This window comes from Paenarthrobacter sp. 10L412, assembly GCF_056395565.1.
Genome location: NZ_JBFTJT010000007.1, coordinates 284,387 through 399,004 on the forward strand (window position 1 = coordinate 284,387; position 114,618 = coordinate 399,004).

104 protein-coding genes and 3 tRNA genes (2 of these 107 only partly in view) are annotated in these 114,618 nt (G+C 61.7%); 72 read left to right on the forward strand and 35 right to left on the reverse strand.

What is annotated here, in order from left to right; all coding sequences use genetic code 11:
• The 22 genes from thrC to AC1DD7_RS11680 form a co-directional block, all read left to right on the forward strand.
• Positions 1-23, forward strand: the final stretch of a protein-coding gene (thrC, locus tag AC1DD7_RS11575; RefSeq protein ID WP_431115644.1) for a threonine synthase. It extends 1,081 nt beyond the left edge of the window; only the last 23 of its 1,104 coding nucleotides appear in the window; its start codon lies off the left edge, out of view; its stop codon occupies positions 21-23.
• 2 nt (positions 24-25) lie between these two features.
• A complete protein-coding gene (gene thrB, locus AC1DD7_RS11580) occupies positions 26-1,000 on the forward strand; it encodes a homoserine kinase (protein WP_477515072.1) in 975 nt (324 codons plus the stop codon).
• A gap of 307 nt (positions 1,001-1,307) precedes the next feature.
• Positions 1,308-3,536 carry a transcription termination factor Rho gene (gene rho, locus AC1DD7_RS11585; protein ID WP_477515073.1) on the forward strand — a complete coding sequence of 743 codons (2,229 nt, stop codon included), beginning with the start codon at positions 1,308-1,310 and terminating at the stop codon, positions 3,534-3,536.
• A gap of 247 nt (positions 3,537-3,783) precedes the next feature.
• Positions 3,784-4,857 (forward strand): peptide chain release factor 1, encoded by a 1,074-nt coding sequence (prfA, locus tag AC1DD7_RS11590; RefSeq protein ID WP_223933485.1) that lies wholly within the window; start codon positions 3,784-3,786, stop codon positions 4,855-4,857.
• 46 nt (positions 4,858-4,903) lie between these two features.
• Positions 4,904-5,776: a peptide chain release factor N(5)-glutamine methyltransferase gene (prmC, locus tag AC1DD7_RS11595; protein WP_477515074.1), complete on the forward strand. Its 873-nt coding sequence runs from the start codon at positions 4,904-4,906 to the stop codon at positions 5,774-5,776.
• Between the two features lie 12 nt (positions 5,777-5,788).
• Positions 5,789-6,631: an L-threonylcarbamoyladenylate synthase gene (locus AC1DD7_RS11600; protein ID WP_477515075.1), complete on the forward strand. Its 843-nt coding sequence runs from the start codon at positions 5,789-5,791 to the stop codon at positions 6,629-6,631.
• Positions 6,628-7,413: a WecB/TagA/CpsF family glycosyltransferase gene (locus AC1DD7_RS11605; RefSeq protein WP_477515076.1), complete on the forward strand. Its 786-nt coding sequence runs from the start codon at positions 6,628-6,630 to the stop codon at positions 7,411-7,413. The genes AC1DD7_RS11600 and AC1DD7_RS11605 overlap by 4 nt, the downstream gene beginning before the upstream one ends.
• Complete coding sequence (locus tag AC1DD7_RS11610) at positions 7,414-8,370, forward strand: glycosyltransferase (RefSeq protein ID WP_477515077.1); 957 nt, start codon at positions 7,414-7,416, stop codon at positions 8,368-8,370. It begins immediately after the preceding gene.
• A gap of 282 nt (positions 8,371-8,652) precedes the next feature.
• On the forward strand, positions 8,653-9,771 hold the full coding sequence (locus AC1DD7_RS11615; protein ID WP_477515078.1) for an MraY family glycosyltransferase: 1,119 nt from the start codon (positions 8,653-8,655) through the stop codon (positions 9,769-9,771).
• A 113-nt stretch (positions 9,772-9,884) separates the two neighbouring features.
• Complete coding sequence (locus AC1DD7_RS11620) at positions 9,885-10,376, forward strand: hypothetical protein (RefSeq protein ID WP_477515079.1); 492 nt, start codon at positions 9,885-9,887, stop codon at positions 10,374-10,376.
• Positions 10,363-10,698 carry a hypothetical protein gene (locus AC1DD7_RS11625; protein WP_477515080.1) on the forward strand — a complete coding sequence of 112 codons (336 nt, stop codon included), beginning with the start codon at positions 10,363-10,365 and terminating at the stop codon, positions 10,696-10,698. The genes AC1DD7_RS11620 and AC1DD7_RS11625 overlap by 14 nt, the downstream gene beginning before the upstream one ends.
• 81 nt (positions 10,699-10,779) lie before the next feature.
• Entirely contained in the window at positions 10,780-11,580 is an 801-nt protein-coding gene (gene atpB / locus AC1DD7_RS11630) for a F0F1 ATP synthase subunit A (RefSeq protein WP_216923956.1), read from the forward strand.
• A gap of 77 nt (positions 11,581-11,657) precedes the next feature.
• Positions 11,658-11,861, forward strand: a complete 204-nt coding sequence (atpE, locus tag AC1DD7_RS11635; protein WP_009356484.1) for an ATP synthase F0 subunit C — start codon at positions 11,658-11,660, stop codon at positions 11,859-11,861.
• A 56-nt stretch (positions 11,862-11,917) separates the two neighbouring features.
• On the forward strand, positions 11,918-12,475 hold the full coding sequence (locus AC1DD7_RS11640) for a F0F1 ATP synthase subunit B (protein WP_216923955.1): 558 nt from the start codon (positions 11,918-11,920) through the stop codon (positions 12,473-12,475).
• Complete coding sequence (locus tag AC1DD7_RS11645) at positions 12,475-13,302, forward strand: F0F1 ATP synthase subunit delta (protein ID WP_477515081.1); 828 nt, start codon at positions 12,475-12,477, stop codon at positions 13,300-13,302. Before AC1DD7_RS11640 ends, AC1DD7_RS11645 begins: the two co-directional genes overlap by 1 nt.
• An 85-nt stretch (positions 13,303-13,387) precedes the next feature.
• Positions 13,388-15,025 carry a F0F1 ATP synthase subunit alpha gene (gene atpA / locus AC1DD7_RS11650; RefSeq protein WP_431120262.1) on the forward strand — a complete coding sequence of 546 codons (1,638 nt, stop codon included), beginning with the start codon at positions 13,388-13,390 and terminating at the stop codon, positions 15,023-15,025.
• 76 nt (positions 15,026-15,101) lie between these two features.
• Positions 15,102-15,992: a F0F1 ATP synthase subunit gamma gene (locus tag AC1DD7_RS11655; protein ID WP_477515082.1), complete on the forward strand. Its 891-nt coding sequence runs from the start codon at positions 15,102-15,104 to the stop codon at positions 15,990-15,992.
• Between the two features lie 83 nt (positions 15,993-16,075).
• Complete coding sequence (gene atpD, locus AC1DD7_RS11660; protein ID WP_431115631.1) at positions 16,076-17,527, forward strand: F0F1 ATP synthase subunit beta; 1,452 nt, start codon at positions 16,076-16,078, stop codon at positions 17,525-17,527.
• 1 nt (position 17,528) lies between these two features.
• Positions 17,529-17,813, forward strand: a complete 285-nt coding sequence (locus AC1DD7_RS11665; RefSeq protein ID WP_216923952.1) for a F0F1 ATP synthase subunit epsilon — start codon at positions 17,529-17,531, stop codon at positions 17,811-17,813.
• Between the two features lie 10 nt (positions 17,814-17,823).
• Entirely contained in the window at positions 17,824-18,255 is a 432-nt protein-coding gene (locus AC1DD7_RS11670) for a DUF2550 domain-containing protein (protein ID WP_224091077.1), read from the forward strand.
• 5 nt (positions 18,256-18,260) lie between these two features.
• Positions 18,261-19,559: an alpha/beta hydrolase gene (locus tag AC1DD7_RS11675; RefSeq protein WP_477515083.1), complete on the forward strand. Its 1,299-nt coding sequence runs from the start codon at positions 18,261-18,263 to the stop codon at positions 19,557-19,559.
• Positions 19,541-22,054: a phosphatidylglycerol lysyltransferase domain-containing protein gene (locus AC1DD7_RS11680; RefSeq protein WP_477515084.1), complete on the forward strand. Its 2,514-nt coding sequence runs from the start codon at positions 19,541-19,543 to the stop codon at positions 22,052-22,054. Before AC1DD7_RS11675 ends, AC1DD7_RS11680 begins: the two co-directional genes overlap by 19 nt.
• A 177-nt stretch (positions 22,055-22,231) precedes the next feature.
• Here AC1DD7_RS11680 and AC1DD7_RS11685 read toward each other — a convergent pair whose 3' ends face one another.
• The 3 genes from AC1DD7_RS11685 to nucS form a co-directional block, all read right to left on the reverse strand.
• Positions 22,232-22,435, reverse strand: coding sequence for a cold-shock protein (locus AC1DD7_RS11685; RefSeq protein WP_018776337.1), 204 nt, complete (start codon positions 22,433-22,435; stop codon positions 22,232-22,234).
• Positions 22,436-22,714: 279 nt separating this feature from the next.
• Positions 22,715-23,962: an N-acetylglucosamine-6-phosphate deacetylase gene (locus AC1DD7_RS11690; protein ID WP_477515085.1), complete on the reverse strand. Its 1,248-nt coding sequence runs from the start codon at positions 23,960-23,962 to the stop codon at positions 22,715-22,717.
• Between the two features lie 54 nt (positions 23,963-24,016).
• Positions 24,017-24,712, reverse strand: coding sequence for an endonuclease NucS (nucS, locus tag AC1DD7_RS11695; RefSeq protein ID WP_216923947.1), 696 nt, complete (start codon positions 24,710-24,712; stop codon positions 24,017-24,019).
• A gap of 49 nt (positions 24,713-24,761) precedes the next feature.
• Between nucS and AC1DD7_RS11700 the strand changes: the two genes are divergently transcribed.
• Both AC1DD7_RS11700 and AC1DD7_RS11705 read left to right on the forward strand, forming a co-directional pair.
• Entirely contained in the window at positions 24,762-25,106 is a 345-nt protein-coding gene (locus AC1DD7_RS11700; RefSeq protein ID WP_224090942.1) for an ATP/GTP-binding protein, read from the forward strand.
• Positions 25,107-25,138: 32 nt separating this feature from the next.
• Complete coding sequence (locus tag AC1DD7_RS11705; RefSeq protein ID WP_477515086.1) at positions 25,139-25,936, forward strand: alpha/beta hydrolase; 798 nt, start codon at positions 25,139-25,141, stop codon at positions 25,934-25,936.
• A 14-nt stretch (positions 25,937-25,950) separates the two neighbouring features.
• Here AC1DD7_RS11705 and AC1DD7_RS11710 read toward each other — a convergent pair whose 3' ends face one another.
• Positions 25,951-27,243 carry an AI-2E family transporter gene (locus tag AC1DD7_RS11710; protein WP_477515087.1) on the reverse strand — a complete coding sequence of 431 codons (1,293 nt, stop codon included), beginning with the start codon at positions 27,241-27,243 and terminating at the stop codon, positions 25,951-25,953.
• A gap of 168 nt (positions 27,244-27,411) precedes the next feature.
• Between AC1DD7_RS11710 and AC1DD7_RS11715 the strand changes: the two genes are divergently transcribed.
• The 8 genes from AC1DD7_RS11715 to AC1DD7_RS11750 all read left to right on the forward strand — a co-directional run bounded on the left by AC1DD7_RS11715 (position 27,412) and on the right by AC1DD7_RS11750 (position 36,892).
• Positions 27,412-29,190, forward strand: coding sequence for a DUF8094 domain-containing protein (locus AC1DD7_RS11715; RefSeq protein WP_477515088.1), 1,779 nt, complete (start codon positions 27,412-27,414; stop codon positions 29,188-29,190).
• Between the two features lie 38 nt (positions 29,191-29,228).
• Positions 29,229-30,230 (forward strand): co-chaperone YbbN, encoded by a 1,002-nt coding sequence (locus AC1DD7_RS11720; RefSeq protein ID WP_477515089.1) that lies wholly within the window; start codon positions 29,229-29,231, stop codon positions 30,228-30,230.
• Positions 30,230-31,330: an NADH:flavin oxidoreductase/NADH oxidase gene (locus AC1DD7_RS11725; protein ID WP_477515090.1), complete on the forward strand. Its 1,101-nt coding sequence runs from the start codon at positions 30,230-30,232 to the stop codon at positions 31,328-31,330. The genes AC1DD7_RS11720 and AC1DD7_RS11725 overlap by 1 nt, the downstream gene beginning before the upstream one ends.
• Positions 31,331-31,371: 41 nt before the next feature.
• Positions 31,372-32,238, forward strand: a complete 867-nt coding sequence (locus AC1DD7_RS11730; protein ID WP_477515091.1) for an ABC transporter ATP-binding protein — start codon at positions 31,372-31,374, stop codon at positions 32,236-32,238.
• Complete coding sequence (locus AC1DD7_RS11735) at positions 32,220-33,791, forward strand: transporter (protein WP_477515092.1); 1,572 nt, start codon at positions 32,220-32,222, stop codon at positions 33,789-33,791. Before AC1DD7_RS11730 ends, AC1DD7_RS11735 begins: the two co-directional genes overlap by 19 nt.
• An 86-nt stretch (positions 33,792-33,877) precedes the next feature.
• Entirely contained in the window at positions 33,878-34,660 is a 783-nt protein-coding gene (nagB, locus tag AC1DD7_RS11740; RefSeq protein WP_216923939.1) for a glucosamine-6-phosphate deaminase, read from the forward strand.
• An 8-nt stretch (positions 34,661-34,668) separates the two neighbouring features.
• Entirely contained in the window at positions 34,669-35,004 is a 336-nt protein-coding gene (locus tag AC1DD7_RS11745) for a DUF3039 domain-containing protein (RefSeq protein WP_431120260.1), read from the forward strand.
• Between the two features lie 112 nt (positions 35,005-35,116).
• Positions 35,117-36,892, forward strand: coding sequence for a DEAD/DEAH box helicase (locus AC1DD7_RS11750; protein WP_477515093.1), 1,776 nt, complete (start codon positions 35,117-35,119; stop codon positions 36,890-36,892).
• Positions 36,893-36,898: 6 nt separating this feature from the next.
• Here AC1DD7_RS11750 and AC1DD7_RS11755 read toward each other — a convergent pair whose 3' ends face one another.
• On the reverse strand, positions 36,899-37,525 hold the full coding sequence (locus AC1DD7_RS11755) for an isochorismatase family protein (RefSeq protein ID WP_477515094.1): 627 nt from the start codon (positions 37,523-37,525) through the stop codon (positions 36,899-36,901).
• The gene (locus AC1DD7_RS11760) at positions 37,525-38,853 is read right to left on the reverse strand and encodes a nicotinate phosphoribosyltransferase (RefSeq protein WP_477515095.1); all 1,329 of its coding nucleotides are present in this window, start codon (positions 38,851-38,853) and stop codon (positions 37,525-37,527) included. Before AC1DD7_RS11760 ends, AC1DD7_RS11755 begins: the two co-directional genes overlap by 1 nt.
• Positions 38,854-38,890: 37 nt before the next feature.
• Here AC1DD7_RS11760 and clpS point away from each other — a divergent pair, with 37 nt between their 5' ends.
• The 6 genes from clpS (at position 38,891) to rdgB (ending at position 43,364) form a co-directional block, all read left to right on the forward strand.
• Complete coding sequence (gene clpS / locus AC1DD7_RS11765) at positions 38,891-39,253, forward strand: ATP-dependent Clp protease adapter ClpS (protein WP_216923934.1); 363 nt, start codon at positions 38,891-38,893, stop codon at positions 39,251-39,253.
• Positions 39,246-39,812: a DUF2017 domain-containing protein gene (locus AC1DD7_RS11770; protein ID WP_477515096.1), complete on the forward strand. Its 567-nt coding sequence runs from the start codon at positions 39,246-39,248 to the stop codon at positions 39,810-39,812. The genes clpS and AC1DD7_RS11770 overlap by 8 nt, the downstream gene beginning before the upstream one ends.
• A 64-nt stretch (positions 39,813-39,876) precedes the next feature.
• Complete coding sequence (murI, locus tag AC1DD7_RS11775) at positions 39,877-41,013, forward strand: glutamate racemase (RefSeq protein WP_477515097.1); 1,137 nt, start codon at positions 39,877-39,879, stop codon at positions 41,011-41,013.
• Positions 41,010-41,807 (forward strand): MBL fold metallo-hydrolase, encoded by a 798-nt coding sequence (locus AC1DD7_RS11780; protein WP_431115612.1) that lies wholly within the window; start codon positions 41,010-41,012, stop codon positions 41,805-41,807. The genes murI and AC1DD7_RS11780 overlap by 4 nt, the downstream gene beginning before the upstream one ends.
• 94 nt (positions 41,808-41,901) lie before the next feature.
• The gene (gene rph / locus AC1DD7_RS11785; RefSeq protein WP_254186194.1) at positions 41,902-42,660 is read left to right on the forward strand and encodes a ribonuclease PH; all 759 of its coding nucleotides are present in this window, start codon (positions 41,902-41,904) and stop codon (positions 42,658-42,660) included.
• On the forward strand, positions 42,657-43,364 hold the full coding sequence (gene rdgB / locus AC1DD7_RS11790) for an RdgB/HAM1 family non-canonical purine NTP pyrophosphatase (protein ID WP_477515098.1): 708 nt from the start codon (positions 42,657-42,659) through the stop codon (positions 43,362-43,364). The genes rph and rdgB overlap by 4 nt, the downstream gene beginning before the upstream one ends.
• Before the next feature lie 71 nt (positions 43,365-43,435).
• Here the strand turns inward: rdgB and AC1DD7_RS11795 are convergent, their stop codons facing one another.
• Entirely contained in the window at positions 43,436-44,200 is a 765-nt protein-coding gene (locus AC1DD7_RS11795; RefSeq protein WP_477515099.1) for a DedA family protein, read from the reverse strand.
• 206 nt (positions 44,201-44,406) lie between these two features.
• Here AC1DD7_RS11795 and AC1DD7_RS11800 point away from each other — a divergent pair, with 206 nt between their 5' ends.
• Both AC1DD7_RS11800 and AC1DD7_RS11805 read left to right on the forward strand, forming a co-directional pair.
• Entirely contained in the window at positions 44,407-45,453 is a 1,047-nt protein-coding gene (locus AC1DD7_RS11800) for a 3'-5' exonuclease (RefSeq protein ID WP_477515100.1), read from the forward strand.
• 89 nt (positions 45,454-45,542) lie between these two features.
• Complete coding sequence (locus AC1DD7_RS11805) at positions 45,543-46,091, forward strand: DUF4395 domain-containing protein (RefSeq protein ID WP_477515101.1); 549 nt, start codon at positions 45,543-45,545, stop codon at positions 46,089-46,091.
• Positions 46,092-46,104: 13 nt separating this feature from the next.
• Here AC1DD7_RS11805 and AC1DD7_RS11810 read toward each other — a convergent pair whose 3' ends face one another.
• On the reverse strand, positions 46,105-47,175 hold the full coding sequence (locus AC1DD7_RS11810; RefSeq protein ID WP_477515102.1) for an ADP-ribosylglycohydrolase family protein: 1,071 nt from the start codon (positions 47,173-47,175) through the stop codon (positions 46,105-46,107).
• 145 nt (positions 47,176-47,320) lie between these two features.
• Here AC1DD7_RS11810 and AC1DD7_RS11815 point away from each other — a divergent pair, with 145 nt between their 5' ends.
• From AC1DD7_RS11815 to AC1DD7_RS11840, 6 genes are all read left to right on the forward strand, one after another.
• On the forward strand, positions 47,321-47,677 hold the full coding sequence (locus AC1DD7_RS11815) for a YidH family protein (RefSeq protein WP_309929050.1): 357 nt from the start codon (positions 47,321-47,323) through the stop codon (positions 47,675-47,677).
• A gap of 30 nt (positions 47,678-47,707) precedes the next feature.
• Positions 47,708-48,058 carry a DUF202 domain-containing protein gene (locus AC1DD7_RS11820; RefSeq protein ID WP_477515103.1) on the forward strand — a complete coding sequence of 117 codons (351 nt, stop codon included), beginning with the start codon at positions 47,708-47,710 and terminating at the stop codon, positions 48,056-48,058.
• 99 nt (positions 48,059-48,157) lie between these two features.
• Positions 48,158-49,075 carry an MIP/aquaporin family protein gene (locus AC1DD7_RS11825; protein ID WP_477515104.1) on the forward strand — a complete coding sequence of 306 codons (918 nt, stop codon included), beginning with the start codon at positions 48,158-48,160 and terminating at the stop codon, positions 49,073-49,075.
• Between the two features lie 71 nt (positions 49,076-49,146).
• The gene (locus AC1DD7_RS11830; RefSeq protein WP_477515105.1) at positions 49,147-50,322 is read left to right on the forward strand and encodes an exonuclease SbcCD subunit D; all 1,176 of its coding nucleotides are present in this window, start codon (positions 49,147-49,149) and stop codon (positions 50,320-50,322) included.
• Positions 50,319-53,327 (forward strand): AAA family ATPase, encoded by a 3,009-nt coding sequence (locus AC1DD7_RS11835; RefSeq protein WP_477515106.1) that lies wholly within the window; start codon positions 50,319-50,321, stop codon positions 53,325-53,327. Before AC1DD7_RS11830 ends, AC1DD7_RS11835 begins: the two co-directional genes overlap by 4 nt.
• 87 nt (positions 53,328-53,414) lie before the next feature.
• A complete protein-coding gene (locus AC1DD7_RS11840; protein ID WP_477515107.1) occupies positions 53,415-54,833 on the forward strand; it encodes an MFS transporter in 1,419 nt (472 codons plus the stop codon).
• Between the two features lie 62 nt (positions 54,834-54,895).
• On the opposite strand, the gene AC1DD7_RS11845 is transcribed toward AC1DD7_RS11840, so the two are convergent.
• Positions 54,896-55,864, reverse strand: a complete 969-nt coding sequence (locus tag AC1DD7_RS11845) for an AraC-like ligand-binding domain-containing protein (RefSeq protein WP_477515108.1) — start codon at positions 55,862-55,864, stop codon at positions 54,896-54,898.
• 236 nt (positions 55,865-56,100) lie between these two features.
• On the opposite strand from AC1DD7_RS11845, the gene AC1DD7_RS11850 reads away from it, so the two are divergent.
• Positions 56,101-57,576 (forward strand): APC family permease, encoded by a 1,476-nt coding sequence (locus AC1DD7_RS11850; RefSeq protein ID WP_477515109.1) that lies wholly within the window; start codon positions 56,101-56,103, stop codon positions 57,574-57,576.
• An 88-nt stretch (positions 57,577-57,664) separates the two neighbouring features.
• Here the strand turns inward: AC1DD7_RS11850 and AC1DD7_RS11855 are convergent, their stop codons facing one another.
• Entirely contained in the window at positions 57,665-58,411 is a 747-nt protein-coding gene (locus tag AC1DD7_RS11855; RefSeq protein ID WP_477515110.1) for an IclR family transcriptional regulator, read from the reverse strand.
• Positions 58,412-58,659: 248 nt separating this feature from the next.
• Here AC1DD7_RS11855 and AC1DD7_RS11860 point away from each other — a divergent pair, with 248 nt between their 5' ends.
• Positions 58,660-59,994, forward strand: a complete 1,335-nt coding sequence (locus AC1DD7_RS11860) for an MFS transporter (protein WP_431115599.1) — start codon at positions 58,660-58,662, stop codon at positions 59,992-59,994.
• A gap of 85 nt (positions 59,995-60,079) precedes the next feature.
• Here AC1DD7_RS11860 and AC1DD7_RS11865 read toward each other — a convergent pair whose 3' ends face one another.
• Complete coding sequence (locus AC1DD7_RS11865) at positions 60,080-60,763, reverse strand: phosphoribosyltransferase (RefSeq protein WP_477515111.1); 684 nt, start codon at positions 60,761-60,763, stop codon at positions 60,080-60,082.
• A gap of 69 nt (positions 60,764-60,832) precedes the next feature.
• Between AC1DD7_RS11865 and AC1DD7_RS11870 the strand changes: the two genes are divergently transcribed.
• Positions 60,833-61,246: a MarR family transcriptional regulator gene (locus AC1DD7_RS11870; protein WP_477515112.1), complete on the forward strand. Its 414-nt coding sequence runs from the start codon at positions 60,833-60,835 to the stop codon at positions 61,244-61,246.
• 14 nt (positions 61,247-61,260) lie between these two features.
• On the opposite strand, the gene AC1DD7_RS11875 is transcribed toward AC1DD7_RS11870, so the two are convergent.
• The 5 genes from AC1DD7_RS11875 to AC1DD7_RS11895 all read right to left on the reverse strand — a co-directional run bounded on the left by AC1DD7_RS11875 (position 61,261) and on the right by AC1DD7_RS11895 (position 66,069).
• Complete coding sequence (locus AC1DD7_RS11875; protein ID WP_477515113.1) at positions 61,261-62,091, reverse strand: alpha/beta fold hydrolase; 831 nt, start codon at positions 62,089-62,091, stop codon at positions 61,261-61,263.
• 1 nt (position 62,092) lies between these two features.
• Positions 62,093-62,422: a biotin/lipoyl-containing protein gene (locus AC1DD7_RS11880; RefSeq protein WP_431115594.1), complete on the reverse strand. Its 330-nt coding sequence runs from the start codon at positions 62,420-62,422 to the stop codon at positions 62,093-62,095.
• Positions 62,415-63,500 carry an alpha-ketoacid dehydrogenase subunit beta gene (locus tag AC1DD7_RS11885; protein WP_477515114.1) on the reverse strand — a complete coding sequence of 362 codons (1,086 nt, stop codon included), beginning with the start codon at positions 63,498-63,500 and terminating at the stop codon, positions 62,415-62,417. Before AC1DD7_RS11885 ends, AC1DD7_RS11880 begins: the two co-directional genes overlap by 8 nt.
• Entirely contained in the window at positions 63,493-64,545 is a 1,053-nt protein-coding gene (locus tag AC1DD7_RS11890) for a thiamine pyrophosphate-dependent enzyme (RefSeq protein ID WP_477515115.1), read from the reverse strand. The genes AC1DD7_RS11885 and AC1DD7_RS11890 overlap by 8 nt, the downstream gene beginning before the upstream one ends.
• A 138-nt stretch (positions 64,546-64,683) precedes the next feature.
• Positions 64,684-66,069, reverse strand: a complete 1,386-nt coding sequence (locus AC1DD7_RS11895; protein WP_477515116.1) for an amino acid permease — start codon at positions 66,067-66,069, stop codon at positions 64,684-64,686.
• A 176-nt stretch (positions 66,070-66,245) separates the two neighbouring features.
• Here AC1DD7_RS11895 and AC1DD7_RS11900 point away from each other — a divergent pair, with 176 nt between their 5' ends.
• From AC1DD7_RS11900 to AC1DD7_RS11925, 6 genes are all read left to right on the forward strand, one after another.
• On the forward strand, positions 66,246-66,719 hold the full coding sequence (locus AC1DD7_RS11900; protein ID WP_216923913.1) for an Lrp/AsnC family transcriptional regulator: 474 nt from the start codon (positions 66,246-66,248) through the stop codon (positions 66,717-66,719).
• 111 nt (positions 66,720-66,830) lie between these two features.
• On the forward strand, positions 66,831-67,550 hold the full coding sequence (locus AC1DD7_RS11905) for an NUDIX hydrolase (protein WP_431115590.1): 720 nt from the start codon (positions 66,831-66,833) through the stop codon (positions 67,548-67,550).
• The gene (nadA, locus tag AC1DD7_RS11910; protein WP_431115589.1) at positions 67,547-68,854 is read left to right on the forward strand and encodes a quinolinate synthase NadA; all 1,308 of its coding nucleotides are present in this window, start codon (positions 67,547-67,549) and stop codon (positions 68,852-68,854) included. Before AC1DD7_RS11905 ends, nadA begins: the two co-directional genes overlap by 4 nt.
• 46 nt (positions 68,855-68,900) lie before the next feature.
• Positions 68,901-70,640 carry an L-aspartate oxidase gene (nadB, locus tag AC1DD7_RS11915; protein ID WP_477515117.1) on the forward strand — a complete coding sequence of 580 codons (1,740 nt, stop codon included), beginning with the start codon at positions 68,901-68,903 and terminating at the stop codon, positions 70,638-70,640.
• 10 nt (positions 70,641-70,650) lie between these two features.
• A complete protein-coding gene (gene nadC / locus AC1DD7_RS11920) occupies positions 70,651-71,541 on the forward strand; it encodes a carboxylating nicotinate-nucleotide diphosphorylase (RefSeq protein WP_477515186.1) in 891 nt (296 codons plus the stop codon).
• Positions 71,542-71,546: 5 nt separating this feature from the next.
• Positions 71,547-72,713, forward strand: coding sequence for a cysteine desulfurase family protein (locus tag AC1DD7_RS11925; protein ID WP_477515118.1), 1,167 nt, complete (start codon positions 71,547-71,549; stop codon positions 72,711-72,713).
• 18 nt (positions 72,714-72,731) lie between these two features.
• On the opposite strand, the gene AC1DD7_RS11930 is transcribed toward AC1DD7_RS11925, so the two are convergent.
• The 4 genes from AC1DD7_RS11930 to AC1DD7_RS11945 all read right to left on the reverse strand — a co-directional run bounded on the left by AC1DD7_RS11930 (position 72,732) and on the right by AC1DD7_RS11945 (position 75,622).
• Positions 72,732-73,217, reverse strand: coding sequence for a GtrA family protein (locus AC1DD7_RS11930; protein WP_477515119.1), 486 nt, complete (start codon positions 73,215-73,217; stop codon positions 72,732-72,734).
• 17 nt (positions 73,218-73,234) lie between these two features.
• Complete coding sequence (locus AC1DD7_RS11935) at positions 73,235-74,083, reverse strand: fumarylacetoacetate hydrolase family protein (protein WP_477515120.1); 849 nt, start codon at positions 74,081-74,083, stop codon at positions 73,235-73,237.
• Between the two features lie 89 nt (positions 74,084-74,172).
• Entirely contained in the window at positions 74,173-74,820 is a 648-nt protein-coding gene (locus tag AC1DD7_RS11940; protein ID WP_477515121.1) for a DM13 domain-containing protein, read from the reverse strand.
• Between the two features lie 127 nt (positions 74,821-74,947).
• The gene (locus AC1DD7_RS11945) at positions 74,948-75,622 is read right to left on the reverse strand and encodes a DUF1684 domain-containing protein (RefSeq protein WP_477515122.1); all 675 of its coding nucleotides are present in this window, start codon (positions 75,620-75,622) and stop codon (positions 74,948-74,950) included.
• Positions 75,623-75,685: 63 nt separating this feature from the next.
• Between AC1DD7_RS11945 and AC1DD7_RS11950 the strand changes: the two genes are divergently transcribed.
• Together AC1DD7_RS11950 and AC1DD7_RS11955 are read left to right on the forward strand one after the other, a co-directional pair.
• Complete coding sequence (locus AC1DD7_RS11950; protein ID WP_477515123.1) at positions 75,686-76,552, forward strand: hypothetical protein; 867 nt, start codon at positions 75,686-75,688, stop codon at positions 76,550-76,552.
• A gap of 70 nt (positions 76,553-76,622) precedes the next feature.
• On the forward strand, positions 76,623-77,429 hold the full coding sequence (locus tag AC1DD7_RS11955; protein WP_477515124.1) for a transglutaminase-like domain-containing protein: 807 nt from the start codon (positions 76,623-76,625) through the stop codon (positions 77,427-77,429).
• Positions 77,430-77,479: 50 nt separating this feature from the next.
• On the opposite strand, the gene AC1DD7_RS11960 is transcribed toward AC1DD7_RS11955, so the two are convergent.
• From AC1DD7_RS11960 to bcp, 7 genes are all read right to left on the reverse strand, one after another.
• Positions 77,480-77,956 carry a MarR family winged helix-turn-helix transcriptional regulator gene (locus AC1DD7_RS11960; protein WP_477515125.1) on the reverse strand — a complete coding sequence of 159 codons (477 nt, stop codon included), beginning with the start codon at positions 77,954-77,956 and terminating at the stop codon, positions 77,480-77,482.
• Positions 77,956-79,080 (reverse strand): LLM class flavin-dependent oxidoreductase, encoded by a 1,125-nt coding sequence (locus AC1DD7_RS11965; RefSeq protein ID WP_224164618.1) that lies wholly within the window; start codon positions 79,078-79,080, stop codon positions 77,956-77,958. The genes AC1DD7_RS11960 and AC1DD7_RS11965 overlap by 1 nt, the downstream gene beginning before the upstream one ends.
• Before the next feature lie 137 nt (positions 79,081-79,217).
• Entirely contained in the window at positions 79,218-82,433 is a 3,216-nt protein-coding gene (locus tag AC1DD7_RS11970; RefSeq protein WP_477515126.1) for an efflux RND transporter permease subunit, read from the reverse strand.
• 66 nt (positions 82,434-82,499) lie between these two features.
• Positions 82,500-84,005: a malate:quinone oxidoreductase gene (locus AC1DD7_RS11975; protein ID WP_477515127.1), complete on the reverse strand. Its 1,506-nt coding sequence runs from the start codon at positions 84,003-84,005 to the stop codon at positions 82,500-82,502.
• Positions 84,006-84,084: 79 nt separating this feature from the next.
• Positions 84,085-85,587 carry an ABC transporter substrate-binding protein gene (locus AC1DD7_RS11980; protein WP_477515128.1) on the reverse strand — a complete coding sequence of 501 codons (1,503 nt, stop codon included), beginning with the start codon at positions 85,585-85,587 and terminating at the stop codon, positions 84,085-84,087.
• A gap of 420 nt (positions 85,588-86,007) precedes the next feature.
• Positions 86,008-86,089, reverse strand: a tRNA-Leu gene (locus tag AC1DD7_RS11985).
• Positions 86,090-86,152: 63 nt separating this feature from the next.
• Positions 86,153-86,626, reverse strand: a complete 474-nt coding sequence (gene bcp, locus AC1DD7_RS11990; RefSeq protein WP_477515129.1) for a thioredoxin-dependent thiol peroxidase — start codon at positions 86,624-86,626, stop codon at positions 86,153-86,155.
• An 85-nt stretch (positions 86,627-86,711) separates the two neighbouring features.
• Here bcp and AC1DD7_RS11995 point away from each other — a divergent pair, with 85 nt between their 5' ends.
• Complete coding sequence (locus tag AC1DD7_RS11995; RefSeq protein ID WP_477515130.1) at positions 86,712-87,170, forward strand: MarR family winged helix-turn-helix transcriptional regulator; 459 nt, start codon at positions 86,712-86,714, stop codon at positions 87,168-87,170.
• Positions 87,171-87,310: 140 nt separating this feature from the next.
• On the opposite strand, the gene AC1DD7_RS12000 is transcribed toward AC1DD7_RS11995, so the two are convergent.
• The 4 genes from AC1DD7_RS12000 to AC1DD7_RS12015 all read right to left on the reverse strand — a co-directional run bounded on the left by AC1DD7_RS12000 (position 87,311) and on the right by AC1DD7_RS12015 (position 89,932).
• Positions 87,311-87,383 (reverse strand) — tRNA-Lys (locus tag AC1DD7_RS12000).
• A 194-nt stretch (positions 87,384-87,577) separates the two neighbouring features.
• Positions 87,578-87,653, reverse strand: a tRNA-Lys gene (locus AC1DD7_RS12005).
• Between the two features lie 117 nt (positions 87,654-87,770).
• Complete coding sequence (locus AC1DD7_RS12010) at positions 87,771-88,916, reverse strand: PQQ-dependent sugar dehydrogenase (protein WP_477515131.1); 1,146 nt, start codon at positions 88,914-88,916, stop codon at positions 87,771-87,773.
• 17 nt (positions 88,917-88,933) lie between these two features.
• Positions 88,934-89,932 carry a sunset domain-containing protein gene (locus AC1DD7_RS12015; RefSeq protein WP_477515132.1) on the reverse strand — a complete coding sequence of 333 codons (999 nt, stop codon included), beginning with the start codon at positions 89,930-89,932 and terminating at the stop codon, positions 88,934-88,936.
• A gap of 228 nt (positions 89,933-90,160) precedes the next feature.
• On the opposite strand from AC1DD7_RS12015, the gene ilvD reads away from it, so the two are divergent.
• From ilvD to metG, 8 genes are all read left to right on the forward strand, one after another.
• Complete coding sequence (gene ilvD, locus AC1DD7_RS12020; protein ID WP_431115572.1) at positions 90,161-91,882, forward strand: dihydroxy-acid dehydratase; 1,722 nt, start codon at positions 90,161-90,163, stop codon at positions 91,880-91,882.
• A 290-nt stretch (positions 91,883-92,172) separates the two neighbouring features.
• Positions 92,173-94,077, forward strand: coding sequence for an acetolactate synthase large subunit (locus tag AC1DD7_RS12025; RefSeq protein ID WP_477515133.1), 1,905 nt, complete (start codon positions 92,173-92,175; stop codon positions 94,075-94,077).
• Positions 94,078-94,079: 2 nt separating this feature from the next.
• Positions 94,080-94,592, forward strand: coding sequence for an acetolactate synthase small subunit (gene ilvN / locus AC1DD7_RS12030; protein ID WP_216923893.1), 513 nt, complete (start codon positions 94,080-94,082; stop codon positions 94,590-94,592).
• Between the two features lie 100 nt (positions 94,593-94,692).
• Entirely contained in the window at positions 94,693-95,718 is a 1,026-nt protein-coding gene (gene ilvC, locus AC1DD7_RS12035) for a ketol-acid reductoisomerase (RefSeq protein WP_263422329.1), read from the forward strand.
• A 268-nt stretch (positions 95,719-95,986) separates the two neighbouring features.
• Positions 95,987-97,582, forward strand: coding sequence for a phosphoglycerate dehydrogenase (gene serA, locus AC1DD7_RS12040; protein ID WP_216923891.1), 1,596 nt, complete (start codon positions 95,987-95,989; stop codon positions 97,580-97,582).
• A gap of 210 nt (positions 97,583-97,792) precedes the next feature.
• The gene (locus AC1DD7_RS12045) at positions 97,793-100,603 is read left to right on the forward strand and encodes an FtsX-like permease family protein (RefSeq protein WP_431115570.1); all 2,811 of its coding nucleotides are present in this window, start codon (positions 97,793-97,795) and stop codon (positions 100,601-100,603) included.
• Positions 100,600-101,355 (forward strand): ABC transporter ATP-binding protein, encoded by a 756-nt coding sequence (locus tag AC1DD7_RS12050; RefSeq protein ID WP_431115569.1) that lies wholly within the window; start codon positions 100,600-100,602, stop codon positions 101,353-101,355. Before AC1DD7_RS12045 ends, AC1DD7_RS12050 begins: the two co-directional genes overlap by 4 nt.
• A gap of 103 nt (positions 101,356-101,458) precedes the next feature.
• A complete protein-coding gene (gene metG / locus AC1DD7_RS12055) occupies positions 101,459-103,018 on the forward strand; it encodes a methionine--tRNA ligase (RefSeq protein ID WP_477515134.1) in 1,560 nt (519 codons plus the stop codon).
• A 118-nt stretch (positions 103,019-103,136) separates the two neighbouring features.
• On the opposite strand, the gene AC1DD7_RS12060 is transcribed toward metG, so the two are convergent.
• The 4 genes from AC1DD7_RS12060 to AC1DD7_RS12075 all read right to left on the reverse strand — a co-directional run bounded on the left by AC1DD7_RS12060 (position 103,137) and on the right by AC1DD7_RS12075 (position 108,408).
• Complete coding sequence (locus AC1DD7_RS12060) at positions 103,137-105,602, reverse strand: ABC transporter permease (protein WP_477515135.1); 2,466 nt, start codon at positions 105,600-105,602, stop codon at positions 103,137-103,139.
• 3 nt (positions 105,603-105,605) lie between these two features.
• Entirely contained in the window at positions 105,606-106,400 is a 795-nt protein-coding gene (locus AC1DD7_RS12065) for an ABC transporter ATP-binding protein (protein ID WP_477515136.1), read from the reverse strand.
• A gap of 106 nt (positions 106,401-106,506) precedes the next feature.
• Positions 106,507-107,220 (reverse strand): response regulator, encoded by a 714-nt coding sequence (locus AC1DD7_RS12070; protein ID WP_477515137.1) that lies wholly within the window; start codon positions 107,218-107,220, stop codon positions 106,507-106,509.
• A 3-nt stretch (positions 107,221-107,223) separates the two neighbouring features.
• Positions 107,224-108,408, reverse strand: coding sequence for a sensor histidine kinase (locus AC1DD7_RS12075; protein ID WP_477515138.1), 1,185 nt, complete (start codon positions 108,406-108,408; stop codon positions 107,224-107,226).
• 123 nt (positions 108,409-108,531) lie between these two features.
• On the opposite strand from AC1DD7_RS12075, the gene AC1DD7_RS12080 reads away from it, so the two are divergent.
• From AC1DD7_RS12080 to AC1DD7_RS12105, 6 genes are all read left to right on the forward strand, one after another.
• The gene (locus AC1DD7_RS12080; protein ID WP_431115563.1) at positions 108,532-109,584 is read left to right on the forward strand and encodes a 3-isopropylmalate dehydrogenase; all 1,053 of its coding nucleotides are present in this window, start codon (positions 108,532-108,534) and stop codon (positions 109,582-109,584) included.
• Positions 109,585-109,701: 117 nt separating this feature from the next.
• Positions 109,702-110,814: a branched-chain amino acid aminotransferase gene (locus AC1DD7_RS12085; protein ID WP_477515139.1), complete on the forward strand. Its 1,113-nt coding sequence runs from the start codon at positions 109,702-109,704 to the stop codon at positions 110,812-110,814.
• Positions 110,815-111,125: 311 nt separating this feature from the next.
• Positions 111,126-111,929: an MBL fold metallo-hydrolase gene (locus AC1DD7_RS12090; protein ID WP_477515187.1), complete on the forward strand. Its 804-nt coding sequence runs from the start codon at positions 111,126-111,128 to the stop codon at positions 111,927-111,929.
• Between the two features lie 39 nt (positions 111,930-111,968).
• Positions 111,969-112,745: a fumarylacetoacetate hydrolase family protein gene (locus AC1DD7_RS12095; protein ID WP_431115559.1), complete on the forward strand. Its 777-nt coding sequence runs from the start codon at positions 111,969-111,971 to the stop codon at positions 112,743-112,745.
• A gap of 120 nt (positions 112,746-112,865) precedes the next feature.
• On the forward strand, positions 112,866-114,386 hold the full coding sequence (gltX, locus tag AC1DD7_RS12100; RefSeq protein WP_431115558.1) for a glutamate--tRNA ligase: 1,521 nt from the start codon (positions 112,866-112,868) through the stop codon (positions 114,384-114,386).
• 12 nt (positions 114,387-114,398) lie between these two features.
• Positions 114,399-114,618, forward strand: the start of a protein-coding gene (locus tag AC1DD7_RS12105) for an HAD family hydrolase (protein WP_431115557.1). Its footprint extends 509 nt past the window's final position; only the first 220 of its 729 coding nucleotides appear in the window; its start codon is at positions 114,399-114,401; its stop codon lies off the right edge, out of view.

The following is a 114,618-nucleotide window of genomic DNA, read 5'->3' on the forward strand; positions in this document are numbered from 1 at the left end:
AACTGGGACTGGAAGAAAAATAAGAGTGGAACAAACGCAGCCCACCGCGACCGATCGTCAACTCGTCGCGGCAGGCCAGCGGCTGACCGTCAAGGTCCCCGGTACGAGCGCCAACCTGGGTCCCGGCTACGACAGCCTCGGCTTGGCCCTATCCATTTATGACACCTTGACGGTGGAAACGCTCACCACCGGAGAGCTCGAATTCGAGCTCTCCGGTGAGGGCGCCGATACCCTTCCGCGCGACTCCAGCCACTTGGTGGTGCGTGCGATCGACCTTGCCTTGGAACGTTTGGGTTTCCGGCATTCCGGCCTACGGATCACGGCTGACAACGTTAATCCGCATGGACGCGGGCTGGGTTCCTCCGCCTCCGCAGTTGTAGCGGCGGTTACTGCCGCCAATTCCTTGGTTCCAAAAGAGGCGCAGCAGGATCTCGACTGGGTCCTGCAGCTGACCAGCGAAATGGAAGGCCACCCGGACAACGTCGCCCCCGCCATTTTTGGCGGACTGGCGCTGTCATGGCAGGACAGCGAGCAGTACAGCAGCACGCGTGCTGAAGTAGCCCGATCCGTGGTTCCCGTGGTGGCGGTTCCAGATTATGAACTCTCCACCGAAACCGCTCGCGGACTTTTGCCCGCGTCTGTGGGTCATCATGCTGCTGCGATGAACTCCGGACGTGCAGCGTTGCTTATCCACGCGTTGACAACGCAGCCGGAATTCCTGCTGCCCGGTACCGAAGACTACCTGCACCAGAGCTACCGGGCCGAAGCGATGCGGCCCAGCGCGGACCTTATTGCGGCGCTGCGGACGGCCGGTCACGCTGCTGTGGTTTCCGGTGCCGGTCCTACTGTCATGGTCCTGGCCAACGGGCCCGGCGAAGCGGCAACCGTCGCCGAATTCATCGAGGTGTTTACTGCCGCCAACACACCCAACGTCGGTTGGCGTGTGATGACGCTGGCTGTGGACGTTGAAGGTGCTAGAGTGGAAGTGCACCGGCGGTAAAGCCGCGGGCAGTTCCCTGATTTTGGATCTTGGCGGTTTCGCTGTTCCTTTCGTCAACTGTGCCAACGTCTGACGGTGCCGTCTCCTTCCGGCCTGTCTCAGGTGCCGCAGAACTCTCTCTGTTCCCTGAATATTCAGTCGGCTGTCCGGGCAACTGGGTTCAGTGAAGACGATCAGTATCCGGCCCTGTTGGCCACAATCCATCAGGCACGGCCGAAATCACCGGCTGCAGATCTGAACTGCAGCCCAGAACAAATCATCGCGTCCAGCTCTCGCTCTGGACGCCGTCGAGGGGGAAGGATCCTTCGTGACAGAAACCACTGAGCTGGCTTCAGCTGTGGACACAACAACTTCTGCTGCTGAGTCGTCAACAGCAGCAACCACCAAGAGCAGCGGCCTTGCAGGCCTTAAGCTCGCCCAGCTCCAGGCTCTTGCCAGCCAGCTGGGGATCTCCGGTGGGTCCCGTATGCGCAAGGGGGACTTGGTAACAGCCATTTCCGCCCATCGTGCCGGGACTTCTACCGCCAAGGCCCCGGCCAAGGCATCGACGAAGGCTGCCACCGCGCCCAAGGCAGCGCCGGCTCCCGAGGTTAAGGTTGCGGAGAAGAGCGCTCCTGCCGCCGAAGTGAGCACGGAAGCGCCGGCCCAGGAAGCCCCTCGTGGACGTGGACGTGGCCGTAGCCGCCGCGCCACCAGCGATGGCGTAATTGCCGCGGCAGAGGCCGCTGCACCCGCTGAAGCGCCGGCTGCGCCGGTTGCAGAGCCCGAGGCAGCGCCGGAAGCCGGCGAAGCCGTCACCGAGCGTCGCCAGCCCCGCACCCGTAACCGTCGCCGCAGCGAGACTGCTGCAGCTCCGGAGGAAACCGCAGAAGCCCCGGCCGCTGAGCAGCGTCCCGAGCGCACAGAACAGCGCAGTGAGCAGCGTGAACAGCGTGGCGAACGTACTGAGCAGCGTGAACAGCGTGGCGAGCGGACCGAGCAGCGTGAACAGCGTGGCGAACGGACCGAGCAGCGTGAACAGCGTGGCGAACGCACTGAACAGCGTGAACAGCGTGGCGAACGCACTGAACAGCGTGAACAGCGTGCCGAGCGCACTGAACAGCGCGAGCAGGCCGACTCCGGCGATCAGTCCCGTGAACGTCGCGACTCCCGCGGACGCCGTGAGGACAACACCGACCTCGACGACACTGGAAACCGCCGCAACCGCAGGAACCGCCGTGATCGCAACGATCAGAACGAGCGCAGCGACCGTCGTGGCGGTCAGGACAGCCGCGACGGCAACACCCGCAGCGACCGCTTCCGCGACCGCAACGAACGCCGCCGTGGCCGTGCACAGGGGCCGGATGTTGACGACATCGAGGTTACCGAAGACGACGTCCTGCTCCCCGTAGCGGGCATCCTGGACGTCCTGGAGAACTACGCATTCATCCGGACGTCCGGCTACCTCCCCGGTGCGAACGACGTCTACGTTTCGCTGGCACAGGTCAAGAAGTACAACCTCCGCAAGGGAGACGCCGTCGTTGGCGCCATCCGTGCACCACGCGAAGGTGAAGACCGCAACCAGCAGTCTTCGCGCCAGAAGTTCAATGCCCTCGTTCGTGTTACTTCGGTCAACGGCAAAACTCCTGAAGAGCTCAAGGACCGCGTCGAGTTCGCCAAACTGGTGCCGCTGTACCCGTCCGAGCGCCTGCGCCTGGAAACAGACCCCAAGAAGATCGGTCCGCGTGTCATCGACCTCGTGGCTCCGATCGGCAAGGGCCAGCGTGGCCTGATCGTCTCCCCGCCCAAGGCCGGAAAGACGCTCATCCTGCAGTCCATTGCGAACGCGATCACCACCAACAACCCTGAGGTCCACCTCATGATGGTGTTGGTTGACGAACGTCCCGAAGAAGTCACGGACATGCAGCGCACCGTCAAGGGTGAGGTCATTGCCTCCACCTTCGACCGCCCCGCAGACGACCACACCACGGTTGCCGAGCTCTCCATCGAACGCGCCAAGCGCCTCGTTGAAATGGGCATGGACGTGGTGGTCCTCCTGGACTCCATGACCCGCCTGGGCCGCGCCTACAACCTGGCAGCACCGGCCTCCGGCCGCATCCTGTCCGGTGGTGTCGACTCCGCAGCGCTCTACCCGCCGAAGCGCTTCTTCGGTGCCGCCCGCAACATCGAAAACGGTGGCTCGCTCACCATCCTGGCAACGGCTCTCGTCGAGACCGGCTCCAAGATGGACGAGGTTATCTTCGAGGAGTTCAAGGGCACCGGCAACATGGAGCTCCGCCTGTCCCGCCAGCTGGCAGACAAGCGCATCTTCCCGGCCGTGGACGTCAACGCGTCCGGCACACGCCGCGAAGAGAACCTGCTCTCGCCGGAAGAAGTCAAGATCATGTGGAAGCTGCGCCGGGTCCTTTCAGGCCTTGAGCAGCAGCAGAGCCTTGAGCTGCTGACCAACAAGATCCGGGAGACGCAAAGCAACGTCGAGTTCCTCATGCAGGTTCAGAAGACGACGCTTGGAGCGAAGTCCGACAACGACAAATAGCGTTACGTGGGGTGGGGCCGTCGAGTAATTTTGCCGGCCCCGCCCCTTCGCGTTGCTGCTGACATACTGCGTAAGTCAGCAGCAACGCTACGACAGGCCCGATGCCACTCCCGGGCCGGCAAAATTACCCGACGGCGGACTCGTCACCTTTGCGTCCGGCCGTCACCTCCCCGGGGCGGGAATTCGTGCGGCCTACGGAATCGTTGGCGCAAATTAGACTTGGATACGAGTCGAAAGAGGTTTGAAAATGTTTGAGTCCGTTCAGGGATTGCTTGATGAGCATGCTGCTATCCAGGCGCAGTTGAGTGATCCTGCTGTTTATGCCGATCAGTCTGCTGCCCGGAAATTGGGGCGGCGTTCTGCGCAGCTCCAGGGCATTGTGGAGGCGTATAACAAGTGGCGCGGGCTCAATGATGATTTGGAAGCTGCCAAAGAGATGGCTGACGAGGACCCCGAATTCGCTGCAGAAGTTGTGCAGCTGGAGGAGCAGATTCCCGCGGCACAGGAGCGGCTGCGTCGTCTGCTGATCCCTCGTGATCCGGACGATGCCCGCAACGTGATCCTTGAAGTCAAGGGCGGCGAAGGCGGCGACGAAGCTGCGTTGTTCGCTGGCGACCTTCTGCGGATGTACATGCGGTACGCCGAGTCGCGGGGCTGGAAGACTGAGATGATCTCCGCTACCGAATCCGATCTTGGTGGATACAAGGACGTTGCCGTGGCCATCAAGGGCAACTCGAACGACCCCGCGGAGGGCGTCTTTGCGCGGTTGAAGTTCGAAGGCGGTGTGCACCGGGTGCAGCGCGTTCCGGTTACAGAGTCGCAGGGCCGTATCCACACATCCGCGGCCGGCGTCCTGGTGCTTCCCGAAGTGGATGAACCCGAAGAACTTGAAATCAACCAGAACGACCTCAAGATCGATGTCTACCGTTCCTCCGGTCCCGGTGGCCAGTCCGTAAACACCACTGACTCCGCAGTTCGCATCACCCACTTGCCTACGGGCATCGTGGTGGCCATGCAGAACGAAAAGTCGCAGCTGCAGAACCGCGAAGCCGGTATGCGCGTGCTCCGTGCCCGGCTCCTGGCCCACCAGCAGGAACAGATCGACGCCGCCAACTCCGAACAGCGCAAGTCGCAGATCCGTACGATGGACCGCTCGGAGCGCATCCGCACCTACAACTTCCCGGAAAACCGCATTGCGGACCACCGCACCGGGTATAAGGCCTACAACCTCGACGCCGTGATGAATGGTGATCTGGAACCCGTCATCCAGTCGGCGATTGAAGCGGACGAGCAGTCGCGCCTGGACGCCCTGGGCGAATAGCAGAGCACCACAAGCCTGCCGATTTCCAGCTATCGGGGTTACAGATATGACGATTTTCCCAGGCCAGAGCCTCGCGGACGCCGTTCGCGAGGCCACTGCCGTTTTGTCCGACGCCGGAGTCCCCACCCCCCGCGTCGATGCCGAACTTCTTGCGGAGCACCTGCTGGGCGTGGGGTTGGGCCGGTTGCGGGCAATGCTCCTGGGTGATTCCCCCGCCCCTGAAGGCTACGCCGAACTGGTGGCTGAGCGTGCCGGACGCGTACCGCTTCAGCACATCACCGGCGTCGCATATTTCCGCCATCTTGAGCTGCAGGTGGGGCCGGGTGTGTTCATTCCCCGACCCGAAACGGAATCCGTTGTCCAGCTTGTCATCGACCACGTGGCCGGCATGTCCCACCCCAAGATCGTGGACCTCGGAACCGGTTCGGGAGCCATTGCCGGTTCAATCGCGCACGAGGTTCCAGGAGCTGAAGTCCATGCCGTGGAATTCAGCACTTTTGCCCATGCATGGGCCAGCAGGAACCTTGAACCGCTGGGCGTCTCGCTGATCCAGGGCGATCTCAGGGATGCCTTGCCTGAACACAACGGCTCCTTTGACGTTGTGGTGTCCAATCCGCCGTACATCCCTGCCGAAGCCATCCCGAACGAGCCCGAAGTTGCGCTGCATGATCCGCCAGAAGCACTGTACGGTGGGGGAGCGGATGGCATGGAACTCCCGATGGCGGCAGCAGCCAGTGCGGGCCGCCTCCTGAAACCTGGCGGCTACTTCGTGATGGAACACGCAGAAGTCCAGGCGGATTGGATCAGCGGCATGTTGCGTCGAGCGGGACGTTGGCAGGACATCACCACGCACTTTGACCTCAACGGCAAGGAACGTGCCACGAGCGCGGTGCTGGCAAACAAGGCTCCTGATGAGTGAAAGAATAGCGCTGTGACCACAACCTACAATTGCACTTCCGATGACCAGCGGGCTGAAGGACTTCAACACGCGCAGCGTGCCATCAGCGAAAAGAAGTGCATCGTGCTGCCGACGGACACCGTGTACGGCATTGCAGCTGACGCCTTTTCCCCCTTGGCCGTAACAATGTTGTTGGCTTCCAAGGGCCGTAGCCGGCAAATGCCCCCACCGGTCCTGATTCCACGCATCAACGCCCTGGACGGACTCGCGAACGATGTATCCGCCGACGCCAGGGCCTTGGCTCAGGCGTTCTGGCCCGGTGGCCTGACGCTCATCCTTCACGCCCAGCCGTCTTTGGATTGGGACCTGGGTGATACCAAGGGCACTGTTGCCCTGCGGATGCCTGACGACGAACTCGCACTGGAACTTCTGGGCCTTACCGGGCCGCTGGCTGTGTCATCGGCCAACCGCACGGGGCAGGAAGCAGCGCAGACCGCTTCAGAGGCGCGGCTCCAGCTCGCGGATTCCGTGGAGGTTTACCTGGAAGGCGGCTTCCGGCCCGTGAAGGGTACTGCTGCACTGCCTTCTACCATCGTGGATGCGACCTCCGAACCCTTCCGGGTGGTACGTCAGGGCGCCATCTCCCTGGAACGCTTGCGTGAGGTTGTTCCTTCCATCCTCGGTGTTGACGAGCCTGTACCTTCCGTTGCTCCGGCAGCAGAAACCGAAGCAGCAGCACAGGAAGAACCTGTCTCCGAGGCCGCCGCGGCGCAAGACGCACCCATCGAAGTAACGCAAGCACCCGCCGTCGAGGATCCGGCGCCTGCTGTATCAGCATCGGCACCCGACGCCCCACGTGAAGCCAAACCCGAATGATTCCGGACCGCCAGCGCGTCCCCGTCCTTGACGTCGACGCGACTCCGCTGCGCGTCAATGAATTGATCGATGCCCTTGACGGACTTATCTCCACCGGAACCACCCGTACTGTGCTCGGCCACAATCTTCACAGCATTACGCTGTTCCACTCGTGTGCAGATTTCCGTTCACTTTACGATCAAAGCTCGATCGTCCTCCTTGACGGCGCTCCAGTAGCCATGCTTTGGGGATTGGCCCACAAACGGCAACTGAAGCCCCTGGGACAAGGCCCCATGGCATACCGGCTTGGATCCATGGACTGGATCCCGGCTCTTGGGGGAGTGAAGGGGCTGGAACGGGTGGCCGTGATCGGGGCCGGACGGGCCGCAAATACGCAAGCGGTGGCCCAGCTGCGCACGATTATTCCGGACGCGAGCGTAGATGGCATGCCCGGCGAAGGATGGGACGATGCGCTGGAAATGGCTGTCGTGGAGTGGTTGGACCGCTTCCGTCCTCAACTGGTGCTGCTGGGCCTTGGCATGCCGCTGCAGGAAACGGTCCTGCATCGACGACTCACTCAGTTTCCGCCCGCTGTATATTGTGCAGTTGGCGGTGCCATTGAACAGGTGGCCGGAGTCCAGAAGCTCGCGCCACGGTGGCTCGGGCGCCTTGGGCTCGAATGGGCATGGCGCTTGGTTCTCCATCCGGGCCGCGTTGCCTACAGAGTTTTTGTTGAACCGTGGAAGTTGGCGGGCCTGCTGATACGGCGCCACTTCCAGCCATCCCAGACCAAAGGCAAGTAAATGACGTCCAAACCCGTTGTGGTCGCCGTTGTGGTGACCTTTAACCGGCGTGAACTCCTTGAGACCACCCTGGCCGGCATTACCGCCGGCACCAAGGTGCCGGACGCCGTCGTCGTCGTGGACAATGCCTCCACGGACGAAACCGCCGAATTCCTCCGGACCTACCGTGGCCCTGTTCCTACGGACGTTGTTACGCTCAATGCCAACGTGGGCGGTGCCGGGGGATTTGTTGTGGGCATGGAGCGTGCAGTCCTGGACCACGGTGCTGACCACGTCTGGATCATGGACGACGACACCGAGCCACAGCCGGGCGCACTTCGCGAGGCACTGGATGTGTCCGAGGCCTATCAACAGGAAGCGGGGGAAGCTCCGGCGTTCATCGCCAGCCGGGTGGTGTGGACGGATGGGCGCGACCACCCAATGAATCGCATGCGTCCACGCATCGGAGCCAGCGAAGCGGCGCGGAGCATGGCGACCCGGCTCGGGGCGGTTCAGATCCGCAGCGCATCGTTCGTTTCTGTCCTGATCCGCGCGGACGAGATCCGGCGTCACGGACTGCCCATCGCGGATTACTTCATCTGGAACGACGACCTCGAATACACGGCAAGGGTTTCGCGCCGCGGAATTGCGTTGGCTACCAACGCGTCGGTAGCCAACCACCACACGAAAGTATTCGGAGATGCAGGCGCGGACCCCGGCCCTCGTTTCTATTACGAAGTTCGAAACAAGCTCTGGGTTTACACCAGGTCCAACGCCCTGACCCCTTGGGAAAAGGTCCTCTTTACCGGGGCTTCGCTGCGCAATTGGACCAAGACCATTGCTGCGTCGTCGAACCGCAAAGTTCTGCTTGATGGCTTGTTCAAGGGCCTGCTCCACAGTTTGAGGGCGCCCCGGTCCAACGCCCAAGTGCTCAAGGGGATCTACGCCCTGCGCAACGTCCAGGAGCCTGCCAAGTAAAGGCCTGCCGCTTGACTACAGCGCATCAGCTGTAGCTTTGCGGCTGCGTCACGCCGGTGGTCACGACCGTTGGCATTAGTATCGTGACTAGAGTCCACAGAAATCCCAGCATCATTTGGCACAGCCGGTGCAGGCATGGCGACGGAGTACTTCCATTTATCGACAGACAGAAATCCACACCTTGACCTGCCCAGAACTACACGGCTTTTCAGCGATGCACCGGCTGCATACGTTGGTCCGTGTACCTGTTTCCGGCATTGGGCTGCCTTCCGGAGCCGCGTCATGATTATGTACCTGCTGATGGCGCTCACGGCTGCACTGGTGTCCTATGCCGGAACGTGGGGAGCCCGCGTGCTCGGGAACAAATTACGGCTTTACCGTCCCATCCGCAGCAGGGACATGCACTCCGCACTCATCTCAAAACTGGGCGGGCTTGGCATCTTTGCAGGCTTTTTTGTTGCGCTTGTGGTGGCAAGCAACTCCTTCTTCGTTAAGGACATTTTCAGGCATAACGATGCTCCGTGGGGCATATTGGCCGGAGCAGTAGTGATCGTCGCAGTGGGGGTCGCGGACGATATCCTCGACATCCGCTGGTGGATCAAGCTCCTGGGGCAGGCAGCAGCGGCTTTCATCGTCGCCATCTGGGGGGTGAGGATGTCTGTGGTTCCCTTCATCCCCGAACCGATCCTGATTGAATCCGAGCTCGTCCAGATTGTCCTGACAGCCGGGCTGATTGTTACCACCATGAATGCCGTCAACTTCATTGATGGGCTGGATGGACTGGCCGCAGGTGTAGCCACCATAGGCGGCGGTGCCTTCTTCCTCACGGCGTATTGGGTGCACCGGAACAACCCGTCCACTGACAATTCAGACCTTGCGACACTCCTGATGGCGATCCTGGTGGGTGGCTGCATCGGCTTCCTGCCGCATAACTGGTTTCCAGCCAAGATCTTCATGGGGGACTCCGGTGCCATGCTCATCGGTCTCCTCATGGCTTCAGCCGGCGTAGTGGCCACGGGGCAAATCGGTTCCGGGCTCTACGACCGCGCCAACGGCATTCCTACGATCATCCCGATCCTCCTGCCGTTCGCCGTCCTGTCCCTTCCGCTCCTGGATTTCGGGATGGCTGTGGTTCGCAGGACCGCGCGGGGACAGTCTCCTTGGTCCGCAGACCGTGGGCACCTCCACCACAAACTGGTGGACCTCGGCTACTCGCACCGCACCGCCGTCGTCATGCTTTATGTCTGGACGTGCATCCTGGCGTTCGGAGGTGTGGCGTTCGCCGTGTTCCCTTGGCAGATTGTGTTGATCGTGGTGGTTGTAGCTGCTCTCGTCATGGCCGCCGTTACCGCATGGCCGTACTTCACGCGGAATACGGCGGGGCCAGGGGAGCGCTCATGACTTCCGGTTATGGTCACAGTTCTATCTCATGTAGAATTCTTTCTGCGGACAGTCACTCGCCCGTAACCCCACTTTGAGAATATGGCACCTGTGCCACGAGGATTGGTATCCCCATGACATCCAACGCCGATTCCGGACGCCCGTCCGGTAAACGTGCTGTTGGAGTTTCCGGGGAGACATCCAACCTGTGGCTCCGCTTGCTGCTCTTGAGTTCCGCTGCTGCTCTGGCCGGATTGATCGTGACGAGTATCGTCGCAGCGTTCATGAATGGTGGCCAAGGCGCGCTTTCAGCAGCATTCGGGGCCGCGCTGGTCATGCTCTTCTTTGCGATCAGCCTTCTGATCGGTCATTTTGTTGGCCGCAATAATCCTTCCGGCGCTGTCGGCCTGTTCGTGGCGACGTACTTCGTAAAAGTCGTCGGATTTGCCGTGGTCCTCTTTGTTATCGGTACTCCCGCCTGGTTGCACGGCCGATGGTTCATCATCGGCGCAGTTGTGGCCGTCGTCCTTTGGCAGGCTGCAGAAATCTACGGTTTCAGCAAAGCCCGCCTGCAGATCTACAACGATCCTGCGGATGAGAAGGGCGGTACGGATGTCTCTGCGTAAGCGTAATTCCCAGCTGTCGAGCCACGCTCCATCCCAAGGTGCGGCCAACGATTCTGCCGACGCCGGAAACGATGGTGGATACAACGCCGGCATCGCCGTCTTCAGCTACATCGTTGGCGGGATCATTCTCTGGAGTTTGATAGGCTGGGGTCTGGATAATCTGTGGGGGACCCGCTGGATTGTGCTCCTTGGCGCTCTGCTGGGAGCCGCAGGAGGGTTCTATCTTTCCCATATGCACGGCCTCACCAGGCAAAGCTCTTCTTCTGGCGAGAGCAACGCAGACAGCGGTCCGTCCACGGACGGGGACAGTAATGCCAAATAATTTCACACGGAATATGGATGCGTCGAGCGCGTCCGGCTTCCAACCAATGCCCAATGATGGACACAGCAGAGAGGAAACGCGTTGATCGCGCTTGCGCTCCCCGCCCAGGATTCGGGGTCATTCACCCCACCCGGAATCGACGAAATGCACCTGCCGGCAATCCTGCCTTGGGGTGCGCACGATGGCTTCTCCAAGCAGATGCTGCTGGTGATCCTTTCGGTCGTCATTATCGCTACATTCTTCATCCTCGCTGCACGTAAGCAGCAGCTGGTTCCCGGCAAGCTGCAGTTCGCAGGCGAAATGGCCTACGGCTTCGTCCGCAACAGCATCGCCAAGGACATCATCGGCGGCAAGGACTTCATCAAGTACGTCCCGCTGTTGTTCAGCTTGTTCTTCTTCATCCTGGTGAACAACATCTACGGCGCCATCCCCGTGATCCAGCTCCCGAGCTTCTCCCACGTTGGCGGCGCGTATGTGCTGGCCGGCATCGTGTACTTCACCTGGATCATCATCGGAATCAAGAAGAACGGGCTGAAGTATTTCAAGCTGGCAACCGTTCCCTCCGGTGTGCCGTGGTACATCCTGCCGATCGTTGTTCCGATCGAAATCATCTCCAACTTCCTGGTCCGCCCCGTTACGCACAGCCTCCGTCTGTTTGCGACCATGCTGGCCGGCCACCTGATCGTCATGCTCGCCGGTTCCGGTATTGAGTTCCTGATCATGCAGGAGAACGTCCTTTTGAAGGGCACCTCGGTTCTCGTCCTTGTCGGCGCTATTGCCATGTACATGCTCGAGGCCCTGATCATGGCTCTGCAGGCTTACGTGTTCACCTTGCTGACCGCGATCTACATTGAAGGCGCCCTGCACGCCGACAGCCACTAGGCTCAAAAACTTCCCCTTGAGGGGATTGAAGTAAACCAAACAACCTGCCACATGGGTGGCATCTTGAAAGGAAAAAAATGGAAGGCAATCTCAACCTCGTAGGTTACGGTCTGTCCGCAATCGGCGGTGGTATCGGTGTGGGTCTCGTATTCGCGGCTTACATCAACGGTGTTGCTCGTCAGCCGGAAGCTCAGCGCGTGCTGCAGCCGATCGCATTCCTTGGTCTGGCACTGACCGAAGCTCTTGCCATCCTCGGCCTCGTCTTCGCTTTCGTTCTCTAGTCTTCGACTTTCGAACAAAGCGAATTCCGCAACCGAGTAGATAGGACGGGTGAAATATGAATCAGCTGATCATCTCAGCCGCCACTGAAGGCGAAGAGGCCACTAACCCTCTCGTTCCCAATGTTTGGGAAATGGGCGTCGTCCTCGTCGGCTTTGCTGTCCTCCTGTACATCGTGGTCAAGTTCATTGTCCCGATGTTCGAGAAGACCTTCGCAGAGCGCGCCGAAGCGATTGAAGGTGGCATCGCAAAGGCAGAAAAGGCACAGGCCGAAGCTTCTGCAGCTCTTGAAGAGTACAAGCAGCAGCTCACCGATGCCCGCGCCGAAGCCAACCGGATCCGCGAAGAAGCACGCGCTGAAGGCGCCCAGATCCTCGCGGACCTGAAGGCGAAGGCTGCTGCCGAGTCTGCCCGCATCACCGAGCAGGCACACGCTGCCATTGAGTCCGAGCGCCAGGCAGCTGTTGTCTCGCTTCGCTCAGAGGTTGGCACTTTGGCTACCACGTTGGCTGGCCGCATCGTTGGTGAAGCACTCACTGATGATGAGCGTGCAGCACGCGTTGTGGACCGCTTCCTGGCAGATCTGGAGACCCAGAACGCAGGTGCAGCTAAGTAATGGCAGGTATATCGAGCGAATCGCTGACCAAGGCGCTGGCGCAGCTGGAAGCCAAGCTTCCTTTTGCCTCGCTGCAGTTGGCAAAGGACCTCTTCGGAATCCTGGGAACGGTGGACAGCTCGGCTGGCTTGCGCCGCGCCCTGACTGACCCGTCCCGTAGCGGAGACGAGAAGTCGGCGCTGGTCAAGCAGCTTGTTAGCGGAAAAGTCTCCGCTGATGCTGCTGAAATCGCAAGCGGATTGGCTAGCTTACGCTGGGCATCTGCACGCGATATCGGCGATGCACTCGAGACTCTTGCCGCCACGGTTGTCATTGCCGTAGCTGAAAACAAGTCGGCCGTTTCTGCCTCTGGTATTACGGGGCTGGAAGAGCTGGAAAACGATCTGTTTGCTTTCAACCAGGCCGTCGCTTCCAGCCACGAAGTACAACGTGCTCTGTCTGAGCCGCAGGCATCCGGCGCGGCGAAGGTGGTCCTGGCCGAGAAACTTGTTCCTGGCATCAGCGAGGAAGCAAAGGTTCTCATTGGCCAGGCCGTAACTCAGCCGCGCGGTGTCAAGCCGAGCAAGCTCGTCGAGTCCTTCGCCAAGCTTGCAGCCAAGCGTCAGCAGCGCTGGATTGCAACTGTCAGCGTTACCCGTCCGTTGACGGAAACGCAGGCCAGCCGTCTGCAGGCCGGGCTGAATGCCCTGTACGGCCGCGAGCTGAAGGTCAACGTCAATGTTGACCCCCGCCTGATTGGTGGAATCCGGGTCCAGGTGGGCGATGAAGTGCTTGACGCTTCTGTTATCGGCCGCCTGACCGACCTCCGCCGTCAGCTCGCTGTCTAGCGAAGACAAAGCACAACTTAACTGATATAAAACCCGGTCATCGTGAGCAACGATGATCACGAAAACAGGAGAGCAGGGACTGCAGATGGCCGAATTGACCATCAACGCCGACGACGTCCGTAATGCGTTGAACGAGTTCGCGGCGTCCTACGAACCCGGAAACGCAGAGCGCGTAGAGGTTGGTCGTGTGACCACCGCAAGTGACGGCATCGCCCGTGTTGAGGGTCTTCCCTCGGTCATGGCGAACGAGCTGCTTCGCTTCGAAGATGGCACGCTGGGCCTCGCCCAGAACCTTGACGTCCGCGAGATCGGTGTCATTATCCTCGGTGACTTCACCGGAATCGAAGAGGGCCAGGAAGTTCACCGCACCGGTGAGATCCTGTCCGTTCCGGTTGGCGATGCCTTCCTCGGTCGCGTAGTCGACCCGCTGGGCCAGCCGATCGACGACCTCGGCGAGATCAAGGCCGAGACCACCCGTGCACTGGAACTCCAGGCTCCGGGCGTCACCGAGCGCAAGTCGGTTCACGAACCGATGCAGACCGGCCTCAAGGCTATTGACGCCATGATTCCGATCGGCCGTGGCCAGCGTCAGCTGATCATTGGTGACCGCCAGACCGGCAAGACCGCAATCGCTGTGGACACCATCATCAACCAGAAGGCCAACTGGGCTTCGGGCGATGTCACCAAGCAGGTTCGTTGCGTTTACGTTGGTGTTGGCCAGAAGGCTTCCACCATTGCCGCAGTGCGCCAGACCCTCGAGGACCATGGCGCGCTGGAGTACACCACCATCGTGGCCTCCCCGGCCTCGGACCCCGCTGGCTTCAAGTACTTGGCACCGTACGCAGGCTCGGCCATCGGCCAGCACTGGATGTACGGTGGCAAGCACGTTCTGGTGATCTTCGATGACCTTTCCAAGCAGGCCGAAGCGTACCGCGCGGTTTCCCTGCTGCTGCGTCGTCCGCCGGGACGCGAAGCTTACCCGGGCGACGTCTTCTACTTGCACTCCCGTCTGCTGGAGCGTTGTGCAAAGCTCTCCGACGAGCTCGGCGCAGGCTCGATGACCGGTCTTCCGATCGTCGAAACCAAGGCCAACGACGTTTCCGCCTACATCCCCACCAACGTGATCTCCATTACTGATGGCCAGATCTTCCTTCAGTCCGACCTCTTCAACGCCAACCAGCGCCCTGCTGTTGACGTTGGTGTGTCGGTCTCCCGCGTCGGTGGCGCTGCCCAGGTCAAGTCCATGAAGAAGGTCTCCGGTACCTTGAAGCTGGACCTGGCGCAGTACCGTGACATGCAGGCTTTCGCCATGTTCGCTTCGGACCTGGATGCGGCCTCCCGCCAGCAGCTGACCCGTGGTGCACGTCTGATGGAACTGCTCAAGCAGGGCCAGTACTCACCCTTCCCGGTTGAGGACCAGGTTGTCTCCATCTGGGCTGGTACCAACGGTTACCTGGACGATGTTCCGGTTGAAGACATCAGCCGCTTCGAGTCCGAGTTCCTGGAACACCTGAAGCACAAGTCCTCCATCCTGACCACGCTGGCTCAGACCAACGTCCTGGATGACGACACCGCTGCCGCACTGAAGGAAGCCATCGTTTCCTTCAAGAAGGGCTTCTTCGGCGAGGGCGACAACCACCTGGTTGGCGCCGGACACGAAGAGCACGAAGCGATCTCCGGTGGCGATGTCGACCAGGAAAAGATCGTCAAGCAGAAGCGCTAGTTTCGATGACCTGTTCTGCCGGGGTCCGCAAGGGCCCCGGCAGGGCAGTACGTCGGGAACTTAGGAAAGGATAAGTATGGGAGCCCAGATTCGGGTCTACCGTCAGAAGATCAGCTCGACGACGTCGATGCGCAAGATCTTCAAGGCGATGGAACTGATTGCTACCTCGCGCATCGGTAAGGCCCGCGCCCGCGTAGCAGCTTCACTGCCTTACGCGAACGCGATTACCCGTGCCGTTTCTGCTGTCGCAACTCAGAGCGAAATCGACCACCCGCTGACCACTGAGCCGGAGCAGATTCGCCGCGCCGCAGTCCTGATCATTACCTCGGACCGTGGCCTTGCTGGATCTTACTCTGCGAGTGTTCTCAAGCAGGCTGAAGGTCTCACCGAGCTTCTTCATGCAGAAGGCAAGGAAGTCAAGGCATACCTGGTGGGCCGCAAGGCGCAGGCGTACTTCGATTTCCGCAACCGTGACTACGCCCGCGTATGGACTGGCGGCACGGACGCACCGGAATTCGAAACCGCGCAGGAAGTCGGAGCTGCACTTCTCGAAGACTTCGCCACTGACTTCGAAGAGGGTGGCGTGGACGAAATCCACGTCGTCTACACCCGCTTCAAGTCCATGGTGACCCAGGAGCCGACGGTTATCCGTTTGCTTCCCCTGGAGGTCGTCGAAGAGGAAGCAGTGTCGGAGTCAGACCTGTTGCCGTTGTACGAGTTTGAACCGGAAACCGAGCAGGTCCTTGACGCCCTGCTTCCGCGTTACATCGAGTCCCGCATCTTCGCAGCCATGCTGCAGGCTGCAGCTTCCGAGCTCGCTGCCCGCCAGCGTGCCATGAAGTCGGCCGGTGACAACGCTACGGACCTGATCAAGAAGTACACGCGCCTTCGCAACACGGCCCGTCAGGCCGAGATTACGCAGGAGCTTTCCGAGATCGTGGCCGGCGCCGACGCCCTCGCGTCCTAGCCGGTACGGATTCGGCTCAAAGCCGCACCTGCACCAAACAGATAAACTTAACCCCACGCCATCTACTGAGTGAAGTGAGAGAGATGACTGCCACTGCTACCGAACACGTAGCAACGGCCGGTGCCACCGGCCGCATTGCCCGTGTTATTGGTCCGGTTGTCGACGTCGAATTCCCGGCTGACGCAATCCCCTCGATTTACAACGCTTTGACCACTGAGATCACTCTCAATGGCCAGACGAAGACCATCACGTTCGAGACCTCCCAGCACTTGGGTGACAACCTCGTTCGCGCCATCTCCCTGCAGGCTACCGACGGACTCGTCCGCGGTACCACCGTGCGGGACTCCGGCGCTCCGATCTCCGTGCCCGTCGGCGACGGCGTCAAGGGCCACATCTTCAACGTCCTCGGTAAGCCGCTGGACGTCGAAGAGTCCGAGATCAAGGCTGACGCCTACTGGCCGATCCACCGCAAGGCACCGTCCTTCGCTTCCCTTGAGGGCTCCACGGAGATGCTCGAGACCGGCATCAAGGTTATCGACCTCCTCACCCCGTACATCAAGGGTGGAAAGATCGGCCTGTTCGGTGGCGCTGGTGTTGGCAAGACCGTTCTGATCCAGGAAATGATCACGCGTGTTGCGCGCAACTTCGGTGGTACCTCCGTATTCGCCGGTGTTGGAGAGCGTACCCGTGAAGGTAACGACCTCTGGGTTGAAATGGAAGAGGCCGGAGTTCTCAAGGACACCGCCCTCGTCTTCGGCCAGATGGATGAGCCGCCGGGAACGCGTCTGCGTGTTGCCCTGTCTGCGCTGACTATGGCGGAGTACTTCCGCGATGTTCAGAACCAGGACGTGTTGCTCTTCATTGACAACATCTTCCGCTTCACGCAGGCAGGTTCGGAAGTTTCCACGCTGCTCGGCCGTATGCCGTCCGCAGTGGGTTACCAGCCGAACCTTGCTGACGAGATGGGTCTCCTCCAGGAGCGCATCACCTCCACCAAGGGCCACTCCATCACGTCCATGCAGGCTATTTACGTGCCTGCTGATGACTACACCGACCCGGCTCCGGCAACGACCTTCGCACACCTCGACGCGACCACGGAACTTTCCCGTGAAATCGCCTCCCGTGGTCTGTACCCGGCCGTTGACCCGCTGACGTCGACATCCCGCATCCTGGACCCCCAGTACATCGGCAAGGACCACTACAACACGGCTGTCCGTGTAAAGCAGATCCTGCAGAAGAACAAGGAACTCCAGGACATCATCGCCATCCTCGGCGTTGACGAACTGTCTGAAGAAGACAAGATCGTCGTGTCACGTGCACGTCGTATCCAGCAGTTCCTGTCCCAGAACACCTACACCGCCAAGCAGTTCACCGGCGTCGAAGGCTCCACCGTGTCCATCAAGGACACCGTGGAAGGCTTCACCGCTATCTGCGACGGCGAGCTGGACCACATCGCAGAGCAGGCGTTCTTCAACGTCGGTGGCCTGGATGACGTCGAGCGCCAATGGGCCAAGATCCAGGAACAGACCAAGTAGTATGGCTGAGCTCGAGGTTGAGATTGTCGCAGCGGACCACTTTGTGTGGTCCGGCGCGGCCAAGATGGTGAAGGCCCGCACCAGCGATGGTGAAATCGGAATCCTGCCGGGCCACTCGCCCCTCCTGGCCATCCTGGCCGAGGGTGAGCTGGCAATCCAGCCGGTTTCCGGTGACCGTATTGCGGTAGTTGTTGACGGTGGATTCTTCTCCGTCGACAACGATCGTGTGGTCATTGTTGCTGACAACGCCCAACTGGGCGAAGCGGCTACAGCGGGGATCCGATAGCACGACCTTGATGGACGATTCCCTTATTCCGTTCATCGCCCTGGCAACGGCGTTTGCGTTGCTGATTTTTTCACTGTGCCTTTTTGGGGTGCGCCGCTTCAATCTGCGGCGCGCCCTGGGCACGGTTGACGCCTCCATTTGCACGGCTGGAAACAGCTGGCAGATGGGGGTTTGTCGTTATCAGGACAATGAACTTGAGTGGTTCCGCTTGATGTCCCTGAGCGTGATCCCGAAACATAGATACAAACGCAGTTCGTTGGAGCTGCTTGGCCGGCGTCAACCCACTGAGGATGAGCTCGTCAAGGTGCAGCCTGGCGTCGTCGTGGTTGAACTCCAATATGAAGGCAAGAAGTTCATGCTCGCCATGAACTTCGATGCCTACGCCGGCCTTTCCTCCTGGCTCGAGGCCGGACCTGTCATCGGCGTCGGAACCTGGCGTTAGGCCCCATGGATTTTCTTCTGGACATCAGCCTTGTTGATGGACCATTCCTGTGGTTGAGCATTATCGGCGGTGTGGCGGGAGCGGCGTACCTTCTGTGGAGGCGTCAGCGTTCCTGGCCACTGGCCGTCGCAGCCTGCGTGGCGGGTGGCGTTGTGGTTGTGGCGCTGGCCCACTGGGTGCTGGTTGATCTTTTGGCCATCTTCTCGGAAAATCTTCCCTTTGAGACCCTGGCGTGGTCGGTTCCGGCTGTCGCCGCCGCTCTGCTGTTTGCGACGCGCTTTCCTCGCGCAACCTGGAAAAGTCGTGCCGGCGGCCTGGCAGCGATGCTGGGCGTAGTTCTCTTGAGCGTCGTCCAAGTAAACGTGTACTTCGGACTGAACAACACAGTGGCGGACCTTCTTGGTACGGCCGTCGCCCGTATCCAGCCCTTGGAGGACAGCCTTCAACGCGCTCCGGGCAGCAAGCCGGGACCTGCGCCGTCGGTTTGGAAAGCTCCCGAGTCAATGCCGCGGGGCGGGATCCTTCGGAAGGCTCAAATCCCGGGAAACGCATCCGGCTTCACAGCACGTGAAGCCTACATCTACCTGCCTCCGGCCTATCAAACCGCAGCACGGCCAAGCTTGCCGGTGCTGGTGCTCTTTTCAGGCCAACCCGGTGGCCCGGCCGATTGGTTAACCGGGGGCCAACTCCGTGCCCAACTGGACAGGTTCGCTGAAGCCCATGGCGGCATCGCCCCCGTCGCGGTCGTGGTGGACCCAAATGGCTCGGGAAGCGCCAACACCCTATGCATGGACAGCCGCATCGCGCAGGCTGACACCTACCTCTCCCAGGATGTACCTGCTTGGATCAGTTCCACTTTGGAAGTATCAAACGATCACCGACTGTGGGCAGTTGGTGGTTTTTCGTTCGGCGGAACGTGCGCGGTACAAATGGGAACAAAGCATCCTGAAGTGTTCACTTCGATAGTGGGTTTTTCCGCTGAGCGGGAGCCCTCCCTGGCGAAGGACCGGAATAAGACCATCGCAGACTCGTTCGACGGCGACGTGGCCGCTTTCGAGTCAAGGACCCCATTGTTTTTGATGCAGCAGCGCGATTACGCAGGCAGTGGCCTGTACTTGGCGGCAGGCGCCACGGACACTGAGTTCACTGGCTACATGCATGTTCTTGCGGACGCTGGAACGGCATCGGGTTTTACCACTGAAGCACACTCCATCCAGCACGCGGGCCACTCGTGGGATGCTGTGGTCCGGGGGATGCCTGGCGCCCTGGATTTCTTGTCCTCCCGATGGGGAATAGTCCAGTGAGCCTTGCCCTGAAAGGCGTTGTGCAGCCCGTCCTGAGGCAAACGGCCAAACATCTCCGTGCCACTCCGTTCACGACGCTCGTGCTTGCCTTGTTCGTAGCAGTGTCCATTGTGTCCGGAAGCATCCTTGGGGGGCCTGCAGAATCATTGTTGCCTGTGGCCGGCGTGACCCTGGCCGGGTTGCGGTCGGGGGAGTGGTGGTCTATCTGGACGTCATTGTTCTTCACCACCAACCTGCTGGCGTTCGTCACCGCAGCTCTCATGATCCTTTTCCTGTTAGGGCTTGCAGAGCGGCGTTTCGGCTTCTTCCGGACGGCCGGGGTCTTCCTGGGCAGCCAGTTTGCATGCGTTGCCGCCTTCCTCCTGGTCACCCAGGTGGCACGGTACGTGGATGACGGCTGGATCTCCCGGATGGTTGATACCCGCCTGATAGGACCCTATGGCGCCTTGATCGCCACAGCGCTTGCGGCCAGTGCCTTACTGCCAACACTTTGGCAGCGACGGTTGAGGACCGTGGTCCTCTCTCTTTCCTTGCTGCTGGTGCTGTACATCGGACACGCGGAGACCTTAATGGGGCTTGTGGGAGCCTTGTTGGGCTTGGGGGCCGCGTGGTGGACCCAGAGCACCCAGGGACACCTTCACTTGCACCGTTCCACGGGCCGTGAAGTCCGGAACCTGCTGGCCCTCACCATGGCTATTTTCGCTGCCGGTCCCATACTGACTGCTGCGGTCAAGAGCCCTTCGGGACCGCTGGCCTTGCTGCGGGATGTCATCCTGAACCCGCTCCCCACGCTGAGTCAATTGGAAAACAATTGCGGCGGGACCATTGACGTCGCTTGCCTGGAGCTGAGCCGTCAGGGCTACACGGGCCCTTTTGGCTTGGCACTTGCTGTTGTGCCCGTGGTTTTGCTGCTCATTTGTGCCGACGGCATGCGACGTGGACGGCGCCTGGCACTGGGGATAGCGATCGGTGTCCAGTTGGTTGTAGTGGCCCTTTCGACTGTCTACTTGAGCCTTTTCGCGGGCATTCCCATGCCCCCGGGGCGTCGAGCGGCGATGGTGAACCCGGCAGTTGTGCATCTGATTCCCTTGGTCCTGGTTCCGCTGACCCTGGCAGTCCTCTTGTTCGCTTATCGTGGACACTTCCGCGTGGAATCCTCTGCCCGTTTGCGGCGGCGCGTTTTCTGGCTTGTTGGCCTCACAGGCGCGTCCCTGGCGCTTGCCTACACCGCCGTGTGGCTGGCTTCGGGCGGCATGACGCGCGACGGCGGCTTGCTGGGTTTGGGTGCAGAGCTCGCCCGGCAGTACCTGCCGGTTCCGTTGCCCAGCGTGTACCGCAAGGTCTTTGCTGAGCGCGACGCTTTTGAAGTCTTTCTGTTCTCCTACTCCGGCACCGTCTTCTGGCTTGTTGCGTTGATTGGAGTCTGGATACTCCTCATCCGTGGCCACCATGCCGCTGGCCTGGACCATCAAGGGCGGGACCGCGCACGTGAGTTGGTGAAAGCCGGCGGTGATTCGTTGTCGTGGATGGCGCTCTGGGAGCCGAACAAATACTGGTTCAATCCTGGCGGTACGGGGGCAGTGGCATACCAGCAGCACGGCCATGTCGCCCTGACATTGGCAGGTCCTGTGGGGCTCAGGGAGCACCACTTGGAAACTGCTGGAGGATTCCTTGATTTCTGCTCCCAGCATGCGCTGATACCTTGCCTCTACTCCTGTACGGATGAGTTGTGGCCCATGCTTCAGGCCCGCGGATTTCGGAGGGTTGCTGTCGCGCAGGAAACCCGGTTGAGGATCAGGGATTTGGAGTTCCGTGGCAAGGAGTGGCAGAACGTCAGGACATCCCTCAACCGGGCAGCAAAGATGGGCATCACCGCGACATGGGGCCGGTATGACGCGCTGCCCCATGCTCTGCGTGCGCAAGTGGGCGAGGTGTCCGAAGAGTGGGCTGCGCAAAAACGCGTGCCTGAAATGGGATTCACTTTGGGTGGTCTGGATGAGCTTGAAGATCCTGACGTGTTGTGCTGCGTGGCCACTGATGCAGAAGGGTTCGTTTACGGGGTCACCAGCTGGCTTCCTGTCTACCGGAACGGCAGTGTTGTCAGCTGGACTTTGGACTTCATGCGTCGCCGCGGCGATGCCTTCCCGGGAGTGATGGAATTCCTGATTGCCTCGGCCATCCTCCATCTCAGGGAGTCGGTGGAGGTTATCTCGCTCTCCGGTTCGCCGTTGGCGCGGGAGAAGGACGAGATTGATCAGCAGGCCGAAGGACTTGCCGGCATGCTGGACCTGGTTGGACAAGCCCTGGAACCTGTCTATGGTTTCCGATCCCTGGCTTCCTTTAAGTCACGTTTCCAACCCGACTACCGAACTTTGTACATGTATTACCAGGAGCCGTTGCAGTTGCCGGCAATAGGCAGGGCGCTGAGCCGCGCATACCTTCCGGGATTGTCTGTGCGACAATCTGCCAGACTACTGCGAACACTGGTTGCTTGAATTGACAACGCCCTATTCTCAGAAGCCGTTTAGCATTTCTTCACGGTTTGTAACAAGAGTTGTCGAAATATCAGACATTTCATCCGACATTTCGACTGTTAAACACCTTGGTCCCGGCTGGAAAGCCGGGACCAAGGCGTTTGTTGAAACTGCAACAAACAAAATCAACAGGTAAGACTAGACGACCGTAACGCCGGTTGCCTGGGGGCCCTTGGCGCCCTGACCGATCTCGAACTGAACGCGCTGGTTCTCATCGAGGGTCTTGAAACCACCGGTCTGGATCTCAGAGTAGTGAACGAAAACATCCCCATCCGAGTCATCCGGGGTGATGAAGCCGAAGCCCTTTTCAGCGTTGAACCACTTGACGGTTCCCAGTGCCATGTATTTCTCCTCATTATGGAACAGCAGTCCGATACACCTCGTACCGGCCCTTGTTACTCCGCGAGAAGATCCGGATTCCGTCCAGGCTTGGCCTGTCTGGTTTCGCAGGAGCTTCACGCTCGCAACTCGTCTTGCGAGCATGAAAACCACCTACACAAAGACTGCTACAACACTTTCATGTGCCGTGCCGGAGGTCAACGGTCTTTAAGGCAATTCGGGAAAATTTTCGGTAAAAAGAAGGTAACGCGGACAACCACAATTCACCGTGGGCTGATTGTCCTAAGCCAGCCACTGTCCGTTACGCATGACTGCAGTAAGGCCGAGTTCCTGATCGGTAGTAACAACGTCAGCGCGAAGGCCGCGGCGCAATCCACCCACCTCGTCAGAGAGTCCAAGAATGGCTGCAGGCACTGCAGTCGCCGAACAGATGGCGTCCGGAAGGGCGACCCCGGCCGCCACTGTCTTGCGGACCACTTCCAGGAGCGTGGCGGTGCCCCCGGCGATGGAACCAGTGGCATCCAGGGTTGCCACGCCATTGCTGACGGTCACCGGCGACGGTCCGAGCATGTAGTTTCCGTCCGAAAGCCCTGCAGCGGCCATTGAATCAGTCACCAGGAGAATGTTGCCGGCGCCCACCAACTGAAAAACGGTAGCCACGGTATTGGGGTCCAGGTGGGTGTCGTCGGCGATGAGTTCCACCACCGCTTTTCCTGCCTGGGCGGCCCGCAGGCAAGCAGCAACGGGGCCTGGCGCGCGGTGGTGCATTGGTGGCATCCCATTGAAAAGGTGCGTCACCGTCGGCAGCGAGCTGACGCCGTCGAACCCTGCTGATTCGAGTCCCTCACGGGCGGCAGCCAATGACGCAGCGGCAGTGGCGTCGTCGCAATCGGTGTGACCCAACGATGGCGTCACGCCGTGGAAGGTCATTAAGTCCACCAAGGCAGCGGCCCCCGGCAATTCCGGGGCATACGTCATAGTGGCAAGTTTGCCGGCGGCAGCGCCCACGAGTTCGTTCATGAGGTCCAGGTCCGGCTCCAGCAGGTAGTCCGGGTTCTGCGCGCCGCATCGTGCATGGGAGAGGAAGGGCCCCTCCAAGTGGATGCCGGCCACAAGACCTTCATCGACGAGCTTCACATAGAGTTCGATCCCGCGAAGGAGGTCCTCACGCGGCGCCGTAACCATGCTCGCGAGGAAAGTTGTGGTGCCGGAGCGGTGCAGGAACTCGACTGCTCTACGGGCCGAGCCCTCCTCCCCGCCTGGAAAGTCACCACCATTTCCGCCGTGGCAGTGGACGTCTACCAAACCAGGGAAGATGAAGTGGCCGCTGGGCGCGCCGATTCGTATGGCGTGCCCGAAACCTTCAAACTCATCCGCGTCAAAGCCGTCCGCCGGCCCTGCGTAGGCGATGCGGTCGCCGTCGATGGCCAGGAGGCCGTCTTCCACCACCACGCCGTCACTTACGAGTGTTCCCGTGAGGATTTGTTGGCTGGGCGCGGAAGAATGGGCGAAATGGTCTGCGGCAGTCATGACTCTGATTCTAGTGGCCTGCGGTTCCCCCCAGAGAGCGAGAACAGGAAAGAATCAGAAGAGTCGGGACTCGCTGTCATCCACGCCGCGCATGGCGTCGTAGTCCAGCGTTATGCAGTCAATTCCGCGGTCGTTGGCCAGGACTTTGGCTTGGGGCTTGATCTGCTGGGCTGCAAAAATCCCACGGACCGGCGCCAGCAGCGGATCCCGGTTCAGCAGCTCCAGATACCGCGTCAGCTGCTCGACGCCGTCGATGTCGCCGCGCCGCTTCAGCTCAATCGCCACCGTGGCACCGGTTGCGTCCCGGGCAAGGATGTCTACCGGGCCGATGGCGGTGAAGTACTCCCGGCGGATGAGTGAGTATCCGGTTCCGAGGGTCTCGATCTGTTCTGCCAGGAGGCGTTGCAGGTCAGCTTCCACGCCGTCCTTGATCAGTCCAGGATCAACACCCAGGTCATGTGAGGTGTCATGCAGTTGCTCGTAGATGTTGATGATGAGCCGGTCATCGGTCTTGGCCGACTGCACGGTCCACTGCTCAACCACGCCCTCTTCCACTTCGGTTTCTTCGGGGGAAGTTACGCGCAGCGTGGCCGGTGGGCTCATCCAGTTCAACGGCTTGTACGAGCCGCCGTCGGAGTGCACCAGTACCGAGCCGTCGGCCTTGACGAGCAAGAGCCTGGTGGCGAGGGGGAGGTGGGCCTTGAGACGGCCAACATAATCAACAGAACAACGGGCTATGACGAGTCGCACCCGCCTTACCTTACCCGGTGGCGGCCGGTCGCTGGGGCAGAATGGAATCATGCCCCGTTCCAACCGCCCTCGTCGCAACGCCGCCAGCACACGTTCGAACAAACCTGCCGGCAAGTGGGCAGACGAGGCCCCGGAACTGGATCTGGAACGGGCAAGGGCGGGGATTGCGCGCAGGGAAAGCGCCCCGGATGGTGACTGGATGGTGCGTACCATGACGGCGCGGAAGGCGGAGAAGCAGTACATCTGCCCGGGCTGCTCGACAGCCATCCTCCCGGGTATCGCACATCTGGTGGTGTGGTCGGACAATCACCTCTTTGGCGAAGCCGCCGGACTGGCCGAGCGCCGGCATTGGCACACCAACTGCTGGACGTCACGAACCTACCGGTATCGCTGACCAGTCCCGCTGATTCCCTTAGGCTTGGAGGCATGACTTTCGACCCCGCCTCGTTCGTTTTTACTGCGCAGGACGCTCCCTCGGCGATCCGGGCCTCCACCGTCCTTCCCGCGCGTCGGGAGAATGTGGAATTCACCACGGAAGACGGAAAACTACTGCTGGGCGAACTCGCCTTGCCGGAGTCGGGGGAGATTACCGCAACGTTGATCACCCTCCATCCGCTGCCGACCCATGGCGGCTTCATGGACTCCCATGTCTACCGCAAGGCTTCCTACAGGCTGCCGGCGCTGGCAGGTGTAGCGGTCCTGAGGTTCAATACCCGGGGCACGCACTCGCCGCGCGGTACCAGCCAAGGGCAGTTTGAAGAGGGCATCGGTGAGCGTTACGACGTCGAAGCAGCCGTCCGTTTCGCCGTTGAGCGCGGCCTGCCGAACCGGTGGTTGGTGGGTTGGTCGTTCGGGACGGAACTGGCGCTGATGTACGGCGCAGTTGAACCTGTGGCGTCGCAGATCGAGGGTGCGGTCCTCCTGTCTCCTCCACTCCACCGCGCAACGGACGTCCACCTCAAGGAGTGGGCAGCCTCCGGCAAACCGCTGACCGTGTTGGTTCCGGAACACGACGATTACCTTCGACCCGAGGAGGCAGCCCAACGCTTCAGCCTGGTACCGCAAGCCCGGCTGGTGGGCGTCGACGGCGCGAAGCACCTGTGGGTGGGGGAGAAGTACGCAGCGCGTGTCCTGAACGAAATCGTCGACGACGTCACTCCGGCAGGTGCCGGCGTGGACGGTCTGCCACGTGAGTGGGCGGGACCGGTCGCCAACGCGGCATGAGTAGACGAGGAAAGTCAGTGCCTGTCTTGGCGCATAATGAAGACTTCCTTGATCAGCAGCATGATGGCTGCGGCTGTCGGAATGGCAATCAACGCACCGAGGACACCCAGCAGGCTTCCGCCGGCGATAACTGAGATCACGGCCACCGCGCCCGGAACGGCCACTGCCCGCTGCATGATGCGCGGAGAGATGAAATATGCCTCGAACTGCAGGTAGGCAAAGTAGGCGATCGCGTAGATCACTGCTGTTTGCCAACCGGCTGTGAGCGCCACGAGGATAACCACGACTGCGGCGATCATGCCGCCAACCAGCGGGATGAACGCCAACAGCGCCACCACGAAGGCAAGCAGGACGCTGAAGGGAATGCCGAGGATGCTCATGACGATGAAGGCAAAGAATGCGTTCAGCAGGGCGACGCAGGCCTGGCCGATCACGTAGTTGCCTACTGAGTCGGTAATCGCTTCCGAAAGTGCCTCGACACGGGGGCGGCGCGACCTCGGCGCCAGGCGGTAGGCCCATTTCTTCATTGACGGCAGGGCAGCCAGGAAGTACAGGCTAAGCACCAGCACAATCAGCGTGCCGAACAATCCGTTGGCCACAGTGGAACCGAAGCCCACCACACCGCCGAAGATGCCACCCATGGCCTCGGGATCCTTGACGAACTTATCCAGTTCGGTAGTGATGCGGTCGCGAATGCCGAACTGGCTGTCCACGGTCCGGAAGAAATCCGAGTCGAGGAAGCCCCGTATCCAATCAGGCGCCTGCCGGACGATCTCGGAAACCTGTTCCACGATGGTGGGAATCAACGTTGCAAAGAAACCGGCAACCGCAAGGACCAGGACAGAGACAGATATCAGGATGCCGCCAGGGCGCGGGACCTTTCGGGTCTCAAGCCAGCGGACTACCGGATCCAGCCCGAGGGCGATGAAGAGCGCGGCAACAATCCATAGGATCAGCTGGGTGGTATTGCTGGCGATATAAAAGACCAGCAGGGCCACGCCGACCCCGGCCGTGCCCATGAAGCCCACATATAACGGGTGCTGGGATGACATGCGGGGACCAGGAGCACCGAAATCGTTGTCCTCGTCGGCCTTGATGCCCTCCGCTGCGGCAACGGCCTCGTCCTCGGGAGGCATCTCGAACCGGACCCGGGTGCGGGCTCCCGGAATGGGTTGCCTCAGCTTGCGGGCTATTGCGGCCAGGCGTCCGGTGCGGACCGGAACAGTAGCGGAGGTCCCATCCGCGGGGGCGTCCACCACAGTTGACCCTGACTCATCGATGGGACGGGGCTCCAAGTGGTCTTTCACGCGGTTCTGCTGCCTTTTCTACCGATTATCATGATCATCGCCACACTATCAGGAGCACGGAATCCGGCTTTGGCGGCGCCATTGCAGGGAACAAGACGTATCCGTCGGGATGGGCCGATCTGACTCTTTGATAACAAAACGGTTACCCTTGAAGTTCAACGACCGCTGATGATAGGTGATCCTGTGCGTTTGAAGACTGCAGCCTTGCTGGTGCTGCTGGGCCTGCTGACGATGCTGGCCGGCATTGGCCAGCTGACCTTCTGGGCCCCCGCCGAGACCGTGACGGCCTCGGTTCCCAGTGACACAAAAGCTGCCCCGCTGACCGTGATCGACCAAAAGTTGATCGCCCTCCATGACGGGCCGGTGAAGATCAAGATCCAGGGTGAAGGCAACTTCATCGTCGCTACGGGCCGCCCGGACGACGTCGAAGCCTGGGTGGGGAAAACTGCCCACAACACCCTCACTGGAGTCTCCCAGGACCAGAAGTCCCTTGAGGTGGCCTCCACTGACGGCGAGGCAACTGCTCCCTCTCCTGTTGGTTCGGATCTGTGGGTTAACACAGAAGACGCCAGCGGAGAGCTGGACTACACCTGGAACCCGCCTGCTGGAGGCGAGTGGTCCCTCCTGGTAGCCAGCGACGGAACCAAGCCTGCGCCGTCGTCAATCTCGATGACTTTCCCCAATAACGCAACCACGCCATGGGCCGTGCCGCTCATCGTGCTTGGCATTATCATCATGCTGGCCGGAGTAGCCCTCCCGTTCATCACCAAGGCCATCAGCAACCGTCGCAAGGGCGATGAGCACCGCAAGGATGATGACTTCGGTGGATCGCATAGTGGCGGGGAAACCACTTCCCTGCCCGTTCAGGCGCCGCCCGGCAAAGCTGACGGTGGCCGGGGCGCTGGAGCAGAAGGCTCAAGCCTGCGCATTACTGCCGTTGCCGCGGCTCTTGCTACCGCGCTTGTGGGAAGTTCGGCGATCGCTGCCCAGGCAACGTCCACCCCTAAGCCTTTGGACACCTCCAGCCCCTCTTCTTCCGCTTCGATGGAAGGGGACGCAGCACCTGTGATGCTCGAATCGCAACTGCAGCGCATCCTGGAGCAGGTTGCCAGCACTGTAGACGCAGCGGATGCCGCCAAGGATGCTGCAAAGCTCGCGCCGCGCGTGGACAAGATGGAACTTCAGGTCCGCACCCAGAACTACAAGATCCGCTCCACGGTGTCTGCTTACGAGCCCCGCATGCCGGTTCGTGCCACCAAGCTCCAGAGCAGCGTCATCAGTACCAAGCGCGACTGGCCCCGTACGGTCTTTGCTTTGACCCAGGGCGAGGGCAACGTTGTGCCCCAGGTCCTGACGTTGGTTCAACTCTCACCGCGGGAAAACTACAAGCTCTGGGGCAGCGCTCCGTTGCAGCCGGGCACCAACTTCCCGTCGTTCCCCGTTCCCCGTGACGGAACCGCTCCTGCGGCAGCTGACGACAAGACCGGGCTGGCTTACAGCGGCAACGAAGCCTTGGGAATCCTTGGCGAGATGCTGACAACTCCTGACTCGCCTAACAGGAGCAAGCTGGCTGATGGTCAATCCTCGCCGTACATCGCCGGTGCCCTTGCCTACCAGGCAGACACCGTGAAGAACGGGACCAGTGCCAACTTCAAGTTCTCCCACACCCCCGTGAACAACCAGACCGTGGTGCTGCGCACAGCTGATGGTGGCGCCCTGGTTGTGGGACGCCTGGACTTCGCGTTCGAAGGGACGCCGAAAGCGGCAGGGGACAAACTCATTCTTGAGGACGACTCCGCTGTCTTCGCCGGCGGCAAGGAAACCACCACCGGCATGGTGCTGAACTTCGCCGAGTCCGTGGCGGTTTACATTCCGCCGGCAGGTTCGGCTGATCCCATGAAGCTTGTGGCGGCTACCCGGGGACTCGTGGGAGCCAGCTTCAAGTAGGACATGCCCTTGGCAAGGCAGCGGCTAGAGTGGACGGTATGAGTTCGCCCGGATACCGACCCACTCCAGCCGCTGCCAGCCAGCTCAACCTGCGCGGCGCCGTCGACCTCTCGTCGTTGCGCCGGCCCGCCGCCCCGCCCCAGTCGCCGCCCGCAGGCGTGCCGACCGATTCCGGTAGTCCGGAATCGGGTGAATCAGGCGGTACCGAATCGGGACGTGCGCCCCTTCGCGTGGACGCTACCGAAACCAATTTCCAGGATCTGGTGCAGTTGTCCGCCCAGATACCTGTCCTCTTCCTCCTCTGGTCACGCTATACAGCCGAATCTCCAGCCGTCCTTGACGCTGCCCAGCGCGTCGTCGAAAGCTACGGCGGACGGTTGATTCTTGCTGCCGCTGACGTGGATGCGTTCCCTCAACTCGCACAGGCCTTCCAGGTCCAGGCTGTACCTACGGCTGTCGCCGTCGTCAAAGGCCAGCCCGTACCGCTTTTCCAGGGTCCTGCCGACGACGAGCAGATTCGTAGCCTCGTTGATGAACTGATCAAGGTGGCAGCCGCCAATGGCGTCACCGGGAGCATCGGCGATGCTGCAGCGGAGGGCGAAGCGGAACCAGCACCGCTACCTCCCCTCCACCAAGCAGCCATAGATGCTATCGAGGCCGGAGACTACGCAGGGGCAGCCGCGGCCTATAAGCAAGCACTACTGGAGATGCCTGCAGACGCCGACGCCAAGGCAGGCCTGGCCCAGGTGGAGCTGATGGCCCGGCTTGAGAAGTTCTCAGCTCCCGAAGCTGAAAACCTCCGGGAGCTGGCCGCACAGGAGCCCGATAATGTGCAGGCCCAATTGGGCGTGGCCGACCTCGACATCTCCGGTGGGCACATCGAGGATGGATTCAACCGCATCATTGCCTTCATCGGCCGGAATTTCGGTCCCGAGCGCGAGACCGCCCGTCTACGCCTGCTTGAACTTTTCGAGGTAGTGGGCACGTCGGATGAGCGGGTGGCCAAAGCCCGTCAAGGACTTGCGAGGGTTCTGTTCTAGTGCCCTCGGCGCTGTTTACGCCCCTGCAGCTCCGTTCGCTGAGCATTGCGCACCGTGGGTGGGTTTCACCCATGTGCCAGTACAGTTGCACGCCGGAAACAGGTGAAGGCGTTCCCAACGACTGGCACTTGATGCACCTCGGATCCTTTGCCGCAGGTGGTGCTGCATTGATCCTGAGTGAAGCTGCTGCGGTGAATGCCTCAGGCCGGATCAGCCCCAGGGACGCTGGACTGTACTCCGATGAGCAGGCAGCTGGCTGGGAGCGGATTGTCCACTTCGTTCACCAGCACGGCGCCGTCGACTGCAAGATCGGCGCCCAGCTCGCGCACGCCGGGCGTAAGGCGTCGACTTACTGGCCGTTTTCGGACCGGAACGGTTCCGTTCCAGCATCCGACGGCGGCTGGGTCACTTTTGGTCCCACCCAACAGCCCTACGACGGCTATGCAGCGCCGGAAGCCATGAGCGAACAAGACATCCGGGGAGTCGTAGCCGACTTTGCAGCTGCGGCCGCCCGGGCTGTGGCGATCGGGTTTGACACCGTGGAAATCCACGGCGCACACGGGTATCTGCTTCACCAGTTCCAAAGCCCCCTTATCAACACTCGAACCGACAGGTGGGGTGGCACAGAGAATGGGCGGAACCGGTTGATGCTCGCTGTCGTGGACGCCGTGAGGGAGGTCATTCCGGATTCCATGCCACTGTTGTTGCGGATTTCCGCAACTGATTGGGCTGAAGGGGGAGTGGATGTTGATGCCTCCGTCCGCCTGGCCAAGGCCGCATCCGAACGCGGTGTCGACCTCGTGGACGTCTCCAGCGGCGGGGCGGTCGCCCATCAACACATCAGGCCCGCTCCCGGGTACCAGGCTGGATTCGCCGAACAGCTAAAACGCGACGCCGGTGTACTCACCGGTGCGGTGGGCCTGCTCACGAGTGCCACGCAGGCCGAGGATATCGTGGCGAACGGACGTGCCGATGCGGTCTTCATGGCCCGGGCAGCGTTGCGCGATCCGCACTGGTGGCTCAGGGCCGCTTATGAGCTTGGACACGAAATGTCCTGGGTTCCGCAGTACCAGAGAGCCATACCCCGCCACGGCTTCTAGCGCGTCCCAGCACCACTGGAAGCCGGGGCTAGGCTGGAGCCATGACGGAACCGCGCCATGAACCACTCTCCCAGCCATCCCACACTCGCCAGCCAGCACCGCAGCAATCTGCGGTTGAACCCGGGCTGTCAGCAGACCCGCACACGGACCTGCCAGCATCGGCTCTGTCCATCCGCGGCCTGGCCAAGCGGTTCGGTGGAAAAATTGCCGTCGATGGCGTGAGCCTCGAGGTTCCTGTGGGTTCTTTCTATGGAATGGTGGGCCCGAACGGTGCGGGCAAGACCACCACGTTGTCGATGGCCACTGGGCTGCTGCGGCCGGACTTTGGAACGGCGTTGGTCCACGGGGTGGATGTTTGGGCACGGCCGCTGGAGGCCAAGAAGCTTATGGGTGTGTTGCCGGACGGCGTCCGTTTGTTTGATCGGCTGACCGGGGAACAACTGGTCACCTACGCGGGCCTGCTCCGTGGCATGGACCGGGACGTGGTTCGCCCCCGCGTATCCGAACTGTTGGCCGCCTTGGACCTTGAAGCCGACGCCGGATCCTTGGTGGTTGATTATTCGGCGGGTATGACCAAGAAGATTGCGTTGGCGTCGGCGTTGATCCACGCTCCCCGGCTGCTGGTCTTGGACGAGCCGTTTGAGTCGGTGGATCCGGTATCGGCGGCCAACATCAGGGGCATCCTTGAGAGCTATGTATCTTCCGGGGGTACGGTCATCGTCTCCAGCCACGTCATGGACCTCGTGCAGCGCATGTGCAGCCATGTGGCAGTTGTGGCGGCAGGACGCGTCCTCGCGGCGGGGTCCGTGGATGAAGTCCGGAACGGTTCCACGCTGGAGGAACGTTTTGTGCAATTGGTAGGCGGCGGGCACCGGACGGAGGGGCTGGAGTGGTTGCGCACCTTCTAAGCCTTAAATGGCGGTTGCTCCTCAACGGCTTCAAGCGCAGCCCGGCGCAGCTCATCGGCATGGCTATCGGGCTGTTGTACGCGCTGGGAATCGTGGTCCTGTTGATTGGAGCCTTGATTGTCCTGCGTTGGGCGGACGCTGAAATCGCCCATACCGTGGTGGTGTTGGGCGGTGCTGCGGCACTGCTTGGCTGGGCAGTGGTTCCCCTTCTTGCATCCGCAGCCGACATGACGCTGGATCCCGCCCGGTTCACCACGTCTGCGATCCCACCCCGCCAGCTTCTCACCGGCCTTGCCTTGGCGGGTTTCATCGGGATCCCGGGCCTCGCCACAGCCCTTACTGCGCTTGCCACTGTTGGCACGTGGTGGCGAAGTTTTCCAGCGGTGGCCGGTGCGTTGCTGGGCGCGATTCTGGGGGCCTTGACCTGCATCGTGTTGTCCAAAGTAGTGACGACGGCGACTGCCGGTCTGGCCTCGTCCCGCCGTTTCAAGGACGTCAGCAGCCTCGTCTTTTTCATCCCGCTCATGCTGATGGGTCCCATCATCGTGGGTATCGTCGACGGAGTTCGTGGCACGGCGGATTATCTCCCTGCGCTTGCCCGTACAGTCTCTTGGACCCCTCTTGGCGCGGCCTGGTCCCTGGGTGGCGACCTTGAGGCTGGAGACGTTGCTTCCGCCGGACTGAAACTCCTCATTGCTGTGGCAACTGTTTCCGGATTGCTGCTTTGCTGGCAGGTGTTGCTGCAACATGCTTTGGTGACGCCGCCGTACGCCGGAGGTTCGGCCAAGAAGGGCGGAAAGCGTGGGCTGTTCGATGTCTTGCCAGGAACCCCGGCTGGCGCGGTGGCTGCCCGCGCCTTGATTTATTGGATGAAAGACCCTCGTTACGCGGGCTCGCTGGTGGTGGTTCCACTGTTTCCTGTGATCTTCTTCTTCAGCGGGAGCCAAAGCGGCGATTACGGCATGCTCATGCTTCTTGGGCCGCTGACGGCGTTTGTCATGGCGTGGTCCATCTGCGCTGATGTTTCCTATGACAACACCGCTTTTGCCCTCCACCTGGCATCAGGTGTCAGGGGTGTGGATGACCGGCTGGGCCGCGCCATCGCGTGCCTGAGCATTTCCCTGCCTCTTGTGCTTCTCTTTTCCATAGGTCCGTTCTTCTTTACTGGTGCCTGGGCGTGGGCTCCGAACCTGATCGGCCTGTCGCTGGGTACGTTGTTCACTGGCCTGGGGTTGTCCTCCGTGATCTCCGCGCGATACAACATCGCCGTGCCCTTGCCCGGTGACAGCCCGTTCAAGAAGCCGCCGGGCAACGTTGCCCAGACACTTGCCGTGCAGATGATAGGGATGGGTGTCCTTGTTCTTTTGCTCCTCCCGCAGCTTGCGCTGATGGGAGCCCAACTGTTTACCGGCAGCGTTGTCCCCGGCTGGATTAACCTTGTGGTGGGTCCACTTGTGGGCATCGCTCTGTTCATTGTCGGAGTGCGGCTGGGCGGTAAATGGTTGGATGCGCGGGGCCCGGAGATGTTCGCCCAGCTCAGTGTGAACCGCTAGCCCCGTAACAACCATGGCAAGCTCATGGGACATGGGATAACCTCGACTCAGTACCGCGCAATTCCTACACAAGAAAGGCAGTGACGATGGAAGTTGTCATTCTCCCTGGCACCAAACAGATTGGCGCGCTGGCGGCAGATGCCATCGAAGCCCTTGTGCGCCGCAAGCCGAACGCCGTGTTGGGTTTGGCCACGGGCTCGTCTCCGCTGCCGATCTACGACGAATTGGCCCGGCGCTACGAAGCCGGGAGCGTGGACTTCAGCGAGGCACATGGATTTGCCTTGGACGAATATGTCGGACTTGAGGCCGGGCATCCGGAGTCCTACCGCGAGGTGATCCGGCGCGAGTTTACCAACCGGGTGAATATCAAGCCTGAGAATGTGCATGGCCCGGACGGTGCCGCCGAGGATCTGGAAGCAGCCTGCCAGGCCTACGAGGATGCAATCAAGGATGCCGGCGGCGTGGACCTCCAGATTCTGGGCGTGGGCACGGACGGCCACATTGGATTCAATGAACCCGGTTCATCGCTGGCGTCCCGCACCCGGATCAAAACGCTGATCGAGCAGACGCGCAAGGACAACGCCCGCTTTTTCAACAGCATCGACGACGTCCCGCACCATGTAGTCACCCAGGGTTTGGGCACCATCATGGATGCCCGCCACGTCATCCTGGTGGCTACGGGTGCACAAAAAGCCCAGGCAGTGCGGGACTTCGTCGAAGGACCGGTAGCCGCCATTTGCGCTGCATCCGTCCTCCAGATGCATCCTCACGCCACAATATTGGTGGACGAAGCCGCTGCGTCGTCGCTGAAATTGGCCGATTACTACCGCCACACCTATGACAACAAGCCGGAGTGGCAGGGTCTGTAGACGGTAAGATGGATGCCATGACTACGCTTCCTCCGGATCCATTCGAAAACGACCCCATGCGCGAGCTTTCCGGAGCCGGAACGTCCACATCCACCATTGAGCGCGAGGAAACTCGCCAGGAAGTGGAGCCCGGCGACCGCGAGCGGTTCTCGCACTATGTTCGCAAGGAAAAGATCATGGAGTCGGCCATGACCGGCGAGCCCGTCATTGCCCTCTGCGGCAAAGTCTGGACGCCGGGGCGCGATCCCCAGAAGTTCCCGGTCTGCCCGGAGTGCAAGGAGATCTATGAGGGTCTCCGTCCCGGCAAAGACGGTGGAGACAGCGGCCCGGGCAACTCCAAGTAGTGGCTGGGAAGAGAACACAGGTCCCTTCCGATCGTGACCGCAATGCGGTCCACTGCCGCGTGCCCAGAGAACCGGGGCTAATTTTCGCTGCCATCAGGCCGGGGGAGTCCGCATGACAGAAACATTATTTGGTGGTCCATCCCTGCCTCCCGCGTACCCTGAACGCGCCGCGTGGGGCACCGCCCCCAAGCTGCGCGCCTGGCAGCAGGAAGCCCTGGACCTCTATATGGCCAGGCATCCAAAGGATTTCCTGGCCGTGGCTACGCCTGGCGCCGGTAAGACTACCTTTGCCTTGCGGATTGCCACCACGCTGCTGGACAGCGGCGTTGTTAACAGGATCACTATCGTGGCGCCCACGGACCACCTGAAGCGGCAGTGGGCTGACGCCGCTGCCCGGGTGGGCATTGCGATTGACCCCAACTTCAAGAATTCCGATGGCCAGCATGGCCGTGGATTCGTTGGTGTCGCTGTGACATATGCCCAGGTGGCGAGCAAGCCGATGCTGCACCGTGCCAAAACAGAAGCCGCCCGGACGCTGGTAATCCTGGACGAAATCCACCACGGTGGAGAGGCGCTGTCCTGGGGAGATGGCTTGCGCGAGGCCTTTGATCCAGCGGCAAGGCGCCTTTCCCTGACCGGAACGCCGTTCCGTTCAGATACCTCACCCATCCCCTTCGTGGAATACGCCGAGGACCGCGACGGTATTCGACGCTCCAAAGCCGATTACACGTATGGCTACGGCAATGCGCTCCGGGACCACGTGGTGCGTCCTGTGCTTTTCATGGCTTACTCAGGCCAGATGCGCTGGAGGACCAGTGCAGGTGACGAAATGGCCGCCTCCCTCGGGGAAGCGGCTGTCACCAAGGACATCACGTCACAGGCGTGGCGTACGGCGTTGAACCCGACCGGCGAATGGATCCCGGCTGTCCTTGCCGCCGCGGATAAACGCCTTAGCGAGGTTCGCCGGACGGTCCCGGACGCCGGTGGGCTGGTTATCGCCACGGACCACGACGACGCCCGCGCGTACGCAGGGCAGCTAAAGAAGATCACCGGGCAATCGCCCACAGTCATTCTTTCTGACGACTCGAAGGCTTCCAGCAAGATCGAGGACTTCTCCGCAGGAGACAAGCGGTGGATGGTCGCCGTCCGAATGGTGTCCGAAGGCGTGGACGTTCCTCGCCTCTCGGTGGGCGTCTACGCTACGTCCACCTCCACGCCGCTGTTTTTTGCCCAGGCCGTAGGCCGTTTTGTGCGTGCCCGCAAAAGGGGCGAGACGGCGTCGGTCTTCCTGCCCTCAGTTCCACCCCTGATGGTGCTGGCCAACACCATGGAGGCCGAGCGCGACCACGCTCTTGACCGCCCGGAAAAGGATGAGGACGGACTTTTCAGCCCTGAAGAGAACCTCATGGCCGAGGCGAACCGCGAGGACAAGGCATCGGAGGAGCTCACCAAGGGCAAGTTCGAAGCTCTCGACTCGCAGGCTTCCTTTGACCGCGTCCTTTTCGACGGCGGTGAATTCGGTACGGGAGCGGACATCGGCTCTGATGACGAGTTGGACTTCCTCGGCATTCCCGGGCTTCTCGACGCCGAGCAAGTAGGTACGTTGCTGCGTCAGCGGCAGCACGAGCAGCAATCGCGCAAGAAACGCCAGTCGCCTTTGGCTGCCGCAGCTTCACCGACCGTGCCTGATCACCGCATGCTCATGGACTTGCGCAACGAACTGGCCAAGAACGTGGCAGCGTGGTCAGCCCGGACAGGCACACCGCATGGAGTGGTTCACACCAAACTGCGCGAACTATGCGGTGGACCTGCTGTAGCCCAGGCGAACGAGGAACAACTTCAGGCGCGGTTGCGTAAGTTGCAGGATTGGTTCATCGGCCGAAAGTAACCGGACTTAGCTGCGTTCAACCTCGACGCCGGCGGCTTCCATTTCGTCGAAGGTTTCGGTGAGGTCCTCGGCGATTCCCGCAGTCAGGTCCGCAATGACCGTAGTGGTGTACCCGGCCTGCACGGCGTCAAGGGCCGTTGCCTTGACGCAGTAGTCCGTGGCGATGCCCACGACCACCACCTCTTCGACGTCGTGGCTTTGGAGCCAGTCATCGAGGCCGATGGCATCTTCATCCAGGACCTCGGAGACAGCGGAGCCGGCTTTGAGATCCCCGGAAGGGACGTCGTCTTCCGGGGCAAGGACGCCCTCAAAGCCGGAGTAGGCCGCTGTGTACTGTCCTTTACGGAAGTAAGCCTGGATGTATTCCGGGTCCAGGTCTTCGTGGAGTTCAGCTCCTTTGGTCCGGGCCCGGCAATGCGGCGGCCAGGAATCCACCATGTCCGGCTCATCGGAGAAGTGGCTTCCCGGTTCGATGTGCCAATCCTGGGTGGCCACGATGTGGTCGAAATGCTGTTGGTTTGCATCCACGTACTCGGTGAGGGCGCCGGCAACCGCAGCGCCTCCTTCGACGGCGAGGCTACCGCCTTCGCAGAAGTCGTTCTGGACATCGACGATGATCAGGGCCCTGGACATCAGTTCTCCTCGTAGATGGTGGGGATGGCGGCCTCGCCGCGCTGCAGGCGGTTCACTACGGCAGGCAGTTCGGCCATGCTGGCGGCGTGCCGTTCTTTGGCGCGGATCACGCCTTCGGGGCCCGTCCAGCCGGGCAGGAGTTCACCGTTCTTGATGAACTGGTGCAACAACGAGCGGTCGTTTCCGTCGTCCTCCGGCCGGCGACCTATTCCAACGATCTCCTGCGTGGCCCTTCCCTGTTCGTTGAGCTTGCGCAGGGCGTACTTGCGCCCACCAACGCTGGCCTTGTTCTTGGCCGCCTTCGCAACGGAGATGAACTCGCCGGCGTCGTTTGTCCTGCTCACCAGTTTGTACACCATGCTGGCGGTGGGAGCGCCGGAGCCCGTTACCAACGACGTGCCAACCCCGTAGGAGTCCACCGGGGCGGACTGGAGGGCGGCTATGGCGAATTCGTCGAGGTCGGAGGTCACTACTATCCGGGTGTTCACGTTTCCAAGGTCATCCAACAGTTGCCGGACCCACTGCGCCTGGGCAATCAGATCGCCCGAGTCCAGGCGGACGGCGCCCAGTTTGTCCCCTGCGAGTTCGACGGCGGTCCGCACCGCTGTTTCGACGTCGTACGTGTCCACCAGCAGTGAGGTTCCCGGGCCGAATGCGGCGATTTGTGCTTCGAAGGCCTCGCGTTCGGTGTCGTGGAGGAGCGTGAAAGAGTGTGCCGCAGTACCAACGGTCTTGATGCCGTAGCGTCGTCCGGCCTCAAGGTTGGAGGTGCTGGCGAAGCCGGCGATCACTGCGGCGCGGGCAGCCGCCGTCGCGGATTCTTCCTGGGTGCGCCGGGAACCCATTTCGATGCATGGCCGGTTACCGGCCGCCGACGTCATCCTTGAGGCCGCGGAAGCGATGGCGCTGTCGTGATTCAGGACGGAGAGGATGTAGGTCTCCAGGATGCAGGCTTCTGCGAACGTGGACTCAACGATGAGGATGGGGGAGTTGGGGAAGTAGGCGTCGCCTTCCGCGTAACCCCAGATGTCTCCATTGAATTTGTAGTTGGCCAGGTAGTCCAGTGTCTCCTGGTTGACCACCTTGTTCTGCTCAAGGAACGCGAGTTCGGCTTCGCCGAAGCTGAAGTCGGCGATTCCTTCCAGGAGGCGGCCGGTTCCGCCTACTACGCCGTAGCGGCGGCCGTCAGGCAGGCGCCGGGCGAACGCTTCAAACACTGAGCGGCGATGGGCAGCCCCGGAGTGCAGGGCGGCCTGGAGCATCGTCAACTCGTAGTGGTCGGTGTACAAGGATGTGGCGGGATGGTCCCAAGACGTGGCTCTACTCACGAATTCACTCTAGTGCGAGCCGCCATAGAATGGACAGATGACCCCTAGCGTTGCATTTGGCACGGACATTGATGAGCGGACGGAAGCTGTAGAGCAGACGTCCACCGATGTCCTGACTGCCCCGGACATCCCTTGGAATTTGGTGATCTGGAATGATCCCGTCAACCTCATGAGTTACGTCAGCTATGTGTTCCAGAGTTACTTCGGCTACTCCGAGTCCAAAGCACACAAGCTCATGATGGAGGTCCACAGGAAGGGCCGCTCCATCGTGGCGCACGGCAGCAAGGAACAGGTTGAGCAGCACGCAGTAGCCATGCACGGCTTTGGCCTGTGGGCCACCGTGGAGAAAGCGGCAAGCGGAAACGAAGCACCCGGGAAGGGCGGCCGCCAGCGTGGCTAAGGCATTCAAATACGGACTCAAGGGAATCACGGGCTACCTCGAGCCTGCCGAGCGGGATCTTTTACGGGGACTGCTGGACGACGTCATCTCGATGCTGGAGTCCGATGCCAGGGAGAACGAGGACCCGCTGGCCGCCTTGATCGGCTTGGACATGGACGTGAAGCAACCGAGCGATCGCGCCTTGCTGCGGCTTTTGCCGAACGTCATGAAGGACGACGACGGCGGCTCGCTTGAGTTCCGGCAATTGACCGAACGCTCGGTGCGGGAAAACAAGATTGGCGCGTTGAAGGCCACAGCGATGGGCCTGGACAAGGACGATCTTCTACTGACCCCGGAGGAAGCAACGCGCTGGTCCATGGCCTTGAATGATGTTCGCCTGGTTTTGGCCGAACGCCTGGACATCCGTGACGAAGCGGACGCCGAGCATATCCACAGCATGCAGGACTGGAGCCAGGCGGAGGACGTGGAGAGTTACCTGGCGTTGGTCTACAACTTCACCACCTGGCTCCAGGAGTCACTGGTGCAATCGATGATGGCGGCCAGGCAGGCAAAATCCTGATCAGGAAGGCCATCGCCGCGCCTGCCTATGTGACACATCAGACACGAGGCGGAGGCCACAGGTAATGGCCGCAACACAGGGGAAGCCTTATTCTCGAATAATCATGACTTCAGCATCTGACAGTTCAACGGGCGGCAGTTCAACGGGTGACGGTTCAACAGGCGCCGCAGGGGCCCCGATTGCTGCCCCGCCCGGTGACCTGGGGGTCTCCAATGAGCTCATGGGATCCCGCCCGATTGGTGTCTTCGATTCCGGCGTTGGTGGGTTGACGGTAGCCCGCTCCATCATCGATCAACTCCCCAACGAATCGATCCTGTACGTGGGGGATACGGCAAATGGACCCTATGGGCCGCTGCCCATCGCCGAAGTACGGGCCAACGCCCTGGGTGTGATGGACGAGCTGGTGGATTCGGGTGTGAAGCTGCTGACCATTGCCTGCAACTCCGCTTCGGCCGCAGTTCTCCGGGATGCGCGTGAACGCTATACAGCGCGATATGGGATACCCGTTATTGAGGTCATCCAACCCGCTGTGCGTAGAGCGGTCGCGGCCACCCGTTCCGGCAGGATCGGTGTTATTGGGACCTCCGCCACCGTGGGCTCGCGCGCCTATGAGGACACGTTCGCGGCAGCCCCGGATCTTGCCATTACCTCCGTGGCTTGCCCGGCCTTCGTGAGCTTCGTTGAAGCCGGCATCACCACAGGGGCTGACCTCCTGGCAGCGGCCAATGAGTATCTGGAGCCACTGAAACACGCTGGTGTGGACACCGTGGTGCTCGGGTGCACGCACTACCCCCTCTTGACAGGGGTGATCTCTTTCGTCATGGGCGAGGACGTGACCCTGGTGTCCAGTGCGGAGGAAACTGCCAAGGACGTCTACCGTGCGCTGGCCACTCACGGTATCCAGCGAACCGACACAAGTGCCCCCAGCCATGAGTTCATCGCAACCGGTGACGCCGTCCAATTTGAAACATTGGCCCGCCGGTTCCTGGGCCCCGAGGTCTTGTCCGTGAAACACGTCGACCACGTGGCTGCGCAATACCCCACCGGAAGCCTGGCGCGCATCACCCCGGAAATGCTGGAAGCAGCCCGGAGCGGGGCCGGATTGTCGCGCCGTTCCTACTTTGTACAACCGGAGAATTTCGTCCAACCGGACAATGGAGTCAGCCCTGATTCCAGTGCCATCCCAGGACGTGGCCTGTGAAACTGACCATCGTGGGCTGTACTGGTTCCTTTCCGGGTCCCGGCTCGCCGGCGTCGTGCTATCTGGTGACTGCGCACGACGGTGAGCGGGAATGGAAGATCGTAATGGACCTTGGGAGCGGAGCCTTGGGCGCCATCCAGCGTTACACGGATCTTGAGGACATTGACGCCATTTTCCTCACGCACCTGCACCCGGACCATTGCATGGACTTGTGTGGCCTCCACGTAGCGGTCCGCTGGAAGCCCGGCGGCTGGGGGCGGGACCGGATTCCCGTGTGGGGCCCGGCAGCAACTGCGGACAGGATGGCAACAGCCTATGGGCTGGACCTGGATCCGGGCATGCATGAGGAGTTCGACTTTACTCATTGGGCCGAACAGAAGCCCGTTACTGTCGGCCCCTTCACGGTGACTCCCTACGGCGTCAACCATCCGGTGGAAGAAGCATACGCGTTGCGTGTCACTGCAACGGAACCAGGCAAGGACGGGACGCCCATAACGCGGGTACTGACATATTCGGGGGACACCGATTCGTGCCAGGGGCTGGAGGAGGCAGCCAGTGGCGCTGATTTGTTCCTGTGCGAGGCCGCGTTCGAAGAAGGCCGCGATGATGGCATCAAGGACGTGCACTTGACGGGCAAACGCGCTGGGGAAGCGGCCATGAACGCCGGAGCCAAGCGCTTGCTTCTGACTCACATTCCGGTGTGGACTTCGCAGACCAAGGTAATGTCCGAGGCCAAACCGGTGTTTGCCGGGGACGTCGCTGTTGCCGTTGCCGGGGTCCATTACACGATCTAGGCCCCATCGAGCCAGACCCCATCCAGATGGTGCCGTGCGCGCCTGACCCACTGGGCGGCGTCGGGCGTTGTCCCATCGTCGCTAAGCTTGAAGCATGACTTCTGAAGCTACAGCCACACCCGTTATCCGCGCCGACGGCCGGACCCCCGATCAACTGCGTCCCATCAGCATTACCCGCGGCTGGTCCAAGCAGGCAGAGGGCTCGGCGCTCATCGAGTTCGGAAACACGCGGGTACTGTGCACGGCTTCGCTGACCGAAGGCGTTCCACGCTGGCTCAAGGGCGAGGGCCGTGGCTGGGTTACCGCCGAATACGCCATGCTGCCGCGCGCAACGAACACCCGATCCGATCGCGAGTCCGTGAAGGGCAAGATCGGCGGACGCACGCACGAGATCTCCCGCCTCATTGGCCGTTCGCTGCGCTCCATCATCGATACCAAAGCGCTGGGCGAGAACACGATCGTCCTTGACTGCGATGTCCTGCAGGCCGACGGCGGTACCCGCACCGCTGCCATCACCGGCGCCTATGTGGCGCTTGCCGAAGCGATTCGGTTTGCCCGCGAAAACAAGCTCATCGCCCGCAACGCCGAGCCGTTGGTGGACACGATTGCTGCCGTCTCGGTGGGCATCATCGATGGCGTGCCGATGCTGGACCTGCCGTACGTAGAAGATGTCCGCGCCGAAACAGACATGAACGTTGTGGTCACCGGATCCGGCAAGTTTGTGGAGGTCCAGGGCACGGCCGAGGGCGCTCCGTTCGACCGCGATGAACTCAACGCCCTGTTGGACCTCGCCTTGATCGGCACGGGCCAGCTTGCGGCCATCCAGCGCGAGACGCTGGCGGAAGCTCCGTGAGCGGCGACGCCGCAGCGGTCTCCGGCGCATACGGTGCGGATTCGGCCAGTGCAGATCCAGCCAATGCTCCGCGGCTCGTCCTCGCAACGCACAACCAGGGAAAGCTGAAGGAACTCCGGGAACTACTGCGCGGCCAGGTTCCAGGGCTCGACGTCGATACCCAGGTGGTGGATGCAGCTGCCGTTGGTGCGCCGGATGTTGCGGAAACCGGAGTCACCTTTGCTGAGAACTCACTCATGAAGGCGCGTGCCGTGGCTGAGGCAACGGGTTTGGTAGCCATCGCGGACGATTCGGGGCTTGCCGTTGATGTCCTGGGCGGTGCGCCGGGCATCTTCTCCGCCCGGTGGTCGGGAAAGCACGGGGACGACGACGCGAACCTGCGATTGCTGCTCGCCCAGCTCTCCGATGTGCCGGACGCCTTCCGCGGGGCAGCTTTTGTCTGCGCGGCCGCCTTGGCAGTGCCCGGAGCCGACGGAATCACTCACGAAACGGTGGAGTACGGGCAGCTCGAAGGTACGTTGCTGCGCGAGCCACGGGGTGAGGGTGGGTTCGGGTATGACCCCGTGCTCCAGCCCGTGGGAATGGACAGGAGCTGTGCGGAGCTGACATCCGAGGAAAAGAACGCCATCAGCCATCGAGGCCAGGCGTTCCGGGCTTTGCTCCCCGCGATAGTTGCTGCGCTCTCGGGTGTTCATTCGAGGTAGAAGTACAAAGGAGAAGGCACCCCGCGTTTTGCGGGGTGCCTTCTCCTGTGTGGCATCAAGTGCGGTGATGCCTACTTCTCGCGGTGCTTTCCGCCTTCGTGCTCCTCGATGAATTCCTCCACAGGGTTGCTGCCTTCAGCGGCAGCCTTACGCTTGGCAACGACGCCGCGGGCTACCTCGATAATGATGGGAATGACCGAGATCAGGACAATGACGATGAAGATGATGTCCAGGTTGCTGCTGACCCACGGAACGCGGTCACCCAGAAGGTATCCAAGCAAGGTGACGCCGCCGCCCCAAAGTGTGGCGCCGATGACGTTGAAGAGGAAGAATTTGCGTTTGTCCATCTGGGCCACGCCGACGATCACCGGAACGAACGTACGGATGATGGGGACAAAGCGGGCAAGGATCAGGGCCTTGCCGCCGTGCTTCTCAAAGAATGCGTGGGCGCTTTCGACGTTTTCTTTCTTGAACAGCCTGGAGTCCGGGCGGTTGAAGATTGCAGGGCCGGCCTTTGAGCCAATGAGGTAGCCGGTCTGGTTGCCAATGATCGCAGAAACGATGATGAGGGCCGCCAAAGCCCAGATATTGAACTTGATGGTGTCCGTGGCTACAAGAAGGCCAGCGGTAAACAGCATGGAATCGCCGGGCAGGAAGAAGCCCACCAGCAGGCCGGTTTCGGCAAAGACAATGCCGCAAACCAGCAGCACTACCCACGGCGCCAAGGCTGGATCAGCCAGGAAGACCTGGGGGTTCAGCCAGTCCGGCAGGAACGAGGCCATGGGTGGACGCACCGGTCCCGCGCCCCCGAAAGTGGATACGGCTAAGTCGCTCATCGCAGTAAAGATCACCTATCAAGCCTACTGGACCGCCGTCGTCGGGCAGTCTCATGCCTCCGCTGGTAACAGCGGCATTCCCGCGCACAAGCAGATGCGCGAGTGCGAAACACCACGAGGTAACACTCGCCACAAAGCGGTCCGGAAACGCCGCCCCGCCGCGGAAATCGGCAAGAGCGCACCCTTTCCGCCTGTAACCTTGTCCAGTGGCATTGGACTTTACGGCGATCGACTTTGAAACAGCCAACGGCTTCAGGGGGTCGCCGTGTTCGGTTGGCCTCAGCAAAGTCCGCGGCGGTGTGGTGGTGGAAGAAGCCTCCTGGCTCATGCGGCCGCCGGAGAACCACGACCACTTCGAGTTTCACAACACCCGCATCCACGGCATCCGTGCCGAAGACGTTGCCGGCCGTCCCAGGTTCGGGGACCTCTTCCCCGAAATTGGCGCCTTCATCGGCAACGACGTACTTGCGGCCCACAACGCAGCCTTCGATCTGGGCGTTATCCGATCCGGCCTGGAGGTCTCCGGGCTTGCAGGCCCGGCCTACGAGTACGTTTGCACCGTGATGCTGTCCCGCCGCTGCTACTCATTGGTGTCCAACTCCCTGCCGTATGCGGCGGAGGAAGCCGGAGTACCCCTGGTCAACCACCACGATGCCGCCGAGGACGCACGCGCCTGTGCAGGAATCCTGGTGGACATCGCCCGTCGCAATAACGCCAACAGCATCGCCGAACTCTATCTTTCGCTGGGCCTTATGTTGCCCAGGCAACCTGCCTTCGATCCCATGAATGGCCTCTCCAAGCCCACCCTTGCCGCTCTCGCAGGCAATGCTCTCGCAGGCACGGGGTCCGCGGGCAACAGGGCAGGCAGCCCCGCGGAGCAAACCCTGGACGGCGCCTTGAACGGTTCGGGTCGTCCATTCTCGGCGTGGCCCGAGGAAGGCCCCAATCCGTTGCCGAATCCCACAGCCGAACCGGGGCATCCACTGTTCGGCCAGACGGTGGTCTTCACGGGCGACCTCATCATGACCCGTCCGGAGGCTAAGTCACGTGCGGCAGAGATGGGTGCCCGGCCGGAAAGCAGGGTGACCGCACGCACCACTGTCCTTGTGGTGGGCGACGGGTTCGTGGCTGGAGACCTGCGAGCTGGCCGGCTTACAGGAAAGGCGAAGCGGGTTTTGGAACTCCATGCGAAAGGACAGCAGATCGAGGTTGTCTCGGAAGGGGAATTCCTGCAAATGGTGGGCGGGAACTAACTCCAGCCTGGCAGGCGGTCTGGCTCGGCGTGGGTCATAGTGCGAAACAATGCTTCCAGTCCGGGGAGCCGTGCTCCTAGCCTTGGTGCATGACCAAGGACAACCTGTCCCAGTCATCGGTACGCCAAGCCGTTGGCCCAGGGAAAGCCGGCGTTGCTTGGCGCGTCGTCTTCGCCTTTCCCAATCCTGTCAATGAATACGCCGCCCGGATTACGGCCGGACTTGTTGTACTGCTGGCTGTTGCAACACTGCTGACAGGCTCGTCCTTGGGCCTGGTTGCTGTGGCAATCGGTTTCTGGCTCCGTGTCCTTTTCGGCCCCCGCATTTCGCCGCTCGCCTTGCTCTCGGTCAAGGTTTTGGCCCCGCGCATCGGGCACGCCAAGTTGGTGGCTGGTCCTCCGAAGCGCTTCGCGCAAGGTATGGGGGCCGCTTTGAGCAGTGCCGCCGTCGTGCTTTTTTTCACAGGGTTCCAGCCTGCTGCGTGGATCCTCCTCGCGCTGTTGATCGTTGCGGCGTCGCTTGAGGCGTTCCTCGGCTTTTGCCTGGGTTGTGCGGTCTTTGGCTTCCTCCAGCGTCGCGGATTGATTCCCGCGGAGGTTTGCGAAGCCTGCGAGAACATCGCACTGCGACGCATCTGAACGTGCGGGCCGATCAGCCTGTAGTGACAGCGAGTAACCGGTCCGCCATGCCACGAATGACCTCCGTGCCTTCCAACGACTCGAGCCATTGGCCGGGAAGGCATGCTTCGCCGTAATAGGCACCCAAGATGTTTCCCGCGATGGAACCAGTGGAATCGCTGTCCCCATTGTGGTTGATGGCCACCGCGATGGCCTTGCGGAAGTGCTCCGCCGGCTCACTGCCTTGCGTGGACAGGACGGCATAAAGCCCGACGGCGAGTGCCTCCTCGGCCACCCAGCCCTCACCCAGTGTGGTTACCAGCTTTTCAGGACCGAGGGGAGCAGGCTCCGACGACAACCTCAGGGCCGCTTCCAGACGCTCAGGGAGTTCGGGAGCTTTGGTTGGCACGCGACTCACGTAGTCCAAGGCGGCGGAAGCTGCGGTGCGGACGTCACTGCCAGCCACAATATTCTGGATCAACAAGCTGAAGGCAGCCGCGCTTAACCGCGCTGACGGGTGTCCGTGCGTCAACGATGCAGCATCTGAACTGAGTTTGTACACGGCTTCGCGGGAGATATGGGGCACGAGTCCAAAAGGTGCTGAACGCATGACAGTGCCGCACCCCTTGGAACCGGGATTGACTGGCCTGGCCACAGTGCCCATTTCTCCTGAAGCCAATCCGCTGAGGCACGTGTTTCCCGGGGCCCGACGACGCCGGAGTACTTCCTGGCCGTCTATCCACCGCGGTTGTGGAACGGGGGCAGAAGGGGAAACAGCAACGTCCTGGGTTGCCAGCCAGCGAAGGTAGGCCAGCCACAGGCAGGCGATCTCATCTGCTGCCACCCCATCATTGGCCCATTCGAGGGCGTCGACCAGGCCATCCACGGTGTACAGCGTCATTTGTGTGTCGTCCGAAAACTGGCCGACGGCGTCGAGCTGGTCAAAGGACGTGAGCCCGGCGGAACCGTAACGGGCACGAATGGCCTCAAGGCGGTCAAACTCCACTGCGTAGCCAAGGGAATCACCCAATGCACCTCCGAGCAGTGTCCCGTGGACGCGGGATTCAAACGACGGGGCGGCGGGGGAGGAGGCTTCAAAACTCATGCCATCAACTTACCGCGCCCTGCTACGCAACTGATGGGGTTCGCATCTGATGTGGGTACTCAACGGATGGCGTACGCAACTGATGTGAACGGCCGCTGATATGGTGGGGAGGCTGCCCAGCACTAGGAAAACTTGGAGAGACGACGTGCGTGAACCGGCTTGGCGACGGACAGGCAAGACACCTGACTACAGGTTCTCCCTGGCGAACGAACGCACCTTCCTTGCCTGGATCCGTACGTCACTGGCTTTGCTGGCCGGGGCGATTGCCATTGATCAGTTGGCTCCAAACATTGCCCCCCAGCCTGTAAGGATCGTCCTCTGTGTCCTTCTGTCCCTCATCGGGGCCGGTCTGGCTGCACTGTCATACCGCAGGTGGGGGCAGATGGAAGCTGCAATGCGCAACGACGAAGCCTTGCCGTTCTCCTGGGTCATGCTGCTCATGACGATTGTGGTGGCCGTGGCGGCATTCGCTTTCGCCGTGTTGATTTTGGTGGCGCGATGACCAGGTTTGCGCGATGACGAGGCTTGCGCGTTGAGCACGGACCTCCGTGATCCCGGCCTTCAGCCGGAACGGACGACATTGGCCTGGCGGCGCACACTCATTTCGCTTGTGGTGGTGGATCTGTTCATCTGGCGCAGTTGGCTTACCTCCGAGCCCTCTACGGGCCGTCTGATTCCGGGCCTTCCCGGGCTGGATTACCAAGGTATCTGCGCCCTCATGGCTGCTGCCGCCACCATTGTCCTGGCTTGTGTGGTGTGGGTCCGCTCACGGGAGCTTCATGCTGGAAACGAAGCAGCTTCGGCACGACTTATCTTTGTCAGCACCCTTGCCGTGATAGGGCTGGGCGGAACTGCGATCGCGGCCATCGCCTTGGGCGGCTAAGCTCGGATCGGGAGTCAGCAGGGACTCAGCAACTCTTCAGACTCAACTGGCAGGATGCTCAAGGGCCGTCCCCAAACCAATCGTTAGGAACCATTCGACATGACCTCTCCTGTGCAAGCCACGACCGACCACGAACCGGGGCTGTTCGCGCGGCTGTCGGCTGAAGCCGTCGGTTCGATGTTTGTTGTGCTCGTGGCCGTGGGTGTGTCGATCTTCTCGAACCCTTCATCAGCGCCCCTACCCGCCGCCCTTGCGACCGGCCTGACGGTGACAGTGGCCATGCTGGCCTTCGGCCATGTTTCCGGCGGTCACTTCAATCCAATAATCACTCTGGGCAACCTGATTGCCGGCCGCATCCGCGCGCTGGCAGCTGTGGCCTACCTTGCGGCCCAAATCATCGGCAGCGTCATCGGCGCTGCTCTCGCCTACGTTGTAGTTCTGACAGTTCCGGTCCTGACGGATGCGCGGGCGGCCTTCGGCTCCGTGGCGGCCGGTTATGGAGAGCATGCCGCTGCCCAAACCCAGATGGCAGGGGTCTTGATTGTTGAAGTTGTTGGCTCCGCCTTGCTGGTTGCGGTGTTCCTGGGAGCGACCGCCGGACGCCGTGCCTTTCCTGCCGTGGCTCCCTTTGCTGTAGGCCTTTGCGTCGCCGTGTTGCTGCAGTTCGGCCAGGTCCTTGGCAACCTTCCGTTTAATCCAGCGCGCGCAACTGCGCTGGCTTTCTTCAGCCCTTCCTGGGCCTTGGAAGGATTGTGGCTCTTTTGGGTCGCTCCCCTAATGGGGGCCGCACTGGCCGGACTGGCCTTCCGCGGCTTTGGCTACGCCTCCGCGGCCACCAGCCTTGGAGATGACGAGACGTTGGCGTCGGTATCAAGCCGCGGGGACCAGCACCTGGATGTGGATGACACGGAGGATGTCCAAGCGGAGGCAGAGGCAGAGGCAGTGGAGACCGGGACTGTCCGGAAAGAAGCTGCTGCAGATGACGCACGCGACTTCTTCGACGGAAAGAAGGGCTAGCAGCAGGAGAGGATCGACGCCGGACGGCCTGTCTGCGCTTTTTTGTCGGTGCCCACAGTTAGCTTGAAAATATGCGGTTACTCCATACCTCGGATTGGCATCTCGGCCGGTCATTCCACGGCGTTGGCATGCTTGAAGCGCAGCGCGGTTTTGTGGACCAGCTCGTGTCCTTCGTCGAAGCGAAGTCTGTAGACGTTGTCCTCATTGCGGGCGATGTCTATGATCGCGCCCTGCCTGGACTCGATGTCGTCAAACTTCTCGACGACGCCTTGGTGCGTATTACCCAAGCCGGGGCCACCGTAGTGCTCACCAGCGGCAACCACGATTCCGCCATTCGGCTCGGATTCGCGTCCCGCTTGCTCGAACGCGGCGGCGTTCACCTCAGGACGAGGGTCGAGGACCTGGACGTTCCCGTGCTTGTTCCCTTCGGAAAAGATGGGGAGAGCAGCGCCACACTTGCGATCTACGGGATTCCCTATTTGGAACCTCGGCTTGTCGCGGAGCGGCTGGAGGTGGAGACCGCAAGTCATTTCGAGGTCACCCGTGAAGCAACCGAGCGGATTCGGCGCGACCTTCAGGACCGCCGTACATCAGGCGCAGTGCATCCTGTGGTCCTTGCACACACCTTTGCCAGTGGAGGCATCACTTCTGACAGTGAACGGGACTTGAGCATCGGAGGGTTGGGCGCAGTGCCCCTGGATCTCTTCGAGGATTTTGCATACACGGCACTTGGTCACTTGCACGGCCGGCAGGAACTTGTCACGAATGTCCGCTACTCCGGCTCCCCACTGGCTTATTCGTTCTCCGAAGCCAAACATTCCAAGGGCGCCTGGTTGGTTGATATCGATGCCGATGGAAGCATCGGTGTCCAGGAAGTTCTTTGGGAAGCTGCCAAGAGCCTGGCCGTGTTGAGAGGCAAGCTGAACGATCTTCTTGAATCGGGCGAGCACGCCTGGGCTGAAGCTGCCTATTGCCAAATCACCCTCACGGATGCCGAGCGGCCCGCCCAGGCTATGGAGCAAGTCCGAACCCGCTTTCCTGACACCTTGGTCCTGTCCTTCGACCCCGAGGGTGCTGGAACCAAAGACAAAGTCAGTTACAGCGGCAGGCTCGCAGCCGCCCAGGACGACCTCGAGGTCTGCTGCGGGTTCCTGGAACACGTTCGGGAGCGCAGTCCCGGATCTGCGGAAGAAGCTGCCCTGCGCGCCGCCCTCGAGGCCGTGCGCCTGGAGGAGGCTGAACTGTGAGAATCCATCGACTGGAAATTGAGGCTTTCGGGCCTTTTGCCACTGCGCAGCACATTGATTTTGATCAACTCAGTGCACAGGGGTTGTTTCTGCTCAACGGCGCCACCGGGGCCGGCAAAACCAGCATCCTCGACGCCATCTGTTTCGCCCTCTACGGCTCCGTTCCGGGTGCACGCCAGGAAGGTAAGCGCCTTCGCAGCGATCATGCAGCGCCGGGTGCCGAACCCCGTGTGGTGTGCGAATTCTCGGCCCGCGGCAGGCGTTTCGAAGTCAGCCGTTCCCCGGCATGGGAACGCCCCAGCGCGCGCGGCCGGAACGGCTTCACCACCCAACAAGCCAAGACACTGCTCCGCGAGTGGGTTTCCGGAGTCTGGGAGGAAAAATCTTCGCGTAATGACGAAGTCGGCGCCGAGCTGTCCGAGCTTTTGGGTATGGACCGGGAACAGTTCACGCGCGTTGTGATGCTTCCCCAAGGCGACTTTGCGGCGTTCCTTCGCTCCAAAGCCAATGATCGGCTCGAGCTCCTCCAAAAACTCTTTGGGACGCAGCGATTCGAGTCGGTGGAGAAGCAAATTGCGCGGCAGGCGGCCGAAGCTGCGCGCGCCGTGCAGGACAATGCGGCCGAACTGAAGATGCTGCTTGGCAGGGCAGCCGCGGAACGGGAGCAGCTTGGCCTTCCCGATGAGCTCTCAAATGCGGAGACAGCTGCCGAGGCGCCAGAGGCATGGCTCGCGGCCCTGGAGATGGAGTTGCTGGAAGAAGGTGGGCGACGTCAGGACGAGGCCACCGCAGCTGATGCCCAGGCCATACGGCTTGCGGAACAACTTCAGGAGGACCAGGAGAAGGCCCAACGGCATACCAGGCTTGCTGCTGGGATGCAGCGGCGGGTTCTGCATGAACTAGCTGCTGCGCGGGCACTGGAAAACAAGGAAAAGCTGGGAGGACATCGCCGTGCGGCAGTCCTTGGGGGACAACTGGACGCCTTGGACGCCACGGAGCGTAAGTTCCGGTCTGCCTTGGTGGACAGGGACAGGTCCCGGGAGCAGCTTGAATCCAAGGGCTTGGATGCGGCACATCCTGTTGCTGCGCTTGAGACAGTCAAGACCACCCTTGCCGTCCTCGAGGCCCGGCTTCCAGATGAGCGGCGCATGGAGGACGTGGCCACCCGACTCGCAGCCAAAAGAAAAGAACACTCCAGCCACTTGGCGGCCGAGCAAGCAGCAGCAGAATCCCTGCAACACCTTCGAGCCGAGGAATCAGCGGTGAAGGCCGGGATGGCGGCACTGGAACCCTCGGCTGCCCGCGTCGAAGACCTCGAACGGGAGGCCGCCGCTGCCGCCGAACTAGTGTCGGTTGTGTCCCGTCATGAAGCTGCCGCCGCCGAGTTGAAGGACGTCACCGAGCGCCACGCCCGTGCCCGCAACAAAACGCAGGACCTCAGGCAAGCATGGCTTGACATGAGGGAGGCACGCTTGGCCAATGCAGCCGGTGAGCTCGCGGCAGCCCTTGTGCCTGGGCAGCCTTGCGCCGTTTGTGGCAGCAACGAGCACCCGAATCCCGCCGCCGCAGCTCTTTCCGCACTATCCATCGCCCAGGAAGAGGAAGAGGCCAGCAAACTATTTGAAGCGAGCGAAAAGGCTCTGGGACGCAGCGCGGAAGAGGTATCAAGAGCCGCACAGTTACTGGCGGGCCTGGCTGCCCAGGGTGGTTCCGCAGATCCAGAGGAATCGGCCGCCCGCTTGGTCGCGTCCGAAGCTGCGGCAATCGAAGCCCGAAAGTCCTCTGGGGCGTTGGAGAAGCTCCGCAAAGAGCATGAGGATCTCATTAAACGCATTACCCTCCTGCAGCAGGAACATGCCGGGTCAACGAATGCCGCCTTGCAAGCAAGCTCTGCTGTCGAGTTACTTCAGGAGCAGTACCTTGCGCTTGAAGAGGAGCTGGCCGGCCTGAGGCAGGGCTTCGCCAGCCTTCGTGAGCGGTCAGAAGCTCTCACCTCCCAGCGTTTATTGCTTCAGGCTGCGGTGGATGCCGCGAACGAGCTCGAACGTGCCGGGGCTGCGCGCCTTGAGGCGCTCGCTGCGCTGGAAAGGGCATTGCCCGGGTCCGGATTTTCATCGGTCGAGGATGTGCGTCGCGAGCTCATGTCACCCTCGGATGTTGTGGCATTGGAGAAAGCCCTCGCGGATTTCGAGGCCGAAGCTGCCCGTCTGGATGAACTGTTTGCCGGCGAGGAACTCGTCATGGCAGCGAAGGAAGCCAGCATCGGCGAACTTCCCCTGCCGGAGGACGAACTCAGGGTCGCCAAGACTGAGGCTGCCCACGCCATGGAAGCTGCAAAGGCACTGGCGCTTTCCGCGGGGCTCGCAAGCAAAGCTGTGCGGTCCGTGCAGAGGATCCGCGCGGAGTATCAAAACCTTGCCGAGGCAGGAAGGGAACCGCGCGAGCACGCCAACTTGCTGGGTGGGCTGGCGGACACCCTTCGCGGCGCAGGAGATAACAACTACCGCATGAGCTTGAACAGCTATGTGCTGGCTGCCCGGCTGGAACAAGTGGCCATCGCAGCTTCGGAAAGGCTCGTTGCCATGAGCGATGGCCGCTACACCTTGCAGCACACTGACGCCCGGGCTGCACGAAACCAGAAATCCGGTCTCGGACTGGAAGTGGTGGATGAATGGACGGGCCAGCGACGTGACACATCCACGCTCTCCGGCGGAGAATCCTTCATGGCCTCCTTGTCATTGGCCTTGGGCCTTGCGGATGTTGTACAGCAGGAGGCTGGCGGAGTGGACATTGAAACGCTCTTTGTCGATGAAGGGTTCGGAAGCTTGGACGAGCAAGCCTTGGAACAGGTTATGGATGCCTTGGAGGGTTTGCGCGACGGCGGCAGGGTTGTCGGGCTGGTCAGCCACGTCGCAGAAATGAAGCAACGTATCAGCAGCCAGCTGCACGTGGTTAAGGGCCGCCATGGTTCCACAGTGGTTGTTGCCGAAGCCGTGCCGGCCTGAGGCCGGATCCGATAGACTTGATCCGTTACACCGGGTTGCGCGCATCGGGAGGAGGGACGATGCGCAGACTTTAGCGAACCCGGAATAATGGAAAAATCTTCTTTGGCTTCAAAGCCATTGCCTTCGCAGCCAACCGCCACCTCGTCCACGCATCGATCCCGTCTGCCCGGGAGGTTTGCGCGGCTGCCCGAACTCGCCGGGCCAGGGTTCCTGCCCCTCGGCCTCTTCGCAAGACTCCCGTTGGCAATGCTCACGGTGGGAACACTGACCTTGGTTACAGCAGTGAGTCATTCCTACGCAATCGGTGGCATGGCTGCGGGGGCAGTGGGCATAGGTTCAGCCGTCGGCGCCCCTGTCCTCGGCTCGCTGGCCGACCGCGCCGGCCAACGCATCGTTTTGCTTGTCGCAGCAGTTGTTAACACCTTGGCCGTCCTCGGCCTTCTTGCTGCTGCCTACGTGACCCCAAGTTATGTCTCCGTGCTCGACGCTACGGGCGTGCTCGTGGCAGGTTTCCTCGCCGGGGCGAGTTGCCCGCAGGTTGGCCCCATGGCCCGTGTTCGCTGGATGGCGTTGACCACCCGGAACCTGTCGTCAGCCCGCCAGGCCAGTGTTTCCACAAAAGATGTTGCTGGAAAGGAAGCGGGAATTCCCGCGAGCGGCGGCCGGAGCGTCGCGGCCAGCCGTGCCGATCTGGACACGGCACTTTCCTATGAGGGCACGGCTGATGAGGTTACCTTCGTGCTCGGACCGGCCTTGGTTGGAATTCTGGCGAGCCTCATTGCACCTTGGCTGCCCCTGGCCCTGGCAGCGGTCATGACCATCACGCTTGTACCAGCTTTCGCCGTCCACCCCAGCCAGCAGGCCGTGGTGCCGGCACCGCGTAAGGCTGCTGCCGCCGTCGTGGGTAGTTCCAGTGAACCCACAGCAAAGCGAGGGAACCGCTGGGCCGGGGCCGTCGTGGCTGTGCCGGTTGTGGCAATGGTGTGCATGGGCACCTTTTTTGGTGCTACGCAGAATGCCCTGAGCGCCTTTTCTGCCCAGTACGCTACAGCGGAAATTGCTGGCCTCCTCTACTCCGTGATGGGTTTGAGCTCGGCCGTCGCGGCGCTGTCCGTAGCGTTCTGGCCGCAGCGCTTTAGTCTTGCCGCCCGGTGGGTTGCTGCGGCCCTTGCGATGTCATTGTTCGCAGTGCTGCTGCTGGTTCCCGGGGGCCTCTGGCCCATGGTCTTCGTGCTGCTGTTGCTGGGAATCCCGGTGGGTCCGGTCATGGTCACGGTGTTCAGCATCGGTGGCGTGGTGGCCCCTGCCGGCCGAATGGCTACGGTGATGACAGCCCTGGCCAGTGGGATCGTAGCCGGCACCGCACTTGGTTCCTACCTTGCCGGGCAGTTGGCGCAGACGCAGGGGCCCGGTGCAGCCTTCGTCGTATCCATGGCTGCCGCAGCTGGCCTGTTGGTGCTGGGAGTGCTGACTTACCTGGTCATGAAGCGTCGGCCTCAGGCGTAGCCCAGTACTCAGGCGTTCCAGCTGCCCGACGTCGGACCCCAGGTTCCCGGCGAACGGTCACCTCAGTGGCTGTTGCGGTAGCCGGTGGGGGAGTTGCCGAAGGCAGCCCGGAAGATCCGGCTGAAGTGGGCTGCGTCAGTGAATCCCCACCGCGCCGCAATGGCCGTGACGGGCCGGTCTGCCAGGACCGGGTCCAGGAGGTCGCGCCTGCAGCGTTCGAGCCTGCGCTGCCGGATGGACGCTGCCACGGTGGTGCCGATCTCCTGGAAAAGATCGTGCAAGTGTCGGGTGGAGATGTAGTGCGCGGCGGCTATGGTTCCCGGGGAAAGCTCAGGGTCACCCAGATTCGCCTCGATGTAGTCATGGATACGGCCCAGCAGGAGGAGATGGGGATCGCGGCCTGTCTCGATGAGCTGGTCCAGTTCCCCGTTGAACAGGGTGGTGACCAGGTCCAATGCGTTATGGACCAGACGGAGGCCATTTGCCCCTGAAAGGGCTTCGAGGTTATCGGCCAGCCTTACCAGGAAGGGGCTGATGAGCTCGCCGAGGCCTTCGTCCCCCGGAATCCGGAGGGCCGTTACGTGGCCCATCGCTTCGGCTGGCAAGTCCAGGAGGACGTGCGGGAACATCAAGACCAAGGTGCGGAAGTCGTCGTCGAACGTTAGTTCGTAAGGGCGGGAGGTGTCGTAGATGGCGAGGTCCCCGGGGCCGAGCACCGCTTCGCGTTCGTCCTGAACCAGGCGGCCAGAGCCGGAGAGCTGGATGCTGAGCTTGAAGAAGCGTCCGGTGGACTTGGCGATCAACTCAGGCGTTCGCAGCACCGTATGGGGACCAGACGTTATTTCGACCACGGAGATTTGACCCAGGACCCGGGCCCGCATGGTCCCGTGGAAGCGGGCGTCTTTGGCGTCTTTAGGGGCTTTGGCCAGCAACGGCACGAAGGATGCTGAGATGGCCCGGCTCCATTCCTGGAAGGAATCCGCCACCACTGTGTGCACGGTTGCGGGGCCGGTTTCAGCCGCGACGGTCATCAAATTCCCTTTCAATGCCCGCCGTACCTGATGGCACCGGTACAGAATGCCACCAGCGCGGACGTGAGCTTGCCCACGATTCTACACCGGGGGACTTTACGCGGGCTGTGCTTGCGTGCACCGACAAGCACCTTGCCGTGTGAGACAAGTCACGCAGCGCCTTGTCGGAGGAAGATTGCGGAATGACCGACACCGTGCCGCGCAATCTCCGTCCGGCACCGAGGCAGGAGCACACTATGAGCGTGGATAACCCCGTCAAGGGCAAGATCGCTGGGCCCGCAGACACCAAGAGGCGTCTGGGCGTCCCGGCCGTGACCTTTATGATTATTGCGGCCTCCGCGCCGCTGACCGTCCTTGCGGGCGGCGTGACCACCACTTTCGCTGTCACCGGGGTAACGGGTGTCCCCCTTTCGTTCTTGATTCTCGGCGGGATCCTGGCACTCTTCGCAGTCGGGTATGCGGCCATGAGCCGTTACGTCACCAACGCCGGCGCCTTCTACGCCTACATTGCCCAAGGCATTTCCAGGCCGGCCGGCGTTGGAGCCTCGCTGGTCGCGTTGATGGCCTACAACCTCATGCAGGTAGGCATCTATGGGCTCTTCGGCTTCACCGTTTCCTCACTGCTCTCGGCAAGGCTGGGCATCAGCGTTCCCTGGTGGATCCCGGTGCTGGTCTGCATCGCAATTGTCGGCTGGTTGGGCGTTAACCGGGTGGATCTCTCCGCAAAGGTGCTGGGTGTCCTGGTGGCCCTGGAATTCCTCGTGGTCATCGCCTATGACCTCATCAGCCTTGCCGTGGCCCCCGAAGGAGTCTCTGCAGCCTCATTCAGCCCTGAAAGCCTTTTCGTCCCGGGCATCGGCGCAGTCCTTTCCTTCGGAATCGCCGCCTTCATGGGCTTTGAATCCGCAGCCATCTATGGCGAAGAGTCAAAAGATCCCAAGCGCACTGTTGCCCGTGCTACCTTCGCAGCGGTTGCCATCATCGCCCTCTTCTATGCCGCCTCAGCCTGGGCTATGACCGTAGGCGCAGGCCCATCCGCAGTCATTGAAACAGCCACCAACAGCGGCCCGGACATGATCTTCGCCTTCCTGGGTACCAACGGAGGCGTGCTCTTGAGCGATATAGCGCAGATCCTGTTCGTGACCAGCCTGTTCGCTTCGCTGGTCAGCTTCCACAACGCCGTCGCACGATACTTCTTCTCACTTGGCAGGGAGCGCGTCATCCCGCCGTTCTTCGCAGCTGTCCGCGAAGGGAGCGGAGCACCCTTCGGGGGGTCGCTGGCGCAAACGGTGATTGCCGTCGTCGTGACTGTTGCCTTCGCCATCGCGGGATCGGGATCTGAACTAGGTGAACTGTATCCAGTGCTGACCATGTTTACGTGGCTAACCAACAGCGGCGCCATGGGCCTGGTCCTGCTCATGACCGTCGTGTCCGTCGCCGTCATTGGTTTCTTCCGCCGGAAGCGGCATGGTGCCAGCCTCTGGGTGCGGGTTGTTGCGCCTGGCCTTGGCTTTGTTCTCCTGGCGATAGTGTTTCTGCTCATCCTTGCCAACTTCAACGTCCTGCTCGGTCAGACGGAATCGACGGCGGCAACGTTCGTCCTGCCGCTGGTGGTTTTGCTGCCGGGTCTGGTGGGAATCGTGTGGGGGCTCCGCCTGCGGCGCTCGCAGCCCGCGCTCTATGCCCGGATCGGACACGGCTCGGAAGACTGAGGCCGCTTCGAACGCCGAAGCACTGCACACAAGAAAGCCCCGGCGGGTGCCGGGGCTTTCTTCGTGTTGAATATTGGGTTCCCGCGGTTCAGGCCAGCTGGCCCTCAATCCTCATAGCGCCCGCAGCCAACTCCTTACCCACGGCGTCGGCGTCCTGGTCGAGGCGGATGTAGACGACTGCGATTGCGGCCGGCCGTCCGCCCGGGACGTGGATGGGGGCGGCGATTGATGACAACCCGGCGATGACTTCGTCATGGCTGGTGGCGTAGCCGGTGAGTCGGGCTTCGTGCGCTTCGGGGCGGTAGGGGATACCCGCTCCTACTTGGCGCCAACGGTCCTCGGTCATGGTCGACTGGATGGCGATACCGGGTGCGCCAACACCGATGGGATGGCGGCTCCCCGGATGCTGAGCGAGTGCGGCGCCTGAATGGCGGGGTTCCACGGTGACCAGGGTGACGCATTCCTGGTGGTCCCAAACAGCCAGGAAAGCGGTCATGTGCAGGGTATTCGCCAGCTGGGTGAGCTCGGGCAAAGCAGCTGTTTGCAGGTTGCGCGAGACGCCACGTGCCAGCACCGCCAGTCCGGGACCCGGCTGGACGCGGCCTGAATCGTCCCTGATCAACAGCGAGTGGTCCTCCAGCGTCCGGAGGATGCGGTAGGCCACAGAGCGGTGCACCCCCAGGGCCTCGGCGAGTTCGGCAATGCTGAGCGGGCGTTCGGCTTCGGCAAGGATCTCCAGTGCGCGGATTCCCCGTGAGAGGGTTTGCGACGGCGGGGCCTGGCTTGCTGCTTCCTGCGGACTCTTGACGTCGCTGCGGGGACTCATGCGAACCATCCTATGTTTGCTGGTGACGGCATGCGGCGGACAACTCTTGTGTTGCACGCCCCATCAGGATATCGTTCCATATACGAAATGGCTATTCAACTATAGAACAGTGTTGTTCTTGAGCTTCATTGCTTCTCGTTGTGCCGAGACAAATGCTGTGCGCTGGGTCACGGCATGTAGTAGTCTTTCCTAACTGACCGTTCTGTCGGTTAATGCAAGTCACGCACCGACCAGTCACTCTCACCCCTGGAGTTCCAATGACCGCAACTTCCACTGTCGACTCTGCATCGGGCCCAAGCAGTAAGCGCGAAGAGCGCCGGGTCCTGGCGGGGACTTTGGTCGGCACCACCATCGAGTGGTACGACTTCTTTATCTTTGCCCAGCTCACGGCAACGCTGTTGTCGCCGCTGTTCCTGACTCCGCTGGAAAAGTCGAACCCAGGAGTGGCGCAAATTCTGTCCTTCGCCACCATTGGCATCAGCTTTCTCTTCCGGCCACTCGGCGCCTTCGTTGCCGGACACCTCGGCGACAGGCTGGGACGCAAGGCAGTCCTGGTCATGACACTTGTCATGATGGGGGCGGCGACGGCGCTGATCGGCGTGCTGCCTACCTACGGGACAATCGGGCTTTGGGCTCCGATCCTGCTGATCACCCTGCGGGTGGTCCAGGGCTTCTCAGCCGGTGGCGAGTGGGGCGGCGCCGCCCTGATGGCTGTGGAACACGCTCCCATCTCCAAGCGCGGACTCTTCGGTGCTTACCCGCAGATCGGTGTGCCCATCGGCATGATCTTGGCAACCGGCCTCCTGTTCTTCCTTCAGTCGGGCATGTCAAAGGAAGACTTTGCCGCCTGGGGTTGGCGTGTGCCGTTCCTGCTCTCCGTGGTCCTGATTGTGGTGGGCTACCTCATCCGCCGCGCAGTCGGGGAAAGCCCCGTCTTTAAGGAAATCGCGCAGCGCAAGGCGGAAAGCAAGGCGCCCCTGAGCGAGCTGTTCCGGAATAACAAGAAGGAGGTAATCCTCGCGGCACTTATCTTCATCGCCAACAACGCCGCAGGCTACCTGTTGATCGCCTTCTTTATCTCCTACGCCACCAAGGCGCTGAAGATGCCGGCGCCGCAGGTCCTCCTCGCCACCACGGTTGCCTCCTTCGGCTGGCTCATCTTCACGATGGTGGGAGGCTGGCTTTCGGACAAGATTGGCCGCGTAAAGACGTTCCTGCTCGGTTACGGCCTGGTGTTCGCGTGGATGATCCCCATGTTTGCTTTGATCGATTCCAAGGACATCGTGCTCTACGGAACAGCTTTGTTCGTCCTCACCATTGGGCTTGGCCTGTCCTATGGACCCATGTCAGCCATGTACGCCGAGATGTTCCCTGCACACGTCCGCTACTCGGGAATCTCCATCGGCTACGCCTTGGGTGCCATTCTCGGTGGTGCCTTCGCCCCGTTGATTGCCCAGGCTTTGTTGGACGCGACCAAATGGTCCGGATCGGTGGGCCTGTACATCATGGGCCTGTGCATCATCTCAGCGGTGGGCGTGATTCTTGCCAAGGAAACCAAGGGCCGTCCCCTCGGCTTCAGTGTTCATCACTAGGCCAACTAGAGATCCAGTCCAGCAACACATTGATTCTCCGGGCGGGCGCGGTTGTGAAACCGGGCCCGCCTCGGGCGTTAAGCAGCTATTTCGCCCTCGGGGCCTCTGCGCCTTCCAGCTGCTCCACGACGTCGTCGTCCGTCAACTGTTCAAAACGCTCGTAAAACGAGCCAACAGCATGGAATTTGCCTGGCGTGTGCAGTGCCATCATGAAGTCGCAGACCCGTGCCAAGGATGTTGCGGCTTCCAGCGATGCCACGGGCACGGCGGCGACCACAGTGCGGGCACCTGATGCCCGCACGGCCTCCACGGCAGCACGCATTGTTGCGCCGGTGGCCAGGCCATCGTCCACCAGAATGACGGTCTTGCCCCGAAGGTCGTTCTCGATTCCCGGGTACTGCCTTGCGCGCCGAAGCAGCTCGGCGCGTTCATGTGCCTCTACTGCATCCAACGCGGCTTGGCTGATGCCATGGGCAAGGACATGTTCCTTGAGCGGCTTGTTGACGATGCGGACGACGTCGCCCTGGCACCACGCCAGTGCGCCGTAGGCAGTCTCCTCGCGGCCAGGTATCCCCAGTTTGCGGACCAAAATCGTACCGAAGGGCAAGTACAACCCGGAGGAGGCCGCCACGGCCAGCGGGACACCTCCACGCGCCAGACCAAGGACGATCGTGTCTGGCCGTTCCCTGAACTGGGGGAGTCCTTCGGCCAGGCGCCGGCCGGCTTCCGTCCGGTCCTTGAAACGCATGCCCATTTGCCCCACTTCCACGTAATTTGGCTGCTTCCAGCCTACCGTTCAAAGCTTGCCGGGTGAGGCATCCGCTGGAAGCATGGGCTTGTGAACAAGCCCATTGGATATTGGATCAAGAGGCTCGACGCCGCGCTGGAACTCCAACTCGATGCCACGCTGGCCCGGGTCAAGCTGAGCCGGCGGCAGTGGCAGACCCTGGGCACTTTGGCAGAGGGAACCGTCCGTCCTGATGAGCTGGATGAGATCCTGCGCCCGTTCTGGGCCAATGACACGCGCCTGCGGGAGCGGGAGCTTGCCTCGTTGGTGGGTAGGGGCATGATCACTATGATCGATGACCGACTGGCGCTCAGCGAGCTCGGCCGCGAAAAATACCACGAAGCCCTCCGCTATGTGGAAGCCGCCCGCCAGGACCTTTCCATGGGCATAGGAATCGATGAATATGCCATGGCGTTGAGCGTCCTGGAACGAATGAGCCTTAACGCGGAGCGGTTGAGCCGTTAGCGCCGGCGCAATCGCTACACGCCAAGGAATTCGATGGCAGCTTCCTTGAAAGCCCTGCTTGTGATCACGTTCGTGTGGGTGCGTCCCGGGACCACAAGGGTCTCCACCAAGGCCCCCCGCTTGCCGGCCAGGTGCGCGAGTTCGGGCATGGTGGCCGCGCGATCATCTTTTTCGCCGGCAACCAGGAGGATAGGCACGTGCGGTGCAGCCTCGGCAGGATCGAACGGTTCACCCTTGATGGCCTCGATGAGCGAAAGCAGCGCGAACAGGTCATTGCTGGGCAACAATTGAGCCATTTTCAGCAGCCCGGCGGTTGACTGGTCCTCAACGGGTGTGCCATCAGCCAAGTGCCGCTGCGCGGCAGCGAGGTCGAAAGCTGCCAACGGATCCGCTGAGCTGGGTCCGCCCAGGACGATGCGGTGTACCAGGTCCGGCTGGGTCGCGGCGAACTCCCAGGCCAGCCGGGACCCCAAGGAGTAGCCCACGATGTCCAGTCCTGTGGACGGATCGCCGTCGCGCAATGGCCGCGCTCCGGCGTCCGTGGCGATCTGGAGGAGGTCGGCTCGGATCCGGCTGGGGGTGTACGAGTCCAGGTCCTCGGGGGAGTGGCTCCTGCCGTGGCCTGGCAGGTCCACGGTAATGACCCGGCGTCCGGCGTCCTGGAGGGCCGTGATCCAGCCGCTGTCCGTCCAATTTAGTTTGCTGGATGAGGAAAAACCGTGGATCAACAGGACAGGTCGTAGTCCGGCATCGGTGGTGGGTTCATGCACTTCAACGAACAATTCGGGGTCGGTGCCCTCAACTGTGTGCCTGTGCTGTTCCACGGTGTGTCTGCCGGTCATCATGTCAGTCCTCATCGAGTACGGCGCTCAGGCGGACCCGGCGCTTGGGTGCTTCGTCCTTCGGAACCGTGCCCACGATTCCGGCGGTGTCATCCGGTACCTCGAACACGATCAGCGGTTCGCCGACGTTGATGGTCTCGCCCGGCGCCCCGTGAATACGCACCACTTTACCCGCCTGCGGGCTGGGCAATTCGAGTGCGGACTTGCTCGTTTCCAGCTCCACAATGGGCTGGTTGCGCTCCACCTGTTGGCCCGGCGATACGAGCCAATCCAGGACGGTCGCTTCGATGAGGCCTTCGCCCAGATCCGGGAGCGGGAAGGAAAGTTCAGCCACGGCGGTACTCCAGTACGCGTTGGATCCCAAAGAGGATGCGGTCGATGTTGGGAATGTATTCGTCCTCCAGGTCACCGGAGGGATAGGGTACGTCGAATCCGGTCACGCGCTCCACGGGCGCCTTCAGCGTTTGGAAGCAATGCTGCGTGATCAGTTGGGCGACCTCGGCGCCAAGGCCTGAGGTCAAGGGAGCCTCGTGGACGACGACGGCGCGGCGCGTCTTTCCGACGGACCTCGCCAGGGCTTCGGCGTCGATTGGCTTCAGCCAACGCAGGTCCAGGACTTCGACGTCGATGCCGTCTTCCGCTGCGAGTTCGGCAACTTGGAGACATCGTGCCACCATGGCGCCCCACGCGACGAGTGTCAGGTGACGGCCTTCCCGCGCAACCCGGGCGCCGGTGAGGCTGCCGGCGTCGTCCATGCCGGCGTCGGGGGTTGCTTGACCGGGAGCAGGACTGTTGAGGTCTACCGGACCCTTCTGCCAGTAGCGGGACTTGGGCTCCATGAAGATGACGGGATCCGGCCGTGTGGCTGCGTACTTGAGGAGGTGATAGGCGTCGTGTGGGGTGGAAGGCGAAACCACCTTCAGTCCGGGGACGTGCGCAAACAGCGCTTCAAGGCTTTCGCCGTGGTGTTCCGGAGCGCGGATTCCGCCGAAGCTGGGAACCCTGAGCGTGATGGGCATGGGGAGCGTGCCGCGGCTGCGGTAGTTCATCCGCGCGATTTGGCACACGATCTGGTTGATGGCGGGGTAGGCGAAACCGTCGAACTGTACTTCGGGGATGGGGTGGAAGCCTGCCATGGCCAGTCCCACCGACATGCCGAGGATGGCGGACTCGGCCAGCGGGGTGTCGAAGACCCGTTCTTCGCCGTGTTTGGCCTGCAGGCCGTCGGTAATCCGGAAAACGCCGCCCAATCGGCCGCAGTCCTCGCCGAAGATCACCGTTTTGGGATTGTCGGCCAGGATCTCGTCAAGCGCGCGGTTCAGTGCTTGCTGCATGGAAAGGTGCAGGACGGGTTCGGTGTCCATCGTGACCGACCCGGGAGCGAACGATAGTGCCGTGGCTGTCTCAGACATGTTCGGACTCCTTGCGCCAGTCACTGGCCTGGGATTGAAGGGTGGGCGTTGGTTCCTGGAAGACGAGGCTGAACATCTCGGCCCCGGGACGGGGCGCAAGGGCTTCGATGCCCGCGCGAATGGCTTCCTCTTCCTCCTGGGCCTGCTGCTGTGCATCGGCGAAGAATGCGTTATCCGCAATGCCGTCGTCGAGGAGGCGCTGTTTGAAGCGCTCAAGGGGATCTTCGCCGGCACCGAGCCGTTCCTCTTCCAGGGTGCGGTAACGCCCGGGGTCGTCCGCCGTGGAGTGGGGCCCACGGCGGTAGGTCATCGCTTCGATGACGACAGGACCGTTACCGGCGCGGCAATGGGCAAAAGCCGAACGTGTGGCCTCATGGACTGCGACGACGTCGTTGCCGTCCACCTGCAGGGAAGGAATCCCGTATCCGGCCGCCCGCGCAGCGACTGAGCCGCCGGCAACCTGGCGTTCGGTGGGGACGGAGATTGCCCAGCCGTTGTTCTGGATGAAGAAGACCACTGGCGCCTTCATCACAGCAGCAAAGTTCATGGCCTCGTGGACATCGCCCTGGGAGGATGCTCCGTCGCCGAAGTATGTCATGGCAACGCCGCGTTCGTCGTCGGGCTTTCCGGAGAGGGTTTGGCCGTGCGCCCAGCCAACAGCATGCAATACCGATCCGGCCACTACAGCCTGGATGGGAGCGAAGCGGGATTCCAGCGGGTTGTACATTCCGCCATGCCACGTGGCTTTGTGCGTGGACATGTAGCCCACCATGTCCAGGCCCATTGCCCGGGCCACGCCCATCTCGCGATATGTGGGGAACACGAAGTCGCGCGTCCGGTCAACTGCATATCCGCTGCCTACCTGCGCGGCTTCCTGGCCAATCTGGGGCGCATAGCCGGGAATGATGCCCTGGCGTTGCCAGGCGACGGCTGCGGTGTCCAGGTGGCGGACGGAGGCCATCAGGGAATAGAGCTCACGAAGTTGTTCGTGCGTGAGCGGCGCGGCATCCTCATCGACGGCGGCGAGCACGTTGTTGGTAGTCATGGTTGTGACCCTAGTCACCAACAATGGGCGTGCGCAATCAGCTCAGTTTCAACGAAACACTTTGTACAATTTGGATACGCAAAGAGGTCCTGCGCAAAACAAATTGCGCAGGACCTCTTGGTTTCAATGAACAGGCGGCTACTTCGTATGCAGTGGCTGCTTGCCGGCCTTCGTCTTGGCGTTGAGGAAGCATCCTGCGGCGATAACCAGGATCAGGATGAAGGTGCCGATCAGCTGGCCGGCGCTCTCAGGGTTGGCAAAGCCCACCACGAGGATGATTCCCAACAGGACGATCCCCACGACCGTGAGGACCGGGAAGCCCTTCATGCGCAGCGGCAGCTCGGTTCCCTCGCGGTCCGCCCTGCGGCGCAGGATGAACTGCGAAACCAAAGCAGTGCCCCACACCACCAGGCATGTGGAGCCCACGAGGTTCAGGAGCGCCGGCAGTACGTGCTCGGGGAAGAGCAGCTCCAGGACGGTCGCGATGAAGCCGAAAGCAACGGAAATCCCGACGGCGGCTACCGGCACCTTGGAGGCGCTCAGCTTGGACAGGAAGCCAGGAGCCTCGCCCCGCTCTGACAGGGAGAAGATCATCCTTGAGGCGCCATACAGGTTGGCATTCAGGGCGGAAAGCAGGGCAACTACGGCCACCAGGGTGATGGCAGCGCCGGCACCAGGGATACCCGCGAGATCCAGTACGCCCGCGAAGGGGGACTTCAGTCCTTCCGAGCCAACGGGAAGAGCCGCTGCGATGACGAAAACAGAGCCGATGTAGAAGACCAGGATGCGCCAAACTACAGTCCGGATAGCCTTGCCGACGCTGTGCGCGGGGTTCTCTGTTTCGGCAGCGGCGACGCTGACGATTTCCGTTCCGCCGAAAGCGAAGATCACCACGAACAGAGCAGCCGCGATGCCGCCGATTCCGTTTGGGGCGAAGTCCCCAAAGGCCGACAGTCCCGGGGAGGCAACGTTGGGCAGCCAGCCGAACAGCAGGGCGGCGCCGATGAGGAGGAAGATGACGATTGCCGCGACTTTCAGAATCGCGAACCAGAATTCGAACTCGCCAAAGTTGCGGACACCTACGAGGTTGATGCCGGTGAACACCACCATGAACACCAGGGCGAGCACCCACACCGGAATCACCGGCCACACGGTGAAGAGCAGGCCTGCCGCGCCCAGTGCTTCGGCTGCGATGACCACCACCAGCTGCAGCCACCAGAGCCAGCCAATGGTGCCGCCAGCGGTCTTGCCCATGGCTTTTTCGGCGTAGACGGAGAATGCTCCGCTGTTGGGATTTGCGGCAGCCATCTCGCCCAGGGCCCACATGACCAGGATGATCAAGGTTCCTGCCACGAGGTAGGAGATCAGGACCGCCGGGCCGGCGGCCTGGATGCCTGCGCCGGAGCCGAGGAAGAGGCCCGCTCCGATGGCGCTCCCGAGCCCCATCATGGTGAGTTGGCGTGGCTTAAGAGAATGGCCAAGGCCGGATGTTTGGGCAGGAGCCGCGATGGACTTCGTTGTCATACGTGTCTACCTTCTATGGATTTCATACTCGGTGTAGCGAGCTTGCCTCTTGGGCTGAGCAAGCTGGGCGTCGACGACGCAGCAAGAGCCGTGGAATAATTCTCGCAGTTTGTAAGATACATCACTTTTTGCTGTGGCGATGTGATGGGTAAGAATCCCCGGGGACAGGAACTTTGATGCTGGTCGATGCGCTTGATGCAAAAATTGTACGTTTTTTCACTGATTCGCCGAGGTCCTCCGTGTTGGAGGCATCCCGGGTGCTGAGGGTTGCCAGGGCTACGGTGCAGTCCCGGATTGACCGGATGATCGAAAACGGGGTGATTGGCTCCTGGGTTCCCCAGCCGGATCCGGCCAACTTCGGCTTCCCTGTGGTGGCGTTCTGTTCGGTCACCATTACCCAGGAGATCGGTCACGACGCCATTATTCAGAGCCTTAGCGCCATCCCGGAGATCATTGAAGTGCACACCGTGACGGGAAATTCCGATTTGATGGTTCGCATCGCAGCGCGCTCAAATCCTGATATGCAGCGGGTGCTGGACGCGATGATCGCCACCAAATCCGTGGTACGTTGCTCCTCCGTCATCGTGCTAAACAGCCACATCCAGGGCCGCACCCTGCCGCTGATGGAAGCTGCCGCCAAGTCAGTGTGACGCAGGGCATTTTGCCAAGAGGCTGCAGAGTCGTACCATTAGTTCTAGTCAAGATGACTTTAACTAAGATTCCAGTGTGTGGAGGAAGTCTCCAGACGGCGACGAAGCGAGGTGAACGCCGTGAATCCGATCTCGGCGAACGTTGCTGAACGCCGCTTGGCGCCGCCGTCGTTGGCAATCTCAACGGTGATTTTCGCCCTCCGTCCCAGCGAAACATCGGGCCGCCCCACGCTCTGGCTGCCACTGGTGCGAAGGATCCGGGAACCCTACAAGGATTTGTGGGCCCTTCCCGGCGGGCCTTTGGCCCATGATGAATCCCTCCAGGACGCCGCATCGCGCAATCTTCGCGAAACCACAGGGCTGGCACCGCAGTACCTGGAGCAGCTCTACGCCTTCGGCGGTCTGCATCGCTCGCCCAGCCAGCGCGTCGTGTCGATCGTCTACTGGGCACTCGTCCAGCCAACCGAAGCCGCCCTCGCGGACGAATCGGAAAATGTGCGGTGGTTCCGGGCGGACAGGCTCGGCGAACTCGCCTTCGACCACAACGCGATTGTGGATTACGCACTCTGGCGTCTGCGCAACAAGATGGCCTACGGTTCCATCGCCTACCACCTGCTGGGAGAGTTCTTCACCCTCGCGCAGGTCCGTGAAGTCTACGAAGCAGTGCTGGACCGCCAACTGGATCCGGCAAACTTCCGCCGCCATATCAAAGCCACACCGGACATTGAAGAAACCGGTGAATACCTGCAGGGCGGAAAACACCGTCCGCCACGCCTCTACCGCTTCACCGGCACGCCCGGTCTCGGACCAGATAACAGGAGTACACCATGAGCAGCGTCAACACTGCCGTCCAGCTGATCACGCGGGAGGAAGCCGAGAAGGGCCTTTCCCGCGCAGGATCCACCTGCAGCCCGGCCCTGGCCAAAGGGCCCTGGGAGTACGACCTTGCCGAGGCTCTTGCCGGTGCCCCCGCTTACGGACCGGGAGCCTCCAGCAGCGACGTCGCTCCCAAGGAGACGCCGCGGCAGGGACAGCTCCCGGAAGAGTACAAGCGGGCGACGGATGCTGAACTGGATGCCCGTATCCGGGCTGCCAAAGAGACGCTCGGGGACCGCGCCGTGATCCTGGGCCACTTCTACCAGCGTGACGAAGTTATCCAGTACGCCGACTTCGTGGGTGACTCCTTCCAGCTCGCAAATGCTGCACTGACCAAGCCCGATGCTGAAGCCATCATCTTCTGCGGCGTCCACTTCATGGCTGAAACTGCGGACATCCTTTCCACGCCCGAACAGGCAGTCATCCTGCCCAACCTGGCGGCTGGCTGCTCCATGGCAGACATGGCTGATGAGGACTCCGTAGAGGAATGCTGGGAACAGCTCGAAGAAATCTTCGGCACGGACACCGACGCCCAGGGCCGCGTTCCGGTCATCCCCGTCACCTACATGAACTCCTCTGCTGCGCTGAAGGCCTTCTGTGGCCGCAACGGCGGAATTGTCTGCACCTCCTCCAACGCCAAAGTGGTCCTGGAATGGGCTTTCGAGCGTGGGCAGCGCGTCTTGTTCTTCCCCGACCAGCACCTGGGCCGCAACACTGCCAAGGCCCTGGGCGTCCCCCTGGAGCAGATGCCTATGTGGAACCCCCGCAAGGAACTGGGCGGCAACGACGAACAAACGCTGCTGGACTCCCGGGTGATCCTCTGGCACGGCTTCTGCTCGGTGCACAAGCGCTTCAACGTGGGCCAGATTGAAAAAGCCCGGCTCGACCACCCCGGCGTCAACGTGATCGTGCACCCCGAGTGCCCCATGGAAGTTGTGGATGCTGCCGATTCTGCAGGGTCCACCGACTTCATCAAGAAGGCCATCGCGGCGGCCACCGAACCCACCACCTTCGCCATTGGTACCGAAATCAACATGGTGAACCGGCTGGCTGCAGAAAACCCACAGCACACGATCTTCTGCCTGGACCCGGTGATCTGCCCCTGCTCCACCATGTACCGCATCCACCCGGGTTACCTCGCCTGGGTGCTTGAGGAACTCGTCGAAGGACGCATCGTCAACCGCATCACCGTGGATGACGCCGTACAGGACAACGCCAAAATTGCGCTGGAGCGCATGCTGGCGGCCAAGCCTGCCTAACCTGCTACCAACACCGGTCTTCCGGACGATCCGAATCGAGCCTCACATGACCTCAGGAAGCCTCGCTGGAGGGCACCAGCCCAAGCGGCTGATCGTCGTCGGAAGCGGCATTGCGGGGCTGTACTCAGCGCTGCTGGCCGCCGAAGCCGGAGCCGAAGTGGTGCTGCTCACCAAGGGCGCGCTCGCGGACAGCAATACGTACTTGGCACAGGGCGGCATCTCGGCTGTTCTGGAGGAGCCGGCTCCGGGGGATACCGTTGCTGCCCACATCGCCGACACGCTCAATGCCGGTGCGGGCCACTGCGACGAGGAAGCCGTGCGGGTGTTGTGCACCGAGGCCCGGATGGACATTGCCGGACTTGGACGCTTCGGCGTCCGTTTCGACCTTGACGACGACGGCGATCCCTCCCTGGGACTCGAAGCCGCCCACTCTGCCCCGCGTATCCTCCACGCCGGGGGCGACGCCACAGGTGCCCGCGTTGCAGCCGCCCTGATCAAGACCGTGCTGGACTTCCACGCGACCGGACGAATCCAGGTAATCGGGCATGCGCAGGTGACTTCACTGTCCTACGACGGGGAGCGCGTCACCGGTGTCGAGTACATGCACGATGGCCGGGAACTGACCCTTCAGGCTGACGCAGTGCTCCTCGCAACAGGTGGAGCCGGTCAACTGTTCGCACAAACAACCAACCCATCCGTAGCCACAGCCGACGGGCTCGCCCTGGCGTGGCGGGCCGGCGCCGAGGTGGCCGACCTCGAATTCTTCCAGTTCCATCCCACATGCATGGTCCGTACAGGGGATGCCCTTGAAGCAGAAGGCAACACTGACCCCCTGCTCATTTCCGAGGCAGTACGCGGCGAAGGCGCCATTCTCGTGGACGCCACCGGACGCCGGTTCATGGCCGATTACCACCCGGACGGCGAGCTCGCCCCCAGGGACGTCGTCTCCCGGAGCATAGCCCTGCACCTTGCAGCACTCGGTGACCCCAACGGTCACGTCTTCCTCGATGCAACCGTCATCGAGGAACAGCGTGGGAAGGGCTTCCTCGAGAAGCGCTTCCCCACCATCAGCGAACGCACCCGCCAAGCCGGCTTGGACTGGAGCCGCGAGCCTGTACCCGTCGCTCCAGCAGCGCATTACTGGATGGGTGGGGTGGTGACCGATCTTTACGGCCGGACCTCTGTTCCTGGACTGTTGGCGGCCGGTGAAGTTGCCTGTACCGGGGTTCAAGGGGCAAATCGGTTGGCGAGCAACTCCTTGCTCGAAGGGCTCGTGTTTGGGCGGCGGGCTGTTTCTGCCTTCCTTAGCGGTGAACACGGTGGGTCGCCTAACGGAGTCCCTCTGCGTGCTAACTCGGCCGCGGGCGGCCTCGCTTTTACGCACGCTGCCGGGACCCCGCCAGACGACGATCGCAGCGGCCTTTTCAACGAAACCGCCCCAGCGGCAGCACTTCCAGGCGGGTTTTCCCGGCAGGCACTTCGTCGCTTGATGACCGCGAAGGCTGGCGTGTTGCGTACCGGTGAGTTGTTGGCAGAGGCCGCAGAAGCTCTTGGTTCTTGGGAGGGAGAAGTTGTTCCCTTGGAGGTGCCTGACTCATTGGATCCTCGGGAGCACGAGGATGCCAACTTGCTGTTGGCTGCGCAGTTGCTCGTTCATGCGGCGCGGGAGCGGCGGGAGTCGCTTGGGGCCCACTACCGCAGTGACGGCGTGAGCGAACCAGCCGCCGTCGACGATTTTGACAAGCGTTACACCATGAGCCGGAAAGCGAGCCTCGTCAATGACTGACCTGACCTCCATGACCAACCTGACCCTTCCCACAGCGCCTGTGCGGGACATTCTGGAACGGGCCTTCGCGGAGGACGCTCCCAGCGGCGACATCACCTCACAGCTACTGATCCCCGCCGGGGCGCGTGCCACTGCTGTCCTGAACGCCCGCGTCCCGGGCGTGTTCAGCGGTGGAACGGTGTTCCGTGACGCCATGAAGCTCGTCGACCCGGACACGGACGTCCAGCTGCTGCTGGCGGACGGTGAAGCGTTCGACGCCGGCACGCACCTCGCCCGCGTCACCGGCAGTGCGCGCTCGGTACTGTTGGCAGAACGTGTCGGACTGAACCTGGTGCAGCGGATGAGCGCCATTGCCACCAAGACTGCGGAATTCGTCAGGCTGGTTGAAGGAACGCGCGCCCGGATCACGGACACCCGCAAGACAACGCCCGGCCTGCGTGTCCTGGAACGCTATGCCGTCCGCTGCGGCGGGGGAGCGAACCACCGTTACAGCCTCTCGGATGCTGTGCTGGCAAAGGACAACCACCTGGCTGTCATGACCGGCGGAGACCCCGCAAAACTGACTGAACTGCTCGTGGCCGCCAAAGCCCAGCTGGGACACACCACACACTTTGAAGTTGAGGTTGACCGGGCAGATCAGATCGAACCCGTGCTGGCCGCGGGAGTGGACACCATCATGCTGGACAACTTTTCCATCGATGAACTGCGGGCAGGCGTCAAGCAGGTAGATGGACGGGCTAACGTGGAAGCCAGCGGCAACGTCAACCTCAACACCGTGGCAGAGATTGCGGCAACCGGCGTGGACGTCATCTCGATCGGGGGGCTGACGCACAGTGTTTCGGCACTGGACCTCGGGCTGGATATTGAGCTGCGAACCGATGCAGAGCTGAAAGCAGTCTGACTTCCATGATCTTCCTGGACGCTGCAGCCACCACGCCGGTCCGGCGCGAGGTACTCGAAGCCATGTGGCCGTACCTTAGCGGCGAGTTTGGCAACCCATCCAGCCACCACAGCCTGGGTGAAGCGGCGGCCACGGCGCTCGCAGGGGCGAGATCCGCCGTCGCGAAGGTGCTTAATTGCCGCGCGGGCGAGGTGACCTTTACCTCGGGTGGCACCGAGGCTGACAACCTGGCCGTCAAGGGAATCGCACTGGCCCGGCAGGCAGCCGATCCCTCGCTGAAGCGGGTAGTGATAAGCGCCATTGAGCATCCCGCGGTGGAAGAATCAGCCCGCTACCTAGAACGCGTGCATGGCTTCACGGTGGACGTTGTGCCGGTGGACGGGGACGGACTGGTCACGGTGGAGGCGCTCCGCGCCGTCCTTCGGCCGGACACAGCCATGGTGAGCATCATGTATGCGAACAACGAGATTGGTACGGTCCAGCCCGTTGCGGACCTTGCAGCCGTAGCTCACGGGTTTGGCATCCCCTTCCACACAGACGCTGTCCAAGCCGCCGGCTGGCTGAGCTTGGACGTCAAGGCTCTTGGCGTAGATGCGCTGAGTATTTCCGGCCACAAGCTGGGCGCGCCCAAGGGATCCGGAGTCCTGTTCACGAAGGGCCGGATGCGGGTGGAGCCGTTGGTTCATGGGGGAGGCCAGGAGCGGGGAAAGAGATCCGGAACAGAGAATGTAGCCGGGGCCGTGGCGTTGTCCACCGCTCTGACTTTGAGCCTTGGCGAGCAGCCGGAGCTGGCCTCGCGGGTTTCTGAGCTGCGGGAGCGGTTCGTCTCGCGCATCCTTCAAACCATCCCGGGTGCCATGCTGACAGGGCATCGAAGCCAGAGGCTGCCATCGATCGCATCGTTCTGCTTTCCTGGAACCAGCGGCGAATCAGTCCTGCTTGAGCTGGAACGACTCGGCGTGGTCTGCTCCAGCGGCTCCGCCTGTGCTGCCGGATCTGATGCGCCGTCACCGGTTCTGCTGGCGTTGGGCATTGCCCCGGAGGTAGCCCAGACAGCCGTCCGCTTCAGCTTCACCTCAACTGTTACCGAAGCCGAACTCGAGCAAGCTGCCGGAGCCGCGGAAACCGCCGTCGGGCGTGTCCGGAACCTGGCGTCTCCCCAAGCCAACTAATCACACCCCGCCGCGTAGTCACACGTGGCGGGCGCGGCGGAAAATCCAGTGCCTCAACAGGGTGAACCGGACTCCTGTGGCGACGAAGCCGGAGAGAGTCGTGGTCCAGAGTTCTTCACTGACAGTAGCCTCGGGGTGGATGAGATGCAGGATGCCCAAGCTCCCTCCAGTGATGACCAGGGCAATGCCTATGACAATCAGCCCATGCATGTGGTCCTGGCCGCGTTTCCTGCTGCCGCTGATCTTGAAGGTCAGCCTGCGGTTCAGGGCTGTATTCATGAGCGAGGTGACGATCAATGCCACGGCATTGGCAAGCTGCGGGTCGATCCAGGGACGCAGCAACGCGTAGAGGGCAAGCGAACTCGCCGTGCAGAGAATTCCGACGCCGGTGAAGCGAAGCAGTTGCCGCACCACGGGGTATTTGAGGAGGCCGGGAGGCCGCTTGCTGGGAGGCTTTTGTAAGGGAGGCGGGCGCAGTTCGGTGGCGTCTGCGGCTGTCTCCATGAGTTAAGCCTGACACACTATGCGGGCACGTCCTCCCAGGAAGTGGTGGTGACGGGGTTGGAGAGCTCTCCAATTCCTTCCACCCGGCACACCACGGTGTCACCTGGCTGAATGCGCGCGCACTCGGCGGGGAAGCCAGTCAGGACCAGGTCGCCGGGCTGGAGGGTCATGAACGAGGACAGGTAGACCATGATCTCGTCCACTTTCCAACCGAGGTCCGCGGTGCTGGCGGTTTTGAGCTTGGTGCCGTTGTGGACGATCCCGATGGAAAGATCTGCGGCGTCCAAGTCCGTGACGATCCACGGACCTGCAGGCGTAAAGGTGTCCTGGCTTTTCGCGCTGATCCAGAGTTCGTCGGTCTTTTGGAGGTCGCGTGCAGAGACATCGTTCCCGATGGTGTAGCCCAGGATTGCCGAACCCGCCGTTTCCAGCGTCAGGCCTCGCGCTGTACGTCCGACGACGACCGTCAGCTCGGCCTCAGGGTCAACATGACCAACGTTCGCACTCAGCTGGATCGCTTCGCCGGGGCCGATGACGCTGGACGCGGCTTTGTGAAATGCCTGTGGTTGAAGGTCTCTGCCAGCTTGCCCGGTGTTGTGGGCCATACCAAAGACGTTGGCCGGCACTGAAGGCGCGAGGAAAGTGAAAGAATCCTCCCGCACCCCAGTCCCTGGTTCCCAACCGTGCCGCGAGGGGCCACTCGCGTTTGCCCTTGATGCCCCGAAAGGTGAATCGATAACCAGCCAGTGCTTCCCAGCCTCGGATTCGAAGTCCCGGGCGTCGTTGGCAACGAAGAATTGCTCGTTGGGATCCTGTGAATCCAAGGGGCGGACGCGGGCGATGCGACGGGGAAGGCGGGAAGTCATGATGACATCCTACGTCCTGCAACGTGTTGCGGGGTCCGCTTTACGCCCTAAGACCCCAGGTAAGGGCGCAGACGTGGCCCAGCAACGAGTCAGGCAAGCTGCGCCGATCCGAAGGCGACGCTGAAACGGTCACACCAGAGCACCACCGATGACAGGCCGGAGAGGTCCACGCCAGAGGGGATGACATAGTTCTGATTCCCATGCGTGGCCTTGATGGCACCGAGGTCCACATACCGGCCCGAGCGGTACTTGTACCAATCGCCTCCTGCTTCAAGGCTGCTGAGCCAGACCTTGACGTCCGGGCCATCGCTGCTGGCCAGGTTTTCCAACCTCAGCACACGGGAGCCATCGGGCAGTTCCAGGAGCTGTGCGGTACCAGAAGTCTGATGCTCCTGGGATTGGAAATTGCCGAAGCCCAGCACCACAGGATCGGTCGTGACTGCTGGCGTTGAGGCAGACGTGTTGGGGGCAGGCGAGCCGTTGCCCTGTGCCTCGGAAGTCGGTGTATCAGAAGTCGGTGCATTGGAAGCCGGTGCGTTGGAAGCCGGTGCATTGGGAGGTGTCGCCAATGTTGATGCGGGAGGAGCCCCCGGCAGGGCCTCGTTCACGCTGCTGCTCGTAAACAGCCGCCAGGGCTGGAACAGTGCGGCCCCAACGATGACCAGGACCACGATCGCCACGCCCACCATGCTGGCAAGGATCCTGTGGGCACGGATCATCCGCCCGATTCTGTTCATGCTCCAAGGCTAGGCTTTTACGGTCTGGCCCAGGGTGCTCCAGAACTTACGGTTCCGTGACACTGCGCCCGGCCCTCTCAAGCAACACGCAGTGTCGGCCGCTCAAGGCGGCTGGCTTCAGGGGGCGTTAGCCTTCTCCCAAATACAGCTCACCCACTGGTACCTCGGCTGCGAGCCGGTTGGCCGGTCCGGCAAGGGGGCATGCCCAGGCTTCGTTGTAGGCGCAAGACGGGTTGTAGGCGAAGTTGAAGTCCACAATGAACTCCTGCCGTTCATCGATGCGGCGAACACCGTGGTAGGCGCCCTTCACTGTGTCCAAAAGGTATCTTCCGGCGCCGTAGCTTCCACCCTCTTTGCCTGCGGTAGCGTCGCGAAAAGGCACGAAGATGCCGCCGCCGTAGCTTCGGAGCCGCCAAACGGCCAGGGATCCGAGTCCGGGCAACTCAAAGGTTCCGATCCTCACAAACGGAACTACGCCGTCGGTCCCTGTTTCAACATTCATTTCCTGTCCCGTACCCTCCGGTGACAGCGGAACGTACATGCGGAATGCGGGATCGTAGTCGGCCGTGCGCAAACCGGAGAAGGATGCTTTCATCTCTGCTGTCAGGGCGGATGCGGGATGGGTAGCAAACATCCGGTCCCGCTCCTGGCGCCAATAGTTGTGTGCATCGAACGGATCCGTAGCTGCCAGTTGCCGCACATGGTCATAGAGGGCGAAGGTCCGCAGCCGCCAATCCGCAACGTCAACGGCGGACATGGTGGGCATGTTGTCCTCGAATGCGTCATGCTGATCGGGAGCCATGTCTTCAGCCTAGTACGCCGTCAAATCCCGTGTCGGGTCCTTCCCCGCCGATAAGCTGTGCGCATGAACGGCACTATCCACCCGAACGGCATGACGTCGAAGCTTCGGCTCGGCGCATTGGTACTGGGCGCCGTCCTGCTTACGGCTACCGCGGCCTGTTCCACTGAAAACAAGGGGCCACAGGTTTCCCAGACTTCCGACTCCCATCCCAATAGTTCAGAGTCAGGCCTGCCGTCCCAAGGCTCCGGGTCGAAAAGTACGACGCCGTCAGGAGGCGCCGTCTCCAGCCCATCGTCCGCGACACCCGGCTCAAGCGCTGCATCCAGCTCTGACCCGAGCCCGGCAGCCACGGCGTTGACCTGGAAGACCTACACGGATCCCGCTAAAAAGGTCAGCTTCGAACTCCCTGAGGATTGGATTGCCCAGACTGGCACGGCTGAAGCTGGTTCACTGCCAGGCGCCCTGAAGGTCGAAGTCAAAGATGGCGGGGGCCGATACATCGCAACCCTGCAGACAGGACTGACTCCTGCAGGGCCGATCGCTTGCCCCGCCGGCCAAAGCCATCCCTACGTTGTTATCAGCAGTGTGCCACTGGATGTTCCGCACGCCGATGGTCCGGACACCATCGATCCCCGCGTCGTTTTCCGCGTGATCCAAGGGTACAAATTCTTCGGTTCCTTCGGCATCACCAACATGGTGGCTGGTGCCGACGGCCAGGCCTGCGAACTGAGGAACCGCGTTCAGGGACCTTCCGGCAAGGGCGACTACTCTTTCGGGGATGTCACAGCGGTCCATGCCTTCGCCGCCGATGAAAAAGTAGCCCCGGCAAAGACTTTTGACACGTTGGACCTGGCCGCGAAGTACGTCGCCCATGATTCTGAATTCGCCAACGTCCAACGGATGCTACTGTCTCTGAAGGTCAATCTGTAGTCCTGCGGTTGGCTGATCCATACAACGGCGGCATCGGGGGCTGTCCCGCCGCAACCCACCCCGGAGATCAATGGAACGCAACGTTGCTGCCAAGCTCGTTTTCAAGACTGTAGCCAACACGAAAGTGGCCATGGCCATCGCCGTGGCCAACAATCCGGGGTACGAGTCAGTGACGGAAACACTCTCCATCACTCTGGATGGGAACGAGATTCCCTTCGCTGAACTCAGCGACGATCACGGGGGCCGCTTCCAATACATGGAATTCGCGGAGCCCAGTGAAGTGACGGTTGACTACCAAGCAACGGTCCACGGCTTCGCAGACCGCGACACACCCTCTCCCATGGAACTCATCCGGTACGTCCGGCCGAGCCGCTACGCCGAATCTGATCGGTTGCTGCCCACCTCTTACGCCGAGTTCGGCAGTCTTAGCGGGGCCGAACTGCTCCACGCTGTCCGCGATTGGGTCAATGGAGAGCTGCGCTACGTCAGTGGATCCTCGCGAGGAACCGACGGGGCGGTGGAGACGCTTCTCCACCGCCGGGGTGTATGCCGTGACTTCGCCCATTTGGCCATTGCCCTGTTGAGGTCCAAGGATGTCCCCGCCCGCCTCGCGGCTGTGTACGCACCCGGTCTGAGCCCCATGGACTTCCACGCTGTGGCAGAGGCCTACATCGACGACGAATGGCACATCATCGACCCCACAGGGCTGGCGCCCCGCGAGTCCATGCTTCGCATTACGGCAGGACGGGATTCTTCAGATACAGCCTTCTTGTCCACAGTGGGTGGAAGCTTGTCGCTGAAGACCCTCAAGGTCAGTGCATCAGTCAACGGTGAGCTCCCAAGGGAGGATCCACGGCAGCTCGTCCGCCTGCGCTGAGATGACCTGCGCTGAGATGACCTGCGCTGAGATGACGGAGACCGGCACCCCTACCCGTGCATTGGCTGGTGTCCTGCCACCGAGGCCCGCAGCTTCTCCGTCAGCCGCAACAGCTCCCGCTGCTCCTGGACAGTTAGCGCCGGCCCGACCAATTGGGCAATATCGCGCACGTGTTCCCGACCAATTGTTTTCTGCAACTCGCTGCCTGATTCGGTGAGGGACAGCAGCACTCCACGGCCGTCGTCGGGCGCTGTTGTCCGCTCCACCAAACCGCGCTTCTCCAGACGGTCCACCAAACGGCTCAGGCTGGACTGGCTCAGCAGCACTTTGTCATTGATCTCGTTCAACCGCAGCTGGCCGGAAGGGCATCGCGAGAGCGTGAACAGGACGTCATACTCCTTGACGGGCAGGGACTTGAACGCCGGACCTGATTGAAGTTTCCGCATCACCGCCACCTGGGAGCGGAACAGCGACTCCCAGGTCTCGGCGGCGAGGCGAACGGCGGAGGACGCCGAAGGGCTGGACATCAGGCCTCCTGACCCGGGGCTCCAGCTGGAGCGGACTCGTTGACGCTGGCCTCCATGGCCGCAGCAACGCGGGAAGCGTGCGTCGGCGCGTCCGGCACGTTGGCCGGCTTCAACGCAGCATATTCCTTACGGAGCACGGGAAGGACTTCCTCGCCGAAGAGGTCAAGCTGCTCCAGGACGGTCTTTAGGGGCAAACCTGCGTGATCGATCAGGAACAACTGCCGCTGGTAGTCGCCAAAGAACTCACGGAAGGTGAGCGTCTTCTCGATGACTTCCTGCGGACTGCCCACGGTCAGGGGTGTCTGTGAGGTGAAGTCCTCCAAGGAAGGACCGTGACCGTACACCGGCGCGTTGTCGAAGTATGGGCGGAACTCCTTGACGGCGTCCTGGGAGTTCTTCCTCATGAAGAACTGGCCACCCAGGCCCACGATTGCCTGGTCTGCCGTGCCGTGGCCATAGTGCTCGTAGCGCTCGCGGTAAAGGCCGATCAACTGCTGGTAGTGCTCCTTGGGCCAGAAGATGTTGTTGGCGAAGAAGCCGTCACCGTAGTAGGCAGCTACTTCGGCGATCTGCGGCGTGCGGATGGATCCGTGCCAGACGAAGGGGGCAACGCCGTCGAGGGGGCGCGGTGTAGATGTGAAGTTCTGCAGGGGTGTGCGGAACTTGCCCGACCAATTGACCGTATCTTCATCCCACAGCTTGCGGAGCAGGCTGTAGTTTTCGATCGCCAGCTCGATCCCGTCCTGGATGTTCTTTCCGAACCAGGGGTATACAGGCGCTGTGTTGCCGCGCCCAAGCACCAAGTCAACCCTGCCATCGGAGAGATGCTGCAGCATCGCAAAGTCCTCGGCGATCTTGACCGGGTCATTGGTGGTGATCAGGGTTGTGGCCGTGGACAGCGTGATGCGCTCGGTCTGGGCTGCGATGTAGGCCAGTGTGGTGGTGGGGGAGGATGAGAAGAAGGGGCGGTTGTGGTGCTCGCCAATGGCGTAGACATCCATGCCGATTTCTTCGACCTTTTTGGCAATGGCAACGGAGGCCTTGATGCGTTCGTTCTCCGTGGGCGTGCGGCCCGTGGTGGGGTCAGTGGTGATGTCACTGACGCTGAATACGCCGATCTGCATGATGTGCCTTTCTCCCTGCCCGTGGTCCCGGGCTCTGTAAACAGTGTATCCCAAACTAGATGCATTTGCATGTATCAATGCCTGTAACAGGGCAGGGCCGGGAATTGTTCCCGGCCCTGTTGGCTGTTTATGCGGGTCTACTCCGCGGGGTTGTTCGCCGCCCGGCGTCCCGTCACCCGGGGCACCATGCCGGTGGTCCAGTCGACGAAGTCGTCCTGGCCGTTCCCGCCATTTCCCTTATCCGGCGTGACTTCGGGGCGGTGCTGCAGCTGCTTCAGGAGTTGTTTTTTCTCCCGGCGTCCTTCCACCAGCTTGTAAAGGACGGGGACCAGAATGAGCGTCAGCGCCGTTGAGGACACCAGGCCACCGATCACGACGATTGCCAGCGGCTGCGAAATGAACCCTCCGCCACCAGTGAGGCCCAGGGCCATGGGGGTCAGCGCGAACACTGTGGCCAACGCCGTCATCAGGATGGGTCGCAGGCGTTGGCGGGCGCCGTGGGTAATGGCATCGGCTACGCTCATGCCCGGTGTGCCGTTGTGGGGCTTGCGGTACTGGTTGATGAGGTCGATCAGCACGATTGCGTTGGTGACCACGATGCCAACCAGCATCAGCATGCCAATCAGCGATGGCAACCCCAGGGGAACGCCCGTGGCCAATAGCAAGCCCACAGCGCCTGTCGCGGCGAAGGGAACAGAAACCAGGAGTATCAACGGCTGCACCAACGATTTGAAGGCAGCCACCATGATCACGTAGACGATCGCGATCGCAGCCAGAAGAGCCAAGCCAAGTTGACGGAAGGACTCCGCTTGCTGCGTCGTGGCACCACCAACGGCGGCCGTTACGCCGGCAGGCAACTCAACGGACGCCAACCGCTTCTGCACCTCGGTGCTGACGCTGCCCAGGTTGGAGCCCGACGGCGTCACGGTTACCTTCGCGGTCCGCTGGCCGTTGCTGCTCGTGATGGACACAGGCGTGTCGACTTGTTCGACGCTGGCGATACTCTCCAGCGTCACAGGACCACGCGCCGTCGGGAGTGGCAGTGAACGGACCGCGGTGATGCTGGTGAAGCGTGTTCCCTTTCCGATCTGGACGGGGTAGTCGTTGGTCTCGATGCGTACCGTCCCTGCGGGGACCGGGCTGACGGTCGATGCCAGGAAGGCACCCACTTGCTCCTCCGTCAGTCCGGCGGCCACTGCCTTCGCGCGATCCACGCGCACCTGGACTACGGACTGGTTCGCGGCCAGGTTGGTGGATACCTCAGTGCTGCCGGGTACGTCCTGCATCGCCTTGACCATGGCGTCACTTGCAGACTGGAGATCAGCCGAATTTGCGGCCTTGATAGTGATGTCCACTGTGGATGATGTGCCAAATCCGCCCTGCTGGGAACCCACGCTGATCTTGCCCGCGGCACCCTGGAGCTTGGAGCGGACATCATCCTGAAGCTTCTTCTGGTTCGCTTTCTCGTCCGTAACGATCGTGAAGGTCGAGTTGGAGGAGCCAGTTGACGTTAGCGCGGCGAAGCCAGACTGGGCGTTACCGGAGGTCACCTGGACGTCTTTGATGCCCTCCATGCCTCGGAGCATGTCCTCCACCTTGGTGGCTTCAGCGCTGGTGGCCTCCAGGCTGGTTCCTGCTGGAAGGACCTGGCGCACTGTCATGCTGTTCTCACCGGATCTCCCCAGCAGGTCTGTGGCAAGGAGCGGCGATACCGCGAGCGTTGCCACCAGCACCAAGGCCGCCGCAGACAAAGTGAGGATGGGGTGCTTCTGCGTCTTCGCGAGGATAGGCAAGTAACCTCGCTGGAGCCGGCTCCGCTGTTCGGCCTCCCGGGCCTTCGCTGCAGCCTCGTTGGGCGTCATTGATGCTTGGGCATCTTGGCGGGGCGAGGGAAGGAACCAGTAAGCCAGGACGGGAACGATCGTGAGGGAAACCAGCAAGGATGACAACAGGGCGATGGTTACCGTCAGCGCAAAGGGCCGGAACAACTCGCCTGCCAGGTCGCCCACGAAAGCGATGGGCAGGAAGACGGCCACTGTGGTCAGGGTGGACGCAGTGATAGCGCCGGCAACTTCCCGGATGGAGGTCAGGATGGCGGCCAGCTTGTGCTCGCCATAACTGAAGTGGCGCTTGATGTTTTCAATCACCACGATCGAATCATCAACGACGCGGCCAATGGCAATGGTGAGCGCACCGAGAGTGAGGATGTTCAACGAGTAGCCCGTGGCGGAAATGCCAATGAACGTGATCAGGAGGGAAAGGGGGATCGACACTGCGGTAACCAGCGTGGACCGCACGGACATCAGGAAGACCAGGATGACAGCGACGGCAAATCCCAGGCCAAGGAGCCCTTCGGTGGTGAGGTCCTTGATGGACTTCTCTATGAAGGGAGCCTGGTCGAAGACGGGTGTGAACGCAGCGTTGTTCCCCAGCTCTGCTGCCATCGGCGCAAGTGCATCCCGCACCGCGTGCGAAATCGCCACAGTGTCGCCTTCGGGCTTCTTGGTGACTGACAGCGCCAGCGTTGGCTTGCCATTTGTGCGCGTGATGGACGTGGCGGGGTCGTCCTCGATGCTGACATCAGCCACAGTTCCGATAGTGGCGGAATCCTTGGCGCCCGATATCGGCAAGCCCTTGATGACGTCAAGGGAATCAACCGGGCTGCCCAGTTGCAGGGACAGGGTTTTTCCCTGGTCCTCTATGGTGCCCACAGGAACCAGCGTGCCGTTGTTCTTCAGTGCGCTGCTGATCGACTGGACGGACGCACCCTTCGCCGCAAGATCGGCAGGGCGGGGCTGGATCAGGATGTGCTGCTTGGAGCCGCCAGTCAGATCGGCGCCGCGGACGCCGTCGATCTTTTGGAGTCGGGGAACGCTCAAGCGCTGGAGGTCGGCATTGAGTTCGCTGAGCGGTTTGTCAGAGGAGACAGCCAGGAACACGATGGGAAAGTCGCTGATGTTGCCGGCAACGGATTGCGGTTCGACGTCGGCCGGAAGCACGCGTTTGGCGTTGGAAATCGCGCGGTCGATCTGGTTGCGTGCGCGGTCGAGGTTGGAGCCGTAGGTAAACACCATGGTGATCTGTGAAACACCATTACGGGATGTGGAGGTGGTGGACTCCAGTCCCTCGACGCTGTTCAGGGCCGTCTCAAGGGGCCTGCTCAGTTGCTTGTCCACTACTTCGGGAGAAGCGCCGGGCATGGACGTGATGACCGTGATCTGCGGGAACTCGATCGACGGAATAAGTTCCTGCTTGAGCGAGCCCATGGTGATCACGCCGAACACCGCCGCAAAGACGGTGATCAGCGCGATCAGGGCACGGTTTCCCAGGGACAAAGTGGCCAGGCGGAACATTTCATAGTCTCCTGAGATCTACGGAACAATTCGGCTGACGGGAACCCGGCCGCAGCCCCGGCCGGCCTAGCCCTGGAGGGCGTTGGCCACTTCCAGTTGCAATGACTGTGCAGTGCTTGCCTCAAGCTCTGCGGCAAGCTCAGGGTTCTCGTTAAGCTTCACGCCATAGCCCGGCATCATGTCCTTGAGCTTGGACTGCCAACCCTTGAAGTTCTTGGGGAACGTCTTCTGGAGCAGTTCAATCATGATCGGAACAGCAGTGGAAGCTCCCGGAGACGCACCCAGAAGGGCGCCGATGGAACCATCGCGGGACGCGATGACCTCAGTGCCGAACTGCAGGATGCCGCCCTTTTGCGGGTGCTTCTTAATGATCTGGACGCGTTGGCCCGCAGTGATCAGTTCCCAATCATTGCCAACGGCCTCGGGATAGTACTCACGCAGGGATTCGACCTTGGCCTCGTGGCGCTTGGCCACTTCCTTGATGAGGTACGCCGTGAGGTCCATATTGTCCTTGGCCACAGCAAGCATCGGAATAATGTTCCCCGGTCGGATGGACAGCGGGAGGTCAAGGTAGCTGGAGGTCTTCAGGAAGTTCGTGGAGAAACCAGCGTACGGCCCAAAGAGGAGGGAACGCTTGCCCTCAACAAACCGGGTATCCAGATGGGGGACGGACATGGGTGGAGCGCCAACAGATGCCTGGCCGTAGACCTTGGCGCTGTGTTGTGAGGTGATGGCTTCGTCTGTGCAGCGGAAGAACTGGCCGGAGACGGGGAATCCGCCATAACCCTTGCTTTCCGGAATGCCCGAGGCCTGCAGCAGGTGGAGTGCTCCACCGCCGGCGCCCACGAAGACGAACTTGGCGTGGATGCGGCCGTGCTCACCTGATTTGGGGTGCTTGAGGGAAAGGTCCCATCCGCCGCCTGATGCACGATTAATGTTGGTGACATCGTGACCAAAGTTGACCTCGGCGCCGGTGTCCCGCAGGTAGCCTGTCAGCTCACGGGTCAGCGCGCCGAAATCGACGTCGGTGCCTTCCGCCGCGCGGGTGGCGGCAACACGCTGCTTGCGTTCCCGGCCCTTGACGATGAGGGGCGCCCACTTGGCGATCTTGTCCTGGTCTTCGGTGTATTCCATGCTGCGGAACAGCGTGTTGGGCTTGAGGGCCTCGTACCGGGTCTTCAGGAAGTTCGCGTGATCGTCCCCGATGACGAAGCTCATGTGCGGAACAGTGTTGATGAAGCCCTTGGGGGAGCCAATGACATTGCTGTCCACCAGATGGGACCAGAACTGGCGCGAAAGTTGGAACTGCTCATTGATGTGGATGGCCTTGGAAGGATCCACGGAGCCGTCCTTGGCCGCGGGGGAGTAGTTAAGCTCACACAGCGCAGCATGTCCGGTGCCGGCGTTGTTCCATGGTCCGGAGCTTTCGAGTCCCGCTTCGTCGAGTCGTTCAAAGAGGGAGATGGTCCAGGTGGGTTCGAGTTGCTTGATGAACGCACCAAGGGTGGCACTCATGATTCCGCCGCCAATAAGGACGACGTCGGCATGTTGAGTCTTGGAAATGAAGGTCACGATCAATCTCCGTTAGCGGCGGCACTGGCTGTCACAGAATATCCCCGGGCAGACGCAATACTGAAATTACAGGGAATCGTCAAGGCTTTAAGCGGACGTTTGTGAAAACTTCGTTGAGGACAGGTGAAGCGGGATAGCTTTCCACCTTGTCGGACAGGGCCAGCGCAGAGATAGGGAAGGCTATGGGCACGGCCGGTACCGACGCCGCTATCTCGGCATTGATGGACTGGTACAGGGTGTTGCGGTCATCGCCGTCGGGCAGGGCGCGGGCCCGCTCGATCTTGTGGAAAACTTCCGAATCCGCATATCCGAACTCACCCCTGGCTTCTCCGAAAAGCGGACCCAGGAAGTTGTCAGCATCCGCATAGGAGCCATTCCAGCCCAGGAGGTGCAGGGCGTGATCGCCAGGGGACTGCACCTTTTGGAGGTAGCCATCCTCCCAGTCCACGGGAACCGGTTTGATGTTGATGCCTACCGCAACCAGCTGGCGGCTGATCTCGGCGTAGATCTTCTCTGGCGTGGGCATGTAGGCCCGCGTGGCGTTCAGCGGGTAATAGAACTTCAGTTCCTCGCCTTTGTAGCCGGCCTTCTCCAGCAGATCCTTCGCCTTCTCCGGGTTGTATCCCAACGACGGGGCATTGTTGTTGAAACCACTGAGCTTCGGGGGAACAAATTGTGAAGCTTGCGCCGTGTTGTCGATGAAGAACCTGCGGATGAGCGATTCCTTGTCAATAGCCATCTCGATGGCTTGGCGGACCTCCAGCTTGTCCAAGGGTGCAACCGCTTGGTTCATGCCGAGGTACATCACTGAGAAAGGGTCACGCTGGATGATCTGGACGCCCTTTTTGACCAGTTGATCAAAGGTGCCGGACGTCACCAGATCGTAGGCGTCGATCTTGCCGTCCAGGAGCGCTTGCTGGCGCGTTTCGGCGTGGTCGTAAGGAATGAAATTGATAACGCCGATTTGGCCCCTGTTGCCCCAGTAGCCCTTATAGCTGGCCAACGTGATCTTGTGTTCGTCCCAGGCAGTGAATGCGTAAGGACCTGTCCCCACCGGATGGCTGGCGTAGGCGGACACTGCCTGGCCATTTTGCACCTTGTCCAGGACGTTGGCCTTCTGCCCTTCCAGGGCGGTGGGGGAGGATATCGCAAAGGCAGGCAGCGTCAGTGCCTGCAGGAAACCTGTGAAGGGTCGGGTGAGGTTGATCTGGACGTTGCTGGCGGAAACAACCTTGCAGTCCTTGAAGATCGAAAACACTGGCTCGTCCGAATAGGCCTTGAAAACACTTTGGAAGGAGATCCCGGGCGCTTGTTTCCTCAGGTCGGCGGGAAACGTAAACCAGCGGTTGAAGTTGGCACAAACTGCGGCGGCATCGAACGGCGTTCCATCATGGAAGGTCACTTTTTCACGGAGCTTGAAGTCGTAGCTCAGCCCGTTGTTGCTGTCTTTCCATTCCGTGGCGAGCAGGGGGGTAGTCTGCCCGGTGGTGCCGTCCACGCCTACAAGCCCCTCAAGGACCTGGCGGGTCACGCGGTACGACTCCGAATCTGCTGTCATTGCCGGGTCGAGGCCCAACGGCATGGATGCTGTACCGAAATTAAAGGTAGCCGTCGGCTCCGTAACTGCTGTGCTGCTTGCCGATGACGACGCTGTGGGCCCCGGCGTCCCGGTACATGATGACAGTCCCAAAATCACGAGGACTGCCGTGCACAGTATTCCCAGCCGCCCTATCTTGCTGCTTGCCACTCTTGTCCCCTCAAGCCGGTCGGAAGTGCTGTGGCCGGCTTCGGCCAGACCGCATTCCAGTCTAGTTGAACGCCCCGGTTGCCGGTTCAGGCGCGTTGCGAGGCATGGTCCCCGTCTGCTTGAGGAAAGAACACCCCCGGTCCGAATGAAGTGCTCAACGAACCGGGGGTGTTTGAAGAATCCGTGGTTTTTCACCACTGTGTTGCTGCCGTGTTGCTTCGTGTTGCTCCAACTGACGTGTTGTTCCAACTGCTGTGCGCAAGGGGGGACTTGAACCCCCACGCCCGAAGGCACAGGAACCTAAATCCTGCGTGTCTGCCAATTTCACCACTCGCGCTGGCTGGCCGCTGGACTGCCCTATGGGCTGACCGGAGCCTTCTTCCGGCCTCCAGTGTACCCGCTACTTGTCGAGTTTGAGGTCGCGGCGGAGCTTGGCGACGTGGCCCGTGGCTCTAACGTTGTACTGTGCCAGGTTGACCTTTCCGTCCGGGTCCACCACGATCGTGGAACGGATCAGGCCCATGTAGGTGCGGCCATAGTTCTTTTTCTCGCCCCAGGCGCCATAGGCCTCGGCTACCGAATGCTCTGCGTCCGAGAGTATACGGAACGTCAGCTGTTCTTCCCCTGCGAACTTGGCCAGTGCTTTCACGGAATCTGGAGAGACTCCCACTACTTCATAACCCGAAGTCTGGAGGGACGCGAGGTTGTCCCGGAAATCACAGGCCTCCTTGGTGCAGCCGGGCGTAGATGCTGCCGGATAAAAGTAGACAATGACCTTCCGTCCACGGAAGTCCGAAAGACTGACGTCGTTGCCATCTTGGTCTTGAAGTGTGAAGTCCGGGGCTACATCACCGGGAATAAGACGTTCCGCCATAATTTGCTCCTTGCTAACGTTCGCGACTCCCCAGCTTAGTGGCCAGAAGCAACGGCAACAGCTTCCACGCGCATATACTGTCGGCATGCCAGATATGGAGAGATGGCCCACCACGCGATTGCTTTCAACGGCTGCGCGACTCGTGGAAATCTCATGGAATGAAAAATTGAAGAACATCGGACTGACGCATGCCGGCGTGATCGCCATGGAAGTCCTTGCTGCGAAAGGGCCCATTACGCAGGCGGCTTTGGCTGAAGTTGCCAGGGTCAAGGCGCAGACCATGGGCACCACTCTTGCAAGGCTTGAGCTGCACGGGCATGTCAGTCGTCAGCGCAGCGACTCGGATCGCCGCAGTCACGTTGTGACGCTCACGGACGCCGGCTCCTCTGCTTTGGCCGAAGCAGTGCGGCTTGAGCAGGACGTGCTCGCCCTGGTTGAGGTCGACACCGCCCGGCTGCGCGACGAACTCAAGATCGTGGTCCGGGGACTTGCCGGAATGCCCGCGCTTGACCGCACGGCGGGGGACATCAACCCGCAGGTTTGAGGCCGAGCCGCCCGAACGGGCTGACTTATTCCCTTACCCTCGCCGGTGAAAGAATTTCCCGGCGTGGGAAAGCAGGAAAGGCCTCAGTAAGCAGGAAAGGCTCCGGATCGTAGCAACGATCCGGAGCCTTTCCTATTCTGTGCACCCCCCGGGACTCGAACCCGGAACCCATTGATTAAGAGTCAATTGCTCTGCCAGTTGAGCTAGAGGTGCAGCTATTGTTTCGGTCAATACGAAGGAGCCATATTCTCCATTGACGCCCGCAACGACAGATAACTCTACACCACTTTTCGACGGCCGCTAACCAGAATTATCTCAACGTGATGCATTCCACGAAGAGTAGTGTTCGACCGCAAGAAGGCAACGAAAAAAGGCCTTGGAGTGAATATCACTCCAAGGCCTTTCCTTGGTGCACCCCCCGGGACTCGAACCCGGAACCCATTGATTAAGAGTCAATTGCTCTGCCAGTTGAGCTAGAGGTGCAGCTGTCGATTTCGACCAACCCGGGGGCTTTTGTTCCCTCGGCGATCTCCGCAACGACATGTAACTCTACACGACTTCGGCGGATGAGGGAAATCGGCGGCGCCAAGGGTTGTAGGTTCACGAAGAGGGCCTCAAAATCAGCGCAAAATCAGGGTTTCTGTTGTTGCTGAGGACCCACAACGTCCCGTCGGGAGCCTTGGCGACGTCCCTCAGTCGACCATACTCGCCTGTGAAGTAAGCCACAGGCGAACCCGCCTTGTCGCCGTTCAGCGGGATGGCCCAAAGCCGCTGGCCACGAAGGGCTCCGGTGTAGGCCACGCCGTCGGCAATTTCCAATCCGCTGGGCGATGCCTCAGAGGTTGAAGGCCAAACAACCTTGGCATCAACGAACCCGCTGCGGCCCGGGGCTCCTGTCACTGTTGGCCAGCCATAGTTGCCACCAGGGGTAATCAGGTTCAGTTCGTCGTCCACGTCCGGACCAAACTCGCTGGCCCACAACCTTCCTTCGCTGTCCCACGCCAAACCCTGAACATTCCGGTGTCCATAGCTATAGACGGGGTTCTCACCGAACGGGTTGCCCGGAGCGGGGCGTCCTTCGGCAGTCAGCCGCAGGATCTTTCCGCCCAAGGCGTGTGTATCCTGTGGCTGTTCCCGGCGCTGTGAATCGCCGGTGCCCACATACAAGAATCCGTCAGGGCCAAAACGGATCCGGCCGCCGTTATGGGTTGAAGCCTTGGATATGCCGGAAAAGACCACCTCAGGGCCGCCAAGCCTCAAAGTGCCTCCGGGCTCTTCCGACAAGCGCATTCTGGCGATCCGGTTGTCGGTTGCTGACGTGAAATAGGCGTAAAGCCAACGGTCATTGGCGAAGGCAGGAGACAGGGCAAGGCCCAGAAGCCCACCTTCACCACCAGGTTCGACGCCGTCAACCTCGCCGATGGTCGTTGTCCGGCCGTCACGAATGCTTTTGACCTGGGCCGAATCGCGCTCGGACACGATGGCTGTGCCGTCCGGCAGGAAGACGACGGACCACGGCAGCTGCAGGCCGGCGTCGAGCTTTTGCTGTACCTCCAGTTTTTGTGGAACAGCAGGTGGCGCTGACTCAGTTGCAGTGCCCTTTCCTGGCGACACGGGGACGCTGGAAATGATGGAGCCGTCAGGCGTGGCGGCCGAACCTGGCGACGACGGACTACCCGTGCAAGCTGACAGCAGGGCCGCCAGTAAAAAAGCGGCCGGAAGCAGGACTGCGGTCCGGGCGGGCATCAACCTGCCTGTTCTGTTCAGTGCCTGTTCCGTGGAGGAGGGCGGAAGCCGGCCGCTTCCGCGTGCGCAGCCGATTCAAACCACACATCCGCGGTGGCTTCGGCGTAGCCGGCGGTATCTTCATCGTGATAGGTCATGGTCGAAGCGTCCGCCTTCACCGGGTAGCCCTCGGGGCCACTGCCGTCTGCCGCGGCTCCTGCTGAGCCAACCCCATATGGATGCTCGGCGGCGAGATGGCCCGTTGGTGTCGTTGAATCGTCATCGTCCGTTTCAGCTGCCGCGGTTTCCGCCCCTGCCAGCGTGGCCGAGTGTTGATCCGTGTATTCGTGATGGTGGACGGCAGTGCCGCTTGCATCCGTCCACGAGGATTCCCACTCAGCCTTATCTGCGGCGTTGGCTGCTGACTCGTCCACTTTGGGCGAGTCATCGGCGCGCGTAACGTCATCCGCGGTCACTCCCTCAGCGGATTCAGAAACTGCTGGTTTGGAAACTACGGGCTCCGCCACTGCAGGCTCGGAAACTGCGGGCTCGGAAACTGCGGGCTCGGCCGCCGTGGGTGCAGAAGCCGGCGTTCCGGCAGCCTCCCAGTCATCCACATCCCCGGCAGTGACCTGCGCATCCGTGTCCACCACTGGTTCATCGACCACTGGTTCGTCGACCTCGGGCGTTTCAATGACAGGTTCGTCCACCGGCGGTCCACCGGCAGCTTCGGTTTCGACGCGCGATTCCATACTGGATTCGACGGGGCCGCTGCCCTCAGAGGCTGCCTTCCCCATATTCGTAACCCCAGCCAGGCCCGCTACGCCAGCCACCGCCGCGGCTGTATCGGGCATCGACATCGTGTCGCTGGGTTCCATGGCAGCGGGTGCGGCAGTGCCCGGCCGCCCGGGAGCCCCGGTGCCAGAGGCAGTGCCCAATGGTGCAGTTGAGGAATTCCTGGCGTTGTTGCGGCTCAGGAGCCACCAAACAATCGCGACGATCAGCACAATAACAATGACCCAAATCAACCAGTCCATGGTGAGGCCCTTCTGCTCACAGGGTGCAGTTAGTGGTATTTCCGACGTTACGTGGCTGCAAATGGGGTGTCCAGCGTTAGGGGCCGTCCAACCCTGGTTGTGATGCAGTTGGCGACTTCACGGAAATGGCGGGATTTTCGCCGGCGACGAGGAAATATTCTTCTCTTCGTGCTTAACCCGGCTCGATTACGTCGTGGGCTGCTGCCGCTGACACATAGACTTTGGACCATGAGCGACGCCACCCAAAATGCGACAGATACCAAACCGGACATCAAGCCCCGCAGCAGGGTCGTAACCGACGGAATTCACGCCGCGCCCGCGCGTGGCATGTTCCGTGCGGTGGGGATGGGGGATGACGACTTCGCCAAACCGCAAATTGGCGTCGCCAGTTCGTGGAATGAAATTACCCCCTGCAACCTTTCCCTCAACCGTCTTGCGCAGGGCGCCAAGGAAGGCGTCCACGCCGGTGGTGGATTCCCTATGCAGTTCGGCACCATCTCCGTCTCGGACGGTATTTCCATGGGCCACGAGGGCATGCACTTCTCGCTCGTTTCCCGCGAGGTCATCGCGGACTCTGTCGAAACCGTGATGCAGGCCGAGCGCATCGATGGCTCGGTTCTCCTGGCTGGTTGCGACAAGTCCCTTCCAGGCATGCTCATGGCTGCGGCCCGGCTGGACCTTGCCTCCGTCTTCCTCTACGCCGGATCGATCATGCCCGGATGGGTCAAGCTCGAGGACGGCTCGGAGAAGGAAGTCACGCTCATTGATGCCTTCGAGGCTGTCGGCGCCTGTGCAGCAGGCAAGATGAGCATGGAGGACCTCACCCGCATCGAAAAAGCCATTTGTCCCGGCGAAGGCGCCTGTGGCGGTATGTACACGGCCAACACCATGGCCTGCATTGGCGAGGCGCTGGGCATGTCCCTCCCGGGTTCCGCCGCTCCGCCCTCGGCAGACCGCCGTCGCGATGACTTTGCACGCAAGTCCGGCGAAGCCGTGGTGAACCTGCTTCGCCTCGGAATCACCGCCCGCGACATCATGACCAAGAAGGCATTCGAAAATGCCATCGCGGTCACCATGGCGTTCGGCGGATCCACCAACGCAGTCCTGCACTTGCTCGCCATTGCGCGCGAAGCCGAGGTTGAACTGACCCTGGATGACTTCAACCGCATTGGCGACAAAATCCCGCACCTCGGTGACCTGAAGCCCTTCGGCCGCTACGTCATGACTGACGTGGACAAGATCGGCGGCGTGCCGGTCATCATGAAAGCGCTTCTGGACGCCGGGCTGCTGCACGGTGACTGCCTTACCGTCACAGGCAAGACGCTCGCCGAGAACCTTGCCTCGATCAACCCGCCGGATCTTGACGGCAAAATCCTTCGGGCGCTGGACAACCCCATCCACAAGACCGGTGGCATCACCATCCTGCACGGCACCATGGCTCCGGAAGGGGCTGTGGTGAAGAGTGCCGGCTTCGACGCCGACGTCTTCGAGGGCACGGCCCGCGTCTTCGAGCGCGAGCAAGGGGCCCTTAACGCACTGGACAATGGTGAGATCCACAAGGGCGACGTCGTGGTCATTCGCTATGAAGGACCCAAGGGTGGTCCGGGCATGCGCGAAATGCTTGCGATCACCGGCGCCATCAAGGGCGCCGGACTGGGCAAGGATGTGCTGCTGCTGACCGATGGCCGCTTCTCCGGCGGTACCACCGGTTTGTGCATTGGACACGTAGCGCCTGAAGCGGTGGACGGCGGTCCGATCGCCTTCGTCCAGGACGGCGACCGCATTCGTGTGGACATCGCGGCACGTTCATTCGACCTCCTGGTGGATGAAGCTGAGCTTGAAGCCCGCAAGGTTGGCTGGGAGCCCCTGCCGGCGAAGTTCACGAAGGGTGTATTGGCCAAGTACGCAAAGTTGGTCCACAGCGCCTCGACCGGCGCTTACTGCGGCTGATGCTTGACCGGACTCCCCGGCCTTTGGGTGGGGGAGTCCGGCAGGCGGACACCACTGTCCATATGGTGAGATACGATAGTGGTCAATTGACACGTATCTCACTTAGAGGGAACACTGAACGCATGATCTCATTCGTTACCGTCGGCGTCGTCGTACTTACCAAGCGCGTGGCTTAGCCCGACTGGTAACGAACTGTCACGCGCAACCCCTCGAAAAGCCGGAAGGCTGAGGGGTTTTTTTATTCCCCGAAGCAAGACCCATCAATTGAAGATCCACTAAGGAAGAGTCCGATGAGCAAAGGATCGCCGATCAGCCCCTCGCTGATGGCTGCAAAGTCCGCTGGAGCCCCAAAGGCTCCGGATAAAGTCGACCGTACGGCTGAGGCCGTCGTCGTCGACACTGCTGCACCTCTCTCTCCTGTACTTGGGCCGAACAACGTTGTACCCCCAACGGTGATGACCGGCTCGCAAGCAATTGTCCGTTCGCTCGAAGAACTCGGCGTGGACGATATTTTCGGTTTGCCCGGTGGCGCGATCCTGCCCACCTACGACCCCTTGATGGCCTCCAGCATGAATCACATCCTGGTCCGTCACGAACAGGGAGCCGGCCACGCCGCGCAAGGCTACGCCATGGTTACCGGACGGGTTGGCGTTTGCATCGCCACCTCGGGACCCGGTGCCACCAACCTCGTTACCGCCATCATGGACGCCCACATGGACTCCGTGCCGATGGTAGCCATTACCGGCCAGGTCGCCAGTGGCGTCATTGGTACGGACGCGTTCCAGGAAGCGGACATCGTGGGCATCACCATGCCCATCACCAAGCACTCCTTCCTGGTAACCGACCCCAACGACATCCCGCATGTCATGGCCGAAGCCTTCCATCTTGCTTCGACCGGCCGCCCGGGACCCGTCCTGGTTGACATTGCCAAGGATGCCCAGGTAGGCCAGATGACCTTCTCGTGGCCGCCGAAGGTTGACTTGCCGGGCTATCGTCCTGTGGTCCGTGGTCACAGCAAGCAGGTCCGCGAAGCTGCCAAGCTGATCGCCGCCTCCCGCAAGCCTGTTCTCTACGTGGGCGGCGGTGTGGTCAAGGGACACGCTTCTGCGGAACTCATGGAATTGGCACTTGCAACCGGAGCGCCGGTAGTCACTACGCTGATGGCCCGCGGAGCCTTCCCGGACTCGCATCCCCTCCATGTTGGAATGCCGGGAATGCACGGTTCGGTATCTGCGGTCACCGCCCTGCAGCAGGCTGACCTCCTCATCACCCTCGGTGCCAGGTTCGATGACCGCGTCACTGGTGTGTTGAAGACCTTTGCTCCTTTTGCCAAGGTGATCCACGCGGACATCGATCCGGCGGAAATCTCCAAGAACCGGACGGCCGATGTCCCGATTGTCGGTTCGGTGAAGGAGATCATTCCGGAACTGACCGAAGCCGTGAAGACGCAGTTCGAGCAGAGCGGTGCACCGGACCTGGACGCATGGTGGGCGTTCCTGGGCAACCTGCGCGACACCTACCCCTTGGGTTGGACTGAGCCCGAGGACGGGCTGACGGCACCGCAGCGCGTGATCAAGCGCATCGGCGAGCTCACAGGTCCGGAAGGTATCTACGTGGCCGGCGTTGGCCAGCACCAGATGTGGGCTGCGCAGTTCATCAAGTACGAGCGCCCCCACGCCTGGCTGAACTCCGGTGGAGCCGGAACCATGGGATACTCGGTTCCGGCAGCAATGGGTGCCAAGGTTGGCGAACCGGACCGCGTGGTCTGGGCCATTGACGGCGACGGCTGCTTCCAGATGACCAATCAGGAACTGGCCACCTGCGCCATCAACAACATCCCGATCAAGGTCGCCATTATCAACAACTCCTCGCTGGGCATGGTCCGCCAATGGCAGACACTGTTCTACGAAGGCCGTTACTCGAACACGGATCTGAACACCGGCCACGACACCGTCCGCATTCCGGACTTCGTCAAGCTGGCGGACGCCTATGGTTGTGCCGCACTGCGTTGTGAGCGGGACGAAGACATCGATGCCACCATCCAGAAGGCACTCGAAATCAACGACCGCCCCGTCGTGATCGACTTTGTCGTCAGCCCCAACTCGATGGTGTGGCCGATGGTGCCGGCAGGCGTCAGCAATGACCAGATCCAGGTTGCCCGCAATATGACCCCGGAATGGGAAGAGGAGGACTAGGCATGAGCCGCCACACACTGTCCGTTCTGGTCGAAGACAAGCCCGGCGTGCTGACCCGCGTAGCCAGCCTCTTCGCCCGGCGCGCGTTCAACATCAATTCACTGGCTGTGGGACCCACCGAGGTTCCCGGCATGTCCCGCATGACGGTGGTCGTCGATGCCGACGGCGACCTCATCGAGCAGGTCACCAAGCAGCTCAACAAGTTGATCAACGTGATCAAGATCGTTGAGCTGACTTCCGAATCTTCCGTACAACGCGACCACATCCTGGTCAAGGTACGTGCGGATGCCGCGACACGCCTGCAGGTCACCCAAGCTGCAGACCTGTTCCGTGCCGCCGTCGTCGACGTGTCTACAGACTCGTTGGTGATCGAGGCAACCGGTACCCCCGAGAAGCTCGCTGCACTGCTTTCAGTGCTCGAGCCGTTCGGCATCCGTGAAATCGTGCAGTCCGGCACCCTGGCCGTTGGACGGGGATCCCGCTCCATGAGTGACAGGGCGCTCCGCTCCGCGTAGGAAACAGGCATAGGCCGCGTTAGCATGCCATGCCGAGCGTTGCGTCCAGTACCGCAGCACCACATCAATATCCAGAAACCACTCAAGAGGAGTTACGCAAGTGACTGAAATGTTCTACGACGACGACGCAGACCTGTCGATCATCCAGGGCCGCAAGGTTGCCATCGTCGGCTACGGTTCCCAGGGCCACGCGCACGCACTGAACCTGCGCGATTCCGGCGTCGAGGTTGTTATCGCGCTGAAGGAAGGGTCGAAGTCGACCGCCAAGGCAGAGGACGCCGGCTTCACGGTCAAGAACGTTGCCGACGCCGCTGAATGGGCCGACGTCATCATGATCCTCGCGCCGGACCAGCACCAGCGCTCGATCTACAACGACTCCATCAAGGACAAGCTGACCGAAGGCAAGGCACTCGCCTTCGCCCACGGCTTCAACATCCGCTTCGGCTACATCGAGCCCCCTGCAGGCGTCGACGTCATCCTGATCGCTCCGAAGGCTCCGGGCCACACCGTGCGCCGCGAGTTCGAAGCCGGCCGCGGCATCCCGGACATCATCGCTGTTGAGCAGGACGCATCCGGTTCCGCGTGGGAGCTGGCCAAGTCCTACGCCAAGGCCATCGGTGGCACCCGCGCCGGTGTCATCAAGACCACCTTCACCGAAGAAACCGAAACGGACCTCTTCGGCGAGCAGTCCGTCCTTTGTGGCGGCGTTTCCCAGCTGGTCCAGTACGGCTTCGAAACCCTCACCGAAGCCGGCTACCAGCCGCAGATCGCCTACTTCGAGGTCCTTCACGAGCTCAAGCTCATCGTTGACCTCATGTGGGAAGGTGGCATCGCCAAGCAGCGCTGGAGCGTCTCCGATACCGCAGAGTACGGCGACTACGTTTCCGGCCCCCGCGTCATCACTCCCGAGGTGAAGGAAAACATGAAGGCTGTCCTCGCGGACATCCAGAGTGGTGCCTTCGCCAAGCGCTTCATCGAGGACCAGGACAACGGCGCCGTCGAGTTCAAGGAACTGCGTGCCAAGGCAGAGCAGCACCCGATCGAAGAGGTTGGCCGCGAGCTGCGTTCCTTGTTCTCCTGGCAGCAGCAGGACCAGGACTACGTTGAAGGCTCCGCAGCCCGCTGACGTTTTGCCCAGTGCCTTAGGCACTGAAACCGACGCCCGTCCGGCGAACAAAGCCGGGCGGGCGTCGCTGTTTCGCAGCCGCTCCCCCCAACACAGCGTCCTGTGAAATTCTTCACAACAACCTCAACCGGGCCGTAACATCGTTCACCGGCACCGGAATCCCTGTCCAGGTTCGATATTCTGGGCTGGTCCCGGCGTCGTGTCCGGGCCCCGCATCCGCTCCTTGTCCAGTACTGTCCCAAAGTTGTCCAAAGTAAGGTGCCACCCCGTGTCAGCCACCAAACCCGTCGTCCTCCTCGCTGAGGAACTTTCACCCGCCACCGTCGAGGCATTGGGCCCGGACTTTGAAATCCGCCAAACCGACGGCGCCGACCGTTCCCAGCTGCTGTCCGCCATCGCCGACGTCGACGCAATCCTGGTTCGCTCGGCTACCCAGGTTGATGCCGAAGCCATTGCCGCTGCGAAGAACCTTAAGGTCATCGCCCGGGCCGGCGTGGGACTGGACAACGTGGACATCAAGTCCGCAACGCAGGCCGGTGTCATGGTCGTCAACGCACCGACGTCCAACATCGTTTCAGCAGCCGAGTTGACGGTCGGCCACATCCTGAGCCTCGCCCGCCACATTCCCCAGGCGAGCTCCGCGCTGAAGAACGGTGAGTGGAAGCGTTCCAAGTACACTGGCATCGAACTCTTCGAGAAGAAGATCGGCATCATCGGCCTCGGCCGTATCGGCGCCCTCGTGGCAGCCCGCCTTCAGGGGTTCGAAACCGAGATCCTGGCGTACGACCCCTACATCACGGCCGCTCGTGCCGCACAGCTCGGGGTCAAGCTGGTCACCCTGGATGAACTCCTGGAAAACTCCGACTTCATCACCATTCACATGCCCAAGACGCCCGAGACGGTGGGCATGCTTGGCGCCGACGCCTTCCGCAAGATGAAGGAAACGGCCTACGTCATCAACGTGGCACGTGGCGGGCTGGTAGATGAGGAAGCCCTCTACATCGCCCTGAAAGAAGGCCAGATTGCCGGTGCCGGCGTGGATGTCTTCGTCAAGGAACCCAGCACGGATCTGCCTTTCTTCGAACTGGACAACGTGGTGGTCACCCCGCACCTGGGCGCATCCACGGACGAGGCCCAGGAAAAGGCCGGTGTCTCGGTGGCCAAGTCCGTACGCCTTGCCCTTGCCGGCGAGCTTGTGCCGGATGCCGTGAACGTCGCAGGCGGTGTGATCGCTCCGGACATCCGCCCGGGCATCCCGCTGATCGAAAAGCTCGGCCGGATCTTCACGGCGCTGACCCATGCGTCGCTGACCCAGATCGACGTCGAGGTTGCCGGCGAGATTGCCGCACTGGACGTCAAGGTGCTTGAGCTCGCTGCCTTGAAGGGCGTCTTCGCCGATGTCGTCACGGAGCAGGTCTCCTACGTCAACGCACCTGTCATCGCAGAGCAGCGCGGAATTAATACCCGCCTGATCACCACCCCGGACGCCGAGGACTACCGCAACGTCCTCACGATCCGTGGTGCGCTCAGCGACGGTTCCCAGATCTCCGTTGCCGGTACCCTGACCGGACCCAAGCAAGTGGAGAAGCTCGTTGGCGTCAACGGCTATGACGTGGAAATTCCCATCAGTGAGCACTTGGTGGTGGTGGCCTACGCGGACCGTCCCGGTGTCATTGGCACCATCGGCCACATCCTGGGCATGAACAACATCAATATCGGCGGCATGCAGGTTGCACGGCAGACCGAGGGGGGCCAGGTGCTTGCGCTCCTGACCATCGACAGTTCTGTTCCGCAGCAGGTACTGGAAGCCATCAAGGCGGGCATTGGCGCCGACATGGTCCGCGAGGTGGACCTGGAGGACTAGGACTGCTCCTCATCAGCCAAGTTCGCGTGCCGGGGACACACCACTGACACGCAACGGTGGTCGGTCTGCTTACAATGGCTTGGTCCGGGATTCGGACCCGGCAGCAGGCCGGCCACTACTTTTTGCACATAAAGCCCGGAATTCCTTTGTGTTTTTCAAGGATTCACGGAGCATGTGTGCGCGCCCGCAATCAAGGTCTCAGGGAGCCCAATGAACGCCGTCCAAAGGTTCATCAGAAGCCGTGTGCTGCTGCTGACCGCGGCCATTTTGATCGTCGCGATGTGCTTGTCCGTCCTAGTCCAGAGCCAGTCACAGGCCGCTCTGAACAGGACTGTGGATGAGAACTCGCGGGGACTCTACGACATCCTGGTCCAGGCAAAGCCGGACCCCTCACAGGACGGGGACGGCGGTGCACTGATCCAGCCGGAAATCGCCAACGGGCAGGGCGGCATCAGCTTTGAGCAGCTGGAGAAAATCCGCACCATGGGCCAGACGGCAGTCGCTGCACCCATCAGCCTCGTTTCGCGGGTTTCGCAGAACCTCGAGGCTCCGCGCCTCAATGCCATGGACTACCTGGGGTACAACGCCGGCCTTGCCGGTGGCATAACCGCAGGGGACCCCTCGGCCATGGACTCCACCAAGTGGCCTGCAGCTGAATCCGTTTTGTCCGACACACCCAAGAAGTACCGGCTGACGGCCTCCGCCACAAGCTCCGATGGCGTCAACCAGCAAACCCTTTTCAAGACGAGCGCTGAAGGGACCCTGGGCAAGGGCCGTCTGATCCAGGAACAGGCTGCCGGTGGTTCGAATGTCCGGATCGCAGGTCCCGACGGCGAGACCGGGATTAAGTTCCCCGCTCCAGCACTCGGCTCGGAGCACAACCTCTTCAATCTTTCGGTGGCGCTTCCACTGGCGCCGGAGGTGACTGAGTCCGTCGTCGCCGTCGATCCTGCCTCCGAGAGGGCGCTGTTGGGCTCCGCAGGTGATTTCCTTGCACCCCTGGAGAAGGCTCCGCCGGCGGACGCCCGCAATGCAGGCGCTATTGGCCGGCATTTCGAAAGTCTCTTCACCAGCGGCCTCAGCATGAACCAGCTTGAAGAAGGACCCGATTTCCTGGGTGTGAAGCTGAAGTACTGGGCCCCCTTGATGACGCAGTACCAGCAGGCAAAGCGTGACGGACTGCTGACCGATGATTCCCAGGCCATTCCGCTGATTGTTCGCTCGGGAACGTCCCTGGATTTGAAGTACTCGGTCAAGATCGAGGAAATCGACAACAACGGCAAAGTAGTCAAGGATGTCGGCACTGTAACGCGGTCCCTGGACAAGGATTACCTGCCGTTCGTTTCCAAGGCCCCATTTGCCCTTGAATGGCCGGGGTCAACTGACCACAGCCAGCTCCTGGGCAGTACTGCCTCCTTCAGCCAGGGGCTTTACAACCCGGCGACCTGGAGCACTGCTTTTGCTGCAGCCCCGAAGTACAAGGAGGGCGACGAAGCCTCCAATGGTGCTTCGGAGAAGACTGCTACGCCGGGGGACTGGGTCACAGTCAACCGCCTTCCGGAAAAGTCGTCCTTCGGCGCAGCCGTGGACCAGACCCAGCGCAAGCCTGTGGATGAGCGCTCCTACCGGGAAGACCTGGAAACCGGAAAAAAGCCCGCGACTCCCATGCCGATGGTGTACGGCACGTTTGATCCGGCAGACGTTCAGGCCGCAGCCGGTGACGTCAACAAGCTCCCGTTGGGCGGCTACGACCCGGCTCCCTTGACATTGAGCAAGGACGCCGAGGGCAAGGACGCCAATGGCACTGTCCTGAAGCCATCACTGAGCGCCACAGGTCTGGTCAGCCAGTCGGCCGGCGCCATCACTGACTATTACGGCCTGGCAGCAGCCCGTGGCTATGACACGAACGCCGACGTCATCGACGCCATCCGTGTCCGCGCCAACGCCACTGGAACGTGGAAGCAGGCCCAGCCGGACGTTGAAAAGCTGGCTGCCCAGATCCGCGAACTGGGCCTTGAAGCGACCGTGGTGGCGGGTTCCGCCCGCGAAGACGCCAATATCTTCGTCCCCGGGTACAGCAAGGACGACGCCGGCAAGGAATCTCCGCTGGGCACAGTCCAGCAGTCCTGGGTTCGGCAGGACGCGGCTGACGCCGTTTCGGGTTCGCTGACAGGGACAAACATCACCCTGCTCTTCCTGACGCTTCTTGGAGCCACGCTCCTGACTGGTGCCTCGACCGTCAGCTACATCCGGCAGCGCCGGAGCGAAGCAGGCATCCTGAGGGCAATGGGCTGGACGCAGAAGCGCGTCAGGTCCTGGGTGCTCGAGGAGTTCGCTGTGGGCGCGGCTGCCTTGGCCGCGGCAGGGATCATTTTGAGCCTGCTCAGTTGGAACCTTGCCACTGTGATCGTCTCAGTGACCATGCTCATCATCTACGTGGGCGCTGCGTTGCTGGCTGCCCAGCAGCTGCGTCACCGCGTGGAGGTAGACCAGGAACCCCAGCATGATGAACGCCTCGTCACTGTTGATTCGCCCTTGACGTTCGCCAACAGGCAGCTCACTACCAACCGGTTCAACTCTGTCTCGCTGGCCGTGGCCGTAGGCGTCTTCGGTGCCGCAGTGGGGGCCTTGATCGCACTGTTGATCGACATCCCCCGGGCAGCAGGAGCCAGTGCCTTGAGTGGGCTGGCCGCGGCGAGCATCGCCTTGCCAAGCGTGATCCTCGCTGTGTTCGGCGTGGTTGTGGGTCTACTGCTCACACTCGTGACCGGGCGGTTCGAGCTCCACGCCAAGCGCGAGTATCTGGGCACTTTGCGTGCCATGGGCTGGAACCCGGACATGCTGGGCCAGGTCCGCTTCTTTGAAAATGCACTTGTCGGCACCGTCGCGCTTCCCTTGGGCGTCCTTGGTGCCCTTGGACTGGGGCTGCTCCTTGCTCCGTACGCAGCACTCTGGGCCGGACTGGCCGGGCTGCTGGCCGTAATTTGCTGGATTCCGATTGCAACGAAAGTAGTCAAATGACTGACAACCTCAACCCCGAGCTGACGGCGACCCCGGAATCCACGGACGAGTCGCTGCAGACACGTGCCAACACCATCATCCGGGCATCCGACCACGCCACACCCTTGGAGCTCAGCCGCGTCACCATCCACTACGGCGGAGACAAGGGCGGCGCCGAGGAAGTCGACGTCGTGGATGACTTCAACCTCACCCTGCACGCGGGCGAGATGCATTGCATCGCCGGCCGAAGCGGCTCCGGCAAGACCAGTATCCTGACCGTCAGCGCCGGGCTGACCCTGCCGACGTCGGGCACCGTGTTTTGGGAAGGCCAGTCCCTGGCGTCCATGGGCGACGACGAGATCGCTGACCGGCGCCGTGCCTTGATTGGCTACGTCGATCAGGGCGGCGCCTTGATCGACGGCATGAGCGCCCTCGAGAACGTGCTGCTGCCCGCCGTGCCGGATGGAGAAGTGGAACAGCGCACGGAGATGGCCAAGGACCTCCTGGACCTGGTGGGCCTCGGACGCCGCATGCGGCACCGTCCCGCCCAGCTTTCCGGCGGTGAGCGCCAGCGTGTGGCAATCGCGAGGGCCCTGATCCTGGGCACCCGCGTACTGGTGGTGGATGAGCCCACTGCCAGCCTGGACCGTGCTGCAGCCAACCGCATCATCGGCATCCTGAAGGACACCACGAGTGATGGCATCGCTGTGCTCGTGGCTTCACACGACCACGAACTGGTCCGGCTCAGCGATACGCTGACCGAACTGAACTAGTCCGCAAGACTGCTCCTTCGCCGGGATATCCGGCACAGACCGGACCGGCCGTCATTTGCGGCCGGTCCAGTCATTCCATCCGAAAAAAAGGTAACTTCTTAGAGTGACGTCTGCAGAGAAATCCCCGTTCTACATCACCACCGCTATCAGCTACCCCAATGGCGTGCCGCACATCGGACACGCCTACGAGGTCATCGCGACTGATGCCATGGCGCGCTTCAAGCGCCTCGACGGCCATGAGGTGTTTTTCATGACCGGCACGGACGAGCACGGGCTCAAGATGCAGCAGTCGGCCGAGAAGGAAGGCATTACGGCCAAGCAGCTCGCGGATCGCAACTCGGCGGCGTTCAAACAGATGAGCCAGGACCTGGGAATCTCCCATGACCGTTTCATCCGCACCACGGACCCGGACCACTACACGGCGTCGCAAGCCATCTGGAAGAAGATGGAAGCGAACGGTGACATTTACCTGTCCAAGTACGAGGGCTGGTACTCGGTCCGCGACGAAGCGTATTACGTTGAGGACGATACCGTCGTCAAGGAAGACGGCCTCCGCTACTCGAAAGAGACGGATACCCTCGTCACGTGGACAGCTGAGGAGAGCTACTTCTTCCGCTTGTCCGCTTACCAGGAGAAGCTCCTGGCCCTCTATGAGGCACAGCCTGAGTTTGGTGCGCCGCAGTCCCGGTTCAACGAGGTCATCAGCTTTGTGAAGCGCGGACTTGAGGATCTCTCCATCAGCCGTACCACCTTCGACTGGGGTGTCCCTGTTCCGGGCGATGAGAAGCACGTCATGTACGTCTGGGTGGATGCCTTGACGAATTACCTCACCGGTGCCGGATACCCGGACGTCGAGTCCGAGTCCTTCAGGAAATTCTGGCCAGCCGATGTCCACGTTATCGGCAAGGACATTTCCCGCTTCCATGCGATCTACTGGCCGGCATTCCTGATGAGCGCAGGGCTCGCATTGCCCAAGCGCGTCATGATCCACGGCTTCCTGACCAACAACGGCGTGAAGATGTCCAAGTCCTTGGGCAATGTTGTCGCCCCACAGGACTTCGTGGCGCAGTACGGGCTGGACCAGTGCCGGTTCTTCTTCCTCCGGGAAGTCCCCTTTGGCGCCGATGGCAGCTACAACCATGAGGCAATCGTCGGCCGCATGAATTCGGACCTGGCCAACAACTTCGGCAATCTTGCCCAGCGTTCCTTGTCCATGGTCGCGAAGAACTGTGAAGGCAAGGTTCCCGTCCCCGGAGAGTTCACGGCCGAGGACAATGCCTTGCTCGCCAAGGCCGGAGAATTGCTGGCTACCGCCCGGGGCGCCTTTGACAAGCAGGAATTCAGCCGCGCCCTGGAGGCTATCTGGACAGTGCTGGGCGACACCAACGCCTACTTCGCCGACCAGGCCCCGTGGGTGCTACGGAAGACCGACGTCGAGCGGATGAATACCGTGCTGTACGTCACCCTGGAAGTTGTCCGCATCGTGGCGATCCTCGCCCAGCCGGTGATGCCTTCCTCGTCCGCCAAGCTCCTTGAGGTGCTCGGACAGGCCGAAGGCGATGCCAGGCAGTTTGCTGCCATCGCCACGCCGATCGTTCCGGGAACTGAACTTCCGGCTCCGGCGCCGATCTTCCCGCGCTACGAGGAACCGGCGGAAGCGTAGGCACCATTCCCTCTCGCACATAACTGCCCTAAAACAGAAACGCTCTCTCACATCCTCCCGTTCAGGGGCAGGAAGTGAGAGAGCATTTCTCATATGGCAGGTCGATGTGGGAGAGCGATCAGGCCGTGGCCAGACCCTCCACAGGGGACAGCCGCGCTGCACGATGGGCAGGAATCACGGAGGCCAGCAAACCCGCCACCACAGCCACGCCGAATACCGTTGCGAGCTGCAGCCACGGAACCGCCGGAACAACATCAGCCACACCACCAAGAGCGGCTTGGGCGCCGAGCCAACCATAGACGATGCCGATGCCTGCACCGAGGACTGCGGCCACGCCGGCTACGAGCACGGCCTCGATCGCGAGCATTCCCCGGAGTTGACCCTTCGTCAAGCCCAGTGCCCTCAGCAAGGAGTTCTCCCGCGTTCGTTCAAGGACGGAGAGGGACAATGTGTTCGCCACACCGATCAGGGCAATCACCACTGCCACGCCCAGCAAGCCTGTGACCACCAGCAACAGGACGTCGATGATGCTGTTAAAGGTCACGCGCTCGATTGCAGCTCCGCTGACAGTGCGTTCCTGCATGCCCAAGGCTGCGGCCACTTCCTTTTGAATGGCCTGGACACGGTCAGCCGATACCGAGTCGTCCAGTTTCACCCACACCATGCCGGGCATTTCCGGTAGCGGTGTGGAAGCAAGACTGGACTTCTCAACGAAGGGTGGAATATGACGCGTCCGCAGGACTTTGGCATCCAGCGATACGGGACCGGCCGCCGTCGAGATCTTTGCGGCTCCGCCTGTGGAGTCCTCAGGCAGGTAGACGGCACCGGGGCCTGGCTGCAATGTGCTGTCCCGCAGCACATATGCGGCATCGGCTGCGGAAAGTGAATAGACGGTATTTCCGCCATCAGGCGTGGCCTCGGCAAGGGTACCGACAGCCGGGAGCAGGATTGCGGTATCCACGCCGTCGATTGCCTTGATACGGGAGACAGCGGCATCGCCGGAGCCGATGGCACCAGGCGCGGTCATCGCTGCAAGGTCCACCGGATAGTTCTCTGCGAGGGTATCGTCGAAAGCTTGCCGTGAGGTTGCGGCGCCGGTCATCATCAGGGACACCAGAGTGACGCCAATCAGCAAGGCCGCGGCGGTAGCCGACGTACGGGCGGGATTGCGCGTGGCGTTGACTGCAGCCAGCTTCCCCGGAACACCCACAGGTGCGGCCAAGCGACCAGCCAAGGCCACTACCGTGGGAATGAACAGGGTTGAGCACAGCAGGATCCCCACAAAGGAGAGGGCTCCGCCGAGCAAGGCAATCAGCAGCGAGACGGTGGTGCTGCCGAAAATCAGCAGTGACGCGCCGCCGAGGAGTGCCACCAGGCCCAGAACCAAGCGGACCTTGCCGCGCCGGTTGCGAACAGCAGCGTCATCGGCAGGTCTTAGGGCAGCAAGGGGAGCGACCGCGGTAGCAGCTTTGGCGGGGACTAGGGCTGCAATGACTGTCAGCAGCGTTCCGGCGACAAGGCCGGCGATGATTGCCGACGGCGGTACGGCCAGGGTGGCAAAAGCCTGCCCAGGCTGTGTCTTCGCCCAGGCGATGAGCCCGTACATGAGGCCGGTTGCGGCAACCAGGCCCAGCACGGAGGAAATGAATCCAACCACCAGTGCCTCCAGCATGACCGATCTGCGGATCTGTGACCGTCCCGCGCCGAGGCACCGAAGAAGCGCCAGTTCCCTTGTTCGCTGGGCTACCAGCACGGAGAACGTATTGGCCACCACCAGAGTGGAGACGAGGATAGCGACGCCGGCAAAGGCGAGCAGTACCACTGTGAGTTGGTCCTGACCGGCGCTCAGCATGGCGACCGTGGATGTGACCTTCTCCTGCGCGGTTTCCAGGATGGGAGCATCGGCACCTGCCGCTTCCATGCGGTGCGCGATGTACTCCTTCGCTGCGGAGACCTCTTCGCCGGGTTGGAGGGTGAATTGCAGTCCCGAATATCCTGCTCCGGCATCTTGCAACGCATTCAGGACAGACTCTGAAGCGACAAGCTGGGCCGCCGAGGACGAGAAGGGATCATTCGTGGCCTGAATCAGGCCGATAACTTTCACCTTGGCGTACTTGACGGGTCCGGCACCGTGCAGCTCAAGCGAACTTCCAACGGTGAGTCCGAGATGCTCTGCGGTCTTGACGTCGACGACGGCTTCGAAGGGCTGCGACGGCATGGAACCTGAGGACAAGACTGCGCCCTCCAGGGATGACGGCGCCACATTTCGGAGCCTGCCCTGCTGCTCACCACCACCGGCCACAAACGTCACGTAGGTGGATCGCTCGGCGTAGTGGTCCTTGACTGCCGGCGCGGACGTCGCGGCATCCACCGCGGCCTGGCTGAAGGCCTCACCATTCTTGGATGCCGCAATAAGATCCGCGTTCCGGTAGGCCTCGCCGATACTGGCGCCAAGTGAAGCATTGGTGCTCGCGCCCACCATCAGCGTGGCGGAGAGGAACATAACGGACAGCATCACGGCGAGCCCGATTGCGACGAATCGCCGGAAGTGCGTCGTCAATTGGGAGAGAGCTACGCGCAACATGCTTTAAGCCCCGAGCTTTCCGAGAGCCGTCAAAACTGATTCCGCTGTGGGCTCCTGGATCTCGCCTACCAGGCCACCGTCGCTCATCAGCACCACGCGGTCGGCATAGCTTGCGGCGACGGGGTCATGGGTCACCATGATGATGGTCTGGCCCATCTCCTGGCTGCTGCGACGCAGGAGCGCAAGCACTTCGCCGCCGGCTCTGGAGTCCAGATTGCCGGTCGGCTCGTCGCCAAACACGACGTCGGGACGCGTCAGTAGCGCTCGGGCTACGGCCACACGCTGCTGCTGTCCGCCGGACAACTCGTGTGGTCGGTGCTTCAACCGGTCCTTCAACCCGAGGGTGCTCACTACGGTATTAAGCCACCCGGCGTCGGCGGTTGTTCCCGCCAAAGCGAGCGGCAGCGTGATGTTCTGCACCGCTGTAAGTGTGGGCACCAGATTGAAGGCCTGGAACACGAAGCCAATGCGCTCGCGTCGAAGGGCGGTGAGCTGGCGGTCGTTGAGCCCGGTGAGCTCTGTGCCACCCAGGACGATCCGTCCGGAGTCCGCCGTATCAAGGCCGGCGAGGCAATGCATGAGCGTGGATTTGCCCGATCCGGAAGGTCCCATGATTGCGGTGAATTTGCCGGCGTCGAAGCCCACGGATACCTCGTTCAGGGCCATGACACGTGTATCGCCGCGTCCATAGCCCTTTGTCAGCGCGAAAGCTTCAACCACTGTGCGTGGCCAGGCTGCTTCGGATTCAGCGGGACGGCCGTTACCTGTCGGGTGGGGGAGAGGCGTGAAAGTTGTCATGATTTCACGCTATGTGCCAGGAATGCGCCGCTGGATCCGGCCAGGGACCCATTCCGGGCAAGGTCAGCTCATACCGTGGTCTGAGACCGGCGCTTAACGTAACGCGCTAGCTTCCTGGGGCGACCACGCCTGTCTCATAGGCGATGACCACCACCTGCACGCGGTCCCGGGCTCCAAGCTTGGCCAGAATGTGGCCGACGTGGGTCTTCACCGTGGCCTCTGACAGAAACAGCCCTGCGGCTATCTCCGGATTCGACTGGCCCTGGGCGATCAGCTGGAAGACCTCCCGTTCACGGGCGGTGAGGCGTTCGACCGCGGCGGCGTGCCCGCTTTGTTCCGATGTCTGCTTTCTGAGCAGCGGAGCCACATGCTCCAGCAATCTCCGTGTAGTGGATGGGGCAATGACTGCGTCGCCACGGTAGACGGTCCGGATGGCCTCCAGGAGTTCCTCTGGCGGAGCGTCTTTGAGCAGGAATCCGCTGGCGCCGGCCTGGATTGCAGCCAAAGCATATTCGTCGAGGTCGAAGGTGGTGAGGACCACGATTTTGACCTCCGCCCGCTGGGAGCCCGAGGGCTGGGTGGCCGCCTGTTCCAAAATGCGCCTGGTGGCTTCGATGCCGTCCATACCTGGCATGCGTACATCCATCAGGACCACATCGGCCGTGGTGGCGCTGAGGGCCTGGACTGCCTCGATTCCGTTGCCTGCCTCTGCCACCACCTGGAGATCGGGCTGTGAATTGATCAGCATGCCGAACCCGGAGCGGACCAATTGCTGGTCATCGACGAGCGCCACCCGGATGGGTGCGGCGAGTTCAGGCATGGCTTAGGCCTCCGAATAGGGAATGAAAGCGGACACACGGAAACCGCCGCCCTGCAAAGGGCCTGCGGTCAAGGAACCATCGTAGAGCGAGATGCGCTCGGCCATGCCCCGGAGGCCGTTTCCCCCACCCGAGGTGGGCGGATCAGCGGCGGCGCCCCGCCCGTCGTCGATGACGTTCAGCTCTAAACCGCGACTCTGCCACGTGAGCGTCACACTCGCTCTGGCATGGGGTCCCGCGTGCTTCATGACGTTGGTGAGCGCTTCCTGGATGATCCGGTAGGCAGTGAGTTCGGCCCCGGCCGGAAGCGCCCGGCGAGCCATGCCAAGCTGTTCGAAGGAGATCTGCAGCCTGGCAGCGCGGAAACCCAGAAGCAGTTCATCGAGATCGGAAAGTCTCGGTTGAGGCTTGGTCGGCGCATCCTCACCCGAGCGCAGCACGCCGAGCAGCCTTCGCATCTCACCGAGGGAATCACGGCCCGTCGCTGCGATGGTGGCCAGCGCTTCGGTGGCCAGTTCCGGCTTTGCGGCGGCGGCGTACCGGGCACCATCGGCCTGGGTGATGATGACAGACAGCGAATGCGCCACGATGTCGTGCATTTCCCGCGCGATATGCGAGCGTTCATCAGCGGCGGCCAGCTGGCGCTCCTGTTGCTGTTCGATTTCAAGGCGGCGGGTCCGGTCCTCAAGGGCCTGGAGCTGGAGCCGACGTACGCGGGTAAGGTCGCCGAGCGTCCAACTGACCAGCACCAGCATCCAGATAAGGACTGTGTAGAGGGCCCCGATGGTGAGGCCCATGATGCCGGACTCCGCGGGGCTTGAGTATTCGCGCGTGGTGAGCATGACGCCGCCCAGCAAACCAAGCAACAGGACCGTCCGGCTCGCCCATGCAGGTCCATAGGCCGCCGTGGCGTAGATGACCAGCGGAACCGCGATTTGGCCAGCCACCGGTTCTGCGCCCACCGCCCACTGGATCAGGCACACGAAAACCACGACGGCGGCCGCGACCACGGGGCGCGTGCGTCGCCACGCAAGAGGCAACAGCAGGCCGCAGGAGATGAAAAAGAGCAAGGGGCGGTCGGCCACGAGATAGACAGGTCCGAACAACAGGACCAGCAGGCACGTTGCCGCCATATCTACCTTGAAGCGGTTGATCCGGAACCATTCGTATATCGCGTGCCTTCTATCCACGGTACGACTCTATGTGGTGGCTATGGGCGCCGGCGTCATGCCCTGGTCTGATTCGCCCCAGTAGGATGTTCGAAGAGTGAGACGATTTTGACCAGCATGTGGATTGCTTGGCTAGATAGACCTATGAGTGCATCGTCCATCAATCTCGCTGTCATCCCCGGCGACGGCATTGGCCCCGAGGTCATCGCCGAAGCCGTCAAGGTCCTCGAAAAGGCTGTCGCCGCCGAAGGTGTAGCCCTTGAGCAGACCCACTACAAGCTCGGTGCCCAGCACTGGCTTGAGACAGGCGAGACCCTGCCGGACGAGGTCCTTGCAGACCTCCGCACCCGCGATGCCATTCTCTTTGGTGCCGTCGGGGCCGCCCCGGGCGACACCAGGATTCCCTCCGGCATCATCGAGCGCGAGATGCTGCTCAAGCTCCGCTTCAGCCTGGACCACTACGTGAACCTGCGGCCTTCACGGTTGTACGGAACCGTCGGGAGCCCGTTGGCAAACCCCGGCGTCATCGATTTCATTGTTGTCCGCGAAGGCACTGAGGGTCCCTACGTGGGCAACGGCGGCACCCTGCGCGGTGGCACCCCACACGAGGTTGCCACCGAAGTCTCCCTTAATACTGCGCATGGCGTGGAGCGCGTGGTGCGGGATGCATTCCGCCGCGCCAGCGAACGTCCCCGCAAGCACGTCACTCTTGTCCACAAGCACAACGTCCTGGTCTTCGCCGGACACTTGTGGAAGCGCACCGTTGAAGCCGTGGCCCAGGAATTCCCAGAGGTCACGCACGACTACCTCCACATCGATGCTGCAACCATCTTCATGGTTACCGATCCCTCCCGCTTCGATGTCATTGTCACCGACAACCTTTTCGGCGACATCCTGACCGACCTCGCAGCTGCCATTACAGGTGGCATCGGCCTGGCGGCATCGGGCAACATCAACATGGACCGCACAGCACCGTCCATGTTCGAACCCGTCCACGGCTCAGCACCGGATATCGCCGGACAGCAGAAAGCCGATCCCACCGCGGCCATCCTCTCCGCAGTGCTCCTCCTGGACCACCTTGGCTACACCACGGCGGCCCGTAAGATCGAGGCGGCAGTGGTCGCCGACGTCGAAAGCCGCACCGGCGAGCCGCGCACTACTGCGGCGATCGGCGATGCCATTGCGGCGGCACTTTAGGCCCATTTCTCAGGCGTAAGCTTGTCTTGAATTATTTACCTGCTTCCCTGGTCCACCGCTGAACCGCTTCCTCCGGGACCCGTTTCGCGCTACCAGGTAGCTGACTGTGGAGGAAACATGACTCAGACTGCCCACGGCGTCGAATTCAGCCAGCAGCTTTCGGAAACCCCGAAGTCTGCTGAGGAGCGTGCAGCCGTCCTGGCGAACCCGGGCTTTGGCGATTACTTCACCGACCACACCGCCGTCGTTGACTACAAAGTTGACGCCGATGGCAATGGCGGTTGGCAGAACGCCCGGATCGAGCCCTACGGACCTATCTCCCTGGATCCTTCGGCCGCAGTGCTGCACTATGGCCAGGAGATCTTTGAGGGCCTGAAGGCATACCGCCACGCTGACGGTTCCGTATGGACCTTCCGCCCCGAAGCGAACGCCGCGCGCCTGAACAAATCGGCCCGCCGCTTGGCTCTCCCGGAGCTGCCCGAGGAATACTTCCTTGGTGCTATCCGCGAGCTCGTGCAGGCTGACAAGGAATGGGTTCCTTCCGGCGACGGTGAAGCCCTGTACCTGCGCCCGTTCATGATCGCTACCGAGGCCTTCCTCGGTGTGCGGGCCGCCCGGGAAGTATCCTTCCGGGTCATTGCCTCTCCCGCCGGTAACTACTTCGGTGGCGAACTGAAGCCCGTTTCCATTTGGATTTCCCGCGAGTATGCACGCGCGGGCCGCGGTGGAACAGGTGCAGCCAAGTGCGGTGGCAACTATGCCGCCTCCCTGATCGCGCAGCAGGAAGCCGAAGCGAACGGCTGCAAGCAGGTACTTTTCCTGGACCATTTCAATGACGACGCCGTGGAAGAACTCGGTGGCATGAACGTCTTCTTCGTCATGAAGGACGGCTCGCTCGTTACGCCCGCACTGACCGGTACCATCCTGGAGGGCGTGACCCGTTCTTCCGTCATCCAGGTTGCCAAAGACATGGGCCGCGAGGTTTCCGAGCGAAAGATCACACTCGACGAGTGGCGCGAGGGAGTTGCTTCAGGCGAAATCGCTGAAGTCTTCGCTTGCGGTACGGCAGCGGTCATCACCCCGATCGGTGTCCTCAAGGACGCCACGGAATTCATCGGATCCGAGGACGCAAAGGCTGGCGAAACCACTATGGCCATCCGCCGGCAACTCCTGGGAATCCAGACCGGTACCGTCGAGGACACCCACGGCTGGCTGACGCGCCTGGTCTAGTACGGCACAACTGAAGCGAACGACGGCGGCCCTTCTGCTTGGTGACAAGCGGAAGGGCCGCCGTTGCCATCCCCGATCGCTCTCACATCCTGACCGTCTGGCGGGAACGTTCTCTCACATCCTGACCGTCTGGCGGGAACGTTCTCTCACATGACGATCGGTTGAGGTCAAAGCCGCGGACCGCCGTCGAAGTTCAAATGAGCGAGCATCGATGAGAATTGTCCCGGATGTGAGAGAACGTGGGTGAAAAGTGCCTCGGATGTGAGAGAGGATCGGAAGTGGTGCAAGATGGGACGGTGACCTCAGAATCAATGGAGACTTCCAACGACTCACCTGCCGGCGACCACAACTCTGCACTGCAGCGAAGCAGCAGCCTCACCCGCTTCCGGCTGGCACCAAACCCTGGCCCGATGAGCCTGGACGGCACCAACTCCTACGTCATTGGCGCGGCCGATTCGGGCCACGTTGCCGTCGTTGATCCTGGCCCGGAAGACGAAGGGCACTTGGCTGAGCTGGCAGCGTCCGGCGTGGTGGACGTCGTGCTTATTACGCACCGGCACGCTGACCACACAGCGGCCTCCGCCAGGTTCCATGAACTGACAGGCGCTCCGGTCAGGGCTGCTGCCGCGGAGTACTGCCATGGCGGCGAGCCTCTCGTGGACGGCGAGGTCCTGCATGCCGGCGGCGTGGAGATCCGTGTCCTGGCAACCCCTGGCCACACGTCGGATTCCTTGTGCTTCCATCTCCCCGCAGACGGCCCCACAGGCTCCGTTCTGACGGGTGACACGATCCTCGGCCGCGGCACCACGGTGCTGGACTACCCCGATGGCCGCTTGGGCGACTACCTCGCCAGTCTGGACCGGCTCGAATCCGTTGGCCCGGCTACGCTCCTTCCCGCCCATGGCCCGGTGCTCGCTGCCCTGGACGCGAAATGCCGGGAGTACCGCGAACATCGCCAGCAGCGGCTTGACCAGATCAGGGCTGCGCTGGCACGGCTCGGCCAGGATGCGCCGATTGCCGCAGTCACCGATGCGGTGTATCCCGACGTCGATCCTTCAGTCAGGTGGGCAGCTGAGACGTCGGTTGCGGCGCAGTTGGATTACCTTCGAAGCTAGCGCGCAAACGCCCAAGCACTGGACGGTAGGCTTGAGCCCATGCGTATCGCCCGGTTTGTAGTTGATTCTGATCCCCTTTATGGCGTTGTTGAAGGCGAGCCCGGCAGTGAGGAAATCACTGTCATCCACGGCGATCCCTTCTTCAATGGCGTCGAACGTACCCACGTGAAGCACAAGCTTGAAGATGTGCGGCTCCTTGCCCCGATCATTCCGCGTAGTAAGGTGATCGGCGTTGGGCGTAACTTTGCCGAGCATGCTGCGGAGCTGGGCAACGAGGTTCCGCAGCATCCATTGCTCTTCCTCAAGCCGAACACCTCGGTCATCGGGCCAAACGATCCGATCGTCCTCCCGGAGTTCTCCGATGAAGTCTCCTTCGAAGCGGAGCTTTGCGTCATCATCGGCCGTATCTGCAAGGACGTTCCCGAGGAACGTGCCGACGACGTCATTTTTGGTTACACCTGTGGAAACGACCTCACAGCCCGGGACGTCCAGAAAACCGATCTTCAGTGGGCCCGCGCCAAGGGCTTTGACACCTCCGCACCGCTGGGCCCGTGGATCGAAACCGATCTCGACCACGAGGACTTGTCCATCCAGGGCCGGCTCAACGGTGAACTCCGTCAGGACGGCAGCACCAGCCAGATGATCCGGGGCGTGCGCGAGCTCGTCTCGATCGTTTCGCACGCGTTCACCCTGCTTCCAGGCGACGTCATCATGACGGGAACCCCGGCCGGTGTCGGCCTGGTCAGCGAGGGCGACCGCTTCGAAGTGGAGATCGAAGGCATCGGGCGTTTGTCCAACCCGGTGGTTCGCCGCTAGCGGCCGGCCAGAGCATAAGGCCCGACGGCGGCACGAGCCTTTCGTACGAAAGGCGCGGGCCGTCGTCGAGCCTTTCGGACGGGGAGCCGGGGCGATATCAAGCGGTAAAGTTGAAGCACTATGACTACTGCTTCTGCGTCCAGCGCTGCCTCCAGCGCCATCCCTGCCGTCAACGCCGAGACTCCAGTCCGCGTCCGCTTCTGCCCGTCGCCTACGGGAACGCCGCACGTTGGCCTGATCCGCACCGCCCTGTTCAACTGGGCCTATGCGCGCCATACCGGTGGCAAGCTGATCTTCCGCATTGAGGACACTGACTCTGCCCGCGACAGCGAGGAGAGCTACCACCAGCTGCTGGATGCCCTCAAGTGGCTCGGCATCGACTGGGATGAGGGCGTCGAGGTAGGCGGACCGCACGAGCCGTACCGCCAGTCACAGCGCGGGGATATCTACCAGGACGTCATCGCCAGGCTCAAGGCCGGGGGACACGTCTACGAGTCCTACTCCACGCCGGACGAGATCGAAGCCCGCCACCGGGCAGCAGGCCGCGACCCCAAACTTGGCTATGACGGCTTCGACCGCCACCTGACCGAGGAACAGCTTGCCCAGTTCAAGGCTGAAGGCCGCGAAGCCGTGCTGCGTCTTCGCATGCCGGATGAGGACCTGACCTTCAAGGACCTCGTCCGCGGCGAGATCACGTTCAAGGCCGGTTCGGTGCCTGACTTCGCGGTGGTGCGTGCCAATGGTGCTCCGCTGTACACGCTGGTGAACCCGGTGGACGATGCCCTCATGGGCATCACGCACGTGCTTCGCGGGGAGGACCTCCTGAGCTCCACCCCCCGGCAGATTGCGTTGTATCGGGCGCTCTACGCCATCGGCGTGGCGGAGTACATGCCGGAGTTCGGTCACCTGCCCTACGTCATGGGCCAGGGAAACAAGAAGCTTTCCAAGCGGGATCCGGAATCCAGCCTCTTCCTGCACCGCGAGCGTGGCTTCATCCCTGAAGGCCTGCTCAACTACCTTTCCCTGCTGGGCTGGTCACTGAGCGCGGACGAGGACATCTTCACCGTGGAGCAGCTTGTGGCCAACTTCGACATCCACGATGTCCTGGGTAACCCCGCGCGCTTCGACCTCAAGAAAGCCGAGGCCATCAACGGGACCCATGTGCGCCTGCTGGAGGCGGAGGATTTCAAGCAGCGGCTCGTCCCGTACCTCCGTGCGGCAGGCTTCGTGGGGGAGATCCTGACCGCCCGGCAGGAGGAGATCCTCGCGGAGGCGGCTCCGCTGGTTCAGGAACGTATTACCCTGTTGGGCGAAGCTCCTGAGATGCTGGCCTTCCTCTTCAAAGCCGACGACTCGATCGATGTTGCTGACGACGCCCGTAAGGGACTCCCGGAGAACCTGCAGGAAGTGCTTGACGCGGCACTTGCTGCCTTGGAGCCCATAGAGGATTGGACCGCTGAGAACATTCAGACGGCACTCAAGCAGGCATTGGTCGAGGACCTTGGCATCAAGCCCCGCGCTGCCTTTGGGCCGGTGCGCACCGCCATTTCAGGCCGACGTATTTCTCCGCCGCTGTTCGAGTCAATGGTGATCCTGGGTAAGGATTCCTCTTTGGCCCGCGTTCGCGCATTCCGAGGCTAGTCGGCAACGGTCATGGCTATTGCAAGCTCCTTTGGAACTATCCGCGGTGTTCTGTTCGACATCGACGACACCTTGGTGGACCTTGAGTACGCCATGACAACGGCTCTGCGTGATGTCAGCGAACATCTCCTGCCCGGCCTTGACCAGGCCGGGTGGGTGAAGTTCGGCCGTATCTTCACGCACGAAACAACGCATTTCTATGACCGCTACCTTGCTGGCGAACTGACCTTCA

What these genes read in the sequence shown, in the direction of transcription:
- prfA (WP_223933485.1), top strand. Translation starts at nt 3,784, where the DNA reads ATGTTTGAGTCCGTTCAGGGATTGCTTGATGAGCATGCTGCTATCCAG.
- prmC (WP_477515074.1), top strand. Translation starts at nt 4,904, where the DNA reads ATGACGATTTTCCCAGGCCAGAGCCTCGCGGACGCCGTTCGCGAGGCC.
- AC1DD7_RS11605 (WP_477515076.1), top strand. Translation starts at nt 6,628, where the DNA reads ATGATTCCGGACCGCCAGCGCGTCCCCGTCCTTGACGTCGACGCGACT.
- AC1DD7_RS11610 (WP_477515077.1), top strand. Translation starts at nt 7,414, where the DNA reads ATGACGTCCAAACCCGTTGTGGTCGCCGTTGTGGTGACCTTTAACCGG.
- AC1DD7_RS11615 (WP_477515078.1), top strand. Translation starts at nt 8,653, where the DNA reads ATGATTATGTACCTGCTGATGGCGCTCACGGCTGCACTGGTGTCCTAT.
- AC1DD7_RS11620 (WP_477515079.1), top strand. Translation starts at nt 9,885, where the DNA reads ATGACATCCAACGCCGATTCCGGACGCCCGTCCGGTAAACGTGCTGTT.
- AC1DD7_RS11625 (WP_477515080.1), top strand. Translation starts at nt 10,363, where the DNA reads ATGTCTCTGCGTAAGCGTAATTCCCAGCTGTCGAGCCACGCTCCATCC.
- atpE (WP_009356484.1), top strand. Translation starts at nt 11,658, where the DNA reads ATGGAAGGCAATCTCAACCTCGTAGGTTACGGTCTGTCCGCAATCGGC.
- AC1DD7_RS11640 (WP_216923955.1), top strand. Translation starts at nt 11,918, where the DNA reads ATGAATCAGCTGATCATCTCAGCCGCCACTGAAGGCGAAGAGGCCACT.
- AC1DD7_RS11645 (WP_477515081.1), top strand. Translation starts at nt 12,475, where the DNA reads ATGGCAGGTATATCGAGCGAATCGCTGACCAAGGCGCTGGCGCAGCTG.
- atpA (WP_431120262.1), top strand. Translation starts at nt 13,388, where the DNA reads ATGGCCGAATTGACCATCAACGCCGACGACGTCCGTAATGCGTTGAAC.
- AC1DD7_RS11655 (WP_477515082.1), top strand. Translation starts at nt 15,102, where the DNA reads ATGGGAGCCCAGATTCGGGTCTACCGTCAGAAGATCAGCTCGACGACG.
- atpD (WP_431115631.1), top strand. Translation starts at nt 16,076, where the DNA reads ATGACTGCCACTGCTACCGAACACGTAGCAACGGCCGGTGCCACCGGC.
- AC1DD7_RS11665 (WP_216923952.1), top strand. Translation starts at nt 17,529, where the DNA reads ATGGCTGAGCTCGAGGTTGAGATTGTCGCAGCGGACCACTTTGTGTGG.
- AC1DD7_RS11670 (WP_224091077.1), top strand. Translation starts at nt 17,824, where the DNA reads ATGGACGATTCCCTTATTCCGTTCATCGCCCTGGCAACGGCGTTTGCG.
- AC1DD7_RS11675 (WP_477515083.1), top strand. Translation starts at nt 18,261, where the DNA reads ATGGATTTTCTTCTGGACATCAGCCTTGTTGATGGACCATTCCTGTGG.
- AC1DD7_RS11680 (WP_477515084.1), top strand. Translation starts at nt 19,541, where the DNA reads ATGGGGAATAGTCCAGTGAGCCTTGCCCTGAAAGGCGTTGTGCAGCCC.
- AC1DD7_RS11685 (WP_018776337.1), bottom strand. Translation starts at nt 22,435, where the DNA reads ATGGCACTGGGAACCGTCAAGTGGTTCAACGCTGAAAAGGGCTTCGGC.
- AC1DD7_RS11690 (WP_477515085.1), bottom strand. Translation starts at nt 23,962, where the DNA reads ATGACTGCCGCAGACCATTTCGCCCATTCTTCCGCGCCCAGCCAACAA.
- AC1DD7_RS11700 (WP_224090942.1), top strand. Translation starts at nt 24,762, where the DNA reads ATGCCCCGTTCCAACCGCCCTCGTCGCAACGCCGCCAGCACACGTTCG.
- AC1DD7_RS11705 (WP_477515086.1), top strand. Translation starts at nt 25,139, where the DNA reads ATGACTTTCGACCCCGCCTCGTTCGTTTTTACTGCGCAGGACGCTCCC.
- AC1DD7_RS11715 (WP_477515088.1), top strand. Translation starts at nt 27,412, where the DNA reads ATGATAGGTGATCCTGTGCGTTTGAAGACTGCAGCCTTGCTGGTGCTG.
- AC1DD7_RS11720 (WP_477515089.1), top strand. Translation starts at nt 29,229, where the DNA reads ATGAGTTCGCCCGGATACCGACCCACTCCAGCCGCTGCCAGCCAGCTC.
- AC1DD7_RS11730 (WP_477515091.1), top strand. Translation starts at nt 31,372, where the DNA reads ATGACGGAACCGCGCCATGAACCACTCTCCCAGCCATCCCACACTCGC.
- nagB (WP_216923939.1), top strand. Translation starts at nt 33,878, where the DNA reads ATGGAAGTTGTCATTCTCCCTGGCACCAAACAGATTGGCGCGCTGGCG.
- AC1DD7_RS11745 (WP_431120260.1), top strand. Translation starts at nt 34,669, where the DNA reads ATGGATGCCATGACTACGCTTCCTCCGGATCCATTCGAAAACGACCCC.
- AC1DD7_RS11750 (WP_477515093.1), top strand. Translation starts at nt 35,117, where the DNA reads ATGACAGAAACATTATTTGGTGGTCCATCCCTGCCTCCCGCGTACCCT.
- AC1DD7_RS11755 (WP_477515094.1), bottom strand. Translation starts at nt 37,525, where the DNA reads ATGTCCAGGGCCCTGATCATCGTCGATGTCCAGAACGACTTCTGCGAA.
- clpS (WP_216923934.1), top strand. Translation starts at nt 38,891, where the DNA reads ATGACCCCTAGCGTTGCATTTGGCACGGACATTGATGAGCGGACGGAA.
- murI (WP_477515097.1), top strand. Translation starts at nt 39,877, where the DNA reads ATGGCCGCAACACAGGGGAAGCCTTATTCTCGAATAATCATGACTTCA.
- rph (WP_254186194.1), top strand. Translation starts at nt 41,902, where the DNA reads ATGACTTCTGAAGCTACAGCCACACCCGTTATCCGCGCCGACGGCCGG.
- AC1DD7_RS11795 (WP_477515099.1), bottom strand. Translation starts at nt 44,200, where the DNA reads ATGAGCGACTTAGCCGTATCCACTTTCGGGGGCGCGGGACCGGTGCGT.
- AC1DD7_RS11805 (WP_477515101.1), top strand. Translation starts at nt 45,543, where the DNA reads ATGACCAAGGACAACCTGTCCCAGTCATCGGTACGCCAAGCCGTTGGC.
- AC1DD7_RS11810 (WP_477515102.1), bottom strand. Translation starts at nt 47,175, where the DNA reads ATGAGTTTTGAAGCCTCCTCCCCCGCCGCCCCGTCGTTTGAATCCCGC.
- AC1DD7_RS11825 (WP_477515104.1), top strand. Translation starts at nt 48,158, where the DNA reads ATGACCTCTCCTGTGCAAGCCACGACCGACCACGAACCGGGGCTGTTC.
- AC1DD7_RS11830 (WP_477515105.1), top strand. Translation starts at nt 49,147, where the DNA reads ATGCGGTTACTCCATACCTCGGATTGGCATCTCGGCCGGTCATTCCAC.
- AC1DD7_RS11840 (WP_477515107.1), top strand. Translation starts at nt 53,415, where the DNA reads ATGGAAAAATCTTCTTTGGCTTCAAAGCCATTGCCTTCGCAGCCAACC.
- AC1DD7_RS11845 (WP_477515108.1), bottom strand. Translation starts at nt 55,864, where the DNA reads ATGACCGTCGCGGCTGAAACCGGCCCCGCAACCGTGCACACAGTGGTG.
- AC1DD7_RS11850 (WP_477515109.1), top strand. Translation starts at nt 56,101, where the DNA reads ATGAGCGTGGATAACCCCGTCAAGGGCAAGATCGCTGGGCCCGCAGAC.
- AC1DD7_RS11855 (WP_477515110.1), bottom strand. Translation starts at nt 58,411, where the DNA reads ATGGTTCGCATGAGTCCCCGCAGCGACGTCAAGAGTCCGCAGGAAGCA.
- AC1DD7_RS11860 (WP_431115599.1), top strand. Translation starts at nt 58,660, where the DNA reads ATGACCGCAACTTCCACTGTCGACTCTGCATCGGGCCCAAGCAGTAAG.
- AC1DD7_RS11875 (WP_477515113.1), bottom strand. Translation starts at nt 62,091, where the DNA reads ATGATGACCGGCAGACACACCGTGGAACAGCACAGGCACACAGTTGAG.
- AC1DD7_RS11885 (WP_477515114.1), bottom strand. Translation starts at nt 63,500, where the DNA reads ATGTCTGAGACAGCCACGGCACTATCGTTCGCTCCCGGGTCGGTCACG.
- AC1DD7_RS11890 (WP_477515115.1), bottom strand. Translation starts at nt 64,545, where the DNA reads ATGACTACCAACAACGTGCTCGCCGCCGTCGATGAGGATGCCGCGCCG.
- AC1DD7_RS11895 (WP_477515116.1), bottom strand. Translation starts at nt 66,069, where the DNA reads ATGACAACGAAGTCCATCGCGGCTCCTGCCCAAACATCCGGCCTTGGC.
- AC1DD7_RS11900 (WP_216923913.1), top strand. Translation starts at nt 66,246, where the DNA reads ATGCTGGTCGATGCGCTTGATGCAAAAATTGTACGTTTTTTCACTGAT.
- nadA (WP_431115589.1), top strand. Translation starts at nt 67,547, where the DNA reads ATGAGCAGCGTCAACACTGCCGTCCAGCTGATCACGCGGGAGGAAGCC.
- nadB (WP_477515117.1), top strand. Translation starts at nt 68,901, where the DNA reads ATGACCTCAGGAAGCCTCGCTGGAGGGCACCAGCCCAAGCGGCTGATC.
- nadC (WP_477515186.1), top strand. Translation starts at nt 70,651, where the DNA reads ATGACCAACCTGACCCTTCCCACAGCGCCTGTGCGGGACATTCTGGAA.
- AC1DD7_RS11925 (WP_477515118.1), top strand. Translation starts at nt 71,547, where the DNA reads ATGATCTTCCTGGACGCTGCAGCCACCACGCCGGTCCGGCGCGAGGTA.
- AC1DD7_RS11930 (WP_477515119.1), bottom strand. Translation starts at nt 73,217, where the DNA reads ATGGAGACAGCCGCAGACGCCACCGAACTGCGCCCGCCTCCCTTACAA.
- AC1DD7_RS11935 (WP_477515120.1), bottom strand. Translation starts at nt 74,083, where the DNA reads ATGACTTCCCGCCTTCCCCGTCGCATCGCCCGCGTCCGCCCCTTGGAT.
- AC1DD7_RS11940 (WP_477515121.1), bottom strand. Translation starts at nt 74,820, where the DNA reads ATGAACAGAATCGGGCGGATGATCCGTGCCCACAGGATCCTTGCCAGC.
- AC1DD7_RS11945 (WP_477515122.1), bottom strand. Translation starts at nt 75,622, where the DNA reads ATGGCTCCCGATCAGCATGACGCATTCGAGGACAACATGCCCACCATG.
- AC1DD7_RS11950 (WP_477515123.1), top strand. Translation starts at nt 75,686, where the DNA reads ATGAACGGCACTATCCACCCGAACGGCATGACGTCGAAGCTTCGGCTC.
- AC1DD7_RS11955 (WP_477515124.1), top strand. Translation starts at nt 76,623, where the DNA reads ATGGAACGCAACGTTGCTGCCAAGCTCGTTTTCAAGACTGTAGCCAAC.
- AC1DD7_RS11960 (WP_477515125.1), bottom strand. Translation starts at nt 77,956, where the DNA reads ATGTCCAGCCCTTCGGCGTCCTCCGCCGTTCGCCTCGCCGCCGAGACC.
- AC1DD7_RS11965 (WP_224164618.1), bottom strand. Translation starts at nt 79,080, where the DNA reads ATGCAGATCGGCGTATTCAGCGTCAGTGACATCACCACTGACCCCACC.
- AC1DD7_RS11970 (WP_477515126.1), bottom strand. Translation starts at nt 82,433, where the DNA reads ATGTTCCGCCTGGCCACTTTGTCCCTGGGAAACCGTGCCCTGATCGCG.
- AC1DD7_RS11980 (WP_477515128.1), bottom strand. Translation starts at nt 85,587, where the DNA reads ATGCCGTTGGGCCTCGACCCGGCAATGACAGCAGATTCGGAGTCGTAC.
- bcp (WP_477515129.1), bottom strand. Translation starts at nt 86,626, where the DNA reads ATGGCGGAACGTCTTATTCCCGGTGATGTAGCCCCGGACTTCACACTT.
- AC1DD7_RS11995 (WP_477515130.1), top strand. Translation starts at nt 86,712, where the DNA reads ATGCCAGATATGGAGAGATGGCCCACCACGCGATTGCTTTCAACGGCT.
- AC1DD7_RS12010 (WP_477515131.1), bottom strand. Translation starts at nt 88,916, where the DNA reads ATGCCCGCCCGGACCGCAGTCCTGCTTCCGGCCGCTTTTTTACTGGCG.
- AC1DD7_RS12015 (WP_477515132.1), bottom strand. Translation starts at nt 89,932, where the DNA reads ATGGACTGGTTGATTTGGGTCATTGTTATTGTGCTGATCGTCGCGATT.
- ilvD (WP_431115572.1), top strand. Translation starts at nt 90,161, where the DNA reads ATGAGCGACGCCACCCAAAATGCGACAGATACCAAACCGGACATCAAG.
- AC1DD7_RS12025 (WP_477515133.1), top strand. Translation starts at nt 92,173, where the DNA reads ATGAGCAAAGGATCGCCGATCAGCCCCTCGCTGATGGCTGCAAAGTCC.
- ilvN (WP_216923893.1), top strand. Translation starts at nt 94,080, where the DNA reads ATGAGCCGCCACACACTGTCCGTTCTGGTCGAAGACAAGCCCGGCGTG.
- AC1DD7_RS12045 (WP_431115570.1), top strand. Translation starts at nt 97,793, where the DNA reads ATGAACGCCGTCCAAAGGTTCATCAGAAGCCGTGTGCTGCTGCTGACC.
- AC1DD7_RS12050 (WP_431115569.1), top strand. Translation starts at nt 100,600, where the DNA reads ATGACTGACAACCTCAACCCCGAGCTGACGGCGACCCCGGAATCCACG.
- AC1DD7_RS12060 (WP_477515135.1), bottom strand. Translation starts at nt 105,602, where the DNA reads ATGTTGCGCGTAGCTCTCTCCCAATTGACGACGCACTTCCGGCGATTC.
- AC1DD7_RS12065 (WP_477515136.1), bottom strand. Translation starts at nt 106,400, where the DNA reads ATGACAACTTTCACGCCTCTCCCCCACCCGACAGGTAACGGCCGTCCC.
- AC1DD7_RS12070 (WP_477515137.1), bottom strand. Translation starts at nt 107,220, where the DNA reads ATGCCTGAACTCGCCGCACCCATCCGGGTGGCGCTCGTCGATGACCAG.
- AC1DD7_RS12080 (WP_431115563.1), top strand. Translation starts at nt 108,532, where the DNA reads ATGAGTGCATCGTCCATCAATCTCGCTGTCATCCCCGGCGACGGCATT.
- AC1DD7_RS12085 (WP_477515139.1), top strand. Translation starts at nt 109,702, where the DNA reads ATGACTCAGACTGCCCACGGCGTCGAATTCAGCCAGCAGCTTTCGGAA.
- AC1DD7_RS12090 (WP_477515187.1), top strand. Translation starts at nt 111,126, where the DNA reads ATGGAGACTTCCAACGACTCACCTGCCGGCGACCACAACTCTGCACTG.
- AC1DD7_RS12095 (WP_431115559.1), top strand. Translation starts at nt 111,969, where the DNA reads ATGCGTATCGCCCGGTTTGTAGTTGATTCTGATCCCCTTTATGGCGTT.
- gltX (WP_431115558.1), top strand. Translation starts at nt 112,866, where the DNA reads ATGACTACTGCTTCTGCGTCCAGCGCTGCCTCCAGCGCCATCCCTGCC.